Origin of the sequence: Robinsoniella peoriensis (genome assembly GCF_000797495.1) — a bacterium.
Taxonomy (GTDB): Bacteria; Bacillota; Clostridia; order Lachnospirales; family Lachnospiraceae; genus Robinsoniella; species Robinsoniella peoriensis.
In genome coordinates this window covers 1-115343 of the sequence record NZ_JTGN01000013.1, presented here as the reverse complement: position 1 = coordinate 115343, position 115343 = coordinate 1, and the positions used below count along the sequence as shown (strand labels likewise).

105 protein-coding genes and 1 pseudogene (1 of these 106 running past the window's edge) are annotated in these 115343 nt (G+C 40.7%); 52 read left to right on the top strand and 54 right to left on the bottom strand.

Translation table 11 applies throughout. The features are described from left to right. From QR40_RS23115 to QR40_RS23105, 3 genes are all read right to left on the bottom strand, one after another. Positions 1-365: the 5' portion of a cob(I)yrinic acid a,c-diamide adenosyltransferase gene (locus QR40_RS23115; protein ID WP_044289563.1), read on the bottom strand. The gene continues 169 nt to the left of window position 1, outside the view; only the first 365 of its 534 coding nucleotides appear in the window; it begins with the start codon at positions 363-365; its stop codon lies beyond the left edge, outside the window. Positions 366-566: 201 nt separating this feature from the next. Then, the gene (locus tag QR40_RS23110; RefSeq protein WP_027295305.1) at positions 567-1631 is read right to left on the bottom strand and encodes a PTS sugar transporter subunit IIC; all 1065 of its coding nucleotides are present in this window, start codon (positions 1629-1631) and stop codon (positions 567-569) included. A 124-nt stretch (positions 1632-1755) separates the two neighbouring features. Then, positions 1756-2268, bottom strand: coding sequence for a transcription repressor NadR (locus QR40_RS23105; protein ID WP_027295306.1), 513 nt, complete (start codon positions 2266-2268; stop codon positions 1756-1758). A 154-nt stretch (positions 2269-2422) separates the two neighbouring features. Between QR40_RS23105 and QR40_RS30240 the strand changes: the two genes are divergently transcribed. Further along, positions 2423-3853, top strand: coding sequence for a serine hydrolase (locus QR40_RS30240; RefSeq protein ID WP_052431020.1), 1431 nt, complete (start codon positions 2423-2425; stop codon positions 3851-3853). 53 nt (positions 3854-3906) lie between these two features. After that, positions 3907-4170, top strand: coding sequence for a hypothetical protein (locus tag QR40_RS23095; RefSeq protein ID WP_027295307.1), 264 nt, complete (start codon positions 3907-3909; stop codon positions 4168-4170). Between the two features lie 160 nt (positions 4171-4330). Here QR40_RS23095 and QR40_RS23090 read toward each other — a convergent pair whose 3' ends face one another. The 21 genes from QR40_RS23090 to QR40_RS22990 form a co-directional block, all read right to left on the bottom strand. Beyond that, positions 4331-5284: a D-2-hydroxyacid dehydrogenase gene (locus QR40_RS23090; protein ID WP_044297001.1), complete on the bottom strand. Its 954-nt coding sequence runs from the start codon at positions 5282-5284 to the stop codon at positions 4331-4333. A gap of 325 nt (positions 5285-5609) precedes the next feature. Then, the gene (locus QR40_RS23085) at positions 5610-6959 is read right to left on the bottom strand and encodes a glucose-6-phosphate isomerase (protein ID WP_044296934.1); all 1350 of its coding nucleotides are present in this window, start codon (positions 6957-6959) and stop codon (positions 5610-5612) included. Between the two features lie 69 nt (positions 6960-7028). Further along, positions 7029-7859 (bottom strand): hypothetical protein, encoded by an 831-nt coding sequence (locus tag QR40_RS23080; protein ID WP_138003120.1) that lies wholly within the window; start codon positions 7857-7859, stop codon positions 7029-7031. A gap of 388 nt (positions 7860-8247) precedes the next feature. Then, entirely contained in the window at positions 8248-8949 is a 702-nt protein-coding gene (locus QR40_RS23075; protein ID WP_027295313.1) for a 5'-methylthioadenosine/adenosylhomocysteine nucleosidase, read from the bottom strand. 132 nt (positions 8950-9081) lie between these two features. Further along, a complete protein-coding gene (locus tag QR40_RS23070; RefSeq protein WP_044296933.1) occupies positions 9082-10722 on the bottom strand; it encodes a DUF6382 domain-containing protein in 1641 nt (546 codons plus the stop codon). Further along, positions 10722-11168 (bottom strand): TadE/TadG family type IV pilus assembly protein, encoded by a 447-nt coding sequence (locus QR40_RS23065; RefSeq protein ID WP_052431019.1) that lies wholly within the window; start codon positions 11166-11168, stop codon positions 10722-10724. Before QR40_RS23065 ends, QR40_RS23070 begins: the two co-directional genes overlap by 1 nt. 1 nt (position 11169) lies before the next feature. Next, positions 11170-11601: a prepilin peptidase gene (locus tag QR40_RS23060; RefSeq protein WP_160295862.1), complete on the bottom strand. Its 432-nt coding sequence runs from the start codon at positions 11599-11601 to the stop codon at positions 11170-11172. Between the two features lie 112 nt (positions 11602-11713). Further along, positions 11714-12526, bottom strand: a complete 813-nt coding sequence (locus QR40_RS30235; RefSeq protein WP_152614265.1) for a hypothetical protein — start codon at positions 12524-12526, stop codon at positions 11714-11716. A 165-nt stretch (positions 12527-12691) separates the two neighbouring features. Further along, the gene (locus QR40_RS23050; RefSeq protein ID WP_044296929.1) at positions 12692-14236 is read right to left on the bottom strand and encodes a DUF5702 domain-containing protein; all 1545 of its coding nucleotides are present in this window, start codon (positions 14234-14236) and stop codon (positions 12692-12694) included. 79 nt (positions 14237-14315) lie between these two features. Next, entirely contained in the window at positions 14316-14483 is a 168-nt protein-coding gene (locus QR40_RS23045) for a Flp1 family type IVb pilin (RefSeq protein ID WP_027295317.1), read from the bottom strand. Positions 14484-14537: 54 nt separating this feature from the next. Continuing rightward, positions 14538-15980: a type II secretion system F family protein gene (locus tag QR40_RS23040; protein ID WP_044296928.1), complete on the bottom strand. Its 1443-nt coding sequence runs from the start codon at positions 15978-15980 to the stop codon at positions 14538-14540. Positions 15981-15983: 3 nt separating this feature from the next. Beyond that, positions 15984-16721, bottom strand: a complete 738-nt coding sequence (locus QR40_RS23035) for a type II secretion system F family protein (RefSeq protein ID WP_027295319.1) — start codon at positions 16719-16721, stop codon at positions 15984-15986. Positions 16722-16781: 60 nt separating this feature from the next. After that, positions 16782-18020: a CpaF family protein gene (locus tag QR40_RS23030; protein WP_027295320.1), complete on the bottom strand. Its 1239-nt coding sequence runs from the start codon at positions 18018-18020 to the stop codon at positions 16782-16784. Next, positions 17983-19029: a P-loop NTPase family protein gene (locus QR40_RS23025; protein WP_052431017.1), complete on the bottom strand. Its 1047-nt coding sequence runs from the start codon at positions 19027-19029 to the stop codon at positions 17983-17985. The genes QR40_RS23030 and QR40_RS23025 overlap by 38 nt, the downstream gene beginning before the upstream one ends. Continuing rightward, positions 19026-19538: an A24 family peptidase gene (locus QR40_RS23020; protein WP_052431016.1), complete on the bottom strand. Its 513-nt coding sequence runs from the start codon at positions 19536-19538 to the stop codon at positions 19026-19028. Before QR40_RS23020 ends, QR40_RS23025 begins: the two co-directional genes overlap by 4 nt. A gap of 480 nt (positions 19539-20018) precedes the next feature. Continuing rightward, entirely contained in the window at positions 20019-28001 is a 7983-nt protein-coding gene (locus QR40_RS30230; RefSeq protein ID WP_052431015.1) for a DUF5695 domain-containing protein, read from the bottom strand. A 27-nt stretch (positions 28002-28028) separates the two neighbouring features. Then, on the bottom strand, positions 28029-29549 hold the full coding sequence (arfA, locus tag QR40_RS23010; RefSeq protein ID WP_044296996.1) for an arabinosylfuranosidase ArfA: 1521 nt from the start codon (positions 29547-29549) through the stop codon (positions 28029-28031). 172 nt (positions 29550-29721) lie between these two features. After that, the gene (locus tag QR40_RS23005) at positions 29722-30579 is read right to left on the bottom strand and encodes a carbohydrate ABC transporter permease (protein WP_044296927.1); all 858 of its coding nucleotides are present in this window, start codon (positions 30577-30579) and stop codon (positions 29722-29724) included. A gap of 4 nt (positions 30580-30583) precedes the next feature. After that, complete coding sequence (locus QR40_RS23000; RefSeq protein WP_044296926.1) at positions 30584-31525, bottom strand: carbohydrate ABC transporter permease; 942 nt, start codon at positions 31523-31525, stop codon at positions 30584-30586. Positions 31526-31742: 217 nt separating this feature from the next. Beyond that, the gene (locus QR40_RS22995; protein WP_044296925.1) at positions 31743-31979 is read right to left on the bottom strand and encodes a hypothetical protein; all 237 of its coding nucleotides are present in this window, start codon (positions 31977-31979) and stop codon (positions 31743-31745) included. Between the two features lie 146 nt (positions 31980-32125). After that, positions 32126-33583: an IS1182 family transposase gene (locus QR40_RS22990; protein WP_044296923.1), complete on the bottom strand. Its 1458-nt coding sequence runs from the start codon at positions 33581-33583 to the stop codon at positions 32126-32128. A gap of 73 nt (positions 33584-33656) precedes the next feature. Between QR40_RS22990 and QR40_RS22985 the strand changes: the two genes are divergently transcribed. Continuing rightward, positions 33657-33983, top strand: a complete 327-nt coding sequence (locus QR40_RS22985) for an acetate and sugar kinases/Hsc70/actin family protein (protein ID WP_044296920.1) — start codon at positions 33657-33659, stop codon at positions 33981-33983. Next, entirely contained in the window at positions 33980-34366 is a 387-nt protein-coding gene (locus tag QR40_RS22980; RefSeq protein WP_330373878.1) for a hypothetical protein, read from the top strand. Before QR40_RS22985 ends, QR40_RS22980 begins: the two co-directional genes overlap by 4 nt. Before the next feature lie 37 nt (positions 34367-34403). Here the strand turns inward: QR40_RS22980 and QR40_RS22975 are convergent, their stop codons facing one another. The 5 genes and pseudogenes from QR40_RS22975 to QR40_RS32110 all read right to left on the bottom strand — a co-directional run bounded on the left by QR40_RS22975 (position 34404) and on the right by QR40_RS32110 (position 37273). Further along, positions 34404-35909 (bottom strand): flavodoxin, encoded by a 1506-nt coding sequence (locus QR40_RS22975; RefSeq protein WP_044296919.1) that lies wholly within the window; start codon positions 35907-35909, stop codon positions 34404-34406. 12 nt (positions 35910-35921) lie between these two features. Then, complete coding sequence (locus QR40_RS22970) at positions 35922-36512, bottom strand: flavodoxin family protein (RefSeq protein WP_044296917.1); 591 nt, start codon at positions 36510-36512, stop codon at positions 35922-35924. Continuing rightward, positions 36493-36624, bottom strand: coding sequence for a hypothetical protein (locus QR40_RS32690; protein WP_276325458.1), 132 nt, complete (start codon positions 36622-36624; stop codon positions 36493-36495). The genes QR40_RS22970 and QR40_RS32690 overlap by 20 nt, the downstream gene beginning before the upstream one ends. 1 nt (position 36625) lies before the next feature. Continuing rightward, a pseudogene (locus QR40_RS30225) lies at positions 36626-37009 on the bottom strand (aldo/keto reductase); the annotation flags it as partial. 30 nt (positions 37010-37039) lie between these two features. After that, the gene (locus QR40_RS32110; RefSeq protein WP_052431013.1) at positions 37040-37273 is read right to left on the bottom strand and encodes a hypothetical protein; all 234 of its coding nucleotides are present in this window, start codon (positions 37271-37273) and stop codon (positions 37040-37042) included. Positions 37274-37441: 168 nt separating this feature from the next. Here QR40_RS32110 and QR40_RS22955 point away from each other — a divergent pair, with 168 nt between their 5' ends. Further along, the gene (locus tag QR40_RS22955) at positions 37442-38323 is read left to right on the top strand and encodes a LysR family transcriptional regulator (RefSeq protein ID WP_044296916.1); all 882 of its coding nucleotides are present in this window, start codon (positions 37442-37444) and stop codon (positions 38321-38323) included. A 112-nt stretch (positions 38324-38435) separates the two neighbouring features. Here QR40_RS22955 and QR40_RS22950 read toward each other — a convergent pair whose 3' ends face one another. From QR40_RS22950 to QR40_RS22920, 7 genes are read right to left on the bottom strand one after another with little or no spacing between them, the layout of a single operon-like run. After that, positions 38436-38645, bottom strand: coding sequence for a TnpV protein (locus tag QR40_RS22950; protein ID WP_052431012.1), 210 nt, complete (start codon positions 38643-38645; stop codon positions 38436-38438). A 50-nt stretch (positions 38646-38695) separates the two neighbouring features. Continuing rightward, positions 38696-39559, bottom strand: coding sequence for an SIR2 family NAD-dependent protein deacylase (locus QR40_RS22945; protein ID WP_242858577.1), 864 nt, complete (start codon positions 39557-39559; stop codon positions 38696-38698). Beyond that, positions 39556-40041 (bottom strand): SIR2 family NAD-dependent protein deacylase, encoded by a 486-nt coding sequence (locus QR40_RS22940; RefSeq protein ID WP_052431011.1) that lies wholly within the window; start codon positions 40039-40041, stop codon positions 39556-39558. Before QR40_RS22940 ends, QR40_RS22945 begins: the two co-directional genes overlap by 4 nt. Next, positions 39986-40765: a protein-ADP-ribose hydrolase gene (locus QR40_RS22935; protein ID WP_044296990.1), complete on the bottom strand. Its 780-nt coding sequence runs from the start codon at positions 40763-40765 to the stop codon at positions 39986-39988. Before QR40_RS22935 ends, QR40_RS22940 begins: the two co-directional genes overlap by 56 nt. Then, a complete protein-coding gene (locus tag QR40_RS22930) occupies positions 40752-41519 on the bottom strand; it encodes an ABC transporter ATP-binding protein (RefSeq protein WP_330373877.1) in 768 nt (255 codons plus the stop codon). Before QR40_RS22930 ends, QR40_RS22935 begins: the two co-directional genes overlap by 14 nt. 14 nt (positions 41520-41533) lie before the next feature. Then, the gene (locus tag QR40_RS22925; RefSeq protein ID WP_027292265.1) at positions 41534-43072 is read right to left on the bottom strand and encodes an ABC transporter permease/substrate-binding protein; all 1539 of its coding nucleotides are present in this window, start codon (positions 43070-43072) and stop codon (positions 41534-41536) included. Further along, on the bottom strand, positions 43066-43680 hold the full coding sequence (locus tag QR40_RS22920; protein WP_044296914.1) for a pyridoxamine 5'-phosphate oxidase family protein: 615 nt from the start codon (positions 43678-43680) through the stop codon (positions 43066-43068). The genes QR40_RS22925 and QR40_RS22920 overlap by 7 nt, the downstream gene beginning before the upstream one ends. A 29-nt stretch (positions 43681-43709) precedes the next feature. Here QR40_RS22920 and QR40_RS33310 point away from each other — a divergent pair, with 29 nt between their 5' ends. The 10 genes from QR40_RS33310 (at position 43710) to QR40_RS30220 (ending at position 52092) form a co-directional block, all read left to right on the top strand. Continuing rightward, complete coding sequence (locus QR40_RS33310; protein WP_334291801.1) at positions 43710-43883, top strand: DUF6783 domain-containing protein; 174 nt, start codon at positions 43710-43712, stop codon at positions 43881-43883. 84 nt (positions 43884-43967) lie between these two features. Beyond that, positions 43968-44291 carry a winged helix-turn-helix transcriptional regulator gene (locus QR40_RS22915; RefSeq protein ID WP_044296913.1) on the top strand — a complete coding sequence of 108 codons (324 nt, stop codon included), beginning with the start codon at positions 43968-43970 and terminating at the stop codon, positions 44289-44291. Between the two features lie 221 nt (positions 44292-44512). Then, a complete protein-coding gene (locus QR40_RS22910; protein ID WP_027292262.1) occupies positions 44513-45211 on the top strand; it encodes a lantibiotic protection ABC transporter ATP-binding protein in 699 nt (232 codons plus the stop codon). Then, a complete protein-coding gene (locus tag QR40_RS22905) occupies positions 45211-45975 on the top strand; it encodes a lantibiotic immunity ABC transporter MutE/EpiE family permease subunit (protein ID WP_242858576.1) in 765 nt (254 codons plus the stop codon). The genes QR40_RS22910 and QR40_RS22905 overlap by 1 nt, the downstream gene beginning before the upstream one ends. Beyond that, complete coding sequence (locus QR40_RS22900; RefSeq protein ID WP_044296912.1) at positions 45972-46703, top strand: lantibiotic immunity ABC transporter MutG family permease subunit; 732 nt, start codon at positions 45972-45974, stop codon at positions 46701-46703. Before QR40_RS22905 ends, QR40_RS22900 begins: the two co-directional genes overlap by 4 nt. 17 nt (positions 46704-46720) lie before the next feature. After that, entirely contained in the window at positions 46721-47395 is a 675-nt protein-coding gene (locus QR40_RS22895) for a response regulator transcription factor (RefSeq protein WP_044296911.1), read from the top strand. Further along, positions 47371-48726, top strand: a complete 1356-nt coding sequence (locus QR40_RS22890) for a sensor histidine kinase (RefSeq protein WP_044296909.1) — start codon at positions 47371-47373, stop codon at positions 48724-48726. The genes QR40_RS22895 and QR40_RS22890 overlap by 25 nt, the downstream gene beginning before the upstream one ends. Positions 48727-48817: 91 nt before the next feature. Beyond that, positions 48818-49471 (top strand): response regulator transcription factor, encoded by a 654-nt coding sequence (locus tag QR40_RS22885; protein ID WP_027292257.1) that lies wholly within the window; start codon positions 48818-48820, stop codon positions 49469-49471. Further along, on the top strand, positions 49468-50862 hold the full coding sequence (locus QR40_RS22880; protein WP_044296908.1) for a sensor histidine kinase: 1395 nt from the start codon (positions 49468-49470) through the stop codon (positions 50860-50862). The genes QR40_RS22885 and QR40_RS22880 overlap by 4 nt, the downstream gene beginning before the upstream one ends. 99 nt (positions 50863-50961) lie before the next feature. Further along, positions 50962-52092 carry a hypothetical protein gene (locus tag QR40_RS30220; RefSeq protein WP_052431010.1) on the top strand — a complete coding sequence of 377 codons (1131 nt, stop codon included), beginning with the start codon at positions 50962-50964 and terminating at the stop codon, positions 52090-52092. A 146-nt stretch (positions 52093-52238) separates the two neighbouring features. Here the strand turns inward: QR40_RS30220 and QR40_RS22870 are convergent, their stop codons facing one another. The 3 genes from QR40_RS22870 to QR40_RS22860 all read right to left on the bottom strand — a co-directional run bounded on the left by QR40_RS22870 (position 52239) and on the right by QR40_RS22860 (position 58582). Beyond that, the gene (locus QR40_RS22870) at positions 52239-54203 is read right to left on the bottom strand and encodes a sensor histidine kinase (protein WP_027292255.1); all 1965 of its coding nucleotides are present in this window, start codon (positions 54201-54203) and stop codon (positions 52239-52241) included. 53 nt (positions 54204-54256) lie between these two features. Beyond that, on the bottom strand, positions 54257-57658 hold the full coding sequence (locus tag QR40_RS22865) for a hypothetical protein (protein WP_044296907.1): 3402 nt from the start codon (positions 57656-57658) through the stop codon (positions 54257-54259). Positions 57659-57817: 159 nt separating this feature from the next. Then, positions 57818-58582, bottom strand: coding sequence for a LytR/AlgR family response regulator transcription factor (locus QR40_RS22860; protein ID WP_141728653.1), 765 nt, complete (start codon positions 58580-58582; stop codon positions 57818-57820). A 277-nt stretch (positions 58583-58859) separates the two neighbouring features. Between QR40_RS22860 and QR40_RS22855 the strand changes: the two genes are divergently transcribed. The 23 genes from QR40_RS22855 to QR40_RS22740 all read left to right on the top strand — a co-directional run bounded on the left by QR40_RS22855 (position 58860) and on the right by QR40_RS22740 (position 84497). Further along, the gene (locus tag QR40_RS22855) at positions 58860-59600 is read left to right on the top strand and encodes a helicase associated domain-containing protein (protein ID WP_160295861.1); all 741 of its coding nucleotides are present in this window, start codon (positions 58860-58862) and stop codon (positions 59598-59600) included. A 24-nt stretch (positions 59601-59624) separates the two neighbouring features. Then, positions 59625-61328, top strand: a complete 1704-nt coding sequence (locus tag QR40_RS22850; RefSeq protein WP_044296906.1) for a hypothetical protein — start codon at positions 59625-59627, stop codon at positions 61326-61328. Beyond that, on the top strand, positions 61325-62257 hold the full coding sequence (locus QR40_RS22845) for a glycosyltransferase (protein WP_044296905.1): 933 nt from the start codon (positions 61325-61327) through the stop codon (positions 62255-62257). Before QR40_RS22850 ends, QR40_RS22845 begins: the two co-directional genes overlap by 4 nt. Before the next feature lie 21 nt (positions 62258-62278). Then, complete coding sequence (locus QR40_RS22840) at positions 62279-63331, top strand: acyltransferase family protein (protein ID WP_044296903.1); 1053 nt, start codon at positions 62279-62281, stop codon at positions 63329-63331. Next, positions 63331-64536, top strand: coding sequence for a polysaccharide pyruvyl transferase family protein (locus QR40_RS22835; protein ID WP_044296901.1), 1206 nt, complete (start codon positions 63331-63333; stop codon positions 64534-64536). Before QR40_RS22840 ends, QR40_RS22835 begins: the two co-directional genes overlap by 1 nt. Before the next feature lie 12 nt (positions 64537-64548). Beyond that, positions 64549-65994 carry a lipopolysaccharide biosynthesis protein gene (locus QR40_RS22830; RefSeq protein ID WP_052431009.1) on the top strand — a complete coding sequence of 482 codons (1446 nt, stop codon included), beginning with the start codon at positions 64549-64551 and terminating at the stop codon, positions 65992-65994. Positions 65995-66026: 32 nt separating this feature from the next. Next, on the top strand, positions 66027-67013 hold the full coding sequence (locus tag QR40_RS22825; protein WP_044296900.1) for a glycosyltransferase family 2 protein: 987 nt from the start codon (positions 66027-66029) through the stop codon (positions 67011-67013). Next, positions 66991-68061: a glycosyltransferase family 2 protein gene (locus QR40_RS30215; protein WP_052377626.1), complete on the top strand. Its 1071-nt coding sequence runs from the start codon at positions 66991-66993 to the stop codon at positions 68059-68061. Before QR40_RS22825 ends, QR40_RS30215 begins: the two co-directional genes overlap by 23 nt. Positions 68062-68070: 9 nt before the next feature. After that, positions 68071-69057 (top strand): glycosyltransferase family 2 protein, encoded by a 987-nt coding sequence (locus QR40_RS30210; RefSeq protein WP_027292246.1) that lies wholly within the window; start codon positions 68071-68073, stop codon positions 69055-69057. After that, positions 69029-70795, top strand: a complete 1767-nt coding sequence (locus tag QR40_RS22810; RefSeq protein ID WP_044296899.1) for an ABC transporter ATP-binding protein — start codon at positions 69029-69031, stop codon at positions 70793-70795. Before QR40_RS30210 ends, QR40_RS22810 begins: the two co-directional genes overlap by 29 nt. 12 nt (positions 70796-70807) lie before the next feature. Then, complete coding sequence (locus QR40_RS22805) at positions 70808-71458, top strand: NeuD/PglB/VioB family sugar acetyltransferase (RefSeq protein WP_027292244.1); 651 nt, start codon at positions 70808-70810, stop codon at positions 71456-71458. Between the two features lie 17 nt (positions 71459-71475). Beyond that, positions 71476-72579: a DegT/DnrJ/EryC1/StrS family aminotransferase gene (locus QR40_RS22800; RefSeq protein WP_027292243.1), complete on the top strand. Its 1104-nt coding sequence runs from the start codon at positions 71476-71478 to the stop codon at positions 72577-72579. A gap of 9 nt (positions 72580-72588) precedes the next feature. Next, positions 72589-73065: a PssD/Cps14F family polysaccharide biosynthesis glycosyltransferase gene (gene pssD / locus QR40_RS22795; RefSeq protein ID WP_027292242.1), complete on the top strand. Its 477-nt coding sequence runs from the start codon at positions 72589-72591 to the stop codon at positions 73063-73065. An 18-nt stretch (positions 73066-73083) separates the two neighbouring features. Beyond that, positions 73084-74394 (top strand): PssE/Cps14G family polysaccharide biosynthesis glycosyltransferase, encoded by a 1311-nt coding sequence (gene pssE, locus QR40_RS31075; protein ID WP_052377625.1) that lies wholly within the window; start codon positions 73084-73086, stop codon positions 74392-74394. Then, positions 74376-75380, top strand: coding sequence for a glycosyltransferase family 2 protein (locus QR40_RS22780; protein WP_044296898.1), 1005 nt, complete (start codon positions 74376-74378; stop codon positions 75378-75380). Before pssE ends, QR40_RS22780 begins: the two co-directional genes overlap by 19 nt. 387 nt (positions 75381-75767) lie before the next feature. Further along, positions 75768-76754, top strand: a complete 987-nt coding sequence (locus QR40_RS22775) for a hypothetical protein (protein ID WP_138003322.1) — start codon at positions 75768-75770, stop codon at positions 76752-76754. Between the two features lie 35 nt (positions 76755-76789). Continuing rightward, positions 76790-77704 carry a hypothetical protein gene (locus tag QR40_RS22770; RefSeq protein ID WP_044296896.1) on the top strand — a complete coding sequence of 305 codons (915 nt, stop codon included), beginning with the start codon at positions 76790-76792 and terminating at the stop codon, positions 77702-77704. A 10-nt stretch (positions 77705-77714) separates the two neighbouring features. Further along, positions 77715-79103: a CpsD/CapB family tyrosine-protein kinase gene (locus tag QR40_RS22765; RefSeq protein ID WP_027292239.1), complete on the top strand. Its 1389-nt coding sequence runs from the start codon at positions 77715-77717 to the stop codon at positions 79101-79103. A 28-nt stretch (positions 79104-79131) separates the two neighbouring features. Continuing rightward, positions 79132-80583: a polysaccharide biosynthesis tyrosine autokinase gene (locus QR40_RS22760; protein ID WP_044296895.1), complete on the top strand. Its 1452-nt coding sequence runs from the start codon at positions 79132-79134 to the stop codon at positions 80581-80583. A 23-nt stretch (positions 80584-80606) separates the two neighbouring features. Then, positions 80607-81167: an immunoglobulin-like domain-containing protein gene (locus QR40_RS22755; protein WP_044296894.1), complete on the top strand. Its 561-nt coding sequence runs from the start codon at positions 80607-80609 to the stop codon at positions 81165-81167. Next, positions 81167-82243 carry a glycosyltransferase family 2 protein gene (locus QR40_RS30200; protein ID WP_052431008.1) on the top strand — a complete coding sequence of 359 codons (1077 nt, stop codon included), beginning with the start codon at positions 81167-81169 and terminating at the stop codon, positions 82241-82243. Before QR40_RS22755 ends, QR40_RS30200 begins: the two co-directional genes overlap by 1 nt. Positions 82244-82275: 32 nt before the next feature. Further along, complete coding sequence (locus tag QR40_RS22745) at positions 82276-83037, top strand: tyrosine-protein phosphatase (protein ID WP_044296892.1); 762 nt, start codon at positions 82276-82278, stop codon at positions 83035-83037. Between the two features lie 35 nt (positions 83038-83072). Beyond that, positions 83073-84497 carry a sugar transferase gene (locus tag QR40_RS22740; protein WP_044296890.1) on the top strand — a complete coding sequence of 475 codons (1425 nt, stop codon included), beginning with the start codon at positions 83073-83075 and terminating at the stop codon, positions 84495-84497. Positions 84498-84602: 105 nt separating this feature from the next. On the opposite strand, the gene QR40_RS22735 is transcribed toward QR40_RS22740, so the two are convergent. The 3 genes from QR40_RS22735 to QR40_RS22725 form a co-directional block, all read right to left on the bottom strand. After that, positions 84603-85658: an NAD(P)-dependent alcohol dehydrogenase gene (locus QR40_RS22735; protein ID WP_044296889.1), complete on the bottom strand. Its 1056-nt coding sequence runs from the start codon at positions 85656-85658 to the stop codon at positions 84603-84605. Positions 85659-85896: 238 nt separating this feature from the next. After that, positions 85897-86601: a deoxyribose-phosphate aldolase gene (gene deoC, locus QR40_RS22730; protein WP_044296888.1), complete on the bottom strand. Its 705-nt coding sequence runs from the start codon at positions 86599-86601 to the stop codon at positions 85897-85899. 13 nt (positions 86602-86614) lie between these two features. Further along, complete coding sequence (locus QR40_RS22725) at positions 86615-87346, bottom strand: GntR family transcriptional regulator (RefSeq protein ID WP_027292232.1); 732 nt, start codon at positions 87344-87346, stop codon at positions 86615-86617. 433 nt (positions 87347-87779) lie between these two features. Here QR40_RS22725 and QR40_RS22720 point away from each other — a divergent pair, with 433 nt between their 5' ends. From QR40_RS22720 to QR40_RS22670, 11 genes are all read left to right on the top strand, one after another. Beyond that, positions 87780-88469 (top strand): HAD family hydrolase, encoded by a 690-nt coding sequence (locus tag QR40_RS22720; RefSeq protein WP_027292231.1) that lies wholly within the window; start codon positions 87780-87782, stop codon positions 88467-88469. Positions 88470-88559: 90 nt separating this feature from the next. Continuing rightward, entirely contained in the window at positions 88560-89423 is an 864-nt protein-coding gene (locus tag QR40_RS22715) for a MurR/RpiR family transcriptional regulator (RefSeq protein ID WP_242858575.1), read from the top strand. Next, a complete protein-coding gene (locus QR40_RS22710; protein ID WP_063837590.1) occupies positions 89420-90262 on the top strand; it encodes an MBL fold metallo-hydrolase in 843 nt (280 codons plus the stop codon). Before QR40_RS22715 ends, QR40_RS22710 begins: the two co-directional genes overlap by 4 nt. Before the next feature lie 52 nt (positions 90263-90314). Further along, the gene (locus tag QR40_RS22705) at positions 90315-91958 is read left to right on the top strand and encodes an ABC transporter substrate-binding protein (protein ID WP_044296887.1); all 1644 of its coding nucleotides are present in this window, start codon (positions 90315-90317) and stop codon (positions 91956-91958) included. Between the two features lie 22 nt (positions 91959-91980). Further along, on the top strand, positions 91981-92922 hold the full coding sequence (locus tag QR40_RS22700) for an ABC transporter permease (RefSeq protein ID WP_027292229.1): 942 nt from the start codon (positions 91981-91983) through the stop codon (positions 92920-92922). A 9-nt stretch (positions 92923-92931) separates the two neighbouring features. Beyond that, on the top strand, positions 92932-93747 hold the full coding sequence (locus QR40_RS22695; RefSeq protein ID WP_027292228.1) for an ABC transporter permease: 816 nt from the start codon (positions 92932-92934) through the stop codon (positions 93745-93747). Between the two features lie 142 nt (positions 93748-93889). Next, a complete protein-coding gene (locus tag QR40_RS22690; RefSeq protein ID WP_044296886.1) occupies positions 93890-94894 on the top strand; it encodes an ABC transporter ATP-binding protein in 1005 nt (334 codons plus the stop codon). A gap of 98 nt (positions 94895-94992) precedes the next feature. Continuing rightward, the gene (locus QR40_RS22685) at positions 94993-95460 is read left to right on the top strand and encodes an LURP-one-related/scramblase family protein (protein WP_027292226.1); all 468 of its coding nucleotides are present in this window, start codon (positions 94993-94995) and stop codon (positions 95458-95460) included. After that, positions 95445-95681, top strand: coding sequence for a hypothetical protein (locus QR40_RS22680; RefSeq protein ID WP_044296884.1), 237 nt, complete (start codon positions 95445-95447; stop codon positions 95679-95681). The genes QR40_RS22685 and QR40_RS22680 overlap by 16 nt, the downstream gene beginning before the upstream one ends. A 447-nt stretch (positions 95682-96128) precedes the next feature. Beyond that, the gene (locus QR40_RS22675) at positions 96129-96548 is read left to right on the top strand and encodes an HTH domain-containing protein (RefSeq protein WP_027293389.1); all 420 of its coding nucleotides are present in this window, start codon (positions 96129-96131) and stop codon (positions 96546-96548) included. A gap of 11 nt (positions 96549-96559) precedes the next feature. Further along, the gene (locus QR40_RS22670) at positions 96560-97573 is read left to right on the top strand and encodes an IS3 family transposase (RefSeq protein ID WP_044296882.1); all 1014 of its coding nucleotides are present in this window, start codon (positions 96560-96562) and stop codon (positions 97571-97573) included. A 90-nt stretch (positions 97574-97663) separates the two neighbouring features. Here QR40_RS22670 and QR40_RS22665 read toward each other — a convergent pair whose 3' ends face one another. From QR40_RS22665 to QR40_RS22650, 4 genes are all read right to left on the bottom strand, one after another. Beyond that, the gene (locus tag QR40_RS22665) at positions 97664-98596 is read right to left on the bottom strand and encodes an MATE family efflux transporter (RefSeq protein ID WP_052431007.1); all 933 of its coding nucleotides are present in this window, start codon (positions 98594-98596) and stop codon (positions 97664-97666) included. 141 nt (positions 98597-98737) lie between these two features. Next, entirely contained in the window at positions 98738-99628 is an 891-nt protein-coding gene (locus QR40_RS22660; RefSeq protein WP_027292208.1) for a LysR family transcriptional regulator, read from the bottom strand. Between the two features lie 328 nt (positions 99629-99956). Continuing rightward, positions 99957-101585, bottom strand: coding sequence for a fibronectin type III domain-containing protein (locus QR40_RS22655; protein ID WP_044296881.1), 1629 nt, complete (start codon positions 101583-101585; stop codon positions 99957-99959). 239 nt (positions 101586-101824) lie between these two features. Further along, the gene (locus tag QR40_RS22650) at positions 101825-105487 is read right to left on the bottom strand and encodes a LamG-like jellyroll fold domain-containing protein (RefSeq protein ID WP_160295860.1); all 3663 of its coding nucleotides are present in this window, start codon (positions 105485-105487) and stop codon (positions 101825-101827) included. Positions 105488-105856: 369 nt separating this feature from the next. On the opposite strand from QR40_RS22650, the gene QR40_RS22645 reads away from it, so the two are divergent. Both QR40_RS22645 and QR40_RS22640 read left to right on the top strand, forming a co-directional pair. Next, entirely contained in the window at positions 105857-106255 is a 399-nt protein-coding gene (locus QR40_RS22645) for an arsenate reductase/protein-tyrosine-phosphatase family protein (RefSeq protein ID WP_044296877.1), read from the top strand. 313 nt (positions 106256-106568) lie between these two features. After that, on the top strand, positions 106569-107003 hold the full coding sequence (locus QR40_RS22640) for a DUF1801 domain-containing protein (protein WP_044296876.1): 435 nt from the start codon (positions 106569-106571) through the stop codon (positions 107001-107003). Between the two features lie 213 nt (positions 107004-107216). Here QR40_RS22640 and QR40_RS31070 read toward each other — a convergent pair whose 3' ends face one another. The 7 genes from QR40_RS31070 to QR40_RS22605 all read right to left on the bottom strand — a co-directional run bounded on the left by QR40_RS31070 (position 107217) and on the right by QR40_RS22605 (position 113903). Beyond that, positions 107217-107387, bottom strand: a complete 171-nt coding sequence (locus QR40_RS31070; protein ID WP_081999021.1) for a flavodoxin — start codon at positions 107385-107387, stop codon at positions 107217-107219. A gap of 18 nt (positions 107388-107405) precedes the next feature. Then, entirely contained in the window at positions 107406-108161 is a 756-nt protein-coding gene (locus QR40_RS22630) for a carboxymuconolactone decarboxylase family protein (protein ID WP_044296874.1), read from the bottom strand. A gap of 110 nt (positions 108162-108271) precedes the next feature. Further along, entirely contained in the window at positions 108272-109366 is a 1095-nt protein-coding gene (locus QR40_RS22625; RefSeq protein WP_044296872.1) for an aldo/keto reductase, read from the bottom strand. 116 nt (positions 109367-109482) lie between these two features. Next, positions 109483-110601 carry a metallophosphoesterase gene (locus QR40_RS22620; RefSeq protein ID WP_044296871.1) on the bottom strand — a complete coding sequence of 373 codons (1119 nt, stop codon included), beginning with the start codon at positions 110599-110601 and terminating at the stop codon, positions 109483-109485. A gap of 194 nt (positions 110602-110795) precedes the next feature. Beyond that, complete coding sequence (locus tag QR40_RS22615; RefSeq protein WP_044296870.1) at positions 110796-111638, bottom strand: aldo/keto reductase; 843 nt, start codon at positions 111636-111638, stop codon at positions 110796-110798. 383 nt (positions 111639-112021) lie between these two features. Further along, the gene (locus tag QR40_RS22610) at positions 112022-112876 is read right to left on the bottom strand and encodes a metallophosphoesterase (RefSeq protein ID WP_242858574.1); all 855 of its coding nucleotides are present in this window, start codon (positions 112874-112876) and stop codon (positions 112022-112024) included. 46 nt (positions 112877-112922) lie between these two features. Further along, complete coding sequence (locus tag QR40_RS22605) at positions 112923-113903, bottom strand: ABC transporter ATP-binding protein (protein WP_044296867.1); 981 nt, start codon at positions 113901-113903, stop codon at positions 112923-112925. Positions 113904-114200: 297 nt separating this feature from the next. Between QR40_RS22605 and QR40_RS32685 the strand changes: the two genes are divergently transcribed. Continuing rightward, positions 114201-114323: a hypothetical protein gene (locus QR40_RS32685; RefSeq protein WP_255348053.1), complete on the top strand. Its 123-nt coding sequence runs from the start codon at positions 114201-114203 to the stop codon at positions 114321-114323. A gap of 209 nt (positions 114324-114532) precedes the next feature. Here the strand turns inward: QR40_RS32685 and QR40_RS22600 are convergent. After that, positions 114533-115343 (bottom strand): IS3 family transposase (locus tag QR40_RS22600; RefSeq protein ID WP_044296866.1); only part of this gene is annotated, 811 nt, incomplete at its 5' end.

Here is a 115343-nt window from a genome sequence, read left to right as displayed (position 1 = left end):
TTTTCATCCAGCAGTCCGGCACTGATGGTATAAATTGTTTCATCCATAAATAGCACATCATATCCTTCTTCTTTGGCAATCTGTGTCACTTTTAAAAACTGCTGTTTGTAAAACTCCCTGCGCTCTGCCTTTTCTTCCTGTGTCATTTGAAAACTAAATTTTTCTTCCTCCAGCCCATCTATGATGCGGATATTGTCTACCTTTTCCAAAATCTTACGTTCACTGGTCTTATTGTTCTTCATAAACTGGTAAACCAGAACCTTGTACCCGAATCCTGCTGCCCTGATCGTCAGCCCCATACCGGTTGTAGTTTTTCCTTTTCCATCACCATAATAAATATGAACCAAACCTGTTCCTTTTAACATTTCCAAACCTCCTGATTTATTTTAATATATGTTCGTGCAGCATTTTATGTGGGCAATGATGTACAAACGATTCCAACGTGTTATGATTATTTATTTTACCATAAGTGTTTATAGAAAAACAGATAAAATGGGAAAACAAAAGAGCAGGAATCAGATACCAGAACTCACCTGGCAATTATCCCTGCTCTTTCTGAGGCTATATTACAAATCCAACTTCATATCACCTGGTTTTATCCAGTTTCTCTTTCTCATAAATTCTGATACAATCAGCGTTACAATTGCAGGAAGTAAGATCTGTATCACCGCTATTTTGATTAAAACTACGGTAGATCCCTCCACAGGAGCCATAGTCTGATACGTCATGATCTGTCCTACCAGTCCTGCGGTTCCCATACCGGAACCAGTTGCATTACTGGTCATTTTTAAGATCATCGTACCAACAGGCCCTAATATGGCACTGGATAAAATTGCGGGAATCCATATAACCGGCTTTCGTACGATATTGGGTACCTGGAGCATAGAGGTTCCTATACCCTGGGCAAGAAGCCCCGCCACTTTATTTTCCCGGTAACTGGCTACTGCAAATCCTACCATGTTGCAGCAGCACCCTATGGTAGCCGCTCCTGCTGCCAGACCGGAAAGGTTGAGGATTACGCCCAGTGCAGCAGAGCTGATGGGAAGTGTTAAAACCATACCCATAATTACAGATACGATAATCCCCATCAGGAATGGCTGCTGCTCGGTTCCCCAGTTAATAATTGCTCCAAGTCCTTCCATAAATCTGGAAATGGGCGGTCCAACCAGAAGGCCTACCGCTGCACCGGATGCAATTGTTGCAATCGGTGTTACCAGAATATCTATTTTCGTTTTACCGGACACCAGATGTCCCACTTCGATTGCTACATATGCGGCGATAAAGGCTCCCAGGGGTTCACCCGGTCCAGCCAGAACAATCGCCCCGTCCACCAGAACGGTACCAGCCAGAATCTTGCCTGCAAAGCCGCCAATCATACCGGCCGTTGCCGCAGAAAGTACTACCAGCGGACTTTCTTTGAACTTATAGGCAACACCCACACCAATACCTGCACTGGTCATGGCTGCCGCCACCTTGCCCACCTGGAATAGCAGCGCTCCAATATCGCCCCCGATCAGATTTGCAATCTGTTGGATGATGGTTCCAACAATCAATGTAGCAAACAGGCCCAGAGCCATGCCGCTTAGACCATCAATGAAAACTCTGTTTAAATACCTTTTAATTAAATTCATCTTTCCCTCCCGGATCGTATTAGCCATCAATTAAGACTTTACCCTATAAAATAGTCTTTATACAGTATTATAAGTTCTTGACAGCTGTCTTGTCACTGGGGAAAATGTACCATATTTTTGATCATTAATCAAGTATTCTTTTTTCTTTTAGCTCATTTTCAATCTCATCCAGAATTTCTTCGGAATCCGCCTCGATTGTATGATAATGTACCCCATCCGTCAACGCATTGAGCGGGCGGGTCTTATAATGCTCCACCTTATTTACAAATTCATCTGCATCTCTTCTGTTTGAGATAATCAGGTCTACCATAATCTGCCCATATATTTCATGCTCTACAACCACATCCAGCATTTTCCCGCCCAGGTCAACGACACAGTACAACTCTTCCCGGGTCTGGTCTGCACGGTGTTTTACCCGAACCGACCGCCTTGCCCTTGCCGGAACTGATGTATGGTAGAGTATATAGCCCTTATTGGTAGACAGTATATTTTTATTAACCGCCCGTAAAAGTGCAATATCCTGGACAATAACCTGACGGCTGACAGACAGTCTCTTCGCCAGTTCTGTCCCAGACACAGGAACCTGGCTCTGTTCCAGGATTTTAATGATTTGTTCTCGTCTTTCTAATGTTTCCATAAATGTAAACGCCTCCGGGATTTTTGTATTTGGTATGATTATACTATGGAAACATGGCAGAGGGCAACCAATAATCCCTACATTTCCTATTTACAATAAATTTGGTTTATTGTATGATGTAACATAGAATATACTGTCGAAAGGTTGATACAAAATGATAAAAGATAAAGAAGCACTACTTTTTAAATCGCTTCAATGTTTGGCCGTTATTGTTCTCGCCTTCTTGCTCGGTTCTGCCGCATATTCGGAAAAAACAGTCTACACCGTTGCATCCGGACAGGAATCGGACTCACTGTCCCTGAAAACCAACAATTCATCCGACTCATCGGGGACATCCAACAGTGAAGCTGAGAAAACAGGTACATTAGAACTTCATATATATGACCAGATTACAGAAAAACTCACCGAGCTTCAGGAACTGCGCATAAGTCTGGAAGAAAACTCAGGCAGTGATTCCAACGAAATGGATGATACAGACGATGCTCCCTACAGCTCAGAATTGAATGAGTATGATTTTACAGAAAAAGAAACTACTGCCGAATATTCCAGCAGTACTACTGTCACAGAAAAAGCTGAATCCGAATCGGAATACTATAAAATTTCATCAGAAGAATCTGATACAGATTCCAAATATCAGATTTATACCAAAAAAGATACCGCAGTTATCAACTCCTCACCGGAAACAGAACCATCCACTACGGAAATTGAATCAATCATGGCTTCCCCTGAAAGTTATCTTCTCCGATATAGTGAAGAACCTTCAAAGAAATCCATTCCCCAGACTTTTGACCTGAGGGTAGGAAAAGAAGCGGGACTGACACCATTATATCTACACAAAAAGCTTCCCATCAAGCAGACCTGGGAAGAGTTTGAAGGTACACTTACCAATATGCTTGACAGCTTCGCGGGCGATTGGGGGCTTTACCTGAAAAATTTAAAAACAGGAGACGTGATCAGCATCAATGAACATCCCATGGAATCAGCCAGTCTGATTAAGCTTTACATTATGGGAGCCGTGTATCAGCATATTGCAGATGGAACTCTTGAAAAAACCGAAACCATTGACCGACTGTTAAATGATATGATCACCGTAAGTGACAATGAGTCTTCCAATGAACTGGTGCGATCCCTGTCACCGACCAAAGACCACAGTGAAGGCATGAAGATGGTAAATGAATTTATCCAGAAGAACGGCTTTAAAAACACCAAGCAGGTAAACGGACTGGCTGATCCCAGCCTCTGGGTAGAAAATGCAGTAAACCAGACTTCCCCCGCTGACTGCGGAAAACTTTTGGAGAAAATATATAAAGGAAAACTTGTTTCCCACCTTGCTTCAAGAAGCATGGAAGATCTGCTTTTAAATCAGGAAATCACTTATAAGATTCCAGCCGGACTTCCGGAAAGCGTGACAAGTGCTAATAAAACAGGTGAGGTCAGCAACTCCGAAAATGATGCTGCTATTGTATATTCCAACGCCTGTGATTACATACTATGCATTATGTCCACAGACCTGGCTGCCACCAATTCAGCAGTAAATCACATCAACAGTTTATCCTCACTGATCTATGACTACTTTAATGAATAAGCGGCAGTTTGAAATCTTGAATAGACGAACAGCAAGAAAGGAAACACATTAATATGATGCGAATATGGTTTAAAATATTTAAAGATAATAAAATGCTGCGGGATACCGTGATCTGTGATGACACCGGTGAAACCAGAACCCATAAAATATTTAATGCCCTGGATGCCGCCTGTTATGAATTTGATCTGGGTAAGCCACTGTGGCTGGATGCAACAGTGGCTGAGTTCAAGCGCCATGATAAAGCACGTTTTAATCAGGATAATTTTATTGAATCGATTGATTTTGATTATTTGGAGATACATGTTATTGAGGAATAGACTCTCACATGGTTTGACGCAAATCTGGCAAAAATTGATTTCAAAACATGAACTAAAATGTATTACAAATGAAGCCTCCTGCTAAAGGGGGCTTTATTTAGAACTTCTTTCTCCCACAGTGGCTACAAATGAATTCCATTCTCTCTCAAACAGCAATATATCAAACTACATTTCGCTTTTCTCCGTTTTGAAATGCTTGAATATTTAAATATACTTCTTTCATCAGCCTCTCTCTGGCTTCCTTGCTGATCCATCCAATATGAGGGGTAATGAGTAATTTCCTGCTATCCTGGATTTCCAACAGCGGATTGTCCTTTTTCATGGGCTCTTCTGTCAGGACATCCAATCCGGCACCTCCAATCATCCCCTCTTTTAATGCTTCTGCTAAATCTCTTTCATTTACAATAGGACCTCTTGCTACGTTTAACAAAATTGCTGTATTTTTCATTTTTTCAAAAGCCTGTAAATTCAACAGATTCTCGGTATCCGAATTAAGCGGCGCATGAACCGAGATAATATCAGACCGATGCAGCAGAGAATCAAAATCAACCTGCTCATAAACCGCATCTTTATTTCTTCCCGAAGTAGAATAATAGATTATATGGCAGCCAAGAGCCTCCGCAATCCTGGCAGTACGCCTGCCGATTGCCCCTAATCCGACAATCCCCCAGTTCTTACCTTCCAGTTCAAGAATCTGCTCGCCAAAATGTGTAAATAGCTCACTTTTCACATACTCCCCGCTTTTTACATACTGGTCATAATAACTTAATTTATGTAACAAAAACAGCGCCATGGATATTGTATGTTGTGCAACTGCATTTGTGGAATACCCTGCCACATTGGCAACTGTTATATTTCTGGAATCCAGATACTCCTTATCCAGCACATTATAACCGGTCGCCGTTACTGCAATCATTTTCAGATTTGTGGCATTTACAAGATTCTCCTTATTCATGGGCACTTTATTCATGATCACAATGTCTGCATCTTTTACCCTTTGCGCTACCTCATGTTCCTGGGTTGTATCATAGACAGCCACTTGCCCAAGTTCTTTAAAGCAAGACAAATCCATATCATTTCCTATTGTTTTTCCTTCTAATATCACGATCTTCATCATTACGGCTTTCCTTTCCGACATCTCATACTACCTGCGTTTAGGCGTTTACCTGAATCCATATAAAATCCATCGGAAAAAGGCCACCTTATATAACACAAGGCAGCCCCCTTCTATATGAATTTATGCAGTTTTCCTGATTTTGTGAACCATATCTAGAATTAGGCCCACTTATCCCTGGAATCGCACTAATTAAAACCTATATCTATGAACTTCTATCTTAAAAATACTAATTGTTACAAAATAGCTGCTTCGATCTATTTTAACATCATCTGCCGCAGACTGCGGCTAAATACCTTTCTTAATACCTCGATAAAAATCACTTCTATAAACGTTTTAACAATTCTTCTCTTTCTTTTTCAAATCCTGGTTTTCCAAGTAACGCAAACATATTCTTCTTGTAGCTTTCGACACCCGGCTGATTGAAAGGATTTACTCCCAATGTATAGCCGCTGACACCACATGCAAATTCGAAGAAATAGAACAGCTCACCTAAGGAAAACTCATCCTGCTTCGGAATGGTTACCATCAGATTTGGCACATTTCCATCCGTATGAGCAAGGATCGTTCCATTCATAGCACTTTTATTTACAAAATCCACAGTTTGTCCTGCAAGATAATTGAGGCCATCTAAATCTACCGGCTCTTCCCCGATTTTTAACTCACACTGAGACTCTTCTACATTCAATACTGTTTCGAACATAATACGGCTTCCGTCCTGGATAAACTGACCCATAGAATGGAGATCTGTAGTCAGATCTACGCTTGCAGGGAATATTCCCTTTTGGTCTTTTCCTTCACTCTCGCCATATAATTGTTTCCACCATTCAGATACGTAGTGTAAGCTTGGTTCATAGTTGGCTAATATCTCTACTGATTTGCCTTTTCTTAACAGGATATTACGGATTGCTGCATACTGTAATGCATCATTTTCTTCAAAATCAGCTTCCAGAGCGCGCTGTCTTCCGGACGCAGCGCCCTCCATCAACTTCTTAATATCTGCTCCACTTACTGCGATAGGAAGCAGTCCTACTGCGGTTAATACGGAGAAACGTCCGCCTACATCATCCGGAACTACGAAGCTTTCATAACCTTCTTCGGTAGCCAGGTTTTTAAGGGCCCCTCTGGCCTTGTCCGTTGTAGCATAGATTCTCTTGGCTGCTTCTGCCTTGCCATATTTCTTTTCCAGCATTTCTTTGAAAATACGGAAAGCAATTGCTGGTTCAGTAGTGGTACCTGATTTTGATATAATGTTTACAGAAAAATCTCTGTCCCCGATAACATCGATTAAATGCTTTAAATAGGTGCTGCTTATGCTGTTTCCTACATAATAAATCTCCGGTGTCTTACGGATTTCCTTTGAAACCATATTATAAAAGTTGTGGCGTAAAAATTCTATTGCCGCTCTGGCACCAAGATAGGATCCACCGATACCAATGACCAGCAGCACCTCACTGTCTCCCTGAATTTTTTCCGCTGACTTCTCAATTCTTCCAAACTCTTCCTTGTCATAATCTACAGGTAAATCAATCCATCCCAGGAAATCATTCCCAGCACCTGTCTTTGATACCAGCGTGTCCTTAGCAGCAGCAACTATATTTTTCATTGCTTCTACTTCGTTTTCACCAATAAATCCAGCTGCTTTTGAATAATCAAACGTTACTTTATTTCCCATGATATTCACTCCTTCTATGCGTGTTTTATATGTTCTTATCCATCATTCTACCAAATGTACTACACTTAATCAAGACAAAAATTCCTTTAGCACCTCCCTTATGACTCGTTCCTGCTCCGCAGGATCCATTTGTTTTAGGATTTCCGTGTTCCGCTCCTTGCTATGCTCACGATCTGCCGCAGTCTCATCTAACCCCTCCTTTATTCTTGCCAGATTCTGTTTTAACTCACGCTTATCTTTTTGCGCCTTACTTTCCAGCGGCCTGACCTGCCGCTTTTTCACCCCTAGTGAAATCGGCGTCTTTTCTTTCTCTTTTACTGACTCTGCCTCTGATACCGGCTCCTGCTTTTTCTCACTCTCCGATAGTGATGATAGGTCCACCTCCTTATAAGCATGTCCTATTCCGGAATTTGCCAGGTAATCTTCCAACTGTACCTGCAAATACCTGTTTTTATATCCAACATCAATCACCGCCTGGGTTCCTAGTAGCAGCAGCAGCGCCGCTCCACCGGCCCATAGATAATTCTGTACAATATTTACTGCGAAGTTTTGTGCACCTGCCAGCAGATATCCTGCTCCGGCTATTCCTAAACATAGAACAAGTGCTGTTCCTCCCATACGGCGCCATTGGTGTAGATTCATGCCAAGGCAATGATACTGATAAATGCTTTTCTTTACAAAAACTGATGTATTGGTTAACCCCTCATTTAACCGTTTACTCGCGACGTATTGCTGTCGTAACCGCTTCATAAACTTTCCTTTCGCTTCTGTGTAGTTTTCTGCATCCCGTATCAGTCTGTCATATAGAATATTTAATACTAGTTGACTGATTACCCCCAAAATACAGATTGCTGCCATTGCGTAAAATAACATGTTTTGTTGTAAGATAGACCTTATCATTGTGATCCCCCTTCACCTTTCTGATTTGTACCGCCATCATATCCCACAAAAAATAATTTGTAAAGTAGAATCGTTCGACAAAAAAACCTCGGAAACGGCTTATTTACGGGGGTTTTTGGAGTTTTGGGGTTCAAGTTAGCCCCTTCAATTTCACTGTGAAATAACTCATTTTTTCATAAGTCAATTTCCTGAAATCCATTTATTTTAGCGGTTCGAAGGCAGTTTGGGGAATGCTTCAGAAATGTTTAAAAAATATTTGAAATGCTTTCTGCAGATTTGCCAAGATATTTTCAAAAAAATTTTGATTCGGTAAAAAATATAATAAAAATTTACTTGCATTGCTTTTGATTTGGGGGAGAGCATGTCCTCTCCCCACCAAAAATCCGAATTAGCCTAATACCTCCATCAGCTTTTTCACAAGATTTACACTGTGCTGTGCAGCTTTTGCCTCAAAAGTAGGATAATCCATTGTTGCGCTATCATCAGATTTATCGGAAATTGCTCTGACAACTGCAAATGGTATCTTATTAAGATATGCGGTCTGGGCAATTGCTGCCCCTTCCATCTCTGTACAATAGGCCTGAAAGTTATCCGTAATCTTATTCTTCACTTCTTTATTACTGATAAACTGATCGCCACTTACTATTCTTCCCCGAAATACCTGAATATCAGGATTTGCTTCCTGGCAGGCTTTTGCTGCGATTTCGGAAATCTCTTTATCTGCTGCAAAAGCAAATACATCCAGCTGAGGGATCTGTCCCAATGGATATCCAAAATTTGTAGCATCCATATCATGATGTACAAGATCTGTAGCAATAACCACATCACCGATCTCAATCCCTGCATTCAGTGATCCTGCTATACCAGTATTTATTACTCTGGTTATATGGAAGACATCCACTAAGATCTGTGTGCAAACCGCCGCATTTACCTTTCCTATTCCACTTCTTACAATAACAACGTTTTGTCCTTTTAAGATACCCTGGCAAAATTCCATACCAGCCTTAACCGTAACTGTTTTATTTTCCATTTCCTTCTTCAGTGCGTCTACTTCTACATCCATCGCTCCAATAATTCCTATGATATTCATCTATTTTCCTCCATTAACTTCACCTGTTTTCTGAAGTTATCTTATCATAACGCACCCGGTTCTGCAACCAATCAGGGATAAGTTCTGCTATATTTAACGCTTACACCCCTATTTTAAGTTTCATATGAACGCTTACCTTCCTATATAATAGGAAGCGCTGGCAAAAGCCACTTCATCCGAAGGCCTGATTTCACGTTTTTCATTAGCTTCCAGCCTCTCTCCATTAAGGAACGTTCCATTCATGGAGTTTAAATCCATAACATAGAATGAACCTTCTTCCTGCCAGATTTTAGCATGAACCCTGCTTACTACCGGAAGATCTATCCGTACATCCACCTTAGACTTCATCTTTCCTATATACAGTGTTTTATCATATAAAAGAATATTCCCTCTTAAATGAGGTTCCATACTGATAAAACATAATTTTTTAAGTTCTTCATCTCCGCAGAGAATTGTAGTTTGTCCAATTTGTTCTTCCTTCTCTGCCTGATACCCCTCCTCTATTTTAGTTTGGCTCCTTAATTTCATATCTGGCCTAAATGCCGCTTCCATGCCGCTAATTACCCCTGCCTCTATATCATTCTCATCTTCTTCCAGAAATTCTGCTATGTTATCTATATCCGAGTTTCCTTTGTTTTGTTTTTCATTTTTGTTGAGTTTCTTCCTATTAATAAAGGAAATGAAATATCCCGCTCCCCCTAACACAGAAAAGACAATGCCTCCCAACAGGGTCATGTCTGCTTCCAAATAACTTCCTGCCGCAAATATCCCTCCTATGATCGCAGCTGTCACAGTAATTATAAAAAAATTTAATTTAAAATTCACCTTGTCCCAAATTTTATGACTGCCTCGAATTTCCCTCCCGGGTTTATTTTTGCCGTCTTCCTTCCTATTATAATAGGAACTTTTATCATGCTTCCCCTTAACTTCATTATTTTTTTTAACTTCTTTAACTTTACGTTCTTTAACCTTTATATCTTTATTTTTTATTTCTTTATTTTTGTCTCTTTTTTGCCCCGACTCTTCTTTTACTTTTCCGTCTTCCTTTTCACCTAAGATTTGTCTCTTTAATTCCGCATCTGTGGTATCTATAAACGGACTTTCCTCAAGTTCCTCCTTTTGGTTCATTTCAGCTTTAACGGACTTAGAAGCCTTTGATGTAAGCTCAGCATTTACATCAGGCTCACCTGGCTGACCGGAGTTACGGGATAACCTTAAATCAGAGGATGTCTGCACCCTGTAAACACTCTGTATAATCTGTTCTATACTAAAATTTTCTTCTGTTGTCTGCCTGTAGATATCATATCCCAGAGATACCGCTCCATGATCGTTATGATCTAATCTCTTAAGTATAAACTCCGCAAGTTCTTTGAATGAGCTTGTAATAGAGCCTTTATAAGAAGGCAGATAACAAAGGCAGGGCTCTTTCGTTTCAATATCCATATAAATATAAGAAGGGTCTAATAATACATGATCCGGTTCCAGCAGGTAAGCCGCAACATTCTCAATGGAAGATTTAACTCCAAGGAGAAGCGTTTTAATGTCATCCATGGTCATAGTACTCTTTTCAAAGATCCGCTCCAACGACTGCTTTGATGTAACTTCATAGTAAAAATAAACTTTTCCGTCCATTTTTTTCATATTGCATTTTAACAGCCCCCGTATATCATTCATGGATAGCATTCGGATCTGATATTCGCTCCCATATATCTGTTCTTCCGGATCCAGAATCAGATAATTATGATTCATATCTCTTTTATAGCTTACCTGCATTATTTTTCCCCCTTATCCAAAAGCCGCTGCAAACCTTTTACTTTGCGTATGGTATCACCCGGACGCTTTAACGTATATTTTTTATTAACACCGATTCTCAGTTCATTTCCCATAAAGTATGAGACTACAAACCCCGGAACCGGAAATAGTCCGCTATAATTTACCGTAATATTCTCTTTCCCCATTGACACGGAACTTTTTAACTTTCTGGTTCCCAAAAGCCTTTCCTTAACCAATGCTCCTGCCCGTGCTTCCACTTCATTGTTATTCTTATTATCTACATTATGAAGGCTGGCATAGAGTGCCGTTTCCAATGCAGCTCCTTCAAGCAATGCTTTATCATGAAGAAAAAAACCCAGATAAATGATTCCAATAAAAACGGGTATTAAGATACTCATCAGCATGGCGGCTTCCACTGTATAGCTTCCTTTCTTCCTTTTCCACAATTTAATACACCTCACCTCCGGCAAATGTCAGCATAATGACATAGCCTAATAATAAAAATGGTATAAATGCAATGGTATGGCTCCTCTTTACCTTCTTAACCACGATTAAAACCATGCTGTACAGGGCAGAAAGAAAGAGCGCAATCAGCAGCAATTGGATATTCCCCCAAATTCCCAAAAATAATCCGCACACTGCAATAACAAATCCATCACCGCTTCCAACAGCTCCCCTTGTCGCCCATCCTACAGCCAAAAAGAATATACCCGGTAAAATACCGCAGACCCAGATAATAACCGGAATTTGCTGATAGGCGAGATTACAGATAACAGCTGCTGCTGCAAAAAGACCAGTTAATACCATTGACACTTCTTTTCGTTTAATATCTAATCCCGCACTGATAATCAGAAATAATAATAAACCTGCTTTATTCATTGCATACCTTTCTTGAATGTGAATCTTTTTCATCAACTTTTTACGTTTATTACGTGAACCTCTAACCAGAACTTTTTTACGTGTACCTTTAAGCCTGGGTCCAGATCACTTCTTACTGCCCGCACCTGGAACAGGGCTGCCAGTCTGGTACCTCAGACATGGGAACCAGTAATATTCCTCTCTTTAACCCGCTGCACCCCAGCGAAGAATGATATTTGTCTCCGGTATCCGTTATATATACCGTATTGCTTCCACCCTGGCACTGTCCGCAAGGATAATATTTACCTCCGGATTCGTTTCTGAGGTGTTCCACAGCATCTTTGTTAACCGGCTTAATGGATAATTTTATGTGGGAGCATTCCGGATCTTTGTGGTAAACCTTACCGTTTACCGTTATCAAAACCAATGCTCCTTCACCCTCAGTGCTGCCATCGCCATTGACACCATCTCTGCCGGTCCACGCTCTTACTCTTCCTCTTGTAGCTATTTTTATTTGTTTCATGGGGAATAAGGTCACCGGATACTTCACCTGATACGTTCCTGCCAAATCGATTATTTGACTTTTTTTCAGGAACGATGACCTTAACAGGCTGAGGCTGCCCCAGTTTTCCTGCAATCTCCCCCTGATTTTCACCTTGTTCTTAGCATAAGCGGCAGACAGTCCACCGGTAATAATATCCGATATGCCTCCCTCCTGCAGATTCCCCGCATTTTTTACATATGCATATACAGCCATTTCACTGCTGGTCTCACATACCGCCCCGGTCAGCCGTACTGATAAATCTACTATCTGTATAAAGTATAAGACAGAAATCATGGCGAACAGAAATAATGGTAATGCCACTGCCGCTTCTATAGTCAGACTTGCCTGCCGTAAGGCAGATAAGGATATTCTTCCGTTGTCATGGATCATTTTATGAATCATTGCCGGGAGAGAGTTCTTTACCTTTCTTTTAATATTTTGGTTTTTGTTTTGGTTTTTATTTTGGTTCTTAATTATGTTTTTATTTTTGTTTTTATGGAATCTGATACAACGAAAGAACATCCTTATCCACCTCACCTTCACCTAATTTCTATTGTTCATCCTGACTTAATAAGAAAAAACACCCTCTGCTTCAAACTTTATGGTTTCTTCTCCAATTCCCAAAAATGCTCCGGATACTCTCATAAACAACGGATTGACCTGCCATTTTGTATCTGCTTTTATCTGTTCGATACAGGCATCTGTCCTGAAGTGTTTGGTACTATCCTCCATTCTTAAATTCGCTTCTATTAAATCAAGTCCCCTCATAGGATACTGCGCCTTCTTCCCCGTAAACAGCAGCATTCTTAAATACTCCCGATAAGTTAAACCCTTTTGGTCCGAACTTCCATCCTCCTGCAAAAGCTCTGTTATCTTTCCCAGGTTTTCCAAAGAAAGTTTCCATGTAGCCGCTGTCTTTTCCAATGCTATCCTGCCCCCTGAAAGCAGGGTGCGCACATCCAAAAGACTCTCCCCATATGCCCATGCCAGCAATAGCGCCATTTTTGTCACTGTCACAAGTCCCGGTACTGCCAATACACCTACAATTGCAGCTGCCAATGCTCCCGCCTGGGTCTGCATTTCCTGATTTGACAACGCATATAAAAAATTACTCCCTTCCCGCAGTAAAAGCAGTCGGTTCACAACACCTTTTAAGTTCTCCTGATCACTCTCTTTCCCGCATAAAATATACTCTATTTGATAATCCAGCGCCCCTTCCTTCTTCTTGGAGGTCATATCAGGAAAATGATCCAACAGATATTCTTGAAACAGAACATCTCCGCTCAATCCATCATGCTTCTTTATAATAGGAAGGTTTCCTTCTTCAAGCTCTCGTCCGGACGGTATTTCTGCTATATTCAATGCTTTCTGAGATAAAGCATCCGGATCTTTAAGAACCAGAGCCAATACTCCCATTTCCTTTATTTTCTTAATGATTTCCAGTGGATTCTCAACCGGTTCCGGTACTTCTTCCGGTTCCGCCGGCAGTTCTAAATCCTCTTTTCCACTATTATTTTCTGCCTCCTGCCTTTCCTGCTCCATTCTATCTTCTTCCTGCCTTTTAAGCTCTTCCAGCTGCTTTCCATTATTTTCATCACTTTCTTCATAAAGCTTTTGAGCTTCCTCCTGTTCCTTTGCTTTATCCGAATCCTTTAATAATTTGTTCAGGACTTCTGTCCCCAGGTTATCCTTCATAAATGTAACTGCCTGTTGGTAAAACGGTTCTCCCTTCTCATCCGTTGCCAATGAAATCCCCTTAATATTACAATCCTCTAATTGCATCTTCAGCGGATCAAAAGTATTGCCTGAAAATCCTTTACCTGGATTGATATTATAGGACATGAAATCCTCCATGCGGAGTCTGACTTTATCCGAATGATATGTACCGCTCCCATAAGCTCCGTCCAAAAATAAAATATCATATTGATTCAGAAGCTTTTTCTCATATTCTCCAAACACAGAAAATAGTCCCATGTTCAAAACTGCTTCTGCTTTCGCTCTTGCACCCTGCACCCTTGCCGATTCAGCCATTGTACAGATCAGAGATAAGAACAGTACACTAACTAAACTTAAGAATACGGTGATTGCTCCCTTTGGTCTGTACCACCCCATTTTATACTCCCCTTTCATCTTATAATCTGAACATAAAACTTCTTTTCAACCGAAATCATAATTACGCTTTAAACACGTTTTAGATTCCATTGCTTTGGCTTGTTATTTTGCTGAAAATACTTTTAACCAGACTGGTTAGTTGTTTTTTAAAGATAATAACGAGACCGATTAAGACCACTAATATTAAAATAATTTCTACAACCCCTATGCCGTCTTCTTCCCGGATAAAATCTCTGACATGACTCATGCTGCTCACCTCCTTTCCCTCATGCAACGCAAAGGTTAAATCTAAGTTATGACGTCAAAAAGACATAACCGCAGGTACCATTAAAATAACCAATACAATCACTAACATCATTCCCATAGGAAGAAGCATTTTCGTTCCGGCTGCCTCACCAAACCGCTTTGCCATCTGTTTTCGCTCATCCATGGAGGCAAGCGCTTCGTTCTGTAAGATTTCCATAAGTCCGTTAGAACCTTTTCTCAAATTCTGAGCAAGCAGTGAGCCCAGTTTTACATATCTGATCTCCTGACATCTGTTTCCGAAGTCTTCATACGCTGCAGCTTCCGACATACCCAACTGCATTTTATGACAGGCTGCTGCCATTTCTTCATAAGCATACCGTTTATGTCTGAAATCCTTACTTTTTTCATATTCTGCTGCAACTTTAGAAAATGCTGCCTTTAATGTTAAACCGGCACCCAGAAGCATGGACAGTTTAAACAATATGTCAGGATAATCCATTGTCATTTGCCGGCTTCTCTCTTCCGCCAATTTATGTAGTTCGGCATCCTTTCCTATATAGACGCAGATTCCGGCCAAAATAGCTGCCACACATAAAATTCCTGCAATCTCTGATGGACTTTTAGACCATTTGACTTTCTTACCATCAACTCGATCCGGGAGTTCCATCTCCTTCTCTGCTGCCCCTTCTTTATTTGCCTGTTCAATTTCCTTCTTTAACTGAACATATAATTCTTCTTCTTTTGTGTAAACAGGCGGCAGCACCCGGGCATAAGTGCAGAATTCTCCTTTTTCACCAAAGCATTCCAGACTTGCGGTTAACTTTACCAGAATCCCTTCTTCCGGAATATCACCGATAATAAATCCCTCTTCATCGATTATCTCAAGTGGCTCAGAAATCCATTCTGCCTGAACCTTTCCTTCCAGAATTGTTTGGGGAAGATACAATTTTTTCCTTACTTCGTCCATAGTATTATTTTCCCCTAATATTAATTTCTCCAGCTTCCCAATTGCCTGGGTTATTAATTCCTGTTTTTGTTCCAAACGGTACTGCTGAGCTCCCAGATCAAAAGATATATCGGATTTATCCTCTAATCCCTCAATTTTTGCCTGAAGGCTTGTTTCCAGATCTCCTTCTCCATATCCCGGACGCTCCAGTATATTGCCTTCTTTTAATATCTGATCCGATTCCGTTAAAATCTGTATTCCCAGAGAACACCCTGTTCCTATAAAAACAATACAAAGCCCCAGTGCCAGCTTTTCCATATAATAATTTTGAATGTCAGCCTTTTTCCCGCAGCTAACAGCCTCCAGATCTTTTTCCACTCTCTTTTGAACGTAAAACCGTCCTTTTTTTGGAAACATTTCGAATATAAAAATACTTATTTTATAAAACGGTATCATGAGCTTTTTAATATAGAAGCTTTCCGGAACTTTAACCGCAGATGCCACTGCAAATAAAATGCCAAATACCGCCAGTAACCCCCAACATAACATCATACGCTACACCTCAATATCCACGATTTTCTTCCCCCACATATAGGCAGCTCCATAGGTTATCAAGCAAAGACTCATAATACAGATCCCGGCAGGATTGTGATACATTACATCTAAGAAACCCGGAGATGCAATCCCTACATAAATTAGTATCATAAAAGGAACACCACTCATTATTTTCTGTTCCAGACGCTTGGCGGACAGACAGGTTTCAATCTCCATTTTTGTTTCTTCTTTTTGGCTGATACATAAAATAGTATTTCGAATAATTGTTATCAGATCACCGCCGGTTCTTTTTGCCGCACTGAATACCTCAGCAAAATTCTCAATTTCCTCAATCCTGCTTCTTTTGGCAAGATCCAGCAAGAGATTTTCTAAAGTATGATTCAGCTTCAGCTGATTTCTGATATGCGTGAATTCCTTCATAATCATATCGTCATTTTCATACACCCGCTCCATATCTCCCAAAGCTTCTTCAAAAGCATTCTCAACGGAATATCCCGCAGACAACGCAGCAGAGACGGCCTGTATCCCAGTCAGAAATTGTTTGCTGAGTTCTTTTTTTCCTGCCAGAATATAGTCCCCTTTCCTTTGCTTCTGAAAAAAAAAGAACCCAGGCAGTAAAACCATAAATGCAAGAAAGGAACGGTAAAACAATATACTGACAGCTCCATCTATTACCCCATAGAGCAGCACCTGGTAAATCCACTGCTTACCCGTAAAATTATACTGGTTATAGTCCATTTCTCATCCTCCTTTTATCTCCTGCATAAAACCGCCAGGCAGCTAATTTTTTCCAATACCTCAAATCTTTTCTCCAGTGTAGACTCCCCGCTGCAGTAATTTTCTGGTATCTGTTAACGCTGCCTTTTTTACAAGCTGACCTGTAATCTTACCCTTTTCTGTTCCGGTCTCTTCAAATTCATACAGTACTTTTGTCATAATTTCCTCCGTCTCATAGCGATAACCCATAATTTCAATGATCTCTAACACTTTTCTGCTTCTATCCCGCATTCTCCCCAGGTGTACCATAATATCAATTCCGGATGCAATCTGCCTGCGGATTGCCGACACCGGAAGCTCAATCCCCAGCAAAACCATTGTTTCTAATCTTGCCAGCATATCCCTGGGGCTGTTCCCATGTCCGGTGCTGAGCGAGCCATCATGTCCGGTATTGAGCGCCTGCAGCATATCAAGCGCCTCTTCTCCACGTACCTCACCTACGATAATCCGATCCGGCCGCATGCGAAGGCTCGATTTAATCAGATCCCTAATGGTTATTTCGTGCTCCCCCTGGGTATTTCCTTTTCGCGCCTCCAGCCTTACCAGATTCTTAACTCCCTGTATCTGGAGTTCCGCATTGTCCTCAATGGTAATAATTCTTTCTTCTTTGGGTATAAAATCAGATAATGCATTTAGAAATGTGGTCTTACCGGACCCGGTTCCGCCACTGATAAAGATGTTGTATCCGGCAATTACCAGCTTCCTTAGAAATTCAGCCGCCTCTTTTGTAACTGCCTTCCAGGCCATTAATTCCCCAATCCGGATAGGACTGGCTGGAAACTGCCGGATGGTAATAATCGGACCATTAATCGCTGCCGGCGGTAAAACAATATTAACTCTGGCACCGTTTTCTAATCTGGCATCTACGATTGGAACAGTTTCATTCACAATACGGTTGCTATTTGCCGCTATTGACTGAACCAGATCCTCAATCTTTCCTTTAGAATAAAAATTCTTATCCCATTTGGAAATTCTGCCGTTTTTCTCAATAAAAATACCATCTGTTCCATTTACCATAACCTCCGTAATCGTATCATCATCGATCAGCTCCTGTAGAATATCCAGCTTCCGGATGGAATTAAACAGTTCCTTTTGCAGTTCTTCCTTTCTTTTCAGGCTTAAGTAAAATTCTCTGCCCGCTTCTATGAGCATTTCATTAATTGTCCCTTTGATTTCTTCATCACTAAGGCTTCCTGCGTTCTCCAGTTTTTCAAGCAGCCGCTTACGAAGGATCCGGAACTGTTCTTGTGCCTCTTTCATCGTTTTCTTCCTCATCAATTAACTTTCTAACATAGTCGCCCAGTTCCCCCCACATAAGCTGTTCCACATAATGATCCCTGGGACCGAAACTGCTGTGAAAAGGCAGTTTCAGCTTTCTCGTACGTTCCAGTATATCTTCGCAGTCCCACATTTTCAGTACTTTTTCAAAGTGATCCAATTTCGCCAGTGATACACTGTCCTCTCTTACCGGCATGTAGATTTTTCTGCATTGCTTCAATAATCGGAAGACATCATCTATCTGTTCCCCGATATCCAGAATGATGGTATCATAGGAACTAAAATTTATAATATCTCCCAATAGCTTCATCCACTCCTCATACTCCACATTTCTAAGATCCATAGGTGAAAAAGCAGGCGGGATATAATCCAGATTATGAATACTCTGTACCATACTGTCTAACTTGTATATAATATTGCCGCTCCCCTGCCTTACAAAAAACATAAGATCCGCTATGTCTGCCGCAAACTCCTTCCCCATAAGTGTTTCAAATCCGGCATAGTCCTCCAGATTTAAATATAATACAGCTCTTTTTTTAGATAAAATCTGCCCCAGAGTCAAAGCAAATGAAGTCTTAAGCGTTCTCTTAACCGGTGAATAAATCCCTATGAGCTCAACATCCTTTTTCAATAACGCCATCGGGTTTACCATTACATTCTGATTTGCATAATACCCCATAACCTCTGCAATTAAATTGTCAGAAGACTGGTATTTGTAGACAGCAGGGTATTCCGCTAATTCCTGTATCAGTTCCCCTTCAGACAGGATCATAATCCGTCCAATATTAAGCGTCTTCACTTCCTCACACATAGCCTGTGCCGAAATTAAAAGCATTTCAATATCATGCTCTTTTGCATAAATACTGAGACTTTTAACATTGGTAAATGCCTGCACCTCGAATGGTGTGTTTTGCTTGATATTCATGTATTCCATTAAGTTATAAGCATACGCTGCTTCCAAATCACATACTGCAAAAATATTTTTCTTCAATAAAAACCTCCCGCGTATAATATAATGCTGATTAATATAGGTACTGAAAAATGCATATGGCTGTCCACATCTTCATCCCTCCGATATGGCTCCCACTTTTTTAAATAAAAATAATTGCTGATATACGCATAGAAATATGCAAGACGGTTCCACAAATTGCGCCGCCATAGAATCAGTATCACTGAAATACCTGCCCCTGCCAGAAAAGCAATAAAGATACAGGTTATGATCTTCGTTGTTCCTAAAAAGCTTCCCAATGCGCAGAATAACTTAATGTCTCCTGCTCCAATCATTCTAAAATAGTATAATGCCCCTAAAACCAGGAGCGGAGTTCCTACACCTCCCAAAAATAAAAGTATTCCCATATATCCTGTATTTAAGGCTTGGAACACTCCGCCTGCTGCCATCCCTGTGAAAGTAAGTAAGTTTGGTATTTTCCCCTTCCAAAAATCCAGAATAACCGCCAATAAGACCAGACATAAAATGCACAGAAACTCCATTTCTTTCATTTCTCACCTCATAAAACATTTCAATTTGTTCATTGGTTCTGTATATTAAATTGTGTGCGCTCCTTCAAGCCAATGTCAGAATACCGCCACCATCGCAAAGCACCCCCTTTATTTATCTACTTCTAATTTGAAATAATTAAAAACTGTTACAAAAAACACAAAGGAAATATAGTCGATCTGACTATGAAAAATAGAATTCTTAAGAAGAAATCATCCCTTTAAATTTAGATGAAGTTGAAATTCTGTAAGAAGTGATTTCATTATATATTACGCTGTTGCATTTGTCAATATTAAGTTGCAATATTTTTTATTTATAGTATTCCATAATAATTATGAGACCTTTTGTTTTTATTGGGTTTCTACCTGCATAATAAAATAGGAAACTCTAATAAAAGAAAGAAGTGCCAGACTCCTCCCAAAAGGAAAGCTCCTGACACTTCCAAACCATTCATTCTACAATTTAAATACTATCTTAGCTGATTATAACTTTTTAAACTTAGCAGTTGTTTTTACCCCACGATCTAACAAATGTTTCTTATAATTCTTCAACTTCTTCGCAGGTACCTTAAACTCTGCCTTACTATAAATATTTGTAAACGCCTTCTTTTGAATGGTTTTCAAATTCTTACTCTTAATCGTAATCTTTTTTAGATTCTTATCATTCATAAATGCATACTTTTCAATACGCTTTACGCTTGATCCGATCACCACAGATTTCAGCTTCTTACAATCCCGGAATGCACTTGGTCCAATATTGGTCACATATTTTCCAATGGTGACACTCTGCAGTTTTTTATTCTTGTAAAATGCCTTCTTTGCAATCTGGGTTACTTTGAATGTATAACCGTTAATCTTAACCGCTGCGGGTATCGTAACCTTCTTAAAAGTTATTTTCGTAGGTTTTACATACATTACGGTTCCATTTTTGCTCGATGATTTTGTAACCTTGTATTTCGCATTACCAATTGTTACTACTGCATTCTTTTTCGGAACCGGTTTAACAACGGGTGCTTTCACAAGGGCCTTGTATGCCTGCTGCAGCATGGACAACGCAGCATCCACGTCCTTTTGTGCTGCATTAGCATTCAGGTTCACCATCTTTGCGTTATTTAATACTTTCAAGTATGCAGACCAGCTTACTGCAGTATAATCGGATGACTTAAGCCCTGCATATGAGTTAATCAGCTTCTGTAATTCTGCCTTATTTACTATCGGCTTTGGATCCTCTTTTACTTTTAAGCCTGCGATTGCAGCTTCCAGTGCTGTTTTAGCCTGATCTACTTCTTCCTGAACTGCTTTTTCGTCTGCCGCTGTCTTCTTTGCATTTTGTAATGCTTTCTTCAGGGCATCCAGGCTTTCTGTCGTATATTTACCGGACAGTTTGCTTTCTGCAAGGGTAATCAGGTTTATGAGTTCTTTCTTATCTGCTGGAACTACCGGATCTTCCCTGATAATCATTGCTTCCTGCAATGCTTTTGCTGCCGCATCAATCTCTTCCTGTGTTACATCTCCTTTGCCCAGCGCATTATCTGCCTGTCCAAGCGCTGTCTGTAACTGACTCCATCCTAGTACTGTATAATCTGCTTCGGACTTTTTCTGAGCTGCTGCAATCAACCCTTCCAGTTCGGAAGTAATAACGCTGTCTGCTGCACCTGTCATGGCCATTACCCGCCATTCAATGATGCCAACTCCATGCAGTCCTCCTGCTTCCACTACCGGCTGCATTGTAATCTTTAATGCCTTAGCCATTACCGGATTTTCCAGATTCAGGGTGTTGTATGCATCCGGTATATTTTCAGAAACCGTATTCATTTCGTACCACTGACCGTCTTCTCCCAGATACTCAAATCTGGACTCTGCCGGAAGAAGAATTCCGCCTCCGTCTGTAAAATAATATACATCAATGCTGTGAATTTCCTGCGCTGTATCCCAGTCATACTGTACCCAGGCTTCTTTGCCTTCCTGACCCCAGTTATGCCATGTCCCATTTGATTTATCCATGGATGAAGCAGGATCATAACCATCTTTCATTGTGTCTGCACCGCCTAAATCATTCGGGCTGTTGATATTGGCGGACACGGCAGCCTCCGGTGCGATATTCATAATTTCCTGTGTCTGTTCTGCTGCCTGCAATTCATTAACTGCATTATAAAGTGCGTCAAAGGTTGCATTGATTTCTTCCTGTGTCAGACCTCCCTGGTTGACCAAATTCTGTGCATTTGCAAGCGCTTCCGCAAATACTGCCCAGCTTTCTGCTGTGTATCTGCCTTTTGCTTTTGTATTGGCGATATCCAGGATGTTTCTAAGGTTTTTCTTGTTGACTCCCTGAGAACTTACCAGTTCACCGGAAACCTTCCATTCGATGATACCAATTGCCGAATTTTCATCCTGTGGCTGTAAGGTCACCCTAATTGCTGCTGCCAGAACCGGTTTTTTCAATGTGATCGTATTATACTGGTTCTCTTTCATTTCAGTTATTTTTTCTGCCTCAGTCCAGACTCCTTCATCATTCAGATACTCTACCAGAGCTTCTTTTGGCAGCTTAACCTTTCCGCCGTCCTGATAATAATAAATGTCTGTACTGTCAATCCTTACCAGCTCTTCAAAATCATACTGAACCCAGGCTTCCCTGCCTTCTTCTCCCGTGCTGTCCCATACGCCATTTGAAGAATCTGAGGAATTTACCGGATCAATACCATCCTTTACAGCCTGTACTTTATTTACACTTGCAGAAACTTCTGCCTGCGGTGCGAGATTAGCACTTACTGCTCCCGGCATAATCTCTAAAGCATCCTTTGCTTCCTGGAGTTTTGTTAACAATGCGTCCACATCATCCTGTACGGCCGTTTCATCTGACAGCATATTTTCTGCTTCTTCCAGAACATCCGCAAATGTGCTCCACGTCTCTGCAGTATAGTAATAAGCTGCTTTTGTTTCAGCCAGTTCAACGGCTTTCTTTAACTCTGTCATATCTACAGCGGGTTCCGTATCAACCTGATATCCGTAAACCTTCCACTCAATCACACCGCATCCCAGTTTCTCCGGCGTCATAGTCATTCGGATTGCTTTTGTCATTACCGGATCAAAGGTTGTCTTATTGTATTTATTAGTTGCCACGCCCAGACCGTCTGTACCGGTAAATGCCTGCCAGTCTCCGCCGCTTCCCAGATACTCGTATTTTACACTTACCGGACAGAAGTTGCCGCCGCCGTCTTTGAAGTAATAGGCATCTGATGCCGTAATCATGATTTCTTTCTCCCAGGTATACTGTACCCAGGCCTCCCCGCCCTGGTTGCCTAACCAGTTATGCCAAACTCCATGGCTGGTATCCATTGAAGAGGAAGGTTCAAATCCATCATTTAATCCGGCCACGCCGCCCAGATCATTTACGGAGTTAATAATCGCCGTTGGTTTTGCCAGGGATGCCAGATTGGTTTCTTCTCCATCCATAACAAATACCGATGCCTGAACAGGGTGGTCCATGCCTTCTACCGTTCCGTTTACTTTAAAGCTGCCAGCTTTTCCATATTTATCTTCGGAAACGGCTTCCCATATTACTTTAGAATCTTTATAGATTCCATTGTCATACAGCACACGCAATGTTTCCGGTAATTCCGGTGCTTTTCCCACAACTGTTACGTAGCTTCCCACTTCTGCGGAAACCGGTTTTGCATCTTCCTCCGGTGCATATGCATCCGCTAATTCTTCTGCTGTCATAGCTGCAGATTTTACTGTAAAGTTATCTACAAGACCATTTAAGAATGCCGACTGTTTATTCTCGGATCTTCCAATATAGTTCATCTGCACATCACCCAGATCAGCCAGGGTGAATCCACAGTCTTCTAATGTATATACCGCTTCACCATCTACATATAAGATAAGTGTCTGATTCTCCATTGTCAATGCAATATTCTTCCAGAATCCTGTACCCAGTTTGATTCCGGTCTTGTATTCTGCCGTTTTATTTGTCTTAGTATCCGTGATACCTAATACTAATTCATTCTTGCCTTCAAAGGAAACATACATACGTTTTCCGTCAGTATCTCCAAAATGGAATATGCGCGCACCGCTTCCCTGTACCGCATTTAGCTTGACGTCTGCCAGAATTGTGCAGTCCGTCACATTCTTTGTTAAAGAAGACGGCATCTTCACATATCCGCAGTAGGTACCGGTAAAGTTAACAGCATTTCCTTCTTTGCCTTCTGCCACTGCCGGCTTGCTGACCGCTGCCGCATCATTTCCTGCTGACGAAGAATCTTTTACTACTCTTTTTAATACATCCACTTCTTCAAATTCATAATTAGCCAAAACTTCCGGTAACTTTTCATCCTCTTTTACAACGAGGGTTAAAGTATCTTCTGCACTTAAAGCACCGTCACTTACTGATAACTTCAACTGATATGTTCCTGCTTTATCTACGGAAATGCCGGAAATTAACTTATCGGGATTTGCAATGGTAACGTTAGCCCCTTCCGGTTTCGAGGTTACTTCCCATAAGCTGGTGAGCGTCATGTTTGGATATCCGTCATCCTTTGCAGCGCCTTCCAATCGGTAAGTATCTGATAAATACACATTTAAGTCTTTCCCTGCATCCACAGCCGGAGCTGTATTTTCCAACGGTTCTCCTTCTTCAATCACAACGCTTGCTGTCTCTGCCGCCGGAAGCGGAACGGATACAACAGTTGTTTCCTCTCCAATATACTGGAAACTGCCTGTTACATTGCCATTTACCTTAATCTGATAAGATCCCGGTTTTAATCCCGTAAATTCAATGTCAGATTTATGCTCGGAAACTTCCAGGTTTCTGACATTTAATTCAACGTAATTACTGTCCTTACTTACCTTGGCCCGGGTATACTGATCTCTGTCAAGCTCAATAGAGAGTTTCTGGTTGATAAAGTTCAGTCTGGTATAAACTCCGTCTAACGGTGTCACCTGATAGAAACCGCCCTCTTCACTTACTTCGCAGCCATATCCGAATAATCCAAAGATATTGTCCGTTGAAACATCAGAAGACAGAATACGCAGTGCACCAAACAATCCTGTGTCTGCTTCACCGGACATCTGACGCCATCCGTTATGAATACTTCCGCCGCCTGTTCCCTGTCCGCCGGAATTGCCAAGTTCAGACTGGTATGTCCATGATACGGTGCCGATATTTTCCGGGTCTGCATCGATCTGTCCTGAATTTATACAGGTAAGATTTGCAAGTTTTCCTGCATAGTTCACACGGGCTGCATCTGCCATCTCAGTTTCTGTCAGGCCGTTGTCCTGAAGTCTCAGCCAGTCATCCATACAATAGCCGGCTAATGATGCCGTATACTGGAAGTTCCACCAGTTCTCACCGCAGATAGTAGTAGGATTTCCATAGTGGTACCAGATAGGCTGCAGTCCGCGGCAAGCCCTGGTCTTCAAGTCAATCTTGCCCATCATATCCGTATTGTCATTTAATTTCGCAAGGGTATATACCGCTTCTTCACCGGTATTATCATACGCATACTCGGAACCGTATGGATATTTATTTCCTTTGAAGTTGCTGTACTTTTCATCCATGATTTCGGTCACTTGTGCAGCCTCATCATAATACCCCTCTGATTCTAATGCTGCAATAATATCCGGTGTTGTGGATTCACCCATCAGTCCGGTATCCCAGTTATAAGATACTCCTTTACTATATAACGCCTTTAATATATTTGCGGCGCGCAGCAGATATGTTCCCTTATCTTCCGCATAATCAATCATATCGGGATATTTCTCTGCGATCTTATACATAGAGAAATATGTATTGTATACATGGGGATACGCATAACCACGGTATATTCCCTGTCCGGTATTATTTGGTTCATTATCCAGCCAGTCATTTACCATGTAATCTTCCTGGTGCTCTTTCATCAGCCCATTCCAGATAAAGGTATCCAGATACTCATCCACTGCCGTAATCTGTTCTTTAACCGGCTGGTAAACATTCTTTTCCGCCAGATATTCACCATGGGTGAATCCCCAGTCATCGCCCCAGCCAAAGTATCCTTCGTATACACCGCGGACAGACTTTGTATCCATCATCCAGTCATCAAATATCTTGTCATAGATTTCACCAGGTGCGTTGACCTGAGTTTTCTCTGTTACAAAATCAGCATGCAGTTCCAGTGCATCCTCCACGCTGTCCATCGCATAGAACTGCAGGGTTGTCTGCTTACCATCATCATATGTGATCTCAACATGGTTTGCACCAAGGCAGGAAAGCTGCAAGTTGTAAATGTGATACTGCTCTCCATCCTGTGTAACGGTTTCCAGATATTCTACTTTTGTTCCCTCTTCTTTGGTACATTCCTGCTTATTGGAAACTGATTTCTGAAGCCCTTCATAAAGACCGGTATCATGAGAACAATTTACCTGAATGTCCTGAATCTGATCTTTTCCATAGGAAGTATGCAGATAGAATTTAGCGGGCATATTAACGGAAAATGCCATACTTGGAACTGCTACCGCATCAATAATGCCTTCCTCATAAAGCTTTGTTTTCATATCCTGCTCATCATCTACACCTGTAAATTTAAACGTATATGTTTTACTCTCTCCGGGTGCCAGCGTCAGAGACGTGTTTTCCAGATAACTGCTTCCTGTAGACTTGATAACATCAGAATGAATATAGAATACATTCAATCCATTTGCCCAGCCGCCCTGGTCCTGTGCCCAGACAGAGCCTGCATGTCCATTGTTGATTCTCCAGTGATCCTGATACTCAAATCCTGCCCCGGTAGAAGTATCCGGTGTAAATAACAGGAACTTACCCTGACCGCTTGGCCTGCTTGCATAGATATAGCTGGAATCCTGTCCTACAAAAGAATGATCCACTACTGAAGTTTCATAAACCTGCGTTCCTCCCGGCCAGAACTCACTGAATGGCATTGGCACGCCGAAGTCGCCGATGATCAGATTCTTATCTTTGGTATTGGTGACTGTCATGGACCATACGATCTGATTATCCACTAATTCATAAGTCTCAACCAGCTTGAAGTCCTTAATGCCCTTATCTTCTTTAGCATCTTCATAGGTAACTTCTACTTTATTTCCTTTTAACTCAATCTTTCTCGTTTTGCTGCCATTATCCGAGGCACTGGTCATAGATTCTGTCCAGGTATCCTCACCCTCCCATTTGGTCTGGAACATTAATTCGCCCATCCACTGATGTTCTTTGGAGGCTCCCTGGGTTGGTGCATATTCTGCATTTAATACATAGTTGGTATCATATAGGTCTCCCTGAATTTTAAGCTCATCAATGTGTCCGTATTTACCGATCTTCAGATAAAAATAGTCATTGGAAAGCTCTACTTCACCGCTTGGCTTTTCTGCATTTCCCAAAACCTTCCACTCCTTGATTCCAACGGCATGGTTTTCGGGTGTTCCGTATCCCTGCGGCGTCATAGTCAGTTTCAGCTGATTCGTCTTAATCGGCTGGTCAAAGGTGACTACGTTATACGCATCCAGTTTATTTTCAGTGACAACGGCTGCTTCTGCCCAATCTCCAGCTGCGGCATCCCAGTATTCCACTACCGTCTTCTCCGGCGCAAGGATTCCTCCATTATCTGTAAAATAGTATATTTCGGTGCTGTCAATCACAGCTTCTTTCTGCCAGGTGTACTGCACATATGCCATCTGTCCTTCATTTGTCCAGCTGTGCCAGACCAGCCCGTCTCCCGCACCTGCAGATGCTGCCGGTTCTGCTTCATCATTCAGAGCATCTATGCCGCCCAGATCCTCGGGACGGTTAATGCTTGCAGATGCCTCTGCTCTTGGCGCAATATTAAATGGCATCACCTTACCATATGCTTCCCATTCAATAACGCCGACTCCATTTTCATCAGCTTTCTGTTTTTCTATGGTCACTCTCAGACCTTTTGTCTTCACTGTATCAAATGTTGTAATATTGAACCCATCCGCCCTGCATCCAAGACCCTTTGCGTTTCCAACTTCTACAAAGTTACCATCCGCATCCATGTATTCATATTTACAGGATTTCGGAATTTTAATACCACCGGAATCAGGTTCGTCCCCGTCATACCAGAAATAAACTCCGCTGCTGTTTAGTTCCACTTCATTTTCCCAGGTATATGTCAATGTTTCACTGGCAGGTTTAGCCGGATTCCCCCAGGAACCATAACATGCACCGGTTTCTTCTTTTCCTGTCCCGGAAGTCTTTGATACTTTTCCGTCATTTACAGCAGTAAGGGTTTCCCAGCCTGATACATAACTGGTGGAAACATCTGCGCTCCCTGCTACATTATTAGGTCTTTCCCCATCCGGTGCTATAAAAAATTCATCTGTTTCTGCGGCTTTCTCTGCTGCATATACCGTATCTGTCCCTGTCAGACCCGGCAGAGGTACAGATGTTATCATCAGCGCCATTGCCAATGCCGATGCAGTTACCTTAACAGCCCCATTCACCAATCGTTTCTTTTTCATTTGCGAACCTCCTCGTTCCTCTTTCGTTTACCTTCCCTGTTTCCCCAACCGGATTACATTCCATGAAGCCTTATGTAATTTTGCGGTCAGAATTCCCTTGTCCATTTCCGATTCCTTGCTGTTCTTCGGCAGAACACGTTCCCTTCCATAAGCATTTACCGTCTTTAAGTCACCCTCTTCCATAATAATATGTTCTAAAATATCGTATCCCGCAAAGCTTCTTACATCACAGCTCAGGGTGATATCTTCGTGAATATTCCGGTTCACCGCAAATATGGTAACCTCTTCTTTATCTTCCCGGTAAACCGCAACCGATTCAATATCTGTAACATCGCAATGACCGATGGTATCGTGCTTTGGAGTATCCAGAACCGGCAAAAGTGCAGTTCCCCTTCCATACAGAGACGCATGAAGAAATGGATAGAAAATCGTCTGCTTCCAAACTCCCCCGTCATCTTCCGTCATAATCGGTGCAATAACATTTACTAATTGAGCCAGACATGCCACTTTGACACGGTCTGCGTGTTTTAACAGCATAATCAGCATTAATCCCACCATCAGCGCATCTTCAAATGTATAGATATCCTCCAGTAAATGAGGTGCTTTCTGCCATGGACGGTTCTTCATGGTATCGTCATCTGCTTCCGATGAGTGAAACCATACATTCCATTCATCAAAGCTTAAATTCATTACCTTTTTACTTCTCTTCTTTGCCTTAATATAGTCACAGGCAGACACTACCGTATGTATAAAATGTTCCATATCCATGGTCAGTGCCAGATAATCTGCCGTATCATTCATGGTATTTCCATAGTATTGATGCAGAGATATATAGTCCACGAAATCGTAAGTATGATTCAGTGTTGCCGCTTCCCACTCCGGAAATGTCGGCATCGCCGCAAAGGAACTTCCGCAGCTAACCATTTCTATAGACGAATCAATCAGTTTCATTGCCTTGGCCGTTTCTGCAGCCAGGCGTCCATACTCATCCGCCGTCTTATGTCCGATCTGCCATTCTCCATCCATCTCATTTCCCAGGCACCAGGTCTTAATTCCATATGCCTCTTCCACTCCATGGCTTCTTCTTAAGTCACTGTAATATGTTCCGGACGGATGATTGCAATACTCCAGCAGGTTACATGCATCAGCAATGCCTCTGGTTCCCAGATTCACAGCCATCATGATATCCGCATCAACCTTCTTTGCCCACTTTGCAAACTCATTTAGCCCCACTTCGTTTGTTTCCAGGCTCCGCCATGCCAGTTCCAGACGTTTTTTACGCTGTTCCACAGGGCCTACGCCATCTTCCCAGAAATAATTGGACACGAAATTTCCGCCCGGGTACCGGATCAGGGGAACCTTTAACTCTTTTACCAGATCCAGAACATCTCTGCGAAATCCGTCTTCATCTGCGGTTGGGTGTCCCGGCTGATAAATTCCGTTATAAACAGCCCTTCCCAGATGCTCAATAAAAGAACCATAAATTCTCTTATCTATTTCTGCAATCCGGAAACTTTTATCGATTATCATTTTTGCATTTTTATTCATATTGATATCCACTGCATATTGCTGGCATGCCGGCACTTTATATCTGCTGCAAATAGCCTGCCTGCAACACTGCCTTTCTATTTCATATTTTTTCAACATTACCTGTTAGTATGCCGCTGGCACTTACAATACTGCACCATTAGGCGGTGCCGTAATCCTTTTCTGGACGCGCTTAACCCTTCACCGCTCCGGCTACCATTCCTTCTATAAAATACTTCTGAAAACAAAGAAACAGAATTAATATAGGAATTACCGAGAAGCAGGAACCCACAATCAGCAGATCATAGTTATTTCCATAAGGTGTCAGTAAAGTATTCAGACCGATTGGCAGGGTATATTTCTTATCATCCCTTAAAATTAACAGCGGCCAGAGAAAGTTATTCCAGTAAGTCATACCATTTAATATTGCCATAGAAGCCATTGCCGGTTTCATAATTGGGAAAATCAATTTTACAAATATGCCGTATTCCGTAGCTCCATCTACACGTCCCGCCGAAATCAGCTCTTTGGGGATTCCCTCAAGATATTGGCGGAAGAAGAATATCGTTGAAGCATTTGCCATAAACGGCAGTACAATTCCTGTATAAGTATTACTAAGCTTCATGCCGATCATCTGGTTATACAAAGGCAGCATCAGTATTTCAAATGGTACCATTAAGATCAGAAGTACACAGACAAAGAAGAAATTTTTTCCTTTAAAATTATAAGCAGCAAATCCGTAACCCACACAGGCACTCACCAGCAAAGTTAATACCACCTGCACCACGGTCAGGAATACACTGTTGATAAACCAGGTAAAATAGCTGTGCTCTCCGGTAAACAGATAAACGTAATTCTTAAGGCTCATTTTATCCGGTTCAATCTTTAAGTTAAGTCCATACTGGATCAGTTCTTTTCCATCTTTAAAACTGGCGATGACCATTGCTGCAAATGGTACCAGAATTACTATTGCCAACAGCGTAAAGAATACTAATAAGAAGATTTTCATCCATATTATTTTTGTTTTTCCACCCACATTTTGCCGTGCCATCTCATTAGTCCTCCTTCTTAAACATGCCTGAAAACGTCAGCTGTGCAATATTGATAATCATGGTGATCGCCAGCAGAATCACACCTACGGCTGCCGCATAGCCCATTTCATTTTTCTGGATTCCCTGCCGATACAGGTAGCCGACAATGGTAAGACCGATATTCTGAGGGGAGTCCTTTCCCGCCCACAGCATATAGCTCTCTGTAAACATCGCCAGACCGCCATAGATACTAATGGTAAGAACATAGGTAATCGTAGGTTTTAACATTGGCAGTGTCACATAAATAAACTTCTTAAAGGATGAAGCACCGTCAATGGATGCCGACTCATAAAGTTCTGTAGGAATGCCGTTTAATCCGGAAATAAAATACAGCATATTAACACCCATCCACCTCCAGCAGGCAAGAAACAGCAATGCCACATAAGCCGTAAAACTGTTTTTTAGCCATTTTACCGGCTCTAATCCCAGCGCATTCATAATACTGTTCATAAACGCGGAGTCCATTTCACCAAACATCAGACGGAAAATGGTACCCGCTACTACGATAGAAGTAAGAATCGGAACAAAAAATACAGATTTGAACATCTCTTTTGCCGACATTAGTTTGCTGTTAATCATGTACGCAAGCAGCATTGGAATTGGAATCAAAAGAATAAGTGTTCCAATCATATATTTCAGACTGTTCCATAGAGCAATCTTAAAGATATTGTCGCCTGCTAATTTACTATAGTTTTTTATTCCAACAAAGGATGTCTGTCCCGGCAAAACCTCCTGGAAACTCATAACTCCGGCCTTCGCCAACGGAAACAGCCAAAATATTAAAAACGTTAAGACAAACGGAAGTATGAACACATATGGTGCTATTTTCTGAGAATATAGTAATTTCCGAAAATTAAACTTCTTTTCTTCCTGCTGCTGTACCTGTACCGTCTTCCTGCCACTCATTTTTTTACCCCTTTCAACATTTGCTTTTGTCAGCCCGGGAATTTACATTCCCTACCACATATTTGAATTATCCTGTTTTCATACAAATAAAGGGAACGTAGCCTGCTACGCCCCCTAAATTTGGCTGTCACATCCCACAAAGCGAAGACAAGCATTTTCAGACATGCTTCAGGGCTATTGCAAATATATGTGTTCTTTCCAGTGTCTTTTCTGACACCTACTGTAATTCATTCTCAATCTGAGACTGTGCTTCTTCCAGAGCCGCAGCAATATCCTGATCGCTGTCAAAGATTGCATTCAAAGTAGTTGCACTGAATGTACTGTTGATTGCCGGATAGGCCTCTGTAGATTTGATCAGACCGATCTGATCTTTAATTTCATTTAATACATCAAATGGGTTATTTTTAAAATACTGTACAAATTCGTTATCCGGATTATGTGTTACCTCTTCCATAGACCATACGTCCGAGGGCACTGAAAAACATATGTTTTTAAATCCTTCCTTATTAATAAAACACAAAATCCACCAGACTCAAATTTTTCTGGTGGATTTTTGTACATTTTCTATGGATGATTCCTTTTTCTGAACTAGGGATTCCTTTATTTTTCCCCCATCACTTTCATGATTCGTTTGAGGTTCACTGCAAATATTGCCATCGCCCCCTGCATTTCCATGCCAATAAGACCTGATGATGACGCAACGTCATAACCATGTCTATGTTTTAACTCGCTGTTTTTTGCTTCTATCTTATAACGCTCTTTTACTTTTTCTTTAAAATATTCCGTTTCCTGAAATTGTGCCTGTTCGCTATGGGTATCACTGATGACCGTCTCTGTATATGTCTTTTTTTTCGCTCCCTCTTTGTAGCATCCTTCTCTATAAAGGCATTTTTTACATTTTTTTATATCAAAAGTATAGGTTATCCGCGCATTCCTGCCCTCAGCTTTTTGTTTATTCAGATATTTATGGATTGCCATATGCCCTGCTTTACATTGATACATTAAAGCATCTTTGTTAAATTCAAATTTATCTTCCTTTTTACGATTTCCTTGTGTAACATTACTGCATAATCTAGCGACCAGTTCATAATCTTCTTCTCTTGCAGCATCTATATTTTTTTTGCTTGCATATGCCTTGTCACCAATAACTGTTTTAATCTCCATTCCTGCTTCCCTGCTTTTCTGTACCAGGGCTGCCAATTCCTTTCCATCCGTTTTCTCTCCGCTGGTTATTGTGGCAGCTGTAATAATTCTTTCTTCCGTCATGGCGATATGTGTTTTATATCCAAAGAAGGAGGTGTCTGCTGTCTTATGTCCAATTTTTGCATCCCCATCTTTTGAGGTATCCATWTGTTCAAGGTCATCACGGACAGCTTCTTCTAATAATTTCAATTTTTCCTGCACTTTGGGATAGCTGCATATCGTTTTATTCTCTTTTATAGTGGAAATAAGCTGATTGCAATACGCCAGTTCTTTTTCCARAGAATCTTCTGTATTTTTAGCAGGAAACTGGTTTTTCATTGTTTCTTCCACTTCATAAACGGTACGCCGTAGTTTTTTTGACCTTTCCTGTAGTGCCTGCCGCGGAGTCATTTGATTGTATCTTGATTTTGTATGTGTGGCATCAACAATAATGGTTTTTGATTTTATGATTTCCTGCTCTAATGCAATCTGGACTGTTTTCGCAATCAGCATATCTAAAAGTGCCATRTCTTTTAATCGCAATTTACGAAATTTCGTCAATGAGCTGGGATTAATAACCTCCTCCTCCGGCACCATATCCAGAAAGTATTTAAAAGACATATCATACCTGGAACGCTCTACGACATCAACATCCGATAGATCATAAATTGCTTTTAACAGCAGATATTTAAACATGCGGATAGGTGGAACTGCATTACGTCCGTTATCAAGACAATATTTATCAATTAACTCTTCATAAATAAATCCGAAGTTTACGAGTTCTTTTATCTGTCGGAGAAGATTATTCCTGGGAAYCACCAATTCATATATTTTCATGTAGGAACTTAATACTAATTTTTGTTGTTGATCTACCATAAAAACACCGCCTTTATTTGATACATACATTATATCAAAAATAGACGGTAATATCTACTTTTTCAGTGGCCTCGTGCTGGACAGCTTCGGTACAAAAATTGAGGATTCCATCATCGAGCAGGTACTTCGTTTCGGAACGGCAGACATCAGCAGCAACTACCTTGTCTGCATCCAGAACGCCGCCCGCAGCTATGTGGCTGACATTTTTGCCACCCTGCGCCGATACGAATATAACCCCGACTTCATGCGTCTGACCATTGTGGGTGGTGGTGGCTGCCTTGTCCGAAACTTTGGGGAATACGATGCCAGCCGTGTCACCATCATAGACGATATTTGCGCCACAGCTAAAGGGTACGAATACCTTGCATTTGCTGCTTTGCGCAGAAAGGAGGACGCATGAACGAAAACATCCGCAGCACAAAGCGCCAAGCGTGGGAATACCTGCAAACCATGAACAAGGCGCAGTTCAAATCGTACAGCCAGACTGTTGCATTGGCTCTGGTGGACTATTTTGACCGCTACTACAAATCGCAGGATGACCCCTATTTTGAAACATGGGAGCGTGAAGAACGCTTTGTTTTCTCAGATTGTAACCGCCGTGGAAACGGCAATGGAAAAGACCTTGCCGGTGTTTTTTGTCGGGTGTATGGCTGGGCTGTCTGCTACAACGCCCATGCAGGTATCAGCTTTACCGCAGACAACCGCCGAGAACACGGATGCCGATGTGGATTGGGACTTTCTTGGCGAATAACCTATGACGGTGCAAAGGAGGTGAACACATGACCGACTTATACACAGCAATTAAATATATATATGCGAATCAATACCAATCATGTTTTTCCCCTCTGTCAAGGGCATTTATTTGATTCATTTCACTATCTGTTAATTCAAAATCATACAATTCTGTATTCTCTTGAATGTGATCCGGATTGCTGGAACCTGGAATAACCACTACACCTTTCTGCAAATTCCAACGTAGGATAATCTGTGCAGAAGATTTTCCATGTACGTCTGCAATTTGAGAAATGACTTCATCTCCCAGAAGTTCTGCTGTGTATCCTCTACCGCCAAGAGGATACCACCCCTGCGTCACAATCCCCAGACTTTGAATATACGGAATTACATCGTTTTCCTGATAATATGGATGAATCTCGTTCTGAACTAATGCAGGTGTAATAATAATCTGTGGGAGAAAACTATCCAATTCTTCTATATACCAGTTAGACAATCCAATAGAACGCACCTTTCCATCTGCAACCGCCTTTTCCATTGCATGATATGCTTCCACATCGCCATCTCCCGGATGATGCAGCAATAGCATATCAATATAACCAATATCCAGTTTTTCTAAGGCTTCCTCAATCGCTGCTTCGGCATTTGCAAACTGGTTCGGATACAATTTTGTAATAACAAAAATATCCTCTCGTGGTACAGATGAATTTCTGATTGCCTGACCGACCTCTGCTTCATTATGGTACATATAGGCGGTGTCGATAAGACGAACCCCTCTTTCTAATGCTTCTGTGACTGCGTTTACGCATTCTTCTCCGGTAAGGCTGTATGTCCCCAACCCATTGATAGGCATTTCATATCCACTGTTTAACTTGACTGTTTTTGTATCAAAATCAAATGTGGGAACTGACAATGAGCTTTCTGTTTCCTGTGTATAGAGCTGCAAATTCATCCCATTCAGCCACTCTTGCATACTCTCTTTGGAAGAATCTGCTGCAAACCGTTTTCCATCTATCCAATTTACGTCATCTGAACACAGCTCATGTAATGCCTTATCGCTGTTTCCTATGCCGCTGGAATGGGAAGTGCAGAATGGAATGATTGTCTTACTGGAAAAATCATAGCTTTCTAAAAAAGTGCTGATAATTCTTGGAGCCTGTCCATGCCAAATCGGATAACCAATTACGACAATATCATATTCATTCATGTTATCCACATTGGTTGCAATCTCCGGGCGAGCAGCAGAATCATTCTGTTCTATATTTGCCCGAGAAGATGAGTTGTTATAATTCAAATCCTCTGCTGTATAGGGATTTTCTGCAATAATTTCAAATAAGTCACCATTTAATATTTCTGCGGCATTCTCTGCCATATTTTTTGTAGTTCCTGTGTTTGAGAAATAAGCCACAAGAACTTTGGATGATGTCTGTTCCATCTCTGTACCTTTACTTTCTTCCAGCGATTCTGATGCCATTGTTTCTTCATTTTCTGTTGAATTTGTAGATATTGTTTCTCCATTAGAAATCATATTAGAACAAGCTGTTAGGGCAAATGCCATGATACCAGCCAACAATAAAGAGATTATTCTTTTCACACAAATCCTCCTTTATTTTGAAATTTTCTTGTCATTCAACGTTGTAAGCAGATATGCCATGTTCTGACCGAGATTTTTCATATTTTCCAGACCTTCTTCATCATTCAATACATCACCCGGCATCTGACCATAAACCATATTCCAGTAGGTGGAACCGACCACATACATTTCATGATTTAAGAAAAAGTGATTCATGGTATCCACCGCCTGTAAAGCACCGCCACGTCTGGCTGCCACAACTGAAGCTCCAACCTTATGCTTCATTGTCTTTCCATCTCGATTCATATCACCTACAACTGCGGCTCTTTCCAGAAACGCCTGCATATTGGCTGATACATTGGCGGAATAGACTGGAGAGCCAAGGATAATCCCATCGGCATCCAACATTTTCTCATAAACCTCTCGAAACATATCTTTCTTATGCACGCAGTTATTCTGACCGCCACACGCCCAACACGCTTTACAAGGCTCAATGATAGTTCCTGCGAACTGTATCATCTCGGTTTCAATACCTGCTGCATTCAGTTCTTCAAATACTTTTCCTATAATAATAGCGGTGTTACCATCTTTTCTTGCACTTCCATTAATTGCTAATACTTTCATATTCACTATAATCTCCTTTTTCTTCATCGCTAAGATAACGAATTACTTTTGCTGGTACACCTCCAATACTGTAAAATCCATCTATGACATCTTGAACGGTTATATCATTCATACTATGCCATCTCCTTTTCCCATTCCCGTAGTGTGCTAATGCCCACTTGATCCGCAAGTGCTTCCAGGCGTGTAATTTCATCTTCCGACAGAACAATCTGTCCGCTTTTTGCAAGGGGAATTAAGTCTGGTGTCCATTTCTCCACATCCATCGGATTATGTATCCAATAAATATCAATCACATCTGCATGAAGGCGGCTTTTACTGCCCTCCATCATTTCCTGCATAGCTTCTTTGGAACTACTGGCAATCTGCGGTGTGAATTTGGTAGAAATAATCAAATCCACTCTTGCAACCTCTTTGATAAAGTTTCCCAAAATCCTTTCTGATGTGCCTTCCCCATATACAGCCGCCGTATCCCATAGGTTCAGGTGTAATCTCTGTGCAGTTTCAAATACTGGCTTTAAGTCCTCCTGTTAAATTTCTTCTTTTTCAATCTGGTAAAGCAGATAGTCCACGCAATCCACTTCCTTTTGTTTGCTATGAATTTCCTGTATCATACAATTCTTGTGCTTCATCAGGAATGTTCGTAAATCACTTATTCTTCCTTTTTCTTTATCGAGCATACAGTTCTGTATTTCTTCTTCACTACAACCTGCATCCTTTAGATTTTGAAAAAGCTGTTCTTCTTTATCTAAGGCATCTGGCATATGCTACCTCCTGTAAGTTTGTGCTGCTGTTTATATTCTAATTGCTTTTCTCAGTAATGTAAAATGCTTAATAATTATTTTTAGATATTCGTTTTTCAAATATCTGTGCTATACTATAATCAACCCTATAATCTATCGAAACAAGAGCATAACGAGGAGAAATTTATTATGGAAATCAGAGTATTAAGATATTTTTTAGAAGTGGCAAGAGAAGAAAACATCACAAAAGCTGCTGCATTTCTGCATATATCTCAACCCACACTATCCAGACAGCTAAAAGAACTGGAAGCAGAGTTAGGAAAGCAGCTTTTCATCAGAAGCAATTACAGTATCAAATTAACAGACGAGGGAATGTTACTTAGGAAAAGAGCCGAAGATATTATTGATATGGTTGATAAAACCTCAGCCGAGTTCAAGTCACTTGATGAAATCGCTGGTGGCGATATTCGCATTGGTTGTGCGGAATCGTCTGGAATGACCTACTTCATACAGGCAACCCGTTCCCTTCAGAAAAAATACCCCAATATTCGCTTTCACTTCTACAGCAGTGGAACAGATGCTGTTACAGAACGAATTGAAAAGGGATTACTGGATATGGCAGTCATCGTACAGAGAGTGGATTTATCCAAATACAACTATCTTACCGTTCCCCATTCTGACCGCTGGGGGATTTTAGCAAGAAAAGATGATCCACTTGCTGTAAAGAAATTTGTTACAGTAGAGGAACTAAGAAACCTGCCTGTGATTGTTTCCAGACAGGGAATGCAGGAAGAACTACTTGACTGGTTTGGAGAAGAAACTGCTAATCTGCATATTGCAGCCACTTATGATTTGCTTTTTAACACTACCATTATGGCAAGAGAAAATTTTGGATACCCGATTGGATTTAACGGATTGGTGAATACCGGAACTGACAGCGATTTATGCTTTATCCCATTGGAACCGGAACTTCGTTCTCCTATGCACATCATCTGGAAGAAATATCAAATATTCACTCCCGTTGCAAAACTTCTGTTAAATGAATTAAAAGAAAGTATGCAAAAATCTTGATTCATGCTTTGAGCCAAAAAATTCGGAAACGAATGCCCAAGCAACATTATAAAAGCAAAGGTGTAGGCAGAGCGAACATCGCTTTACCTACGCCTTTTGAGTTAGTTATAAATCAATTCTGGCAGCACAATTTCCTCCGCTGCACTCTTAATATTGTTTTTCGCCCCAACCCGTGCCTGTGTTCCATGAGGAATATTTTCCGCATCCTCCCGTATCTGCCGTAGCGGGGTTTTTCATCCTCCGGCAGCTTCAAATCGGGATAGTACATCCCATCCTCAGCCAAATGATAGGTAATTCCATTTTCAATAATCGTATGTTCCATTTGCGTATCCTTTCCGGCTCTCATAAGCCTGTGCCGGTTATCGATACGAGTTAAATTTGCTTCAAGACACTTCCAATGTCCTCATTGATACAGATAGACTTTGCTTTGATTTCATCTGGTGCATAGGCTTCACCCATATTGATGCAGGCATAGGTAGCATTAGACCACTGGTTTGTCATACACCAGAAAGAAAATTTTACAATCGAAGGCGTATTCATTCCAGTACCTAATTCCAGAAACAGCACTTTCGTATTTTCGTGCCGCCGCAAAAACTCTGAATAGCGTTCCGCAGCTTTATGCCAGCCCTCGTCCTGGGCGAATGTATTGTCTGCTCGCAGATTCATACTCATGGGCTTGCCACAGACAGGGCAGTGAGGTATCAGCTCCGTTGGCACACGCATATCTCTTTGCTGTTCCACCATCTGACGAACGATTTCCTCATTGTCATAGGTTTTCTGGCAGCATGGCTCACTGCACTGAAACAGACCGTAATCACCCTGCGTATAGAACAGCCTCTTTTTATCAAATCCGGCTTTCTGGAACTGATGGTCAACATTGGTAGTCAAGACAAAGTAATCCTTGTCTTTCACCAAGTCAAACAGCTGGTCATACACTGGCTTTGGTGCCTGTGTGTAGCGGTTTATCCAAATATAGCGGCTCCAGTATGCCCAATGCTCCTCCAAGGTATCGTAGGGGTAAAACCCACCAGAGTACATATCGTTAAAGTGATACTTTTCTGCAAAGCCATGGAAGTTCTCCTGAAAGCGTTCTCCCGTATAAACAAAACCGGCTGATGTGGAAAGACCGGCTCCTGCACCGATGATGACAGTGTCTGCCTGTGCCAGTGCGCTACGCAGCTTATCTATGCCATTTATCGTATTGGTTTGTCCAAAGCTTCGTCTGCCAAACATCATGCACACCGCCTTTCCTTATAAATTGTAGTTTGAATTTGCAAATGTCCTGAAATACACCGTTTTCTCAATTTTTTCGTTAATTTGTTTCTGGTGTGCGCGGTTTGTAAGCAATGGTCTACGTTGGTTGTCAGTATGAAATACTCTTTGTCTCTGACCAGTTTTAGCAGATCCGTATAGGGTTTTCCCGTGGAATATTTATAGCGTTTGATGTAAATATGACGGCTCCAATATGCCCAGTATTCTTCTAATGTTTCAAATGGATAAAAACCTGCGGAATACATATCGCTCAGACCATATTTTTCAATAAAATCGGAAAAGTTGTCCGTAAATTTTTTACCGCTGTATTCCAATCCTGCCGCTGCAGACAGTCCTGCACCGGCTCCGATCAGAATGGCATCGGCAGTATCTATTTTTTCTTTTAAAGTCTTAATTTTTTCTAAGCAGCTGTTGGTAGATGCTGTAGTCCTTTTCTCCAAAAACATTGAATACAACCTCCATTTCGGTATGTGTATTTTTACGGTAAGCGGTTACCGTATTGACTGCGATCTGTGCTGCGATTTCATTTGGAAAATGAAATTCTCCGGTTGAAATACAGCAAAAGGCGATACTTTTTAAATGGTAAGTGTCGGCAAGTTCCAAACAAGAGCGATAGCATGATGCCAGCAAAACGCAATCTTCTTCCCCCAGGCGCCCGTGGATGACTGGACCTACCGTATGCAATACAAACCTGGAAGGAAGATTATATGCTTCTGTAATCTTTGCTTTGCCAACGGGTTCCCCGCTTTGCTGCCGCTCCATTATCTCCTGGCAGGCTAAACGAAGCTGTATGCCTGCAAAAGAATGAATAGCATTGTCAATACAGCCGTGGCAGGGAACAAAGCAGCCCAATAAGCCAGAGTTGCCGGCATTTACAATACCATCAGTCTGAAGTGTGGTAATGTCCCCTTTCCATAAATAAATTCCATCCTTTACAGGGGATAAATCAAGAAGGGAAGTGACTTTTTTTTCAAGTAGTTCCTCTTGTAAATAAGCATCCTGTATTTCTAAAAACTCCGGAGAAATGGGTCTGGGCAATCGTACATTCATGAGGGAACGCAAAAGCTTTTTTTGCTCCTGCCCGGCTGCCGGAATCTGGAGTGTACTGTATTCAGAAGTTTCATTCAGGAGAAACTGAATCAGGTAACGTAATCTTTTATCTTGTGTCATATGATATTTGAATTCCTTTCCCATTCAGTAATTTTTCCACAAATGGATTGGCGGGCGAGTGAACTACTTTTTCCGGGGTGTCGTATTGCTGGACGGTACCCTGATCCAATACCAGGACTTTTGTACCGAGCTGCAATGCTTCAGAAATATCGTGGGTAACGAAAATAATAGTAATACCCGTTTTTTGATGGATCTCTTTGATTTCTTTTTGCAGCTGTACCCGGGTGATTTCATCAACGGCACCAAAGGGTTCATCCATCAGTAAGATTTCAGGAGAGGAAGCCAGTGCACGTGCGATCCCCACCCGCTGCTGCTGTCCGCCGGACAGTTCCGATGGATAGCGCATCCGCATATCATCGGTCAGACCTACGATCTTCATCCATTTTGCAACGGCTTCATGGGTTTTCTTCTTGTTACGATGGTTCAGCAGATTGGGGACATAGGATATATTATCTTCCACGGACATATGGGGGAAGAGTACGCTTCCCTGGATGCAATAACCGATACTGCGTCTGAGTGCAATTAAATCTTCATTTTTAATATCTTTCTGGTTCACCAGGACACTCCCGTTGTCCGGGAGCAGAAGTCCATTTATCATTTTTAATAGTGTTGTTTTTCCACAGCCGGACGAACCGATAACGGTGAGAAATTCTCCTTTTTCTATATCCAGATTGAAATGCGTGATGATGGCATTTTCATCATATTTTTTTTCGATATCTTTAAATTGTATTATTGGCATTTTTTTATCAAACATTTTTTACCTCCAGGCTAGATTAATCCTTTTTTCTTTAAAAAAGCAATTGCAGTTTCTCTGGGTTCCGAGCCATTGTTTTCTACATTATAATTCATTTCAGCCATTTCTTTATCAGTCAGAATACCCTGCACCATTTCAAATATATCTGCCAGATCCGGATTCTCTTCCAGTACTTCCATGCGGACAACGTTTCCGCACTGATAAGAGGGATAAAAAGTTTTATCATCTTTCAGCACAATGATATCAGAGACACTGTATTGTCCGTCTGTTGTAAAAATCGGCATTACATCGATTTTCTTTTCATTGATCGCCTGGTATTTTAAACCGATATCCAAATCAACGGTATTTTTAAAATCCATTCCGTAGGCAGCACATAGCGGGGTGTATCCGTCTTCCCTTTCATAGAAATCGTATTCCGCACCGAAGGTCAATTCAGATGATATGTCTTTTAGATCGGAGATATTTTTTAAGTTATATTTGTCAGCGATGTCCTTTCTTACGGCAAGTGCATAGCTGTTTGCAAATCCATACATACCCGTCCATTGCAGTCCATACCCGGACTCATACCCGGACTGTAACTGCCCGAACATATCTTCCGTGTACAGTTCATTTCTTTTGAGCACCATGTTCCATCCTGTTCCGGTATATTCCGGATAGATATCGAACTCGCCTTTTTCCATTGCAGGCTGGATATTTGAGGTTCCTCCGCCTACACCCTGGGTAATTTCTACATTTAAATCTGTATAATCTTCAATCAGAATGCCCAGCATTTCGCCAAGGATATATTGTTCTGTCATTGGTTTTGTAGCAATATGTAGCGTTTCTTTTTTTGATTTGTGGAAGAAAGCAGCGGCAGCAAAAACAACCAGGATGAGAATAGCGCCGCCTATGATCACCGATATTTTTTTCCTGTTTTTATTTTTTCGTTTCCTTTGCAGCAGTTTTTCAATCAGCCCCAGTATAAAATCAGATAACAGGGCGATCAGAGCGATGAGAAGGCTTCCTGTCATTGTCATTGCAGCATTGTTCGTCGTGATTCCTCTGTAAATGGCAACACCCAGACCTCCGGCACCAATGAAGGAAGCGATACCTGCTAAAGCGATTGTCATAATTACCATATTTCGGATGCCGGACATAATTACCGGAAGCGCTAATGGCAGTTTAATCTTAAATAAAATCTGCCTGTCTGTGCTGCCCATCCCTCTTGCAGCTTCAATAATATTTTCATCTACATTGGTGATTCCTGTATAAGTGTTTCTCACCATCGGCATTAATGCGTAAAAGGTAAGTGCAATCACGGCAGTTATGTTTCCGATGCCCGAAAAGGGTATCAGGAATCCCAGCATAGAAATGGATGGAATGGTGTACAGAAAGTTGATAATGCCAAGTACGGGCTTAGACGATCGTCGGAATTCACTAACCAGAATACCAAGGATCCCTCCGAATAGAATTGCAATTACGATAGAGATAATAGAAATTTTCAAGTGTTCCAGGCATAGATTAATGAAAAATGCACTTCGTTGCGTTAGTAAAATCCAAATATCCATTAACATATTTTCGTTCTCCTTTTAATGGCTTTTACGGGACAGGTTTCATAGCATAATCCGCAGTGCAGGCAATGCTGCTGCTGTATCATATATTTGCTTTTCGAATCAATACAATGCTGCGGGCAGTTCTCGGCACAAATGCCGCAGGAAATACATTCCCCGGTAATTTCAAATCCTTTCGTAATAGAGTCCATGTTTCCAAAAGAATCATATTCTCTGTATACAGGAGTTGAGCTTATATCAAAGTATTCTATGGAACCGCTGTTTATGCAAAATGGTTCTAAGATATATCTGGCTTCCCCGGGATAAACGTCATTCATTATGGGATTATTTTTAAATATTTTATCAATCCAGAGCTTCTGCTCTGACAGATGTTTTGCTTTGCCGCTTAAGCGGATCATCTGATAATTCTTCGTCATTCCCACTACCGCAACCATATTGTTCTCCAGTAATTCTGCGTAAAAATCTTTCCCCCTGGCGGTACAAAAATATAAGGATTGATTTTCAACAAGCATAACATCAATAATTCTTGCCTGGGGCATTCCGTCGCTGCTGACAGTTGACATCGATACACTTTTAATTTCCCTAAGTATGTTGAGATATTTGTTTTCCATAGGTATTCCTCCCTAGAGCGAGTTTTAAAATTCATTCCTGCCATCTGCACGCCCCACTTTGCGGCATATTTGCCCCGGATTCAGGTTGCGTAGCCCGCTACGCGCCCTTCATCCGGGACAAATCTACCACAAACTGTGACGCACATCTGTCAGAAAGCAATTTACAAACACGCTCTTGTCTTGACTTCTTGTTTTATAAGTAATATATTAAAGGCATACAGCGATTAGCGCAAGTAGGCACAATAAAGTGCTTAAGGTGCCAAAAAGAAACTAATGGAGGAAATCATATGGAAACACATAAATTACCGGAATGTCCGGTTGAAACAACCCTAAGCTTAATCAGTAACAGATGGAAAGTTTTGATTATTCGTGATCTGTTAACAGGCAAGAAAAGGTTTGGAGAACTGAAAAATTCGATTGGGAACATTTCACAAAAAGTGCTGACTTCTAATCTAAAGGATATGAAGGAGGCGGGATTGATTACCAGAACGGTATATGCGGAAGTACCGCCCCGTGTGGAATATGAATTGACAGAGACGGGATTGAGTTTGAATACAGTTTTGGAGGCAATGGTTGTTTGGGGAAAGGAATATAAGAAGAAACAAATTTAGCGCCCAGCCTGACAAACGCAATATTTAAACTTTATAGGCTGCTGGCAGGGGTGAATTTTCAAGTAAGCAGCAGCATCTTTATAATTTCCTTAAAAATAGCTGTTACCATAGCAGTAACAAATTAAAAGAGTTACAACGCTATGGAACGGACACTGTTCAAACCGGCTGCAGCCGGCAGACCGTTTTATGTTGTCAATTATGTAAAATGGAGGAAGTTATAAATGTATGAGTATATCATAAAAACCAATCATGTTTCTAAAAAGTTTAAAAAGACGTATGCAATAAAAGATTTATCGATGTGTGTAAGAAAAAATTCTGTCTACGGTTTATTAGGACCTAATGGTGCCGGTAAATCAACATTGCTGAAGATGATCACAGGAATTACCAGATCGACTTCAGGAGAAATATTATTCAACAATCATCCCTGGTCCCGTAAAGATTTATTGAATATTGGTTCATTAATCGAATCACCACCGTTGTATGAGAATTTAACGGCATTTGAAAACTTAAAAGTGAGGGCGACTCTTTTGGGGATTGGGGCAGAAAAATGTACTGAAGTATTGCAAAAAATGGACTTAGCGGATACGAAAAATAAAAAGATATCCGATTTTTCGCTGGGAATGAAACAGAGACTGGGTATAGCATTAGCGCTGCTTAATAACCCCCAATTATTAGTCTTGGATGAACCTACTAACGGATTAGACCCTTTTGGCATAGAAGAATTAAGGATCATGATCCGAACATTTGCGGAGTCTGGGATTTCTGTAATTATATCCAGTCATATTTTAAGCGAAATACAACAGGTTGCCGATGATATAGGGATCATATACAATGGATCGCTTCTTTACCAGGACAAAGTTGAAGCAGATGAAGATCTGGAACAATTGTTTATGGATATTGTCAGAAGGGAGCGTGCATAATGATGCTGCGAACATATTTAGAAGCAGAAAACTTGAAATTTAAACGCTCTTTATTTAGAAAACTTATTATATTTATACCAATAGCTTTAATTTTAATATCCATGATATTTATATATTTAAATATTGGTTTAGGTGGCTTTTCAAGCTCTATCGTTTGCAATTGGTGCATGCCTGTTGCATCTTTGTCCATTGTGATTTTATGTCATTTAGTTAATCATAAGGATCAAAAACACAAATACCGTACGCTTTATAGTTTGCCCATTAACTTGAAGAAGACATTTATTGCTAAAACAATTCTAATAGCGCTGAATCTTTTGATGATATCATTATTGCTATCGTTTATCGCCATAATCTCTGAAGTCATATGGTCAGGTGTTTCAACTGCGATTGGTTTTGCCGGTTTTTATGTTTTAGGATACTTCTTATTGTGTCTCTCTTTATTATGGCAGATTCCGTTCTGTTTATTTTTAGATCAGAAAGTCGGATTTGTTGGATCTGTGATAATAAATTTGTTTGCCAGTGCGTTAGGCGGTCTGTTTTTTTCCTTGACGCCGTTGTTTTGGGTTTTCCCATATAGCTGGCCTGCCAGGTTTATGGTTACTTTATTTGGAGTTTTGCCAAGCGGATTATTGGTTGGTGCAGATTCACGATTATTATTAAATTCAGGACAAAATTTGCTGCTGGTATTGATAAGCTTGTTTGCTATGTTAGTTTTTTCAATCTTGTTTGCCCGCTGGTATGGAAAGCAGGTGTACCGCAAATGACTATTATAAGGGAGTTTTTATCTAACTTTACCAAAATCAGACGAACTCCGGTTGTTCTATTGCATTTGTTACTGCCTGTTGTGGTTACAACATTATTTTTGGTTTATTACGCTTCTGCCGGTTACCATATTATTTCGGATGCGAGATTGTTTTTCGTGGTATTACAAATATGTTATCCGATTTTTGTTAGTATTGCTGCACCAATTTTAATTAATCTCGACAGGAATATAAACGGTATTCAAAATGCTCTGGGTTTAGTGAAGTCCCGAAGAAGCGTATATTTGGGAAAATTGTTCTTTTTACTGTTTTTTTCAGCCATAAGTGTGATCATATATGAACTTTGTTTCTATATTGGAGTCAATTTTTTTCTGGATATAAGTGTAATGAACTTTGGTTCATATCTTGCCATATTTTGTATTATATTAAATAACAGTTTATTATTATATTTATTACACGTACCTATTGCATTTCGTTTTGGTTCAAGTATTTCTGTTTTGCTGGGGATTTCTGGTACGATTTTAGCGGGTTTCTTTGAAAATCCCATTGGTGATAAAATCTGGCCGTTCATTCCCTGGGAATGGGGTGTTCGGTATTTGAAAAATTATTTTGGATTTTCAAGTGAACTTATTTTTCATGGAATTATTTCTCAGATTATTATTACTTCGATGATTCTGATTTTGACATTACTATGGTATAGTAAATGGGAAGGTAAAGTTATACAAGAGTAAAACTAGGAGGATAGACTATGGCGAAACTGTTAGTGGTCGATGATGACCTTGATATGCTGGCACTGGTACGCACCGCCCTGGAAAGGGACGGGCACCAGGTAGACACCGAAACGGATCCCGCTACCGTGCAGCCTGCCAGGTGTCAGCTGTATAACCTTTTGCTGTTGGATGTGATGATGCCCGGAGAGGATGGATTTTCTCTTTGCAGCCGCATCCGTGCCGAGGTGGATTGTCCCATATTGTTCCTGACTGCCAGGACGGAAGATGCGGCCCTTGTGCAGGGCTTTGGCCTGGGCGCTGATGATTATATTAAAAAACCATTCAGGATCGCGGAGCTGTGCGCACGGGTAAATGCCCATCTGCGGCGGGAGGTACGCCAGCCCAGCCGCACCCTGAACCGGGGTGGTGTTCGCTTTGATATGCAGGCAAAGGGGGCCATCGCGGGTGAACATACACTGCCTTTTACCAAGGGCGAATACGCCATCTGTGAGCACCTTGCACTGCATGCCGGTCAGGTGTTTACCAAAGAACAATTATACGAAGCCGTTTTCGGTTTTGACGCGGAAGGCGATTCGTCGGCCATTGCGGAGCACATCAAAAATATCCGTGCCAAGCTGAAAGCCGACGGCTTAAGTCCTATAGAAACTGTTTGGGGGGTGGGCTACAAATGGCGAAAAGACAGCGTTCTGTAGGCCTTTCTTTTGTGCTTTTGCGCTTTGCAGTAGTTATGTCCGGCTGTATGCTGTTATGCTGTATGGTATGGTCTTTTTGCCTGGTGAGGTTTCAAAACACCGGCATTGTTTACCGGGGAGTTGTCCCGAACCAGCAGGTGGAGCAGATGCTGGACGGAGAGCCAGAAACATTTGTTTCTCCCGGTGACGATTTCCTGCCTGAGTATGCTTTGTTTGATCCAAATGGCAAAGTGCTGGAAAGCAACGTAGAGGGAAAGAAGCTGGAAACCCTTGCCGGAATTTTTCAGGAGGATGCCTACAGCCTTTATGTTTCCCGGCACACCAACGCGGATGTTTCGCGGTACACTTACGCAGATGGAAGCACCATAATCTTTCGCTGGCATTACAGGGCAGAGTTTACCAATCCTGTGCTGCGTGACATGCTGCCACCCTTTGAATACCTGTGGCTGGCCACCTTTGGAGCGGCATTGGTGCTCTGCCTGTTATTTAATACTCTGTGGCTCCGCCGGCGCCTCGCAGCCAAGCTGAAGCTGTTCAGTGAGGTAAGCGAGAAGATCGGCGCCCAGGAACTGGATTTCACAATTCCTCACGCAGGCATCCGCGAGTATGACCAGGCGCTTGGCGCCATGGAGCATATGCGGGAGGCATTGTACAGCGCCCTGTCTTCCCAGTGGGCGGCACAGCAGGAACGTGAGGCAGAAATAGCAGCACTTGCGCATGATTTAAAAACCCCGCTCACCCTGGTGGGAGGCAATGCCGAACTTCTGCTGGGTGAAGAACTGCCTGGCAGCAGCCGCAAAATGGTGGAAACAATTATGGCAGGCAACGACAGGGCCAGGCAGTATGTTGCCAGCCTGCTGGAAACCGCCGCCGGTGGTGATGAGGCATTTGAAAACACCAGCCTGTCTGCCATGTTTGACGAGCTGGGCAACAGAACAATGGCTTTTGCAGAAACAAAGAGGGTTTGCCTGCAAACCCATAACGGCCTGGAGGGTACTGTGAGCATTCAGAGAGACCATTTACTTCGTGCCCTCGGCAATGTGGTGCAGAATGCAATTGAGTATACCCCCGCAGGAGGAAATGTGTATCTGGAAAGCAGCATGGCAGAGGGGGGCTGGCAGGTCACTGTGCGTGACGAAGGTCCTGGCTTTAGTAAATCGGCATTACACCATGCAACAGAGCGCCTGTGGCGTGGAGATGCAGCGCGTGGCACCGATGGACACAATGGACTTGGACTTTGGTTTGCAGCGGAAGTAGTAAAAGCTCACGCTGGACAACTGGAACTGGGAAACTGTGAATCTGGCGGGGTGGTTACGGTCAGGTTCTGTTAAGCCGCCGAAAGAAAGTTTACAACTTGGTAACATCCCCATGTTATATTTCCATTAAAAGCAGGAACATCTGCGATATGAAAGGGGGATAAAAATGGCAGCAATACTAATTGTCGAAGATGAGTTAGCGATAAATGAATTAGTACGCAGAAATCTGCAGCTTGTGGGGCACACGTGTGTGACGGCATTTGATGGAGAGGAAGCAGTCCGGGAGCTTGGGCAGAATCATTTTGATCTGTTAATCCTGGATATTATGCTGCCCGGGCTGGACGGATATGAAGTATACCGGGAATCAAAGGGAACACCTACTATATTTCTCACTGCCAGAACCGGTTTATCGGATCGGGTGAAAGGTTTAAAAATGGGGGCGGATGACTATATTACCAAACCGTTTCAAATGCTGGAGCTTCTGGCGCGGGTGGAGGCGGTTCTGCGCAGGACATTAAAACAGAATACCGGGTATTCGGTTGGTAAAGTCAGAATAGATTTTGAAAGCCATCAGGTATTTTTAAATGACCTGCTTATGGATTGTACGCCAAAGGAGTATGACCTGCTGGAAACGTTGGTTACGAACCGAAATATTGCTCTATCCAGGGAAAAACTTCTGGAGCTTGTCTGGGGGTATGATTTTGAAGGGGATACCAGGACGGTGGATGTACATATACAGAAACTGCGGAAGAAACTGGAACTGGAGGATTATATAAAAACAGTATATAAGATGGGATATCGTCTGGAGGTCACGAAATGAAAAAACGGGCCTTTTTTACCACGCTTATTTTGTTCTTATTCTTTTTATACGCCGGAATAACCGTAATGTCAGCAATCATATTTAAAGATAAGGTTGGGGTTATAAAAGAACGATGCCTGGCGGAGCATTACGTGATTGTTTCTTCTATATTAAAAGATTTTCAGGCTCTGGACAGCAGAGGGGTAGAGATTGGGGGCTCGATGGAGAGCTTAATGCATCCGTATTCCTATCTGGCAAAAGGTAACGGCATGGGTCTTGCAGTGTATAAAAAGGTAAACCTGGTTTATACCAATATGGCGCAGGAAGTTCTGGAGGATATAAATACTGATTCTTATAAGGAAGGACAGCGCTATGTATCCATCAAAGGAAATGAGGAGCCGTCTGTTTATGTGGCGGGTCTGCTTCCGGCACCTTTTGAGGACTATGCCCTGGTATACCGCTATAATATAGAAGAGACCATAACTTCCTGGAACCGGTTAAAGAATACGCTGTATATGGCGGGAACGGTTTTATCCATATGTCTGGCATTCTGCCTGCTGATTTTGCTAAATCAGATTTTCCGCCCTCTGAAGCAGATTTCGGAGGCATCCATGGGGATTGCGGCAGGAGAGTATGAAAAACGGCTTCCGGTCTCCGGCAATGATGAATTGGCATATATGTCACAGAGCTTTAACCACATGGCAATGGAAATACAAAAACAAATAGCTGACCTGAATGAATCGGCAAGGCAGAAACAACAGTTTATAGATAATTTTGCCCATGAACTGCGCACTCCCTTAACAGCAATTTATGGGTATGCGGAGTATATACAAAAAGCGGTAATTTCAGAAGAAGACAGAATCATGTCCTGCGGTTATATCATGTCTGAAAGCAAAAGAATGGAGAACATGGCGTACCAGCTGCTGGACCTGGCGATGATGCGGAACAATGAAATCAAAAAAGAAAAGATAGAAGTGAAATCATTGCTGGATGCTGTAAGCAATACCACTTTGCGTAAGGCTGTCGAAAAAGAGATTACGGTTAACTACAGCTGTCAAATGGATTGTATTACCGGAAATGCAGAACTTCTGGAAAGTCTGCTGGTGAACCTGATTGACAATGCCATCAAAGCAAGCAATCCGAAGTCTTGGATAGAGGTAAAAGCTTATCAGGAAGATAATGTAAAAGTTTTATCCGTCCGGGATTATGGAAAAGGTATGACAGAGAGACAGCTGCAGCATGTAAAAGAAGCTTTTTATCGGGCAGATAAGTCCAGAAGCCGCAAGGAAGGCGGAGCCGGATTGGGACTATCGATCTGTGAACAAATTTCCCAGCTTCATAATGCACATCTTCAATTCGCATCCGGTCTTATGGAAGGGACCGAGGTAAAAGTAATGTTTACAACTCTGTAACAAGTTCATTACAAGTTTATAATCTCCGGAGTCTAAGATAGGAAATGTGATCACAAATACGAATAAAAAGGCAGGCATGCCAGAAGCAAAGGGGTAAATATGGATAATAGAAAAGGTAAAAGAACAGGCAGCAGAACAGATAAAAGAACAGATAAAAAGATATATAGCAGAAGAGATACTGCAGCAAATAACAGAAGAAATAAAAAGAGTGATAAAAATGAATTTCCCAGGATTATCGCTGGTGCATTTGCAGCAATTGGCGTATGTGCATTTTTATTTGGGGGTGTGAGCGATGCTGTTATGGCAGCAGAATTGGGGAAAACAGCGACTGTTTCCACCAGCTATCTGTTGAAAGAAGAAACGGCAGAGAAAAAAGAAGAAACGGCAGAGGCAAAAGAAGGAACGGCAGAGGCAAAAGAAGGAACTGAAAGCAAGGGAGCAAAGAAAGTAGACGCAGCCATCGAAGCAGAAGAAGAAATCCAGGAAGCTGATGCTGTGATAAATGGAGAAGTGCAGGAAAATAAATATGTGAAGGGAACTTATAAAGTGGTTTCTGATCCTCTGACGAAGGACAGCATTCCAACTGAGAAGGATCTGAAACAGGATGTAGCAGCTGAGACAGGGGCTAAAATGCTGTGGGAGCTTTATGGATTAAAGATGAACGGGGCGACCATCTATATGTCATATAATGCCGGTACGGAAACATTTCCAAGGGCATTCTGGAGCGGGGATGTGCGTCTGGGGGATACCCGCTCACCGGAAGATACCTGCTACTCTTTTATGGTCGATGCCGTAACGGGGGAACGCTTTAATGCAGGTTTTTCACGCACTCTGGATAAGAAAGTGTCACTGGATTTTGACCAGAAACTAATGGATAATCCCGGCGAGTATACGCAACTGGCAAAAGAACTGGCAGAAAAGCTGGATATTGTGAATGGGAAAGCAGCATCTTCGGAATATGGCTGTCAGGGTTATTCCAATAATGATCCTGATATCACTATTGAAGTGACCGGGATAAACGGAGAAAGAGCACTATTATCTTTTTCCAGATATGATCAGAAATTTAAAGGTGTCATCTATGATGCCAGCCTTAAGATTTCTGAGCCGGCTGAAAAAGCATCTGCGCTGAAGGCTTCGGAAAAGGCATTGGAAACTTTGGAATCAATGCCGGAGGCAGAGTATGCGGAGGCAGAAAATTCCTATCTGATACCATCGGCGGGGGAGGAATAGATTACTAAAAAGAATTCTGAATATGGGAAAATGATATAGGAAGCAGAGCGCAAAAGTAAGATTTGCGCTCTGCTTTTTACACTTTTGCGGGACTAATGAGGTTTATGACTTTTATTTTAAATAGCTGTTTGTAAATGTACGAATGTTCAAGCAGATAAATTTTCCGTGATGATTGGAATCAAAATCGATACCTGAAATTCTCTGTCTTTCAGTTGGATTGAGCATAATCCATTGTGATTTTTAATAATTTTTTTGACGGATGAGATACCAATGCCATATTCATTCCGTTTGGAAGAAAGAAAATGGTCATGTTTCTTATATAATTTTCCAGCATAAGAGTTATAAACAATCAAATGGAATTGTTCATTCGTAAACTTTCCCTGGAGGCAGATTGAGCGTTGTTCTTGTTCTATCTGACGGCAGCAGGCTTCAACAGCATTTTCTAAAAGATTTGAAAGAATGATACACAATTCAAAATCCGGAAAAGGAAAATCTTCCGGTAGGGAAAGGGCAACTTTAAAAGATATCTGTGCACTGCTGGCTTTTTGTACATAATACCGGATAACGGCATCAGCTGTTAAATTATTACAGTATGTGAAAGGTACCGTTTGCAAAGCCGGCTGTTTTTCATATTGGTTTAGATAATTTTTGATACTCTGTATATTACCCGAATCCAGCAATGTACGGAAAGTTCGCAGATTATGGCGCAGATCATGCTTTACAGCCCGGACTTCCTCGATTTTTTCCTGCAGTTGATTGAAATGTTCATGCTGCATAGAGAGCTGCTGCTCCATATGGTGCTGTTTCTCTTCAAGAAGTATCCGATACTTATAGGAGTCGAATATTTCAGACCATAATAAAAATCCCAGGCTTAAAATCAATGCGGCACCGCCCCATTCAGAGAAATATCCCCCATATACAGGTTCATACGCTGGCAGGATACGGTCTGCCAGAAGAGAAACGGCATAGAATAAAGTTCCGGATAAAATAAACCATTCCTGCAGAAGTTGTCGGTACATTGCGGCCATTACGATTACAACTAAATAACATGCTGTTAGCCATTTATTGATGGAAAACAGATAAGACCATGCTTTTAATGCAGTAAGATTCCAATAAGGCATGAAGACACCGCATACCAGAGAAAGAATACAAAGCATGATGCATGCAGCTACAGAGATTACGGCAGCTATTCTGTTTGTTTTACAGAGCTTATTCTGAAGGAACACAATAAACAAAAACATAGAAAAATAACAGAAACGCTCTATTGTATACCAAGGCTGGATAGCGGTAAGCAAAAAGGTATGGATAAGTGGGTAAACGGTATAACCGCTCAATGCCAGGCAAAGTGCAGAAAATACCAGGGCATATCTGTGATGAACCCGAACTCCAAGAAAAAATGAAAGGAACAGGCAGCCAATGGAAATTAGAAATACAGCAATGCGAATACAAAGCTGTACGTCCTGCCTGAAGTTGACTGAAAACGGATCACCAAATGCGGGGGGATAGACCAGTCCGCTAAAGTAATATGAATAATCGGTAACAGCCAGAATAATCTGTACACTGCCTTCACCATTGAAAGAATAAATTTTGTTTTGCAGACCTGGTGCATATAGGCCGGCATCCGGATTTCCTATCTGGGCAATCAGGGTATTATTTATATATAAACGATATGCAGAATAAACTTCCGGAATTTCCAGGGCGTAAACGTGTTGAGGCGACGGCAGATTAATAGTAAGCCGATATGTGGCACTTCCATGAGGAGAACGGACTGGATTGCCTGTTTCAAAACCTCCATATTGCCCGATAGATATGTATTGGCGGTAACGGTCCGGAGGACCCTCTGTAAAATCAGACGGAGATAATAATACACCCGGATAGAATTCCCATTCATGAGTAAGGAATCGAAGATCTTTCTCAGGAAAAAAATCTTCAGTAAGATTCAAAACTCCATTAACTGGCTGGAGTGCAGTATTAGTATACTTATTATCTTTGTAATATAAAATATGAAAAAGTAATACAGCCGATAATACAGTAACAAGTATTATAACGATCAATTTTAGTTGTTTTCTATAGGACTTATTTATTAAAGATGTAATTAGTCTAGTCTGCATTTTGAATCCTCCGGAGATCTTTGTAAAAGAAAATGCTGGTTAACCGTAATGTTTTAATGATGTTTCTTTATTTTTATAATGTAAGACAAGAAAAAGAAAATGAGAAACACAAACGAATTTACACCTTGATCTGTAATATAAGATTGCAGCTTAGATTCATTGGCAACATGCCTGTAGGATGAACTCCCGGGAGATTCCTGTATATAAAAGGTTCCGGTATCGGAAATTGTAAAGCTTACAATACCCAGATCTGAATCGGATTTTGCCTCAGATATGAAAGAACCGTTCTGATCGTAGCAGTATTTGTTGTTTGCCGATATAGAAAGGCTTGTAGGAAACTGTACCGAAATTTCTGTAAGTTTATTCACAGGTTTTCCATTTATAGAAATTGCAAAATAAAACGAATTTTTGCTTATGGATTTTATGGTAACAGCCAGCATATCATTTTCTGATAAATTAAGACCTTCCAGAAAATCGTTTGGAATATATAGAGAGGTTCCGTTTTTTTCAAATAGCACCGTATTATGGCTTATTTTCATAAGCTGGTTTAGTATAGTACCTGAAATAATAGTCTCCGTATCGGTCACCGCCTGCACTGGCTTTGCTTCTGCTGTTTCATCCTGCATATTCTGATTTTCAGTTTCAATGTTGCCAGGTGGTAATTCCTGATCGGTCCGGTCACCATCCCCACGGCTTCCGTTCCAATTCATAACTGTAATATTATTGTCTTTTTCTATAAAAAGCTTTTGAACTGCAGACCATCCATCTGGTGTTTGTTCCTCAGATATGCTATTGGAAGAATTGTCAGCCTCCATCTTGAGCAGGTAATTAACCTCGGATATCAGACCGCCAATATAAATGCTGGAATTATCATAAAATACGTTGAAATCTTCAGCAGCATTCTTCCAGGATAATCCATTGTCAGTGGAATACCAGATCTTACTGTTTTTTGATGTGTAGTGATGAAGCGTATCGATACGAACAGTATGTTTAGGTTCCTCATCAAGCGTTGATGATATGGGAGCAAATATTTTGATTAAACTGATATCGGGGACGGATTTATCCTGTACACCTACAGTCAGTATCTTATTTTCAGGAAGGTTCTGTACATGCATACCACCTATAGTTTCCAGGTGCACAGACAGGGGATATTTTCCTGCTTTGAGCGTATTGATTTCACTGAAATCATATTTGCACATAATGGGGATAGCTTTCAGGTTGTTCATATCTCCTGCCTTTGCAACGGTAATATAAATATAGTCAGGTGCGGTAATCCAGGCATCAATTCTATTTGTATATAAAGGTAAGACATTGATTTGATCAATATCTATATTAAAATCAACAAATTTACTATATGTTGTTATAAAGTCAGATTCAAACGGATCCAAATAAGAAGAATCTGCGTTTACCTGTAATGCTTCAACGGCTTTGGCATTCAGCCCCTGTGCAATAATTGTACTGTAAAAAACATCAGCTGTTCCAACACAGGAAAGTGCAGTACTATCTGTGCCGGAAACGGACAGATACATAGCTGCAGGCAGGGAAAAACCATCTGGATCAAGACTCTCAATTGCTTTTGCCTGATTGCCTTCCGCTATTATTTTCACATATTCTGCAGAAAGTGTACTGCCTGGATCCAAAGAAATGGTGGTACCTCCATTCATTCCATCGCCTTCAGATCGTATGGTGTAATAGTCACGCAGATATGGATCCTGTCCGCTGAAAGACTGCATAAGAATCAGCTTTCCTTTATTCTTTACCTTGATCAAAGGCTGATTGACACCTTCACCATATAATTCATTTACATTTAAAAACAGCACTCCGCCTTCTTCAACTATAATCGAATAAGGACCCATATCTATGGAAGTAGTGCCAATTTCAAAAAAACGTGAATTAGAATCAAGACGTTGAATGTCGGAAATAATTAAGTCTTTTTGCACATGTACCGCTGCATTAACCTCATTATGTGAATTAATCCAGTTAGTCAGTTCGCTTATCGTAGATGCTGTATAATAGGGTTCTTCCGGATTTTCTATGACAGAAGCATTTGCTCCGGTACTCCAGTTATAGTTTCCGTCAGCGTAAACCGTTAAATAGAATAGATCGGAGCGCAGACCGGGCGAGCTGCTGTCCGGTTTGTTTTCCAGAAAAAAAATATATTCTTTTCCAAGCTGAATATTTGTTTCTTTATCAGAATCACCGCCGATTTGTATATACTCAGATGCAATAGTTACCGGTTCAAAGGAGTACTTTTTCCAGGATTGACCCTGATTATCGGAGCCCCATAAATCAAAATCTGAAGAATAACCGGAACACCGGAACATAATACTGGCATCCTTTTGATTTACACTGGGGATGGCAGCGGTCAGATCGGGCTGATTATCCGAACGGACAGTAAGAAGCACTTCTTCGTTTTCGACTAACACCATTCCATTAGAGTAACTTCCGAGATGACCGCTTATTGTATAGTTTCCATTGGCATCTGCTGTAGTGGGGGGATCCCATACAACGGGTACCGAAAAATATATCGGATTGGTAGGAATTCTCGGGTCGTTGGATACAAACCAAACATTATACAAACCTGTATGCAGATAATGGCTAACAGCTGATTTAAGGATTGTTTTTTTATTCCACTGATCAGCTTTAATCATAGAAAGGTTACTATTTTGATGGAAAAATTCAGGAATAATATCATTTTCTGTTAAGATCCAAGATAAAGAGGCGGGAGAATCTATGGATAAAGCACCCAATCCTGAGGCGTGAATTCGGCTGAAATCAATCCGGTTTTGCGCTGTCTGCAGCATATTATCATTACTATTTGTATTATTTTCCCAGAAGATTGCCCTGGAATTTTCTCCTTCTGCTATTATACTGCCCGCTTCACAGTTAATTTGCCCTTCTTGGATGTGAACTGCAATTGCTCCAGGTCCGGAAGCGGTAATAAGGGAAGAATCAAGTAATACGGTACTGTCGGAATAGATGGCAGTTCCTCCCTTCTCTGAAGTGCCTCTTGCGATTACCGTACATGTGCCATTGTTTCGTAACAGTGATAATCCATAATCCCGGTTGGCAGATTTTAGAACGGGTTGATCTGTACCGATACCGCAAAAGGTAAAAGGGCCATTAAAGGAGACTCCTGCCAGACCGTAAGAACCTGTCTCAATGGTAATGGGCTGGCGGGTATAGTAGGTATCCGTTGAGGGCAGGGAAATATTATCAGCCAGAGTTACGCAGCCCCCAGTCTCCTGATGAGAACGAAGCCAGCTATCCAGTTCATCAGCAGTAGACACCATGTCCTGAATATCCGGCTGGTCAGATTCAGGGTCCGTCGCCGGATTATCTGTTTGACCGGCTGCAGATTCGGTATTCTCGCTAATGGTATCAGGGGATTTTGCAGCGGTTTCCATAGATAGAAGAAACATAAGGAAAATAAAAATAGTTATATAATATTTCATAAAAACTCCTTTTGGGCGCGATAAAAGATAGCCTTTTCGTGCAGAAAAGACTATCTTAATCCATAGTATTTTAAATCTTTGCTTTTGATAATGTATTTTATCATATATTAATATGGAAGAAAAGATTTCTTTCAAATTATATGATCTGTAAAGCCGGAATTATAGAGAAAGAACCTGACCACCAGCTTTATTAACAAGATGTTTCACATATAAATTAAGGAATTCCTTCTTTTTACGTCGGGCAATTGGAAGCTGTTCACCATTCGTAAGTAAAATGTAATTGTTATATATATTTTTTATATAATCCATGTTAACTGCTACTTCACGATAACATTCCATAAATATTTCCTCTTTTAAAAGCTGATTGATACAGTAACTGACGGGGTTTGCAACGATAATAATATCATTGTTAACCATATGTATTCGGCATCTGCGCAGCTGGCAGTCTACATAAATAATATTTTTAAGCGGCAGCTGGGCTTTGAATTTATTAATTGTAACTTCTAGGGATTTTGGTTTTTCGTTTAATTTCTCCAGCTTGTCAAAGCACAGATGAAGCCCTTCTTCAAATTGTATTCTGTGCATAGAGAGGGGTTTTAGGATATAGTAGACAGGTTGTACAGAGAAACTTTCCAGTACATAAAAGTCGCTGTCTGAAAAAAACATGAGACAGGCGGTTTGATCTTTTTGATATATCTCTTTTGCAATTTCGATACCATTTTTTCCATCCATATAGACATCAAGTAATATAATATCATACAATCCAGGACGAAATGTTATCAGCAATTTTTCGCCGCTGTTGAATTCAACATATTCAATAGGTAGATTCGGATGATAAGTACTACAATAACTTGTTATGTAACTCATGGCTTCCTGCCGATCCTCTACAACATCGTCAACGATAGCTATTTTCAATTTTTTCACCTCACTGCTGATTTAAGACTACTTATGCTTATATATAGATAAATATTATAAAGTCGAATTTTATTATAATATAGAAGATTTTAGAGTTCAACCACCACTCCGTCATAAAACACACCTCTCTGTGTAAAAAGGTACCATTGAATTAAGCCGGTCCTGGAATTAGTTTTGATCATATACTGACCGGACTGTAATAATTATGACCTCTGTGCGGCATGGACATCCACTGGGTTATTATCCGTTGACTGGTACAAAACAGTCTGCTATATTTGAAAAAATCATGGCAGAAAACGGCCGAGGTACAAAGGAAAGGATAAACGTAAAGGTGGATTCTATGGTCAGGACGAGTAAACGCAGGTATACACGACTTGAGTGGGAAGAGTGGTACCAATATGCAAAAGAATATTATCTTACATATCAGAATCTTAGAATTCCCATCAAGTATAAAACAAAAAACGGACTTCTGTTAGGCCGCTGGATCGAACGGCAGAGGGCAGCATACCATGAAAAAGGTTCATATATAATAAGTGATACGCAGATATCGTTACTTAATCAGATTGGAATGGAATGGACTATGGGAATTCGAACACAATGGGACATCTGGTATCAGTATTGCGTTCGGTACTATTCGAGTTATGGGCATCTGGATATTCCGAAAAACTACATATACAAACATCTTCCTTTAGGTGAATGGCTGTGTTATCAAAGGAAACGCTATAAGCAAAAAAAGATTAGCGACAGTGAGATTGAAAAACTGGAGCAGCTGGGTATGAGATGGCAGATACGTATAAGGCGGGAATGGGATGACTGGTATCAGGAAGCAAAAGAATATTATGAACGATACGGTGATCTTAAAGTGCCTCTTAATTACGTGACCGAATCCGGATTAAAGCTTGGATTATGGATAAATATACAGAGGGAAAAATACAGAGGTACCAGAACGAATAATATCGATAGCAGTAAATTGCTTAAGTTAAATCAAATCGGTATGCTGTGGGGATTTCGCAGCAGCAGATCGTGAGAAAGAACATATGTTGGAGATAATATGAAAGAGAAAGCAGCAGTTGCGGCAGGTATATTAGTGATTGTTATCCTTGTCATTATAGGTGCAGTAAAAATTACAAGGATATTCCCGGATAAGCCGAACAGGGAAGCAGAAAACAGACCGGAGAACTTTGAAAAGGATACGTTTCCTTCCGGTTTAAATGACAGAAAGAATGATTACAGCCTTCCAGATAATGAAGACATTGCAATAGGATGTACAGTATCTGAGTTTAAGGAAAAAAACAGTTCTGTTTCTGCTACAAATGATACGACGGGAGAAGTTCTCACCGGTAATGTCAATATAGCAGATATGCTTTTTGAGGCAGAGTTACATTTTGATCAGCAGGGTTCGATGGATTCTGCTTTTTATACGGCAGAATACACGGATGGTGCATGGGAGTGTTTAATCCGATATCTTGCGCAAAAGTATGGATATGCAGCAGCAGATACGGAAGATGGCAGTACATACCGATGGCTTATAAGAATAGCTGGTGGAGAAACATTCGAGATGAAAAGCTGTTTACAAGACAGCAGTATCATTCTTAGCCTTACGAAACAGACAGATACAAGTGGGGTCTGGAATTATGTGATACCAGATATGAATAATACAGGATACTACAGTCCGGCTGAACAACTTCAGGAATTTACAGAAAAGTATCCCGAGTGTATTGGCAGCGACGGAAGGATTCTGATAACCGAAAAGAGTGCGGAAAAATATAATTATTGTTTTGAACAGTTTAGAACTTCGGAAAATATACGTTTTACAAATCTGAATACCCCGGTCTTATTAGATGATTTTTATCTGAGCGATGGGAATATTATAAATGACTATCGAAATAATGGCGGGAATACTGTCATAACCCTTCGAAACGGAGAAGTTGAGAATGGAATGATAAGAGCATGTAATATGGTAATAGATAAGATTTATATGCATGATTCAGAGAGTGATTTTATAAATGCATTATATAACGTGAAGATCTATGACAGTTATTTTACCGATGGAGGGACTAATCCGGAAGCACATGCTGATGGAATTCAGATAGCAGGATATGACTCTATTGATGCATATGATATCTATTTGGAAAATGTCCGAATTGATATGCCGCATATTCCCGGATATCATGTGGCAAATGCCTGTGTAATGATTCAGCCGGATTATGGTGCTGTGAATGGCACAGAGTTAAACCGGTGTATCTTAAACGGGGGAGGTTTTACCATCTATTCTTTTCCTAAGAAGAATACAATTGCAAATGTTGTGATGCAAAATACGATTATCGGAGACGGTTACCGGTTTGGAGTATATTACAAAAATTCACAGCAGAACATGTCGGAAATTAATACAGCAAGGAGTATGGAGCCGCTGATTGGCAGCATATATGTTGAAGATAATCAGTTTGTGTTTAATTTGAGCAATTATAACACGCAGGCAAAGTCTGTCAACGGAACAATCAGATATCTAAAAAATGGTGAAGAATCGGGAGAGCAGGAATTTTCCGCAGATATAGGGGGATATATACCGTTCAGCGATTATGGGGAAAAACTGGATTATGGAGGAAAGGTAGTTGATTATCCCCGGCAACCAGTGAATCTTACAGAGCGTATTGATATGGAGGAACCAGATTGCGATGCAGTATCCGTCACATTTTATTCCGACGGAAATTATTTAGGATCATATTATATTGCAAAACAAGGGGAAGTGGAATGAAAGTATCGGTAGCGTTGGCAGCCTTTAATGGCGAACGATATTTAAAGGAACAATTACAGTCTGTCTATGAACAGTCGCTAACGGTAGACGAGGTTATTATATGTGATGACTGTTCATCAGATAATACGGTATTAGTAGCCGAATCTTTTATCAGGGAGAAGAATCTTCACGGCTCATGGCATATTTATAAAAATAAAGAAAATCTCGGATATGCAGGAAATTTTATCCGAACCATGAATTTGTGCCATGGAAAGTATATTTTTTTATGTGACCAGGATGATATTTGGTTTCATGATAAAGTGATGCGCATGGTAAAGGTTATGGATGATAATCCTGGTATAAAACTGCTGGCATGTGATTATGAACCATATGCATGTACAAAAGATGCACCAAAACTCTCCCGTGAAATCATGAATAGAATGAAAAATGATGGATCTGTCCGGCATATACATCTGGACTGTAAAACAATTTTTATCAGAAGCGAAGGCTGTGCCATGAGTATCCGGCGGCAATTCTTTGAGCAAATCAAAGGCTATTGGACTTCGGGCTGGGCACATGATGAATTTATATGGAAACTCTCTTTATGTGAAGATGCCTGCTATCTCTATCACAGGATATTATTTAAAAGAAGGCTGCATTCTGACAACGTATCAAAAAGGAAAATGCATCAGATAGAAAAAAGAATCCAGTTCCTGGATATGCTGCTGGTCAGTCACAGACAAACCCTAGAATATGCAAAAATGAAGAAGCTTGCTCCCGACATCCTGACAATGATCCGAAACAACCAGGAATCTGTCAGACTGCGCATAGAATTATTGAAAAATAAAAAATGGATGAATATAATTCCATTGACTTTGCGGTACCTAAAGTATTACAGCTGTAAAAGATCTATATTGGTCGAAATGTTGATGTCAGTGAGAAATAAATAAGATGCTGTATGAGGAGAAAAAATGAATGACAGACTGAAATTTATTGATATAGCAAAAGCAATTGGAATCATTTGTGTCTGCATTGGACATTCCGGAACTTCAACATTTATAGTTACAGCAGTCATGATGTTCCAGATGCCCTTGTTCTATTTCATCAGCGGATATCTGTATAAAGATTTCTATTCAGAACATCCTTTTATACGTATTAAGAAAAGTATAAAGGCATACTATCTTCCTTTTCTTGCTTATGATATTGGATATCTGGTTTTACATAATATTTTCGCCTTGCTGCATCTGGTAGATGCGAAAAATGGAGGCGGTGCATACTCGCTAAAGGAATTTAAAGTACATTTTTTTGATATTATAACTGGATGCCATAGAGAATATTTTTCAGGTGCACTTTGGTTCTTAATAGCGATATTTATAATAACAGTCGGGTTTTCAGCGGGTAATTTCCTTTTGCTGAAATTAGGGCTGGAAAGGTACAGAATTTATATTATTACAGCCGTGGCACTCTGCTGCTTTCTGTTCAGTAAAATTTCTGTAATCCCAAAACCTATGATTGTGAGAAGGGCTTCCGGGGGAATGTTTTTCTTTGTGATGGGATATCTTTACCATTATTATGGCTGGGATCGAATTCTTGGCAAGTATAGAAAAACAATTCTTTTATCAGCAGTGACTACCCTGGGTGTTATAGCCTGGCTCAATGAGATGGGATATTTTAGTGATGTATATAATAATATAGGTGCTTCTGCAGCAGGCGGTTTGCTGGGTATAAGCTTAGTATTGGTGATTGCCAGTTTCGGTTGGTTTCAGAATAATAAGTATTTGATACAGATAGGCAAATGCTCGCTGGAAATAATGGCATTACATTTTCTGGCATTTAAAATAGTAAGTTTAATCATCATCATAATATACCGACTGCCGGTTACGCGCCTGTCAGATTATCCGGTTATAGAGACCGGGGGTTTGTGGTGGATCTGTTATACATTAGTTGGAGTATGCGTACCTGTAATTTTAAAGTTAGCGGCAGTCCGGCTGCAAGGAAGATTTATAAGGGGGGAGAGAACATAATGAAAATAGTATTATCTGGCGGATGGAGCTATGGCAATATCGGAGATGAAGCAATCGCCCGCAGTACCATATACTTATTAAAAAATTTTTTTCCCCGGAACAATCTGACGATTTATTCCTATGATCCGCAAAATTTTTATTATCACCATGAAATGAAATCGCTGGAATCCGTGCATAAAAAAGTAGATCGATGCGGGTTAAATACGTTATCCGGGATTGAGGAGGTACTAAGAGAACCAAAAGCGTTTCTTCTGGATGAATTTTCAGATAGTCTTGATGATAGTACATTATTTGTTATGGCAGGCGGAGGGTATTTTAATGATCGCTGGAAGCGCCAGTTTATAGCCCGTATTCTGGAAATAGAGATAGCAAAGCGTAAGGAGGCAAAGATTGCTATTATCGGGCAATCCATTGGTCCTATAACAAGTGCAGTGAACAGGAGATATTTTAAAAATGCAATGAATGCCTGCGACTATATAAATGTCCGTGATAAGGATACTTTTAATCTGATCAGAAAATTTTTACCTGATAAAGATGTGACACTCGGAATAGACACTGCAATCATAATATCAGATACCTATATTTCAGGTAAAGAGCAAAAAAAGCCAGTTATAAATGTAATGGCAGCCGGGTATTCCAAGTACACTGCGATTCAGGGTGACTTCATACAAAACCGTTTTTTTAATAAACTCATTAGCAGAATTACATTAAAATATTATGTATATAGTTTTAAGATGAAAAAAATAATAAAGCTTCTGAGTTACGGGCAGAAATTCAAAATACGTTTTGTTATGAGCACAAATTGGTATTTTGATTTGAATTTCACGAAAAAAATCGCAAAAAATTTACCGGATAAAGATTATGAAATCATCATAAATCCTAAGGTAAATGAACTGTGCAGATATCTCTCAGAAGGACAGGTAATGATAAGCTCAAAGATGCATCCAGTAATTATATCTGCCTCTTATAACATTGAGAGTATTGCTATATCCTATAATTTTAAAATTGATAATTTTATGGAGGCAATCGGGTGCCAGGATAATTGTTATCGCAATGACAGGCTTGCTATAGAGAATTTAGTAAATAAAATCCCCCTGATTTGCAGCAATGAGAATAAAGAATTTGAGCAAAAGGTTAAGGATTGGAAAAAAAACGTTTATTCCATGGCTGAGCAAATGGCAGCTATGTTTGGAGAGAGCAGATAAGGGGCGGTGTCTGTGAGCAGAATAATTAAAATCAAGGAAAAATACAGTACGCTGTCAATAGCCGCTAAAGCCGGAATCTGGTTTGTTATTTGCAGCGTGATACAAAAAAGTTTTTCACTTATTACAACCCCGGTGTTTACTCGCCTTTTAACAAAAGAACAATTTGGAATATATAGTGTTTATCTGTCATGGCTGCAGGTATTTACCATTGTGTGCACTTTCCGGTTAGATTTTGGGGTATTTAATAAAGGGATGACCAAATATCACGACAATAAAGAAGAGTATACTTCATCCATGCAGGGAATTACAACGTTACTGACAATTACTGCTTTTCTGGCATATCTGTTGTTTCGAAAACAGATTAATCAATTAACGGAATTAAGTACAACAATTACCTTGTTTCTGTTTTTAGAATTGTTATTTACGCCTGCTCTGAATTTCTGGATGATCCGGCAAAGATATGACTTTCACTATAGAGGTGTAGTTTTTGTAACAGCAGCTATGTCTGCTGCAAATTTTCTGATTGGCTTAGCTGCTGTTATCTGTATGGAGGATAAAGGAATTGCCAGAATACTTTCGTGTGTTATCGTACAGGCATGTTTTGGCATGATCTTTTACCTGCTTAATTTAAGCAAAAGTAAAAAGATTTGGAAATGGGAATATATTAAATTTGCAATTATATTTAATATCCCTTTAATTCCCCATTACTTTTCGTCTTATATTCTGGATCAGTCTGACCGTATTATGATTCAGAAAATGTGTGGTCTGGAATCTGCAGCTTTATATAGTGTAGCCTACAATGCCGGGCTTGTAACGAAAATAATTGTTAACAGTATTAATAATGCACTGATTCCCTGGCAGTACCGGAAACTTGAAAAGGGCCAATACAAGGCTGTAGCAGGACAGATGAAGTCTGCAGGTATTATGATGGCATTTGCTTTTTTAGTATTTATAGCACTCGGTCCGGAGCTGATCAGATTAATGGCATCTGAAAAATATTATGACGCGGTAAAAGTCATTCCGCCCGTTGCAGCCAGTATGTTTTTTGTTTTTCTATACAGCGTATTTTGCAATATTGAGTTTTTTTATGATGCAAATAAGGCAGCAATGATCATTTCAACAATAGGGGCAGCCGCCAACATTATACTGAATTATTATTGTATTCCCCGGTTTGGATATTCAGCAGCAGGTTACACAACGCTGTTTTGTTATCTGCTTTTTGCAGGAATGCATTACGTTTATGTCAATAAGGTTGTCAAAGCTAACACCGGATCTCCATTGTTCAGTACATCAGACTTACTGGCAGTCTCATTTGCTTTTTTGATGTTCGCGTCAGTTATTAGTGTGTTTTATGGAAACTGGATTATTCGGTATCTGCTTATTTTGGGGTTGGTTTTAACGGTAGTAATAAAAAGAAAATATCTGATAAATATTATAAAAGATATTCGGGACAAATAGTGGATATCTTAGTGTATGCGAGAGGAATTGGAATGAAGAGGGAGACAGAAGAACTGGTAAGTATTGTTATTCCTATCCATAATTCGGATGAAACCATTGGATTTTGTTTGGAGAGTCTGATACAGCAGGATTATAAAAATATCGAGATACTCTGCATTGATGATGGGAGTACTGACAATACAAGGAACATATGTACAGAATATGCAGGCAGGGATTCCAGAATACATTATTATAAAAAGAGAAACAATGGTCCCGGATCTGCCAGAAACTATGGAATTGATCATTCAAAAGGGAAATATATTCTATTTGTAGACAGTGACGATACCCTGGAAACAGATTCGTGTTCTAACATGTGTAAGGAAATGAAAGAAGATTATGTTGATTTTGTAATCTGTGGTTTTCATCTGTACCGTAAAGGAAAATTGGTTTCTTATCAGATTGGCAAGCGTTTTTCAGGAAGAAAAGACAGATTTGTTACGACGAGGTTTCGGAAAATGTATGATGATTTTTTAATTAATGCACCCTGGAATAAGATGGTCAGAACAGAGTTTCTAAAAAAATATAACATACGTTTTCACGAGAATTTTTGGTTTCTGGAAGATTTAATTTTTTCAATGGATTTAATAAACTGTTCAAAGTATTTGAAAGTAATCGATAAAGCACTTTACCGTTATAACTATTTCCGCCCCGGTGCATTGACAACGAAATACCATGAAGATACAGATAAAGCAATTATGCTCTTAGGAGAGAAACTTGAGATCTGTCTTCTGCCGCATAATATAGATATGTCACATTACTATGCGGATCTGGTTCATAAAATGCTGATGTTTTCAAAGGAGGTACGCAGAAATAAAAAGTTTTCCTGGAAGTTAAAACTGGAAAAAGAATATCAGATGTTAACGAATCCGAAATTTAAATATTACCTGGCGAATGCAGTAAGCAGAAGAAATAAGATGAAGGTTAAAATATGGCTGATGAAAAAAAGGATATTTTTCTTTGAACATTATTATAAGCAATAAAGAAAATCCAGGGGAATGGAGGAAAGGAAGTAATGGAATGATCAGTGTAATTGTACCGGTATATAATGTAGAACCTTATCTAAAAGCATGTGTGGATTCTCTGCTTTCCCAGACTTACCAGGACATGGAAATTCTCCTTATTAATGACGGATCTACCGATCATTCCGGTGAAATATGCAGAGACTTGTCTAAGACATCTGAAAAAATACAGTATTTTACACAGGATAACCAAGGATTATCTGCGGCTCGAAACAGAGGGATTGAGAAATCTTCCGGAGAATATTTGTGTTTTGTTGATTCTGATGATATTGTCCATCCACGATATCTGGAAATTTTATACCGGAACATTATTGAATGCCATGCTTTAGTTTCAATATGCAGCTTCCTGGTTTTTGAACAGGATGCAGACCTGAATTTTGATAAAGAACTTTCTGACAAACCAGTCATAAAGGACAAAGCAGAGCTAATGCGGTCACTGGCATATACAGGATGCGATGAAAAGAACACGACAATTATTATAGCCTGGAATAAATTGTTTTCTAGGGACTTGTTCTGCACGTGTCGTTTTTCTCCTGGAAAGCTGCATGAAGATGAATTAATTATCCACCAGCTGGTTGATAAAATCCCATATGCAGTTGTAACCGCCAGCCAGTTATATTTTTACAGAAAACGGCCAGGAAGTATTATGGATAAAAAGTTTTTTCTGGATATACGTCATCTTTCCATGATCGAAGCTTTCCGGGAAAGGGTTATTATATGCCAGAAAGAGGTATATGCAGAGATTCGCAGTAAAATGACAGAAAGTTATCTGGATACTATCTGCATACAGTTATTTCGTATGGTAGAGGCAGATAAAAAAGATGTATGGGAAAGCTTAATCAGGCTGTTGGAAGCCGAGACAGAAAAGTATCAAAAGACAATACATAAGCGAAAGCAGCTGATTTACCGCGTAATTTCGAAATATCCGGTAACAGCCAGCAGAGTCTTCCTATGGAGTCAGTTTTTTTTAATAAAGAAGAAAAACATAATCCATAAATGGATGAGTTAGAAGGAAAAAGTGAAAAAAGTCAGTGTAGCAATTATAACGTATAACCATGAAAAATATATAGAGAAAGCCATACGAAGCGTATTAGCGCAAAAGACATCCTTTTCAATTGAAATTATTGTCAGTGATGACTGCTCTGGGGACCGGACACAAGCAGTGATTCAAAAACTGCAAAAACAAAATTCTGATTGCATAGTGCCGGTACTCCGGAAAAAAAATGTGGGGATGAAAATCAACAGTATTGAAACGTTGAAAGCCTGTAAGGGTGAATATGTTGCCTTTTTAGAGGGGGACGATTACTGGACAGATAGTGGTAAACTGCAAAAGCAGGTGGACTTTCTGGATCAGCACAGAGATTATTCAGCTATTTATCACGCATGTAAAGTTATAGACCATCATGAGACAGAAATAGAATTACCCGGTACATTTTCAGCTTCGCCGGAATATTCGGTAAAAGATATGGAGAATTATTTAATCCCAGGTCAGACTTCAACAGTAATAGCCAGAAACTTTTGGAAAGAGGATTTATCCCTCCTGGAGCTGCTTTACAAGGTACATTATGCGCCGCTTGACAGAATTGTCCCGCTGTTTTTGCTGAGTGAGGGGAAGATTGGCTGTATGCAGGAACAAATGTCCGTATATCGTTATCTCATTGAAGAGAAAGGCAGCTGGTCATATAAGTTTCAAAGGGGAAATTATCTGTGGAGAGCGTATGCCTTTGCAATACATAGAGAAATTGAAAAAATAGGAAAAAAACTGAATGTTTTAATTTCTTATCGTAATCTGGAGGCGAAACTCTATTCTGACTATATGGCGAAAGGGTTTGTTTGGAAACGTCCGGGATATTTTTTTCTTGCTTTGTTTATGATCCTTTTTGGAACGCACAGAATGTATATGATAATTCATGGTAATCGGATATTATACCTTCGTTTGAAAAAGAAAATTCAGAATAGATATGATGGAGTACGTGATGATAAAAATAAAAAAAGTGGTTCATAAAATCAGGGAAGGATTTTTTAAAGAGGTTTGTCAGGAGCTGAAATTTATCTATCAGCTTTCAAATGCATATAAAAAAGGAATTATTCTGTATACTGCACTGGCATTGTTTACGGCATGCATTACACTTGTTATTTCCGTACAGCTAAAAGATTTTGTGGATTTGCTGCTGAATAAAGATTTTAAGGGTGTAATAGCCGTTGCTGCAATTTATATCAGCATAGGATTAGTGAATTTAATAATAGCCATGCTGAGCCAGAGATTATCTGCCATAATCAGCAACCGGATGAGAAAGGATTTATCGGTGCGGGCTTATAAAAAGATACTGACGGCAGAATGGGAAAATCTTACAAGGCTTCATTCAGGAGATTTGATGACCAGGCTAAGTGAAGACATTAATATGGTATCCGGGAGCGTTGTCGGGTGGATACCCAGTCTTTTATCCCTGGGAATCCAGATAGGTATTTCTGCACTGCTGATAGTCTATTACGATTTCAGCATGATATTTTTAATTATGTTTCTAGGGCCTGTAGTACTGTTTGGTTCCAGAATTTTTTTAAAGAAAATGTACATATGTAATCAAACGCAGAGAAAAGCTGTCAGCGATGTGATGACGTTTTTAAAAGAAAGTTTCCATAATATCCAGTCAATCAAAGCATTTGATCTTCATAAAGTATTCACGGAAAAATCTGTAGATTTACAGGAAAAACGAAGGAAAATTGAACTGTTGGTAAATAAATACTCCATAGCTTCCTGGGGAGTGATGTATGTAAGCGGCCAGCTTGGTGCAATGGTATGTCTGGCATGGACAATCTATCATATCTATACCGGTGTGATTTCCATTGGAACGATGACTCTGTTAATCGTATTGGCAAACTATATAGCCACAGCTTTTAAGACTTTGGTTCAGACAATTCCCAATGCAGTAACAACCATAGCATCTTCTTCCAGGATACGCAGCCTGCTGGCTATGGAAGATGAAAAGACAGAACATGAAGAAGAGAGCGTGGACTTTCTGGAAAAAGGGATGCGTACAGGTGTGACAATTGATATTCAGCATATGAATTTTTCTTACCAAAATGGAAAAGAGGTCTTTGAAAATGTCACTCTGAAGGCAGAGCCCGGTAAAATTGTAGCATTGGTAGGCCCTTCGGGTGAAGGAAAGACCACCATGCTCCGGATATTACTTGGTCTTGTTCGTGTGCCGGGGGACAAAGCGGTGATGCGGGTTGGTAATAATCAAGAAGATACTCTGCCACTGAATCCGTCTCTCCGTAAACTGATTGCTTATGTCCCACAGGGAAATACAATAATGAGCGGTACAATTGCAGAAAACCTTCGCTTAGTACGGGAGGAAGCTTCTGATGAAGAATTAATGGAAGCTCTGGATAATGCCTGTGCCCTGGATTTTGTCAATAAACTTCCGGCAGGTATTCATCAGCCTGTTGGAGAAGGCGGTATCGGTTTTTCAGAAGGCCAGGCGCAGCGGCTGGCAATAGCCAGAGCCCTGTTATGCAGAACACCCATCCTGTTTTTAGATGAGGCGACTTCTGCGCTGGATGTAGTGACGGAACGGAAAATACTCAAAAATCTTATGGGTCAGGCAAGCCGAAGAACCTGTATACTTACTACTCACAGACCAAGTGTACTGGCTATGTGCAGCCGCGTATACCGGATTGTTGATCATAAGGTAACGGAACTGGATGATGGTGAAATAAAAAAAATGATAAATGATTTTTAAAAGGAGACTGTTATGGTACTAGGGGTATATGGAGCAGGCGGTAATGGCAAAATTCTTGTAGATCTTGCAGAAACAGTAAATATGTTCAAACAGAGATGGCAGGAAATTGTATTTATTGATGATGTTATTGGTGTGAGTGAGTCATATCGGAAAAGAGTTTATACTTTTGAGGAGGCAATCACTGCATATGATTCAGATGAGATTGAATTTGCAGTATCGGTGGGAGATCCGGCTGACAGGGAACTTCTATACAGAAGAATAAAAGATAACGGATATTATCTTGCAACAATTATCCATCCTCATTCGAATATATCCCCGTCACTGATAGCCGGAGAGGGACTGATCGTAGCTAATGGATTTATCGGGAGCGATGTGACACTGGGAGATAATGTGGCGGTGGGGTATATGGCATTGATCGGACACGACACATGTGTCAAAAGCAATACAATGATTTCAGCAGGTGTTTTTATTGCAGGTCACTGCAGTGTAGAAGAAAAAGTTTATATTGGACCGGCAGCGGCTATCCGTGACCGGCTGCGCATTGGTACGGCGTCTGTGATCGGTATGAATGCTGCTGTATATAAAGATGTTCCTGCACATACCACAGCAATTGGTAATCCCGCCAAATGCATTGTACGTGAAAATGGTAAAAAGCTTTTTTAGAGGAAGGAATGGATAAGATGAAGAATCCTATTTATGTGACGAGACCATTTTTACCGCCAAGAGAAGAATATGACCGTTACCTGGATCAAATTTGGCAATCCGGTGTAATTACAAACTCAGGACCGTTGCATAATCACCTGGAGGAACAGTTAAGAAAATATCTTAATGTTCCTTATGCTATGCTTTTTACTAATGGACATCTGTCACTTGAATTTTTAATTCAGGCCGCCGGTTTGACAGGAGAAGTTATTACAACACCATTTACATTTGCATCAACGGTACATGCCATTGTCAGAAATGGACTGACACCTGTGTTCTGCGATATTTTGGAAGACGACTATACAATTGATACCGGTAAGATAGAAGCACTGATTACAGATAAGACTTCAGCTATTATTCCGGTTCATGTATACGGAAATCCCTGTGATGTGGAATCTATACGAAAAATAGCCAGAAAGCATGGGTTAAAAGTTATTTATGATGCGGCGCATGCTTTTGGCGAAGAAGTAAATGGAATTGGAATTGGTAATTATGGTGACGGCTCCATATTTAGTTTTCATGCTACAAAGGTGTTTCAGACAATTGAAGGAGGGGCAGCTGTTGTAAAGGACATGGAGACCGGTTATAAGCTGTATCAGCTTAAAAATTTTGGGATTACCGGTGAAACGACAATCAGCAGTATCGGAGCAAATGCCAAAATGAATGAATTTCAGGCTGCAATGGGCTTATGTAATCTGAAGCATGTTGATGAACTGATTAACGGAAGAAGAAATATTGTACATCGGTATGAAGAAAATTTAAAAGAGGTTACCGGAATCCGGTTAAACAGACGAAAAGACAATATCAAATATAATTATGCTTATTTTCCGGTCTTAGTGGAGGAAAGCTTTGGAGCAGACCGGGATAAAGTCTGTGAGGCACTGAATAAAGAACAGATCTATCCGCGCAAATATTTCTACCCGTTAATCAATAATTGCAGATGTTACAGGGAGAGGTTTGATCCTGGATTTACACCTGTAGCAGAATATATATCCGAGAATATCATAACATTGCCGCTCTATCCGCAACTTGCTATGGATGATGTGGATCGTATTTGTGAACTGATGAAAGCATGCAGATGAGGGAAAAAAATGAAGAAAGCAGATAAAAAGTTAAAAGTGTGTTTTGCGGCATCTTCCGGTGGGCATTTTGATCAGTTAATGATGCTTGATCCTTTAATGGACAAGTATGACAGCTTTATATTGACGGAAAAAACCGGCTATGAAGTCAGTACAAAAAATCACAAAACCTATTTTCTGAAACAGATCAACAGAAAAGAGAAGCTGTGGGTCTTAAATATGTTTCAGATAACATTAAAATCTTTTTGGATTTTTATGATGGAAGGACCGGAAGCGGTAGTCTGCACCGGTGTTTTGGCTATGGTACCGATGTGTCTGCTATGTAAACTGTTTCGAAAAAAAGTAATTTATATAGAGTCTTTTGCAAAGTCTGAAAGCCCAACGGAAACTGGAAAACTTCTATATAAATTTGCGGATAACTTTTATGTACAATGGAAGAAAATGTTGGATATATTTCCCCGGGCTTCTTATCTGGGAGGTATTTATTAAGGCAGGAGATGATTAAAAATGATTTTTGTTACAGTGGGCAGTCAAAAGTTTCCTTTTGACAGGCTATTAATAGAGGTAGACCGCCTGATCGGGACAGGTGTCATAAAAGAAGCTGTTTATGCCCAAACCGGTTATTCCCAATATATCCCTGTTAATTATACATACCGTGCATTTCTGAACCAGACTGAGATGGAAGAAAAAATATCTGAAAGTTCGATTATTATAACACACGGTGGAACCGGGATTATAGTCAGGGCAATCAAAGCTGGGAAAAAGGTAGTCGCAGTGCCAAGGAAAAAAGAATACCATGAACATATAGACAATCATCAGATGGAACTGCTCAGCCAGTTCGAAGCAGCAGGATTTATTTGCTTTTGCAGGGAAACAGCTGATCTTGCAAATAAATTAGAGGCAATTGAACAGTTTACCCCCCTCATTTACAATTCGAATACGGAATCTTATATCAAAAATATTGGAGGCTGTCTGGATCGGATACAAGCAGGAAAACAGGATCAGTCTGCTAAGAAAAGATTTGGGAAATATATAGAATATCTCACTACAAAAATCAAAATCATGTTTCATCAGAAATACTACTGGTATGAAAATACTACTGTGAAATATCTATTTGAAAAAATGCACTCTGATGCAGTCATTTTTGTGTTTAGTTCCTGTACAAGAGCCGGAATTAAGGCGAGATATAATTACGTCAGAACACTAAAGAGGATAAATGCAGATAAAATATTTGTGCTGGACGATGGAGGGAATGATGCAAGAGGATTATTTTATCTGGGTGAGAATATGGATTTTTTTGTTGAACGCGCAGTTGAAAGCCTGATTAAGAAAACAATCAGTGAAGGCCGGTATAAAAAAATCATTTTTGCCGGATCGAGTAAAGGCGGTTATGCAGCAATCAATTTTGGGGTTCGGATTCCTGGCAGTACAATCATTGCAGGTGCCCCCCAATACCGGCTTGGAGATTATCTGATGGATGAAAATAATCGGCTGGAGCAGACTCTGGTATCGGTTACCGGCTGTGGGTATTTGGATGCAGATCAGGATAAATTAGAGAAATTAAATAATCATCTGAGAGTGAAGATCCTGGATGCTGTCCGAAATAATAAAGAAAACCATATTTACCTGCATTACTCTAAAGCAGAACATACCTATTCTGAGCATATTAAATTTATGCTGATGGATTTAGAGACAGGTAATTTTTCAACGAAAAAAGAAATCTTATATTATGAAAATCATTCTGATATCAGTTTATATTTTCCGGATTTTTTAGTCAGGTCTATAGAAGAGGTTATGGCATGCAGAGATCAAAAATAAAAGTCAGCGTTATAGTACCGGTATATAATACCGAAGCATATTTAAAAGAGTGTCTGGACAGTTTGGTGCACCAGACATTACCGGAAATAGAAATTATCCTGATTAACGACGGATCTACAGATTCTTCAGAGGAGATTATGAAAGGATACTTAAAAAAATATCCGGATAAAATCCGGATGTTCACCAGGGTTAATGGAGGCCAGGCTGCAGCCAGAAACCAGGGCTTATCTTTATGTTCCGGAGAATATGTAGGATTTGTGGATTCTGATGATTCAGTTGATTCTGCTATGTATGAGCAAATGTATAAAAGAGCAGTATTAACAAGTGCAGATATGGTGGAATGCGGCTACGGATATTATGAGATTAAAAATGGAAGAAAATACCGTCTGAAAAATTATGCCTCCGTATCAGAGAAAAAGAATAAGAGAGAACTTTTTCTGAATCCCCTGGTTTCTCCCTGGAATAAGCTGTATAAGGCATCGGTATTAAAGCGGGCCGGAGTGTTTTTTCCGGAAGGGCTGATATACGAAGATACTGCCTTTTACATAAATTTAATTCCGTATATTAACCGAGCCGTTTATCTGGAAGCTGAATATGTAACACATTATTATAGAAAAAATTCTACCCAGACACAAAAGCATAATCCACGGGCTGGAGAAATGATTACGGTAATACACGAAATCATTCAGTTTTACCATGTACACCATTTCTGGGATACCTATTTTGCAGAACTGGAATATTTCTGTGTAAAAATCCTGCTATGCAGTTCCCTTGGAAGAATTGCTTTATTAAGGGATAAGAAATTAAAAATGGATTATCATAATCAGATTATAAACATAATTGATACTTATTTCAGTAATTACAGAAGTAATAAATATCTTAAAAGAGGAATAAGAGGATGTATTTTAAAGTTAGTTAACAAATATACGATAAGGGGATTCGGAGTGATTTTTGGACAATTCTATAGAATCAGAATGAAGGTGTAGGGGATTTAGAATCAGGAGAGGATGTGAATATTTCCATTGAACAGCGAAGTTGGTTTCCAAAAAAAATTAAGGCACCAGAATAGAAGTAAGAATAAAAAAGTTTCCTTATATTCATTATCAATTTTTCTTGTAATCTCGATTTTTTTTATTCCGGATTACATAGGTTTTTCTGTTTTCAATTGCCAGAGGGTAACACTCTTAATCATCTGGTATATGATTTTGCGTAATCCTGGGCGGACAAAGGAATTTAAAAATGTCATTTTTTCATTTCGTGGGAATGCTTTTGTACTGATATATATGATTGTTTTGCTTTACACAGCAGTATACCGAAGAAATATAAATACATTCTTTAACCCGTTTTTTGATCAGCTGGCGGTTCTATACACAATGATCTATTTATTTAAAGCCGAACTTTCGGTTGAGAAATTTTTATCCGTTTTGATCCGTATCGCTTATGTGCTGTGCATTCTGGGTATTTTGGAATTCCTGTTAAAAGGTTCTGTTTTCTTACAGTTTGAAATGATACCAGGCATGGTGGTGGGTGATTCTTTTCGAAATGGTCAGTACCGGATCATGGGGCCGGCTCATCATCCACTGGGGTACGGATTGTATTTATTAATAATGACACCTTTGGTTTGTTTTCATTACAAGAAAAGAGCAATTAGTTTATTTTCACACTTCTGGCTTTTTTTGCTGATAGCCGTAAATGTATATCTGACAGGTTCCAGATCTACGTTGGGACTGTTTCTGCTTGAAATCTTCATTATCTTTCTGGCAAGTTCCCGTAAAGAAAAATTACCGGTGTTATTAATTGCTTTTTATACTGCGATAACCGGTATCATTGTCATAATGTTGTTTTACAATACCGCTGCTGTCCAGTCGGTACTTATCTCCATTGCCCATCTGATTGATGCAGCCTTAAATACAAAGTTTGCAGAATCTCTGGGGGTGGATACAACGACATATGTATTGAGTGAAGATTACAGAAAGTTATTGCCGCTTATTTTTAAACTAGATTGGATCAATCCATTGATAGGAAGAGGATATGGATATACCTTTAACTGGGCGTATCAGGGATTCTGGATAAGTTCCATTGATAATTATTATGTGAACCAGTATATAAAAGTCGCCTATCCCGGGTTAATAATACAGCTGCTGCTATATGGATTTTTTCTTATCAAAGGCTTTCGGAGCGCGTTATGCAGGGGCTCCCGTCTGGCGGCTGCACTAAGCATATGCTTTGTCTTATATTTTATATCTCTGTGGTGGGTAGATGTGCTTGGAACCCTGGATTACATTTTTGTATTATTTGCGCTTCTATATGCGATGGATGAAAAATATATGCTGGTAAAATACAAAGAATTACCGGAATAGAAAAAAGAGTTTCAATGAAAGGAGTACTTAGTAATATGAAATGGTTGAAATATGTAATGAGAATTTTGTTTGCATGCTCTGTGATCTGTATGGTTGTATATCTATTCATACAGATTAAAAATGAAGATCTGAGAGAGCCGGTTTTAAGCTGTAATCCCACAGAAATAAAAGCAAGTATACACGATAGCCAGAAAGATCTGTTAAAAGGTGTGACTGCGATGGATCCTGAAGAAGGTGATCTGACAGATTCAGTTTTCCTGGAAGGAATTAAAAAAAATCCGGAGGGGGACCAACAGGAATTTACAGCAACTTATGTATCGATAGACAAGGCAGGGAATATTGGGAAGACCTCCAGAAAGCTGGAGTATACAGATTATAATTCCCCTCATTTCAACATAGACAGTCCTTTGAGATTTTCCAAATCTACTGCGATAGATTTGATGTCTATTGTTCATGCCAATGATTGTATTGATGGCGATATCAGTGCATTTGTAAAAGTCACAGGCGATGATATTTTTAAAGAGGATATAGAAAGCGGAATTTATAAGTGCTCTCTGGAAGTGGAAAATAGCCTTGGAGATACTGCCGTTTTGCCGGTCTCTGTGGAAATATATGAGGATAGTTATGAGAAAACAGCATTTGAACCGCAGATATATCTAAAACAATATATATTATACATGAAAAAAGGTGAGCAATTGAATCCGGCAGATTTTGTGGCTTATGTAAAAGACGGAAGTGTAAAACAGATTGAGCGGGGAAGTGTCTCAGAGGGAGAAAACACAGAATCACAGCTTTTAGAAAAGGCAGGGGAATGGATCTCGATTGCTGATATATCTTACAAGTCAAATGTTGATACTGCCAAAAAGGGTAATTATTCCGTTATTTATAACTATACATCAAAAGAAACCGGTTATAGCGGCAATGCAGAATTGATAGTTGTTGTTGAATGAGGAGGATATTATGGCATCAGAAAGTAAAGTTTTACTAAATAAGACCATGGGTCTTGACATGCCGGCTATTGCCAGAGCAGTGCTGAGGAATTTAGAAATTATATTGATGTTGAGTATCATTTTGGGATTCCTAAGTTATGTAGGTATTAATCAATTGTTACCGGTTAAGTACTCTGCTGCCTCAAGTGTAGTAGTGGTGGCAAAAGATAATTCAGCACAGACTTTAAGAGAGTTTCAATATAATCAGGCTGTGGCACAGTACTGCGGAATATTAAACAGTGATATTTATTTAAACATAGTAAAAGAAAAACTGGGAAAGAATGTCTATACGAAAAACTGTCTGATTGCAGAAGGAACTGAGAATTCAAATCTTATAGTTTTAAAGGCATCCGGAGATACTCCGGAAAATGCTTTTAAAATAATGAAAGAAGCAATTAACAGTTATAAAGATGTGTCAGCATATGCCATGGAAAGTTATACATTGGAAACGTTATCTGCTCCATCTGCTGACCAGATTGAACCGATACCTAATAATGCAATACTGTTATCTGTCGGTATTAGTCTGCTGGCTGTTATTACGGGAATGGCGGCTGTTATACTATTTCATGTGTTCAATGGGAAACTGGATAATGAACAGCAGGCCAAGGTAAAGATCGACGCTGATTTTATCGGTAGTGTTCGTTACGAAGCAAAAGATCATAAAGGAAAAGAAAGTATTCTGGTAACAAAACCCTCAGTGTCATTTGCATTTTCTGAAAATATGAAGAAGATTGTAACTAAAATGGAATATCAAATGGATAAAACCAAATCCAAAACTTTGCTTTTGGGAAGTGTCCTGGAGAATGAAGGAAAGTCTACGCTTGCAGCTAATATAGCATTAATTCTGGCACAAAGGGAAAAGAAAGTATTGGTTCTGGATCTGGATCTTCGAAGACCAGCATTACATAAAGTATTGGGACTTCCTGTACTGCCGGATAAACAGATCGGTAATTGTTTTGAATATGGTACCGGATATAAAGACCTGATATCTTATGACCGACGCTGCAATCTGTACTATATTCTCGGTGATAAATTTATAGCAGGGAACAATTTCATACAAAAGATAGGGAATCTGGAAGCATTGCTGGAAGAAGCTAAAAAAGAGATGGATTATATTATTATTGATTCTGCACCTGTAGGTATTATTCAGGATATCGAAGTAATGGCGGGATATATGGATTCCATGCTTATGGTAGTACGTCAGGAGTCATCCAGGGTTACAATGATTAATGACAGTATTGACCTAATGGAGAGCAATGGGGTTCCGGTTATTGGATTTGTACTTAATGGAGTAAAGAATAAAGTGTGCAGCATGGTGAAAAGACAAAAAAGCAAAGAAAAACGAATTAGTACTTATTAGTAATTATAGAAAATAAGAGGATAAATAGATGCGAGATTATGAAAATGAGGTAAAAGATATTTATGATGATGCAGCCGTAATAAATATCAGCAGTATCATAGATGACATCTGGAGGTGCCTGTCACGTTATTGGCTGTCAATGTTATTGGTTATTTTATCATCAGCAGCATTGGTCTTATCTGTGGCAGGGTTTATATACTATCCGGAATACAAGGCAGCTGTTACATACATGGTCAATAAGACCCAGGATTCTTCCCAGAATATACTGATGGCAAAATACCTGGGAACAGCATTTGAAGAAACATTAACAGCCAGCGGCTGCGGACAAGATATCGCGAATGCTCTGGGGGTGGATTCCCTGGACAGTATTCCTGCTGAAATTACCGGTTATTATGTAGAAGGTATCAATATGATCACCATAGAGGCCGTGTCGGATCATTATTCCGTCTCTCAGAGTGTAGCGGAAACAATAAAAGAAGTATACCCGTCGTATGCATCTGACGTAGTGGGAAATGTTGATTTGAAAGAAGTTAAAAACCCTATGAACGAAAAGGAGCCGATGACACCATATCATGCAGTTTATTATGGCTTAATAGGAGGTGTTCTGGGGGTTTTCGCTTGTGTATTGTTTGTGGTTTTTTATACAGCATCACAGAAAACCGTGCGTTCTACTGAGGATATACGACGTATAACCAATATACCCTGCCTCACTCAGCTGCCCACAATATTAATGAAAGCCAGAAGCCGGCGCAGAAATGAAATGATTTTTGGAAAAAGCCGTGTGGGTAATGAATTTCAGGATTTATTAAATGTGGTAGGCTTTAAACTGGAACACAAAAAAAGAGATGAGGAAAGTAAAGTTTTTCTGGTCACCAGTTCAGGAAGAAATGAAGGAACTACGACGATAGCCACGGGGCTTGCAAGAGCACTTGCTTCAATAGGCAGAAAAGTAGTATTAATAGATATGAATCTGCATCAGAAGTCAAACCCGGACAACTATCTGGTAATGCAGGTAAATGAGGCAGGTATTGCTAATTATCTGGCTGGGGATATAGAGGTAAAGGATATTCTGAAAGAAGTGGATAAAAATTTCTTCATGATTCCGTCAGGTACAGCTAGAGAAGCAATTGACAAACTGCTCACGAAAGGAGATATCCCTAAATTACTGCAATACCTTAAGGAAGAGGAATCTTTTGATTACATTATTATTGATTCGCCGCCGGTTACACTGATGAATGATGGGGTTATAATCGGAGGATATGTGGATGAGACAATATATGTAATGAAGCAGGGACAGAGTAAAATGAGATCAGTCGAGGAAGGGATTGACACTTTACAAAGCAGTGGTATCAATATTCTCGGATATATACTTAATTTTGCAGAGTCAGGAATTACCGGAAACGGAAAATATGGAAAATACAGTAAGTATGGGTATTCAAAATATGATGAATACGTAGATTATGAAAATGAACGATATTAAAATACGGCAATGGAGGGGTGTATATGAGAAAAATCATAACAGTGATTCTCGGAATTATATGCGCAGGTCTGTTTTTATTAAGTCTCAGTGCAATTGAAGTAACACAGAACCGGATCCGTCAGGGCAGAGAAGATACGGTAGAGTTTACAGATAAAAATACAGATGAAAAAGATGCAGTAAACTCCGAGATAAATAAATCAGTAAATAAGCGGAATGTAACAGAAGCAGATAATGGAACAGAAGCTGAAACAAATATTACAGAAAAGAATACAGAAGAGCAGGAAATAACAGAATCAGGTACAACAGAAACGGATACATCACAACAGAATGCAAATCCGGCAGTACCGGTGCTGAAGCTGCTGAAAGAAAAAGTTGAAATAAAAATAGGTGACAAATTTAATCCACTGGATTATATATCAGAAATTGTTGACGATAAATCATCCCAACAGTACTTATACCGTCAGATCATGGTTGATGGTGAATATAATACGGAAGCTCCCGGGACATATACACTTGCATATACCGTTGCGGATGAGGACGGAAATGTCTCAACTGGGAAAAAGCTGTATTTAACAGTGAAATAATGGTAACCAGAACGGAAGAAGGGCATGGCTATATGCAGTCAACTTACACGGTTAGTATCATAATTCCAGTTTATAATTGTATATCATGGTTAGAGGCTGTCGTACAGGATATACTGCATCAGACGTATCAGGATTTTGAGATCATTATTATTGATGATGGTTCTGATGATGGAAGCGGTCTTCTGTGTGACAGGTTTAAGAAAATGGATAAAAGAATTTATGTTATCCATACGGAAAATCTGGGGGTCTCACATGCCAGAAATGAAGGTATAAAAAGGGCAAAGGGCAGATATCTCTGGTTTGTAGATGCAGATGACAGGATGGATCGGGAAAGTTTGTCTGCACTTGTATTTCCTTTTCTTTCTCAAGAAAATGTAGATCTGGTTATTGGGAAATTTGAAAATGAAAGAAACTTCTGGCAGTCAACGTTAACGGGAGTGCTGGATCAGAGCAGCTTTATTGATGATTTTTCAAAATGTGTACATGGTTTTTATTACGGTGCATTATGGAACAAACTATACAAAAAAGAAATTATTCAAAATAACAATCTCTGGTTTCCGGAGGATATATCCTGGTGTGAAGATTATCTTTTTAATCTGGAATATTTCTCCCATTTGAAAAGAAAGGTCGGATATGTATCCAGATCTGTGTACATCTATTATACCAGAGAGAACAGTCTGGTTACAAAGGTTATATTAGACAGCCGAATTAAAGTAGAAAACCGTTGTCTGAAACGGCTTGGTAGATTTGCAGAGCAGAACAGCAGGATTCAGCAGGCTTATGAAGACCATTATGCGTATTTGAAACATGCCCAATTGATCAATATGTACTGTGCAAAACAAGGATATAATAAAGTAAAACAAATATGTCTAAACAAGGAAGTAATGGAATTCTGGAAAAGTTACCGGAATCCAGGAAAATTTCCTGTGTACAGGATCATAAGCCTGCTTGCAGCTGTAAATTGCAGTTTTCTGATATATTTCTTTATTTGTCTGAAAGAAAAAATAAAAATCAGATTAAAAAAGAATGTCTGTTTCTTGCGAAAAATAATCAGAAAACCGGAATACCGTAATTAATGTTGATTTTACTGCACTTGAAGGAGGATGACATGATAGATATACATACCCATATTTTACCGGAAACAGATGATGGGGCAGATTCTTTGACAGAAGCAGTAGAGATGTTAAAAATATGTACACAGTCTGGTGTTACAGATGTGGTTCTGACACCTCACGGAAATCTGACGGAGATATTCCCTGAAAGCCGGCAGGAGTCAATAAATAACCAATTCAAACGGTTAGAAAAAAGACTTTCTGAATTGAACATGCAAATAAATATTTATAAAGGTATGGAAGTATTTGCATCCTATAATCTATATGATAAATTATCCGCCGGAACTATCTGGACACTGAACCAGTCAAAGTACCTGCTGACTGAATTTTCATTTGATACTGATCGGGAAATTCTGTTTGAACTTCTTCAGATCATTGAAAGTAAAGGATTAATTCCGGTGATTGCGCATCCGGAACGATATAAAACAATTCAAAAAAATCCTCAGATTGCCTATGATTGGAATCGGAGAGGTTATATTATTCAGATAAATAAAGGAAGTATTGCAGGAGTATTCGGGCGGGCTGAAAAGGAAACTGCGCACCTTCTGTTAGATTGTAATCTGGTACAGGTGATAGCCAGTGACTGCCATCACATCCACAGCCGGATGCCGGGATTGAAAAGTGTATACCGTTATATCAGCAGAAATTATTCAGAAGGCTATGCGCAGATTCTTTTCAATATTAATCCCGAAAGAATATTAAGGGATCAACAGGTATTGATTATAAATCCAAGGGTACCAGGATCATATTTACGTTGATAGAAAAAATGTATCAGAGATGGAGGGATGGTTGTATGAATTCAGAAAAACAAAAGTTGAATACCGTAATCGTGATTTTAATGGATATAATGGCCATTTCACTTAGTTTTTTTATTGCGAATTACATACGTTTTGGAGATTTCTTTGAGATTGGAATAGAATTTGGTACGGGATCATCCTTATTGGTAATTGTGCTGGTTTATATAGGAATATATTTTTTACGCTCATCCGGCCTGCGCTTTTTTAGGAGAGGTGCATGGAAGGAACTGATTTCTGTTCTGCGGGGAAATATTTACCTGATAGCAGTTATTATAGTGCTGCTGTTCCTGGTGAAAAAATCATCTGATTTTTCAAGGTTAATATTGCTCTATAATTTTATTGGTAATATACTCTTCATGTTTTTATTCCGGATGTTTTATAAAATTTATTTAAACAGTATTTATAAATACAGTAATCATAGCAAGCGCCTGGTAGTTTTAACTGTAAAGGAGTGTGTGCAGGAGGTTCTGGATAATCTGGAAGATGAGAGTATGTGGGATTACATAATTCAGTCTCTGGTTCTGTGGGATGCAGGTGATGAGGAACTGGGTGACAAAATCAGAGGTATCGAGATCACTGCCAATAAGAATAATCTGTTTCAATATGCAAAGCAGGCAGTTATGGATGAAGTATTTATTAACATGCCGTACAATGGAGGCATTGACCTTTATCCCATTATCGAAAGCCTGGAGGATATGGGAGCTATGGTGGATGTTAATATACAGGTATTAGATAAACGGCTTGCGGACCATAATAAGCAATTGCAGATTATGGGGAATTATTATGTCACTTCCTTTTATAAAAAAACCATTGGCCTGCGAATGGAGGTAGTTAAAAGATTAATAGATATAGCAGGTGCAATAGTAGGGCTGGTTTTAACTGGCATTTCAGTTGTTTTGGTTGCTCCATTTATTCTTTTGGAGTCACCCGGACCTTTATTCTTTTCCCAGATCAGGATCGGTAAAAACGGACGGCGGTTTCAGATATATAAATTCCGTTCCATGTACGCAGATGCGGAAGATAGGAAACAGGAGCTTTTAGCGCAAAATGAAATGAATGGTCTCATGTTTAAGATCAAAGATGATCCTAGAATTACACGTGTGGGAAAATTCATACGAAAAACCAGTATTGATGAACTTCCACAATTCTGGAATGTATTAAAAGGTGATATGAGCCTTATTGGAACCAGACCACCGACTGTTGATGAATTCGAAAAATATAAAGGTCAGTATAAAAGGAGATTAACTCTTCGCCCTGGAATTACAGGACTCTGGCAGGTGAGCGGCCGAAGTAATATACAGGATTTCGCAGATGTATTGGAATTGGATTTAAAATATATTGATACCTGGTCGCTGGGTCTGGATATAAAAATACTTTTTCAGACGGTTTATGTTGTGTTTTTTAGAAGAGGAGCAACATAATGGGGCTGTAAAAAACTCCCCTAACTAAAATAGGTTAGCTGGCACAGATGATGCCCGCTAACCTGTTTTGTAAAGGGTGTTTTTTTACAGCCCCTTGTCATTATATTAAATCAGTACAACCGGTTTAATCAAATCCTTTGGCTTGTCTTTCATCAGCATCAACGCTTCCTCCACTTTATCAAATCCGTGGAATGTATGGGTAATCAGCTTACTGGTATCCAGTTTGCCGGTTTCGATTAAAGAAGCCAGCTTTTCCATACGGAGTCTTCCGCCCGGCATCAGACCGCCTGCGATTGTCTTGTGGCCCATGCCGCAGCCCCATTCAACTCTTGGGATTTTAATATAATCACCTTCTCCAAGGTAATTTACATTTCCAATTCTTCCGCCTGGCTTTAACATACGGATTGCCTGGTCAAAGGTGTCTACATCACCGCCGGCAATGACGATACGGTCAACGCCTTTTCCATGGGTCTTTTCCATAATCTGTTCCACGATATCGCCTTCACGGTAATTTACAATTTCTGTTGCACCGTATTCTTTCGCAATCTGAATGCAGTTTGGTCTGGAACCAACGGCATAGATGCGGGAGGCACCGCGAAGTGCAGCTCCGGCTACCGCCATAAGCCCTACAGGACCGATGCCGATGACAACTACCGTATCACCAAACTGTACATCCGCTAATTCAACACCGTGAAATCCGGTGGGAACCATATCACAGAGCATACTTGCGGAAGCTAGATCCATACCGGATGGAAGCAGGGCAAGGTTCCCGTCTGCATCATTTACATGAAATAATTCACCGAATACACCATCTTTAAAGTTGGAGAATTTCCATCCGGAAAGCATTCCGCCGGAATGCATGGAATATCCGCCCTGAGTCTCCAGGGAATTCCAGTCCGGGGTAATAGCAGGGATAATTACTTTATCTCCCGGTTTAAAGTCTTTTACCAGGGAACCGGTCTCCACAACTTCACCAATTGCTTCATGTCCTAAAATCATATCATGTCTGTCACCTAAAGCGCCTGCCCAGACTGTATGTACATCAGAAGTACAGGGAGCGATGGCAAGTGGTTTACAGATTGCGTCTAATGGTCCGCATTCAGGTGCCTGCTTCTCAATCCATCCAGTTTTTCCGATTCCTAACATTGCAAAACCTCTCATAGTTACGATCTCCTTTCGAAAACACATTGTTAATTATTTGACATGCCATAAATATAACATATAATGAATGTATAATCAATTCAATAATAACAAAAATATATCATAATCTTTTGGGATAAAAATTGTGCAATTTGTATATAAAATAGTCATAAAAGTAAAAATAAAACCGTAAACATTATATAAGATATAATCTTTATATAATGTTTACGGTCTCGGTAAAACGACATTCATATGACGATTATCCTCTGTCTGACCCACTTTCAAGGCGTTTTTCTGCTTCAGCCATAATCCGCACAGCTGTCTGTACACCAATGCCAAACCGGTCACACCCGGCTTCGTGCATTTCTAATATATGGTCAAGGGTGCGGATTCCCCCGGCGGCTTTTATTTTGACATGAGCCGAAGCAGCAGCACGCATTTTCCGGATCGTATCAGCACTGACCGGAATATTTGCCCAGCCGGTACCGCTTTTAACATAAGCGGCTCCGGCTTCTGAAGCAATTTTACAAGCAGTTTCCAATTCAGTATCATTTAAATAAGACGCCTCTATGATTACTTTAACAGGTACTTTTTTGGCTGTCTGTACCACTTGTGCAATGTCCTGTTTTACATATTGAAAGTCTTTTGATTTTAAGGCTCCCACAGCCATTACCATATCCAGTTCCTGACATCCTGCTTCCAGAAGCTGTGTGCTCTGCTGTACTTTGGAAAGGGTGGTGTCTGCGCCCGAAGGGAAGCCCACAACTCCGCCGGTATGTATATCTGGTTCTGTTTTCAGGGCATCTGCCAGATAAGGGGTAAAGCAGGGCATTGAGAATGCACAGATAAATCGGTATTGCTTTGCATATAAAATCATCTGCTTAATATCATCCATGGTATTTTCGGCACGGACACAGCTAACATCGATGTGCCGGTGCAGTTCCTTTAAGAATTGCAGGTTCATTGGATTACTCCTTTCAGATTGAGTTTTTATTCCGGCCGGTCATATTAGTATAGAGCTCATATTTCTTACCAATAATGGTTACATCATCAAAACAGACCGGTTTTCCTCTTTGGGAACAGCGCCTCTGGATGCAGAGCAGTGCTTCCCCGACCTCTACTTCCAGCATTTGTGCCTCTTCAAACTCTGCGTTCTTAGCAAAGATTTTATCAGCGGCTTCATCAATTTCAATATGATACGTATCCTCCAGAAACTGGTATAGTGCGGAGAACTGGCTGCAATAGCCGGCAATACCTGGAACCAGGGATTCCGGAATGTAATTTTTCATAATTACGATAGGCTGTCCATCCGCCAGCTGTATGCGCTGTACTCTGGCTGCTTTTTCTCTGTCCCCTAATTGAAGAATCTGGGAAACATGAGCCGGAGGTACCAGGGTATCGATATACATGCTCTTTGTGGTTACTGTAAACCCCTTTTTCCGTAATGTTTCCGTAACAGAGGTAACACAGTTGAGGCTTTGTCTGGCTTTATAATCCAATACCCTGGTTCCTCTTCCCTGGCGGACTTCCACGTAGTTTTCTTCCGCAAGAAGTTCCACTGCTTTGCGGATGGTAATTCTGCTGACAGAATAGATTTCTTCTAACTGGCGTTCAACGGGAATCATTTCCCCAACTTTATATTTTTCATCCAGGATGTCATTTTTTAATTGTTGGTATACTTTTAAATAGGCAGGTAAACGTTCGCTCATAACTGTCCTCTTTCTTTTTTTATCTGTTTGCATATAGTATATGGCAAATGATTATGGTGCGCAAGTGTTTGCTGACTTTTACAAAGATTTTAATTGATTCTGTACTGTAATTAAAAAAGCCCGTGGAGGGCTTTTTTTGATGTATATGGATTTGCATTGAACAAGTTCCTGTATTATAATGAGACTGAAAAAAATGAACCTAAACTTCATTTCTACCATGCCAGTATCAAAATACATATTCTGAAATAATGTAATATATGACATCGATGGTAATCTGCAGGGTTACCGTCCAACTATTCACAAAACTATTTCACAAAAACTTTACATTATTCTGATAAAGGCATGATAAATATCATTTATATTATAAAACTGTAGGAAATAATTCATAATTACGAAATTGAAGTTTAGGCTACAGAAAGGAGCGGCAGAATGAATGAGATATCATTATGTTTGGTTTGATCTGGGAATGACTCTGGTTGAACCATCCAGAAGTTCGCTGTATCAAAAAGTATTAAAGGAGTTTCAGATTGACCGGTCTGAGAACCGGATTCACAAGGCTTATCATCTGACAGATAAGCTGTTTATGAAAGAGTATCCCCATGTATTGGGGACGGATGAGACTTGCTATATGCCCTGGTATATTGGAAATCTGAATTATTTTTTAGATGTCCGGCTTAATATTATGGAGGTTTACCAGAGGTTTAAAGAGATTCGGTCAAAAGAATCGGCAGGTTGGAAACAAATTCCCAGTGCACTGGGGGTTTTGAAAGAGTTGAAACGAAAAGGGATAAAAACGGGATTGATTTCTAACTGGGATCGTACCTGCAGGAAAGTTCTGGAGGAAAATCAATTACTGGATTTATTAGACACGGTGGTAATTTCTTCGGAAATGGGAGTTGAAAAACCGGAAAAAGAAATTTTTGAAGCGGCTTTTGAGCAAGGGAATACCAGTGCCAAAGAATCTCTGTACGTCGGAGACAATTATTATGACGATGTGATAGGGGCCGCAAAAGTGGAAATGAATTGTGTGTTAATCAATCCTTACGGAAACGAAGGAATTGAAGAGATCACCCATGATAAAATCATTTCCGATATATCAGAAATTATAAAGTTTGTAGATTAGAATTTATGATTAGTATAGGATCGAAAATTTAAATAAATACCGGAAGGCCGGAAACTCTGTTTTAGGACCTTCCGGTAAAGGGAGTGGATTATGAAAGAAAAGCAAATGGAAAAGAAGGGCAGGAATCTGTACGAAAGGATTGATGACCAGTTTGAGCAGCTGACGGATACACAGCAGCAGGCAGCTATTTATATGAAGAAAAACTGGGAAAATATCTGCGTGATGACGGCTAAAGAGGTGGGAGAACAGTCAAAAGTCAGTGAGGCTACGATACATAGATTGGCTGGAAGACTGGGATATGAAAGCTTTCTGGAGATGAAAAACAGTGTAAAAGAAAATCTGATGAAAAACCGGGCACTGGTGAATCTGGAGCTGAAAAATAACACGGACCAGGAAAGCTGGCTGGAAGAATACTGGCATATGGAAGCAGCAAACCTGTCCAATACCCTTCGTTTGAATGAAAAAGATGAGTTGAAACGGGGGGCAAAGGAAATTGCAAATGCCGGGAGAATCTGGATTATGGGTGACAAAATGGGACTGGGAGTATCCTCCTATCTGCATTTTGTATTGAATTACCTTCTGGGAAATGCCACGCATCTGAATCTGTCCAATTATTATGAGCACATTGCATTTATGAAAGAGGGCGATGTGATGATTCTGGTGGGCTTCCAGCGGTATTGTAAGAGAACCCTGTCTGCAGCAAACCTCGCCAGAGAAAAGGGAGTCACCATTCTTGCATTTACAGACTGCAGCCTGTCACCATTTGCGAAAGCGGCTGATATATCGTATTATGCCGCTACGGAATCCGTGTTTTTTCTGGATTCTTATTCGTCGGTATTTACACTTGCGCAGGCACTGGTGGTAAAACTGGTCAGCCTGGACAAAGAAAGAATTAAGAGTAATGTAAAAAGTACAGAGATGATCTATGAAAACTGTATGGAAAGGAACATATGAAACTGACAATCATAGGCTGCCACGGAGCATATCCCGTGAAAAATGGAGCAACTTCCGGTTATCTCCTGGAAGAAGGGAATACCAGAGTTCTTCTGGATTGCGGGAGCGGTGTATTATCCCGGTTACAAAATGTGATAGATTTAAAGGAGTTAGACGGGGTGGTTCTCACCCACTATCATCCTGACCACTGTGCAGACCTGGGATGCCTGCAATATGCGGTGATGCTGGATATCCTAACCGGCAGGCGCAGGAAAGATTTTGCAGCGTGGGGGCCCGGAAATGAGAATAAGCTGTCATATGAGAATTACTGCAAAGGATACAGTTATGAGAACCAGCCCCATTTTCAAATCGGGGACCTGGAATTTGAAGTGAACCTGAATCAGCATGAGATCCCTTCCTATGCCGTAAAGACTAAAGGCAGGTCAGAAGGCGTGCTGGTATATTCGGGTGATACGAATTATTACGATGGGTTGGCGGAGTTTGCAGGAAAAGCTGATTTATTATTATGCGAAGCTTCACTGTATGCCTGTCAAAAAGGAGATGTCTGGGGACATATGTGCTCCAGCGAGGCCGGGGAAGTGGCGGTGAAGGCAGAAGTATCTGGTTTATGCCTGACTCATTTTCCTCATTATGGGGAAATCCGAAACCTGCAGGAAGAAGCAGAAAAAGTATATCAGGGTAATATTATTCTGGCAGAGCCGGGCATGCGTCTGAATATTCCCGTGAGCAAAGAGCCATGCAAAAACGCCTGGGGATCATTTGGAGACTGCCGCGAGGATCAGATACCCCGCGGTGGGCTGGGATATTTGACTGGAGATAACCGGAATGAAGCCGATTGAACAGATAGTACAGATAGTACAGACAGTACGTTAAGGTACGAAAGGAGCAATTATGAGAGGATTAAAGAAATTAATGGTGTTTACATTAGCAGCAGTTATCGCTGCATCAGCAGCTGGCTGCGGCAGTTCTCAAGGCAAGGCAGAGGCGGATAACACTACAGTTACGGAAGCAGGACAAACAGGAGAATCTGCTGCAGCAGAAGCTGACAGCCAGAATGCCGGTGCAGAAGCTGACAGCCAGAATGCCGGTGCAGAAGCTGAAAAGACATCTGCAGCTGGAGGAACCGTGAAGGTATCGGTTGGATCCGAGCCGGATAATTTAGATCCGATGCTTTCTTCTGCAACGGATACATCTGCAATCATGATGAATGTGTTTGAAGGTTTACTGGGATTTAATGAAAAAGGAGAATTCATCCCTGCTTTGTCGGAGACCTATGATATCTCTGAAGATGGGCTTACCTACAGCTTCAAACTGAAACAGGGAATAAAATTCCACGACGGAGCGGATTTTACATCCAAAGATGTGAAATATACTTATGAAAAGCTCGCCGGTTTAAATGGGGAGGCACCATTGAATGAAACTTTGAACCAGCTGCTGGCATCGGTTGAAACTCCGGATGATTACAGTGTAAATCTTATTCTAAAAGAAAAAAATGCAGGATTTTTATCGAAAGCTACTATATCTATCGTAGAAAAAGACTATACCCAGAACAGCACAAAACCAGTTGGTACCGGACCATTTAAATTTGTGGAATACATACAGGGCCAGAAAGTTATTTTAGAAAAATATCCGGAATACAGTACCATCAAAGAGCGGATGCCGGTTATTGACAAAGTAGAATTTAAGATTATGACGGATGCAAATGCGCGCCTTATGGGGCTGAAATCCGGGGATCTGGATATTACCTCTGTGGATGCAAAGAATGTGGAAGCACTGAAAAATGATTACAATATTGTACAGGGGCCACAGAATATGGTGCAGCTCATGGCGCTGAATAACAGCGTGGAACCATTTAATGACGTAAAAGTAAGACAGGCTATCAATTATGCTGTAAATAAAGAAGAGATCATCAATACGGTGGTAAATGGCAACGGAACGAAAGTAGATTCCTTCTTAAGCCCCAGTATGAGCACTTATTTTAATACGGATTTGAAAAATTGTTATAACACGGACATCGAAAAGGCGAAGACACTCTTAAAAGAAGCGGGATATGAAAATGGATTTAAAATGACCATTACCGTACCATCTAATTACCAGACCCATGTAGATACCGCCCAGGTGATTAAAAACCAATTGAGCAAAATAGGTATTGAAGCTGACATTCAGCTGATCGAGTGGGCGCAGTGGCTGGATACCGTTTATGGTAAGGCAAATTATGAAGCAACAATTATCGGACACAGCGGAAAACTGGATCCGAACGATTTTCTCAACCGTTTTGATTCCGCATATGATAAGAATTATTTTAAATTTTCCGATCCTCAGTACGATGAGCTGATTCACCAGGCGGCAGTATCCACGGACGAGGCAAAAAGAGTAGAATTATTTAAGGAATGTCAGCAGTTATTGGTAGACCAGGCAGCGGCAGTCTATATCCAGGACCCGGATGTCATCTATGCTACCTCAAAAAGTGTACAGGGAATGAAAAATTATCCGGTTACGTTTTTGGATATGAGCAGTATCAGCCTGACAAAATAGGGGATACCAGGAGGTAATTTTGATGAAATACGTTTTGAAAAAAATAGTTACCATGGTATGTACGTTATTTGTTATATCTTTACTGACCTTTGGCGTCTTTCAGATACTTCCTGGAAATCCGGTGGATGTGATACTTGGAGTGGATGCAGATCCGCTCCAGGCACAGGCCCTTGAAAAGCAGTTAGGACTGGATCTGCCTCTTGGTGAGCGGTATGTGAACTGGATCGGGGATTTATTCCGGGGAGATCTTGGAGATTCTATCCGTTATCAGGTTCCTGTGGGGGATCTGTTAAAGAGCAGTCTTCCGGTTACCATTTCCTTAACGGTTTTTTCGCTGCTGATTACGGTGGTTACCGTGATTCCAATCGCTATATTTCTGGCTAAAAACAATAACAAAAAATCAGCTTTGTTTCTGTCTTTTTTAACACAGATCGGTGTGGCAGTCCCGTCCTTCTGGCTGGGGATTTTGCTGATTATGCTATTTGCTGTTACACTTCAGGTGCTGCCTTCGGGAGATTTTATTCCATTTTCAGAAGACCCGCTGGGATGCATCCGGTCTCTTATCCTGCCATCGGTGGCTATCGCCATTGGTACATCGGCAGTGGTTATCCGCTATCTGAAAAATACCCTGTTGGATCAAATGAACCTGGATTATGTCAGGACGGCAAGAAGCAAAGGTGCCACACAAAAGAGAGTACTCTACCGTCATGTATTGAAAAATGCCCTGCTTCCTACCATTACAATTCTCGGAATGACCGTTGTGGATGTACTGGGCGGCAGCATTATTGTTGAAAATGTTTTCAATTTGCCGGGAATCGGACATCTTATTACCTCAGGAGTAGGAAACCGGGATTTTCCTCTGGTCCAGGGGCTGGTATTTTATCTTGCGTTTATGGTGATTGTGATTAATCTGGTGGTAGATCTGCTGTATATGGCAGTGGATCCCAGAATTCGTTTGGAGTAGGTGGCTGATATGTGGAAAAAATGCAGAAATAATAAGAATTTTATGATAGGATTAGGTATGGTCGCATTTTTGGGACTGCTTCTGCTGCTAAGTTTCATCTACCTGCCCTACGATCCGAATGAGATGGATACTTTAAACAGCTTTCAGGGACCATCGGCTGCCCATCTTCTGGGAACCGATAATTTTGGCAGAGATATTTTCAGCCGTATTGTAAAGGGGTCTCAGACAGCATTTCTGGTGGGATTCACGGCAGTAGCAATCGGAATGGCAATCGGTGTAATACTGGGTGCGGCTGCAGGATATTTCCAGGGATGGATTGACAAGATCATCATGTTAATCATGGATGCAAAAATGGCATTTCCAGGGGTAATCCTGGCGCTGGTATTTATCACAATATTTGGAAGCGGGATACTGAATACCGCAGCGGCACTTGGAATCATGGCGATTCCCAGGTTCTGCCGGATGACCCGAAGCGGATTTATGCAGATAAAGGAAATGGATTATATCAAAGCAGCGCGGACGAGGGGGGCATCGAATCTCCGGATAATGTTTATACATATATTACCCAATGTCGTATCCTCACTGATTGTTACGGCATCTCTTGGATTTTCAAGTGCAGTCTTATCTGAAGCTGGATTAAGCTATCTGGGGCTTGGAATACAGCCGCCCGATGCCAGCTGGGGAAAGATGCTGTTTGAAGCCCAGGGATATCTGCTGACCAACCCCTGGTATGCCGTCGTACCCGGTGTCATGATTACCATTATGGTATTAGGATTTAACCTGTTGGGAGACGGAATCCGGGATATAACGGATTGCCGCAGCTAGTAACTGCAATCTGCCAGGCTTCGTGTATGAACACCTGACGCAGATTTTAGCCAATACACCCGGCTGTCCGTACCGGAGAATCCGAAACATTTGCTCAGTGGCCGGCAGCGGTGCAATTTCAGCAACAAGCAGGAGGAATAAAATGGATAAAAAATTAAGGATAGAAGATTTAACGGTAGAAATTAAAAATCAGAATAATTATTACAAGGCACTGGATGGCATCAGTTTTCAGGCAGAAGAGGGGGAAATTGTCGGTCTGGTGGGAGAATCAGGATGTGGGAAGAGTTTATCCTCCCTGGCAATTATGAGGCTCTTACCTCAGGCGGCAAGGGTATCGGCAGGCTGCATCTGTCTGGGAGATACCGATTTGTTAAAGCTGTCGGAGGAGGAGATGTGCGGTGTCAGAGGCGCTGATATCTCAATGATTTTCCAGGAGCCGATGACCGCGCTGAATCCATTGATCACGGTAGGAAAACAGATAGAGGAAGCCTATCTCCTTCACCATCCCGGAGAAAAAAGAAATGCCGGTGTAAAAGCGAAAGAAATGATGAAAAAAGTTGGACTCTCCAGGGTAGAAAAGCTCTACCGGGAATACCCCCATCAATTATCCGGGGGCATGAAACAGAGAATTGTAATCGCCATGGCGCTGATCAATCATCCGAAGCTGATCGTTGCAGATGAGCCGACTACGGCTTTAGATGTGACAATCCAGTATCAGATACTGGAGCTTCTGCGGGAACTGAATAAGGAATTCAAGTCCACTATATTATTTATTTCCCATGATCTGGGCGTAGTCAAAGAGCTGTGTTCCAGAATTATTGTTATGTATGCAGGAAATATTGTGGAAGAAGGAAGTACAGAAGAAATCTTGCACAACCCAATGCATCCCTATACGAAAGGCCTGCTGGAATCCATACCCACACCCCAAAAAAAAGGAGAAATCCTCTATAATATACCAGGTATCGTAGAGCCGTTGACGAAGAGAAGCCAGACGGGATGTGTCTTTGCAAAACGTTGTCCAAATGCCAAGGCAGAATGCCAGACACAAAAACCGGAAATGCAAAAAACAGAGGGAAGAAGAGTAAGCTGCCTGGAATTGGACGGGAAGGAAAAACTACCTGAGGAATGTAAAAGAGTCTCTGCCTGAAGGGTAAAGGATTTACAAAATGAAACGAGTAAATTAATACAATCGACGCTCCATGAAAATCATGTTATAATTAAACAAAAGTCAAAGGAGGTTCTCTTATGCAGCTTTTATTTAAACAACGTGTTTTCAGCTGGCTGGATAGCTATGATATTTATAATGAATATGAGGACACCGTTTTTACGGTAGAGGGAAGACTATCATGGGGACATCGTCTGGTAATTTATAATCAGCGGGGTGAAGAAGTTGGTGAAATTAGGGAAGAAGTATTAACCTTTCTTCCAAAGTTTCGGATGTATATTCATGGTAATGAGATTGGAATTATACAAAAAGAATTAAGCTTTTTTGTACCTAAATTTTATCTGACATGTAATGACTGGGAAATTCAGGGAAGTGTTATGGAATGGGATTATGACGTATATAGCAGTGCGCGTCATATTATGCACGTGGAAAAGCAATTGTTTAACTGGTCGGATACCTATGTTATGGATATCGAGCAGGATGAAGATGCTTTGATATGTCTGATGATCGTTTTGGCGATTGATGCTGCTAAATGCAGCAGAGGATAATCGGAAAATTTCTGGAAACGTGTTTTTGCTTTCCAAAATATCTTCTTGATTCAGAAGGAATGAGGCTGAATCAGGAAGATATTTTTGTTATAAAGGTAATTGACATTAGAGTACGTATTGTGATTGAATATAGAGTAACTGGTACTACAGCAAACAGTAAACTGGCATTTTCTAACCTTCCCGGAGCACTTTTTGGCGGCACGCTCACTGCCCGCTTATAATCCGATGGGAGAAGCACTCCGGTCACATCCATTTCACACAGAACTGCTGAAACACATATTGCAACATCCAAAAACGAACGGCCGGCCACAGCCCAGGGTCTCCAACCTGCTGAGAAAACCAGCTTTGTATCAACGAATGCTATCTCGGAAAGATGGGTGTGGGAAACTGGTATGGGCGGAGGAAGCGTAGAGCAGAGCTGAGTATTTTATAATGTACCCATAAGTGTGGACACATCATTTAGCGGGGCTCCCATTTTTTTAGACATCCCTTCCCATTAGTTCCATATAAATGGACACCCCCTCACCTTTCAGAACCCCAATTGTGGACATGCCTTGCTGGTATACCCTGTTTCTGGGACAACTGGCTTGGATGATTGCTGAGGCCTCTTTTGGCTTAGACACCTCTCTTGGCTTATGGTATTCTTATCTAAGAACAGGAGGAATACCATGACCAAAAACCCTTTTACCAATGAACAAATGCTGCTGCTTCGTCAAAATCCTTACACCTACAAGGTGTCCAAATTCCAATTAACCTTTACCAGGGAGTTCAAGGAGATCTTTTACTCGGAATACCAGTTAGGGGAGATTCCGCGGCAGATCCTCGCAGATCATGGCTATGATCCTGCCGTCCTTGGGGACCGCAGGGTATGGAGCATTGCCAGACACATTCGGGAACAGTACGATAAATATGGCGGGTTTCACCAAGGACATTCCCCTCACAGGATGCAAAGCTCCGTCTCCCCGGCTGCTGATCTGCCGCCATCCGAAAAGGATGAATTAAAACAGCTTCGGCATGAGGTTGATTATCTGAAACAGGAAGTTGAGTTCTTAAAAAAAATTTCCTCACTCAGGACTACAAGGAAGTAGGTGCTCTGCTTATGAACGACTCTTCCTGTATATTTGAGATTATCCAGCAAACGATCCGGCAAAGCGAGAATTCCCTTTCTGCCAAAGAACTCTGTTCCATAGCCGGTGTTTCCAGAAGCGGTTATTACGCCTGGATAAAGGCAGCTCCTGTCCGTKCGCTTCAGGAACAGAAGGACCGTGAGGATTTTGATCTGGTTCTGGCCGCTTACAGGCTGCATGGTTATGCCAAAGGGGCCAGGGGCATCTATATGGAACTGCTCCATATGACCCCGCCGGTGATCATGAACCTGAAAAAAATCCGCAGGCTGATGGAAAAGTTCCACCTCTCCTGTCCATACCGAGGCCCAAATCCATATAAAAGAATGGCAAAGGCACTAAGGACCAGCAATGTAGCGGACAACCTGCTAAACCGTGAGTTCGAATGTTATGGACCAAGAATAGTCTTGTTGACGGATATCACTTATCTGTCCTATAGCGGATCCTTTGCCTACCTGTCAACCATCCTGGATGCCTTTACCAGGCAGATACTTTCTTATGTGCTCAGTGACTCCCTGGAAGTGGATTTTGTTCTTGAAACGGTCAATAAACTGGTGGCCGATCATGGGATCTCACTTCAAGCAGAAACAATCATCCACAGTGATCAGGGGTGCCATTACACCAGCCAAAGTTTTCTTCATATACTTTATAACAAGAAGCTGCGCCAGTCCATGTCCCGGCGTGGCAACTGCTGGGACAATGCGCCCCAGGAGAGTTTCTTTGGGCATATGAAGGACCATATCAAGGCAAAACTGGCTGAATGCGTAAGCTTTGCAGAGGTACAGTCTGTCATTGATGACTACATGGCTTATTATAATAATCAGCGGTACCAATGGCATCTGGCGAAGCTTGCACCCAATGAGTTTTATAAATTTGTCATCACTGGAGAATATCCACTGGATGTTCCCAAAATACCTGCGCATCCGGTCATAGCCAAAAAACCGGAAGAACTTGGATGCCAATTATATCAGAAAAATACGGATAGTTAAAAAATTTCATAGAATACCATGACATTTAAAGAGGTGTACCTGTATGCAGGATACTTTGGAAGTAAAGGTGCGAAAAAAGTGCCCCACTTTTTAAAATGTCCTTGACAAAGGGTACAGTTCATATTCTCCTGCCCCGCTGCACTGCCCTACCACAGTCACCACGGCAAGGTTAATGGCATTTACTACCAGGATTGCAATCTGGTCAATGCCGTTTGCCACACCATTGGCGGCAATCTGGTATGTGCCAAACAATGCCACAATGCTGGTGACAAGCACTTTTCCCAAGGCAAACAAGCCATTTTCTATACCATTTGGAACCGCAATCCGAAGGATTTTTTTAACGGTCTCTTTATTCCAGTCAAAGATTTCTCTCATCTTCACGGACACCTGATTTTTTTCGTTAAAGGACATAGCAAGCATAATCACCGCACCTGCCATTCTGGAGACCAGCGTAGGTACTGCCACACCTGCCACTCCGGCATGCAAAACAAAAATCCCAATGGCATCCCCTGCTATATTGATCACATTGATGAGAACAGATACATACATGGTGATTTTCGTTTTCTGCATGGAGCGGAAGATGGCAGCGGATGAATTATAGATTCCCAGAAACGGAAAGGAAAGGGCTGTGATCAGAAAATAAGTGACTGCCGCCTTTTTTACATCTGCATCAATCGCCCCAAACAAAAGCTCTAATATCATTGTATGGAACACAAGGCAGATTCCCATAATGGCTATTGATAGCAGCACAGTGACCAAAAGGAGCTGGCTGGCACAGCGGCCGGCATTTTTCTTATCCTTCCTTCCCAGATATTGGGATACGATTACCGCACCTCCCGTATCAATGGCTGAAAGTACCACAATAATCAGATAATTTATCATATCAACCAGAGCTACACCCGAAATTGCCGCCTCGCCAACATAGGACACCATCACGGTATCCACAATCCCTACCATCATGACAAGCGCCTGCTCAATCACAAGCGGGAAAATCAACTTTCTTAAATCTTGATTTGAAAACATTTTCACTGCTCCTGTCTTTTCTGCATTACCTCCTCCGTCATTTTCATCGAAAAAAATAATGTAAATGTTCTGAGAAGAATATTTTTCTACTCTACATTTACATTATAATTTCTGCGGTTTCATATGTCTAATACCTATGTTTTATGTCTTACTCATGCTTAAAAAGCATTTAATGTGTTCGATGAATTTTGCTGCAGCGGGTCCAAACGGCTGTCCTCTTTTCCACGCCAATACACTTGTGGCTGTCAATTCCGGAAACAACGGACGGTAACAGATTTTTTCTTTATCCAGGAATGGCAGGGACCCTTCAACCACCAGTGAATATCCCAATCCCCGGTATACCATGACCGCACCATTGGTACTTAAATTGCTGGTAAAGAGTATATGCAGATCCTTGAAGTAATCACCAAACCAGCTTGCCAGCTCACTCTGTACATTGGGACGTCTTACCATAATAATAGGCAGGCCGGACAAATCAGCGGCTGTAACATACTCTTTCCTGGCAAGGGGATCGTCGGGTCTCATCAGTACCACCCAGCTCTCTTTCATATCCAGCCGTATAAAATCATACTTGTCCATATCAACCGGCTCCAGTAAAAGCCCGATGTCTGTCAGGCCATTATCCATCCGATCTCTGATCTGATCTGCATTTGCAGTAAATAAATCATAATTGACACCGGGATATTTTTTGCTGAACGTATCAAACAGCTCCGAGAGAATTCCTACGGATGCCAGCTCACCGCAGCCAATTGAGATTTTCCCTTCAATCAGCTCTTCCTGCTCCGCCAGTTCCCTTTCTGTAATGTCAACCAGCTCCAGTATTTCCTGCGCCCTCCTGCGCAGCAGAATTCCTTCACTGGTAAGGGTAATTTTTCGTGTCCCTCTGTGGAACAGCGTAACCCCCACGGCTTGCTCCAGCTGGGCCAGCTGCCTGCTCAGTGTGGGCTGTGTTATATGCAGTACTGCTGCTGCTTTCGATATGCTTTCCTCCCGTACTACAGTTAAAAAATAATTCAACACTCTGATTTCCAAACGTTCACCCCATTCCTGAAAAATATACTTATGGGTATATCATAACAAATCAAAGTAAAATTTGCAAAATCTTATTCCTAACAGCCCCGCCCCCATCACGGCAGTGACGACGTTTTGAAACGGACAAATTGATATTCAAGGCAAGACTCAGGTGCCTGGGCGGGCATAATGGGTTGAATTAATACAAAAAAGGAATCAGCTAATTAAATTCAATCGCTGATTCCCTTTTTCGCGCGTCTGTCTTAGAAACAATTTTCCACATTTCTTTCTGCCTGCTAGATCTGCTTTAATTTTTCACCAGGGCATTTTCCCAATCATTTTTTAATGATCATTTTACTTTTACTTTAACTTTTATCTCGTTGCTGTATTTACCATAGACATTCTTACCATTCGCTTTTTTATACACACGTACCTTGTAAGTATATGTTTTACCTTTTTTTACTTTCTTGTCTGTAAATCTGGTAGTTTTGCCATTAACAACTCCGATGCGGCTCCATTTTTTACCTGTCTTCCTGTAAATACGGTATCCGGTTACTGCAGAAGATTCTTTCTTCCAGGTTACTCTGATGTTTCCTTTCAATTCTCTTGCTTTTATTGTGGGACTCTGAGGAACCGCCTTTATAGTAACTATTTTATACTTACTATAAACTGTTTTTCCATCTGCTTTCTTGTATGCTTTTACTGCAAAAGTATATTTCTTGCCAAGTTCTGCTTTTTTGTAAACATAGGATGTGGAACTGTTTTTCTTAATTGTTTTAATTGTTTTCCAGCCTTTGCCAGTTTTGTTCATTACAACATAGCCATCCGCTCCGGAAACTTTCTTCCAGCTTAATTTAATGTATCTGGAATCCTGATTTGCAGCTTTTGCGGTAACTGTTGCAGCTTTTACTTGTACAGCCGCTTCTTTGTCTGCGTCAATTTTTAATCCCTGAATTGCTTTTGCCAGCGCTGCAGTCTGTGCATCGATGGCTGCCTGTGCTGCTTTCGGGTCTGCCGCAACTTTTTCTGCAGCTGCAATGGCTGCCGTCAGCGCGCTATAGGATGCATTTGTATAATTGCCGATCTTAATCGCTTTTGCCTGCGCAATTTTTGCATATAATGCTGTCTTCGATGGCTGTGGTATTTCTACTTTCAGATTGCTGATTGCATTCTTCAGTGCGTTTACCTGGGCATCAATCGCTGCCTGGGTTGCATTCGGATCTGCTGCAACTTTTTCTGCTTCTGCAATGGCAACGGTTAAAGCGTGGAAGGAAGCATCGGTATAGCTGCCTTTTTTAATAGCTTTCGCTTCTGAAATTTTCCTATTCAAATCTGCCTTTGACGGCTTTTTTGTTTCTTTCATATTGGTAACGGCATCCATCAGATTCCGGCTTGCCTGATTGACCGTCTGCGCATCCGCACTGATATCTGCAAATATTTTTTCCGCTTCTGCAAGTGCAGCCTTTACTGCTTCAATGCTTTCGGGGGTATAGCCCGACAACTCCGCACCGTCTTCCAGAATAGCTTTGGCTCCATCGATCGCCGTCTTCAGCCCTACTTTTTGTACGCTGTCTTCCAGAAGATCACAAGCCGTAATCAGTTTCAGAAAAGCCTTATCAATCTCTTCCCGGGTTAATTCCGGCTTTTCCAGCATTGCTCTTGCTTCATCCAATGCTTCTTGTACTCTTTCCCAGCTTTCCGCTGTAAAACAGTTGTAATCTTTCTGCTGCTGCTCTAACTTCCCAGCCTCGGCTACTGCAAGCTTCAGATTGTCCGCATCAGAATTATTTTCATCAACATTTGCATTGCTGCTCCTGAATCCTTCATTGGACTCCGGCATTTCCTGAGTCAGAGGCTCATCTTCCGTGATACTCTCTGCATGCACTTTTATGGTCCCGGACAAAGCTGAAAATGGAGACGAAGCCGCTAATACACCGATTAATATCCCAGCTGTAAACTTTTTTCCACTTTTTTTCATATTTTCTTTTCCTTTTCATTTTCTGGCATCAGAGTCTGATTAATTAGTTCCTTTTATCCCTTGACGCTCATTAAAATTATTGAAGAAATAATTTACTTCTATTGACAATATATTACCATAAAGGACACGGATAGCTTTAGGATTATATTAAGGCAATCTAATATTTTATTAAGACATTATGGGTTACTACTTGTATTATTTTGTAGTTTTTGGATTATTTTAAGAAAATTTAACCTGTTCTAAAACTCCGTTATTCTTTCGGCTGCATACTTTAATATAAACGTTGCGTCAGTACCGTCAGAGATGCCATCACCATTCACATCCGCCACTTTATGCTGCTCTTGCGTAAGTTCTTCAAGCTCTGCCACAGATTTTAATACCTTTGAAGAGTCAGCGGTATTCACCTTTCCGTTCATATCCACGTCTCCCATCAAACGCGCCTTCAGAATCTCATTGACCAGTTTTTTAAGAGTTTCTCCTACTTTATTGCTGTCTGCATCTTCATTGTCATAAACTGCCTGAGCCTCATCTATCACTGCTTCCAGCCCGGCAATGCTTTCCGTTAAATATTTACCGGTATTAGTCAGGATCTCATTTGCCTTGTCCAGAGCATTCTTCAGTTCCTCTTTGTTCGCTCTTCTCACAAGTGAGGTCATAGCCTCTGCCAGTTTGTTATAGGCATCATTGATTTGTAGATCTGCCGCCTGGCTGTTACCAGCCACAGCCTCTGCTGCCTCTAATGCCTGTTCCAGCGCCTGCACACTTGAAGGCGTATACTTATCTTTATTTTTCAAAAGTTCATTTGCTTTTAGAATCAGGATTTCCAGCCTTGTCCCCTCGTTTTTCACCATCAAACTGGTAACTGCATCCATCAATTTCCGGCTTGCTTCATTGACCGTCTGCTGATCCGCACTGGTCTCTGCCAATACTTTTTCAGCTTCTGCAAGTGCAGTTCTTACTTTCTCAATACTTTCCAGGGCATACCCCGACAGTCCCGCCTCGTCATCCAGGATCGCTTTCGTCCCCTCTATCGTCGCCTTTAGTCCTGCTTTATGCACCCCTTCCTCTAAAAGGCTGCATACCGTAATCAGATTCAGGAAAGCTTCATCAGCATCTGCCTGTGCTGCTTCCGGGTTTTCCAGCAATCCTCTTGCAATATCCAGGGCTTCCTGTACTTTGCTCCAGCTTTCATCTGTAAAACATATGTTTTCTTTTTGCTCCGCTTCTAATTTCTCAGCCATGCCCACTACAAGCTTCAGACTGTTTAAATCAGCTGAAACTGGTGGCTCAGGATCATCATTCTCTACGGTATTCAATATATCAGGGTAAATTTCTTTTCCCTCCTCTGTTCCAAGCATAATCTCTTCCAGTGACAATTGCGCATCGCCTGTTGATATATAGGTAATTTCAGCAAGGCGCTCTGGCTGGCTTTCATAAGAAATAGTCAGTTTCAGCTTCCCGTCTGCCGTTTCCTGCCGAAGAATATTTCCATTGTCTATACGAACATCATCAACTTCTGCACCATTTAATTCAATAACTGCATCTATCACCCTTGTATCTGATTTCTGATTTTCGAGAGATAGTACCGCTGTGCTTTTCCCTCTTTCTAATACAACTTTATCAATATCACGATTTTTCTTACTCATCTCTTCCTGGGTAAGAAACATGTTCTCGTCAAATACCCGGCCTGTCATAGACTCCGGTACTTCCATGCGAAGCGCTGACAAAACCATAGGGGAAATATCCGCATTTGTACCTCCCTGCAAGCGAGTTCCCGAATTAACTGTCTGTCCCCCTACTCCTATAAATATATCCATATTCGATGGATCAAGAGAACCATGCCCATAACCGCTTCCACCATGATCAGCATTCGTTACAATCAGGGTTTCATCATATTCTCCGCTTTCTTTTAAGGCATCAATAACTGCTTTGTACTGATCATCATACTGCTGAAGTTCATCCCAGAACACATCCGAATAATACCCTCTTCCATGTCCTACATGATCCATCCAGTCATTCTGCATATATACCACTGCCGTATTTTGATATTCTTTACTCCTAATATAATCTGCTACATCATAAAAACTTCTCTGAGATTCAGAAACGCTGCATATCACCGGAGCATCCGGTTCAATAATACCATCCATAATCTCTGCCCACTCAGTAAATGCCGCATTCTGACGTTCTGGAAATGCAGCTTCAGCCGCCTTGAAAACAGAAGGATACAGCGGTGTTTTTCTTCCATAATCCGTATAATAACTGACACTTGCCATATCATTATCGATTTGATAATCTACTGGTACGTCCATCCATGGAATCCCATGAAGAATTGAGAAGTAGTTCTGCGCCGAAATAGACGGCACAGTCGATTGGGCAGTATAACTGGCTGCAAATTCTTCATTCATAAGTTTCATTGCATATGTATTTTTTCTTTTGCCCATTGTTTCCGGATCCGAATGCTTCGTAGGTATTACATCATTATTTGGGGCATAGTATACTGCGTCCGGATCCCACACATTACCTGAGCCGTCCATTGTGAGAATTACGGCATGTTTGTATGGATAAATGGATGCCTCCCCAGCGACGGCAGCTTTTAAATTGTCCTCAGCAAGTGCGATATCTCCTGCACCAATAATCCCGTCCTCATTAACATCAAGCATATTTTTCCCATAGAGACACATCTCTTTTTCGGCCTTTGGAAGCATTTCCAAAGTTTCTGTGACCTCTTTGTTTGAAGAATAAGCTTTGAAATTATCCGTATATACTGTCGTCGTAACAGAATCCGATATTCCTTTTATCTTAAAGTTTAATTTTCCCATTCTGGTAGCGTTATAATTATGGAAACTTTCTGTTGATAGATCCATTTCAGAAACAACATGCAGTCTTCCGCTTTCTTCTTCTGTAATCGTAACACCTTCTTTTAGATGCTGCACATTTTTATATTCCATAAGGGTGTTATCATAAACAATATCATACTCGATCTTGTCTATATCATTTGATTTATTTTTATTTCCATGGATATTCAGATTCCAGGAAGCCTCTTCTGCGATACCGGAAGATCCAATCAATCCAAGATTTATCTGGCTGCCTGCTTCTACTGTTGCTCCTTCAAACGCATTTTCATTCATAATACTGATTTGTTCATCTGATAAAGCCTCACTGTATATTCTGGCAAATCCAATATCTACATTTGACAAGAAATTTGCACTTCCATCTACCGTACTGTCTCCACCTAAGACCATATTCCAGGCATCTGTGGAGGAAGGGAATTGTATTCCTGTATTCCAGGCATCTGTATTTACTGCCTTTAGCTCTCCATTCACATACAGCTTTACTTCCTTGCCATCTACCACCCCTGCTATATGATACCATTGATTTGCAGATACTTCTGCTTCAGGCTGCCGGTAATTTCCATCTACATGCGCAAAAAAAGTAAGCATACCATTATTTAACCCTAAACCAATGCCCCCATATTCCTGATTAGAGAAAAACTCATGTTCACCGGTTGGAATATCTTTAAACTTTACCAGACATTCCATTGTTAAATTCTGGCTGATTTTATCATAATTTTTCTTTCCAAAAGAATAAATATATGCTGACCTTCCATTAAAATTTGCAATATTTTTATTCAATTCCCTGTCATTAGCAATTTCCGGAGATCCCAATGTTTTTCCCAGTTGATTTTGCATTGGTGATCGGTCCTCCAATCCAATTGAAAAATCAACATTAAAAACATCTGCACTGGGAAGTTCTGCGTTCTTCAAATTTGTTTCATCCTTAATATCAAAATCCCCACCGGCTTCTGCATATGCAACAGACTGATTACCTATCATAGCTGCTGCTAATAATATAATGATTAATTTTTTAGATTTTCCAAGTTCAAAATATCTTTTACGTTTCATATATTCCTTCCTTATATTTTTCTTCCTCATCTCTTCCTTCTCCTCTCTGCATATTCATTAGAGTAACCCTGAAAATCCTTCCATTTTTGTATCTACATTTATTATAGCACAGGCTTTTTTAAGGTTTTTAGGATTAAATTTATGTTAATTATTATTATTTCAAGAAGATCCGAATTAATCTTGGATATTTTAAGCCAATTTGAACTTTTTCAGGCACTAAAAGAAAACAGATAGAGACGTCCGGTAAGACGTTTTAACTCCGAGATCACACTCATAAAATATTCCATACACAAAATATCAAATTGACATCAGTCGCTTTTAGTGTTATTGTTTTCATATCGAAATTTATGAATATGAGGTTGGAATAGAATGAAAATAAAAATTGCATTTATTTGTGTACATAACTCATGCCGGTCACAGATTGCAGAAGCACTTTGCAAAAACTTTGCAGCCGGGGATTTTGAATGTTATTCTGCCGGAACAATGATCGCACAAAATATTAATCCTGATGCAGTAAGGCTTGTTAAAAAAATCTATGGCATTGATATGACAAAATCACAGGCTCCTAAATTGATATCAGATATTCCAGAGGTTGATATCGTCATTACTATGGGATGCAATGTTGCCTGTCCTGCCATGCCATGCAAATATCGTGAAGATTGGGGGCTTTCGGACCCAACCGGCAAAGCGGATGATGAATTTACAGCCACGATACGGTTGATTGAAAGCAAAGTAATAGATATGAAAGCCAGATACCAGACCTTATAAACTCTGCAAAATTAAAAGTACACTTAATTTAATAAACTCTTCGCCCGCTGTCTAATACAAAATCAGCCACCACATTTGATAATCTTATTATTTCGCTGTAATCCAGCAAAGACGTATCATTATCATTTTTCAATAGCAAATGGAAGATCAAATACTGGCGACACTATTTGATAAATACCATAAAATTATTTTTTACGCATAAACACTTTACTCCGAAAGAATAATGTAAGTATGTTACCTTTGATTCTGCGATCCGGCAAAATGCTGTGAAACGTAAAAAGGAATACCCAAACTAAAACCAAAGGAGTCTAAGATGAAAAGTAAATACACATTGAAAACCCGGCCTACTGATAAAGACCCAATGCAGGTAATTGACTCAATCCCGGATGAAAAAAAGCAAGCAGACGCAAAAACTTTGCTGGATATATTTGAGAAAACCGTTGGGAAACCACCCGTGGTATGGGGAGAAAAGTTTATCGGCTATGGAACCTGCAAGTACCGCTGCGCCTCCGGATACAGTGGCGAGATCTATGCTACCGGCTTTTCTGTGACGAAAAGAAAAATCACGCTGCATCTTTATTTGGACGAGCCGGAACTACAAAGCTATCTTAAACGGTTGGGCAAGACCACATCAGGCAAAAGCTGTGTGTATATAAACAAACTTGCAGATATTGATACCTCTGTTTTGGCAGAAATGCTGGGCAAAGCAATGAGCTATGCCAGCAAGCTTTCAGACAAGGATGCCTGACAGAATGACCTGCCCCGTTCATTCCCCCGTCTCCTTCATGAATCAGATACATTCCCTGGAGGGCAGACTTTATGCATCTATCAACAAGATAAACAACTTCTAAATGGATTCTTTCGTGTTTCTTAACTGCTTTTATCATAATACCAGGTGTTATATAAAAACAGGGATATACCAAACCGATTATGTTTGGTATATCCCTGCACATATAAAACATTATAAAAAATTTTTAGCCCATGCCTTCAGTTCTATTTCTCCTGTACCTGCGTCAAAACGTCTGCCTCTCCGGAGATCAGCCCCTTTACAGGAATCCGCCAATTCTGTATTCGTGTTTCCCATTTCACTGCCTCCGGACGTAGCGAATGGTATGATTGTTTTACCCTCCAGATGGTAGCTTACTCCTCCTTATTTTACTTTTCCATATTGTTCATCATCAACCTGCTCCAGCCATTCATTGCTGCTGTTCTCACCAGGCACCTCCACTGCCAGATGAGAAAACCAACTGTCCGGTGCGGCGCCATGCCAGTGTTTCACACCAGTGGGTATATTAACAACATCGCCTGGTGTCATCAGTACAGGCTCTTTACCCCATTCTTGATAATATCCGCGCCCTGCCACACAGACTAAAATCTGGCCGCCGCCCTGGTCTGCATGATGGATATGCCAGTTATTACGGCAGCCCGGTTCAAAAGTCACATTGAAAATCCCCACCTGTTCTGCAGATACCGGTGCCAGATAACTCTGCCCCGTAAAATACATTGCATATCCATCATTGGGACTGCCAATAGGGAATATCATACGATTCTCATGCTCTGCCTTTGCATCATCTCCGCCCAATGCTTCTGCCCACACTTCCTTTGCCATATAAAAAGCGGCCCATGCCTTAGGCCATCCGGCATAAAAGGCAGCGTGCGTAAGAATTTCCGCAATCTCCGTTTTCGTAATACCATTCTTTTTTGCTGTCATGAGATGATATTGAAACGAGGAATCTACAAGCCCCTGCGCCATAAGTGCAACAACGGTTATTATGGAGCGGTCTCTTAAGGAAAGTTTATCTTCCCGGCTCCACACCTGTCCAAACAATACATCATCATTCAGTGCCGCAAATTCAGGCGCAAATTCACCTAAAACATCTCTTCCTGCTGTCTGTTTTACTGCCATATTTAATCCTCCCTTTTGTTCTTCATTTTTATCAGAAACGTCATATTCTTTGCCAGCGTCCGCACTGTATAACTGACGGTCCCGGAACGCAATTAAAGTGGTGTTATCAACTATTGACCGAAATAAGTTCCTATACTTTTCATTCGCTTCATCTGGTTTACATGGAAAGGACAACGGGAATCGCAATGTCCGCATCCAATACACGCATCCGCCTTCTTCTCCAGTTTTAAATAATGACTGTGGGCAAGTTTATCTCCCGCCTTTGTCAGATCATAATATTTATTGATAAGCCCCACATCCAGGCCGGCAGGACAAGGCTGACAGTGATTGCAATACACACAGATTCCTTCCGCAGCCGGTGGTGCAAAAGTACCCAAAACAGAGTAATCCCGTTCTTCCGGTAATGCTGTAAAAAAGCCTAAAATACGTTCCAGATCCGATTTTCCCCGAATACCGGGCAGTACCGTCACAACACCAGGCTTATCCAGCGCATACTGGATGCACTGGTACTCGCTCAATGCTTTCCCGAAAGGCGAAGTTTTGGCGTTCAGCAGCTGTCCGCCGCTGAATGCTTTCATAACTGAAATGCCCACACCCTCTGCTTCACAGCGGCGATAAAGAGCCATTCGTTCTTCAACATTTCCTATGGCATAATCCCCATGCCTATAGTCATATCCTGGATTGATACTGAACATTACCATATCAATCAGATCCATATCCAGCACCTGGTTCACCAGTGCAGGGGTATGGGAAGACAGACCGATATGCCTCACGATTCCCTGTTTTTTCAGTTCCTGAATATACGGAAGAATTCCCCCGGACAGAACTTTTTTCAAATCAGAAGGTTCATCAATACAGTGGATAAAACCAAAATCTATGTAATCTGTCTTTAGCATCCGTAGCTGCCAGTCTATGGATTGTTTCACCTTATCCAGATTCACCGTCCAGCCATAACTTCCGGTTTCATAATTTGCCCCAAAATGAATTTGATAATAAACCTTATCCCGGCTGCCTGCTGCTGCCCGACCATAGGCACCAAATGGCTTTGCATCTGCCGATGCCATATCAAAATAATTTATCCCATTCTCCAAAGCAAACGTTACGGTTTCCTCAATCTCTCTTTCGGAAGCAGCACCAACAGAGCTTGTGCCCAATCCGAGAATGCTGATGTCTTCCCCACCGCGGGGCAGTTTTCTATATTCCATAAAAATGACCTCCATTAGAACTCTAATATCTTGTTTAATATCTTAAATGTTTTAAGGCACATGACAGAGCCATATACATCTCTATTTACGAATTACGTTTATTATCTTAATTGTTTTCAAGGTACCGCCATAATATCTATTATTACATACTCACAATTACCTTCTGTTCTTACCGGGTATCCCCATCCTGTAAATCCGGAGGACACAATTACCTTGCAGTTTCCTTTCTGATATTCTCCGTAGTTTAAGACTCCTGCCAATTCGGACAGCCATCCTACAGGCCATATCTGACCTGCATGGGTATGACCGGAAAGCTGCAGGTCTACCCCCTGCGCATTATTTTCCTCTGCCGCAATCGGTTGGTGATCTGCCATCACAATATATTTATTCCGGTCAGCCCCTTCCAGAATTTCTTCTGTGGAAGCCCTTCCGGATGTACCTCCCCATGCAGCATCGCCCCTGCCTGCAAGCACCAGATCATCCTGAATTACTACATTTTCATCCTCCAGAATGGAAATCCCGTTTTCTGTTATGGCCTCAGTCAGTTCTTCATCTGTATAGCTCCGGCTGTCTGTATAAGGCTGCCTGTCATGGTTTCCATATACATAATAAATACCATATTTACTGTTCAGCATCCCCAGCAGTCCGAATATTTCCTGCATTGATTCTTTTGAAGTCCCCTCCTCAACAATATCACCGCCCAGAATTACAATATCAGGACTCTGGGTATTAATTTCAGAAATACGATTTTTTAAGATATCCGGACTTTGTATTGTGCCATAATGGGTATCTGTAATTAAAACGATCCTGTAATTGCTCACATTTTTAGTGGTTTCAACAAAATATTGTGTTTTTACCACATGCTTCATATTTTCATATCCATACCCCAACAGGAGAATGGTGATCACAACCGGCAGAAGACCGCAGCCGTATAGTTTTCTGCATACTTTATAGGCTTTATATGTGCTCCAGCTTTTACAAAGTTTTTTCAACACCAGCGCAATCATATCTGTCAGAATAAACAAGGCAACTATATGCAGAAGCACCATTGCACTTGTGTTCCACATATTTACGCAGGAAACAATTACATATATAACCAGAGCGATATTTACCATTCTTAAAAATTTCCCGGAAGTATTGAATCCATAAAATTTCATAATTCTTTTAACCGTGTGATACACATATACGCCCAGGGCTGCTGCCAATACAATCATTATCATCAAATATGCTGCCATAGTTCCCTCTTTTTCTTACCGAAATACCCACCTTACCGCTTCACAGCGAGGCGAGAGATGCATCCTTTCTTCTATGTTTCCTTTAATGCAGGAATCCATTCAATTTTATTATAAAATCCTTTGTTTCATATGTCTATTGCTTAAATTCTCTGCCTAACCCGTGGCTTCCGTTTGTCAAAAATACTTTCATATCCTTAAATTTCCCTTTTCGTCAGCATTTCCACAATAGCCGGATCATAGTGGGAGAAGAACAGACTCTCCTCCGTATCTAAATCTGCAATTTTCTGCATATCCAATGCATCCAGTGTAAAATCAAATATTTCCATGTTCTGCTCCATACGCTCCCTGCGAACGGATTTCGGAATGACTGCCACACCACTCTGCAGCAGAAAGCGCAGTGCTGTCTGTGCAGATGATTTCCCATATTTTTGTCCAATCTCCGTGAGCACTGAATTGGTAAAGAAATTTTTTCTTCCCTCTGCAAAAGGCCCCCAGGACTCATGCTGCACACCATACTTTTTCATTACCTCATGGGCTTTCTTCTGCTGCTGGAACACATGGGTTTCCACCTGATTGACTGCGGGTATAACCTCCACGAACTGGCAAAGATCAATTAATCTGTCCGGATAGAAATTGGAAACACCAATCGCACGCAGTGTTCCTGCCTTATAGGCTTCCTCCATGGCACGGTAGGTTCCGTAATAATCATTGAATGGCTGATGAATCAGAAGCAGATCCAGATAGTCTGTCTTCAGTTTTTTCAGAGATTCCTCAATGGAAGCCTTCGCCTTTTCATAGCCGCCGTTAGATATCCATACTTTTGTTGTAATGAACAATTCTTCTCTGGGCACACCACATTTTATAATTGCACTGCCCACTGCTTCTTCATTCCCATAAGCCTGTGCCGTATCAATAGAGCGGTATCCAACACTAATAGCATCCAGCACACACCCCTCACACTCCTCATTACTTACCTGATAAACACCGTATCCCAGCTGAGGCATTTTTACTCCGTTATTTAATGTTATATATTTCATATTATACCATCCTTTCCATTCGTGTTTTATTCTTCGAAAACCTCTTATGCCATGCAAAATGATGCTGCTTTTGTTCATCCAAAGCCTGTACCTGAGCTTTGGGAAGCAGCTTTATTATAAACAAATCGAGGCCTCATAAGAAGTCTCGATTCATTTAAGCTGCAACCTTGAATGGGCATCATCCACCTCCGAGTATTTTCCTATGCTGCTATTATACCTTTCATTTACTTAACCCGGAATCTCCAATAGGTTACCATTGCATAAACATTTAGTTTATACTATGACGTCTGTTTGTTGTATCTCCTCAGATGCTGAACATCATCGTCCACTAATGCAATCCTGATCATGATACTCCCCTTCCCAAATTCATAAATCTTAAATCTTTATGATAGCTCAATCACCTGCATCGCATCCCCAACTTCCTCAGCCAGCACGCCACTCTGCCATTCCGTATGGTAATTCAGACACACACATCGGTAATCCACACCATTTTTCTGAAGTCTCTTCCGGTAATGCACATGACCCATAATACTATAAGCAACCTTATATTTTTCAAACAGTTCCCCATATTCTCTGCTTCCCAGAAAGGCATTAAAATAATCCCAGTCCGGTCTATCTTCGGGCACTTTAAATTCCGGTACCCCAACCATATGGGTAACCACAATTATCTTCTTTCCTGCACATGCCAATATCTTTTCTTCCAGATCCCCTAAGATCTTCGTATGGAATTCTTTGTCACTCTGGTGCCATTTCACCATAATGCTGTCCTGCCATACCCTTTCATTATGTTCTTTCTTCACAAATTCATCTTCCGAATAATCCGATGCCCCAAATGAATAATCATACCAGCCGATATTTCCAATTACAACCCACTCTTTATTCAGCTTGGTAATCTTTCCACACAGACAGTCCTTTCTGGATGCATATTTTTCGTAGATTTTCCGGGCATCCTTAAATTCTCCTTCTTTATCCCACATATCATGGTTTCCCGGCACAAAGAAGACGGGTATGCCGGCAGCTTCCTTCATCTGGTCCAAATAGGGAAGGCTCATTTTATAACTATTCGTAATATCTCCTGCCACTAATAATACATCCAGCTTCTCTTCCCTGATTCTGTCACAAATTGCTTCGATCACCGGATGTGCTTGATTCACATCCAGGTGTATATCAGATATTGCTCCGATTCTCATATTGATTCCTCCTGCATATCCAGGTTCCGCCTGCGATAACTCATTCATAATTTATTAAAAAAAATTTGTTTTACCATTGTTTGATCCTGCATGATTACACATAATGGCAGCTTACAAAATGACCTTTTTCAATTTCAACTAATCCTGGACATTCCATCTTGCAGGATTCCTTCATTTCCCTGCATCTGGTATGAAAAGGACATCCCCCGGGAGGAGCCGAAAGATCCGGTACATCCCCTGTCAGTAAAATACGTTCCCGCTCCTTTTCTCCGCTCACGGATGGAATGGATGAAAGTAATGCCTTCGTATAAGGATGCTTCGGTGAGTGATAGATATCATCGACACTTCCAACCTCCACCAGCTTTCCAAAATACATCACTCCAATTCGGTCACTCATATACTGCACCACATTTAAATCATGAGAAATAAACAAATAGGTCAGATTCTTTTCTTCCTGAAGCTTCTTCATCAAATTCAGAATCTGAGATTGTATGGACACATCCAAAGCAGATACTGATTCATCGGCGATTATAATCTCCGGATTCAGCATTAGTGCCGCAGCGATACTTACTCTCTGTCTTTGCCCGCCGCTGAGCTCATTGGGATACTTGCCTTTGAAACTTGCATCTAATCCCACAACTTCCAGTATTTCTTCCACTTTCTGCTTTCTCTCCTGAGATGCAAGTTCCGTATGCAGCTTTAATGGTTCTTCCAAAATCCACCCTATTTTTTTCTTAGGATTTAACGATGAATACGGATCCTGAAAGATAATTTGGACCTGCTTATGATACTCTTTTTTTTCTTGATGGCTCATAGCTGAATAATTTTTCCCTTTATAGCTAATCTGTCCATTTGTGGGCGTTATGACATCTACCAGCATTTTAGCAAACGTACTTTTTCCGCATCCGCTTTCTCCTACCAGTCCAAACACTTCTCCCGGATAAATGCAAAGGTCTATATGCTCCACTACTTTTATGTATTTTCTTTTATTGAGAATCTTGTTACTTTCTGCTGCATAATACTTGCAAAGCCCTTTTACTTCCAGTAAAGGCTTCTCTAAATTTTCGTATTTCATTCGTATCCCCCTAAATTCTTAAATTAATCAGGTCAAATAAAATCAAAATCCAACTTCCGGATGGAATACCAGAACGTGTTTGAAAATTCATTCCTGCACAATTGGATAATCAAGAAGGATAAACTTCATTTCCATTTATCTGAATTTTTTCCTTCACTCAAAATATAAACCACTTTTATTATGTTCTCATTATATTATTGTAAAATTTCTGCAAATAAATGATGCGAGGTAATAGTACTACAGCGAACAATTTCAATTTGGGGGTTGCTGATTAAGACGCTTTGTAAATGATAGGTAGTGTACAGAAAGATGGGTGTGGGAAACTGGCATGGGCTCCGTCAGCTGGCCGCAGAACTGGTATTTTCTAACCTTTCCGAAGCGCTTTTTGGCGGCACGCGGGCATTCGCTCCGAAATCCTGATGCATTTCGCAGCTCACTGCCCGCTTAGTATCCGATGGGAGCCAGACGAATACTATCCGCCAAAAAACACTTCGGAAAGCTAAGTAAATGAACTGTACCCTTTGTCAAGGACATTTTAAAAAGTGGGGCACTTTTTTCGCACCTTTACTTCCAAAGTATCCTGCATACAGGTACACCTCTTTAAATGTCATGGTATTCTATGAAATTTTTTAACTATCCGTATTTTTCTGATATAATTGGCATCCAAGTTCTTCCGGTTTTTTGGCTATGACCGGATGCGCAGGTATTTTGGGAACATCCAGTGGATATTCTCCAGTGATGACAAATTTATAAAACTCATTGGGTGCAAGCTTCGCCAGATGCCATTGGTACCGCTGATTATTATAATAAGCCATGTAGTCATCAATGACAGACTGTACCTCTGCAAAGCTTACGCATTCAGCCAGTTTTGCCTTGATATGGTCCTTCATATGCCCAAAGAAACTCTCCTGGGGCGCATTGTCCCAGCAGTTGCCACGCCGGGACATGGACTGGCGCAGCTTCTTGTTATAAAGTATATGAAGAAAACTTTGGCTGGTGTAATGGCACCCCTGATCACTGTGGATGATTGTTTCTGCTTGAAGTGAGATCCCATGATCGGCCACCAGTTTATTGACCGTTTCAAGAACAAAATCCACTTCCAGGGAGTCACTGAGCACATAAGAAAGTATCTGCCTGGTAAAGGCATCCAGGATGGTTGACAGGTAGGCAAAGGATCCGCTATAGGACAGATAAGTGATATCCGTCAACAAGACTATTCTTGGTCCATAACATTCGAACTCACGGTTTAGCAGGTTGTCCGCTACATTGCTGGTCCTTAGTGCCTTTGCCATTCTTTTATATGGATTTGGGCCTCGGTATGGACAGGAGAGGTGGAACTTTTCCATCAGCCTGCGGATTTTTTTCAGGTTCATGATCACCGGCGGGGTCATATGGAGCAGTTCCATATAGATGCCCCTGGCCCCTTTGGCATAACCATGC

Coding starts and splice junctions, on each gene's coding strand:
- QR40_RS23110 (WP_027295305.1), bottom strand. CDS start 1,631: ATGAATTTAATTAAAAGGTATTTAAACAGAGTTTTCATTGATGGTCTA.
- QR40_RS23105 (WP_027295306.1), bottom strand. CDS start 2,268: ATGGAAACATTAGAAAGACGAGAACAAATCATTAAAATCCTGGAACAG.
- QR40_RS30240 (WP_052431020.1), top strand. CDS start 2,423: ATGATAAAAGATAAAGAAGCACTACTTTTTAAATCGCTTCAATGTTTG.
- QR40_RS23095 (WP_027295307.1), top strand. CDS start 3,907: ATGATGCGAATATGGTTTAAAATATTTAAAGATAATAAAATGCTGCGG.
- QR40_RS23090 (WP_044297001.1), bottom strand. CDS start 5,284: ATGAAGATCGTGATATTAGAAGGAAAAACAATAGGAAATGATATGGAT.
- QR40_RS23085 (WP_044296934.1), bottom strand. CDS start 6,959: ATGGGAAATAAAGTAACGTTTGATTATTCAAAAGCAGCTGGATTTATT.
- QR40_RS23080 (WP_138003120.1), bottom strand. CDS start 7,859: ATGATAAGGTCTATCTTACAACAAAACATGTTATTTTACGCAATGGCA.
- QR40_RS23075 (WP_027295313.1), bottom strand. CDS start 8,949: ATGAATATCATAGGAATTATTGGAGCGATGGATGTAGAAGTAGACGCA.
- QR40_RS23070 (WP_044296933.1), bottom strand. CDS start 10,722: ATGCAGGTAAGCTATAAAAGAGATATGAATCATAATTATCTGATTCTG.
- QR40_RS23060 (WP_160295862.1), bottom strand. CDS start 11,601: ATGAATAAAGCAGGTTTATTATTATTTCTGATTATCAGTGCGGGATTA.
- QR40_RS30235 (WP_152614265.1), bottom strand. CDS start 12,526: ATGATTCATAAAATGATCCATGACAACGGAAGAATATCCTTATCTGCC.
- QR40_RS23050 (WP_044296929.1), bottom strand. CDS start 14,236: ATGGGGTGGTACAGACCAAAGGGAGCAATCACCGTATTCTTAAGTTTA.
- QR40_RS23045 (WP_027295317.1), bottom strand. CDS start 14,483: ATGAGTCATGTCAGAGATTTTATCCGGGAAGAAGACGGCATAGGGGTT.
- QR40_RS23040 (WP_044296928.1), bottom strand. CDS start 15,980: ATGATGTTATGTTGGGGGTTACTGGCGGTATTTGGCATTTTATTTGCA.
- QR40_RS23035 (WP_027295319.1), bottom strand. CDS start 16,721: ATGGACTATAACCAGTATAATTTTACGGGTAAGCAGTGGATTTACCAG.
- QR40_RS23030 (WP_027295320.1), bottom strand. CDS start 18,020: ATGAAAGAGGCACAAGAACAGTTCCGGATCCTTCGTAAGCGGCTGCTT.
- QR40_RS23020 (WP_052431016.1), bottom strand. CDS start 19,538: ATGAAAGAAATGGAGTTTCTGTGCATTTTATGTCTGGTCTTATTGGCG.
- QR40_RS30230 (WP_052431015.1), bottom strand. CDS start 28,001: ATGAAAAAGAAACGATTGGTGAATGGGGCTGTTAAGGTAACTGCATCG.
- arfA (WP_044296996.1), bottom strand. CDS start 29,549: ATGAATAAAAATGCAAAAATGATAATCGATAAAAGTTTCCGGATTGCA.
- QR40_RS23005 (WP_044296927.1), bottom strand. CDS start 30,579: ATGGCACGGCAAAATGTGGGTGGAAAAACAAAAATAATATGGATGAAA.
- QR40_RS23000 (WP_044296926.1), bottom strand. CDS start 31,525: ATGAGTGGCAGGAAGACGGTACAGGTACAGCAGCAGGAAGAAAAGAAG.
- QR40_RS22995 (WP_044296925.1), bottom strand. CDS start 31,979: ATGGAAGAGGTAACACATAATCCGGATAACGAATTTGTACAGTATTTT.
- QR40_RS22980 (WP_330373878.1), top strand. CDS start 33,980: ATGAACGAAAACATCCGCAGCACAAAGCGCCAAGCGTGGGAATACCTG.
- QR40_RS22970 (WP_044296917.1), bottom strand. CDS start 36,512: ATGAAAGTATTAGCAATTAATGGAAGTGCAAGAAAAGATGGTAACACC.
- QR40_RS32690 (WP_276325458.1), bottom strand. CDS start 36,624: ATGAATGATATAACCGTTCAAGATGTCATAGATGGATTTTACAGTATT.
- QR40_RS32110 (WP_052431013.1), bottom strand. CDS start 37,273: ATGCCAGATGCCTTAGATAAAGAAGAACAGCTTTTTCAAAATCTAAAG.
- QR40_RS22955 (WP_044296916.1), top strand. CDS start 37,442: ATGGAAATCAGAGTATTAAGATATTTTTTAGAAGTGGCAAGAGAAGAA.
- QR40_RS22950 (WP_052431012.1), bottom strand. CDS start 38,645: ATGGAACATACGATTATTGAAAATGGAATTACCTATCATTTGGCTGAG.
- QR40_RS22945 (WP_242858577.1), bottom strand. CDS start 39,559: ATGATGTTTGGCAGACGAAGCTTTGGACAAACCAATACGATAAATGGC.
- QR40_RS22940 (WP_052431011.1), bottom strand. CDS start 40,041: ATGTTTTTGGAGAAAAGGACTACAGCATCTACCAACAGCTGCTTAGAA.
- QR40_RS22935 (WP_044296990.1), bottom strand. CDS start 40,765: ATGACACAAGATAAAAGATTACGTTACCTGATTCAGTTTCTCCTGAAT.
- QR40_RS22930 (WP_330373877.1), bottom strand. CDS start 41,519: ATGTTTGATAAAAAAATGCCAATAATACAATTTAAAGATATCGAAAAA.
- QR40_RS22925 (WP_027292265.1), bottom strand. CDS start 43,072: ATGTTAATGGATATTTGGATTTTACTAACGCAACGAAGTGCATTTTTC.
- QR40_RS22920 (WP_044296914.1), bottom strand. CDS start 43,680: ATGGAAAACAAATATCTCAACATACTTAGGGAAATTAAAAGTGTATCG.
- QR40_RS22915 (WP_044296913.1), top strand. CDS start 43,968: ATGGAAACACATAAATTACCGGAATGTCCGGTTGAAACAACCCTAAGC.
- QR40_RS22910 (WP_027292262.1), top strand. CDS start 44,513: ATGTATGAGTATATCATAAAAACCAATCATGTTTCTAAAAAGTTTAAA.
- QR40_RS22905 (WP_242858576.1), top strand. CDS start 45,211: ATGATGCTGCGAACATATTTAGAAGCAGAAAACTTGAAATTTAAACGC.
- QR40_RS22900 (WP_044296912.1), top strand. CDS start 45,972: ATGACTATTATAAGGGAGTTTTTATCTAACTTTACCAAAATCAGACGA.
- QR40_RS22895 (WP_044296911.1), top strand. CDS start 46,721: ATGGCGAAACTGTTAGTGGTCGATGATGACCTTGATATGCTGGCACTG.
- QR40_RS22890 (WP_044296909.1), top strand. CDS start 47,371: ATGGCGAAAAGACAGCGTTCTGTAGGCCTTTCTTTTGTGCTTTTGCGC.
- QR40_RS22885 (WP_027292257.1), top strand. CDS start 48,818: ATGGCAGCAATACTAATTGTCGAAGATGAGTTAGCGATAAATGAATTA.
- QR40_RS22880 (WP_044296908.1), top strand. CDS start 49,468: ATGAAAAAACGGGCCTTTTTTACCACGCTTATTTTGTTCTTATTCTTT.
- QR40_RS30220 (WP_052431010.1), top strand. CDS start 50,962: ATGGATAATAGAAAAGGTAAAAGAACAGGCAGCAGAACAGATAAAAGA.
- QR40_RS22870 (WP_027292255.1), bottom strand. CDS start 54,203: ATGCAGACTAGACTAATTACATCTTTAATAAATAAGTCCTATAGAAAA.
- QR40_RS22865 (WP_044296907.1), bottom strand. CDS start 57,658: ATGAAATATTATATAACTATTTTTATTTTCCTTATGTTTCTTCTATCT.
- QR40_RS22855 (WP_160295861.1), top strand. CDS start 58,860: ATGGCAGAAAACGGCCGAGGTACAAAGGAAAGGATAAACGTAAAGGTG.
- QR40_RS22850 (WP_044296906.1), top strand. CDS start 59,625: ATGAAAGAGAAAGCAGCAGTTGCGGCAGGTATATTAGTGATTGTTATC.
- QR40_RS22845 (WP_044296905.1), top strand. CDS start 61,325: ATGAAAGTATCGGTAGCGTTGGCAGCCTTTAATGGCGAACGATATTTA.
- QR40_RS22840 (WP_044296903.1), top strand. CDS start 62,279: ATGAATGACAGACTGAAATTTATTGATATAGCAAAAGCAATTGGAATC.
- QR40_RS22835 (WP_044296901.1), top strand. CDS start 63,331: ATGAAAATAGTATTATCTGGCGGATGGAGCTATGGCAATATCGGAGAT.
- QR40_RS22825 (WP_044296900.1), top strand. CDS start 66,027: ATGAAGAGGGAGACAGAAGAACTGGTAAGTATTGTTATTCCTATCCAT.
- QR40_RS22810 (WP_044296899.1), top strand. CDS start 69,029: ATGATAAAAATAAAAAAAGTGGTTCATAAAATCAGGGAAGGATTTTTT.
- QR40_RS22805 (WP_027292244.1), top strand. CDS start 70,808: ATGGTACTAGGGGTATATGGAGCAGGCGGTAATGGCAAAATTCTTGTA.
- QR40_RS22800 (WP_027292243.1), top strand. CDS start 71,476: ATGAAGAATCCTATTTATGTGACGAGACCATTTTTACCGCCAAGAGAA.
- pssD (WP_027292242.1), top strand. CDS start 72,589: ATGAAGAAAGCAGATAAAAAGTTAAAAGTGTGTTTTGCGGCATCTTCC.
- pssE (WP_052377625.1), top strand. CDS start 73,084: ATGATTTTTGTTACAGTGGGCAGTCAAAAGTTTCCTTTTGACAGGCTA.
- QR40_RS22780 (WP_044296898.1), top strand. CDS start 74,376: ATGCAGAGATCAAAAATAAAAGTCAGCGTTATAGTACCGGTATATAAT.
- QR40_RS22775 (WP_138003322.1), top strand. CDS start 75,768: ATGATCTATTTATTTAAAGCCGAACTTTCGGTTGAGAAATTTTTATCC.
- QR40_RS22770 (WP_044296896.1), top strand. CDS start 76,790: ATGAAATGGTTGAAATATGTAATGAGAATTTTGTTTGCATGCTCTGTG.
- QR40_RS22765 (WP_027292239.1), top strand. CDS start 77,715: ATGGCATCAGAAAGTAAAGTTTTACTAAATAAGACCATGGGTCTTGAC.
- QR40_RS22760 (WP_044296895.1), top strand. CDS start 79,132: ATGCGAGATTATGAAAATGAGGTAAAAGATATTTATGATGATGCAGCC.
- QR40_RS22755 (WP_044296894.1), top strand. CDS start 80,607: ATGAGAAAAATCATAACAGTGATTCTCGGAATTATATGCGCAGGTCTG.
- QR40_RS30200 (WP_052431008.1), top strand. CDS start 81,167: ATGGTAACCAGAACGGAAGAAGGGCATGGCTATATGCAGTCAACTTAC.
- QR40_RS22745 (WP_044296892.1), top strand. CDS start 82,276: ATGATAGATATACATACCCATATTTTACCGGAAACAGATGATGGGGCA.
- QR40_RS22740 (WP_044296890.1), top strand. CDS start 83,073: ATGAATTCAGAAAAACAAAAGTTGAATACCGTAATCGTGATTTTAATG.
- QR40_RS22735 (WP_044296889.1), bottom strand. CDS start 85,658: ATGAGAGGTTTTGCAATGTTAGGAATCGGAAAAACTGGATGGATTGAG.
- deoC (WP_044296888.1), bottom strand. CDS start 86,601: ATGAACCTGCAATTCTTAAAGGAACTGCACCGGCACATCGATGTTAGC.
- QR40_RS22725 (WP_027292232.1), bottom strand. CDS start 87,346: ATGAGCGAACGTTTACCTGCCTATTTAAAAGTATACCAACAATTAAAA.
- QR40_RS22720 (WP_027292231.1), top strand. CDS start 87,780: ATGAGATATCATTATGTTTGGTTTGATCTGGGAATGACTCTGGTTGAA.
- QR40_RS22715 (WP_242858575.1), top strand. CDS start 88,560: ATGAAAGAAAAGCAAATGGAAAAGAAGGGCAGGAATCTGTACGAAAGG.
- QR40_RS22710 (WP_063837590.1), top strand. CDS start 89,420: ATGAAACTGACAATCATAGGCTGCCACGGAGCATATCCCGTGAAAAAT.
- QR40_RS22705 (WP_044296887.1), top strand. CDS start 90,315: ATGAGAGGATTAAAGAAATTAATGGTGTTTACATTAGCAGCAGTTATC.
- QR40_RS22700 (WP_027292229.1), top strand. CDS start 91,981: ATGAAATACGTTTTGAAAAAAATAGTTACCATGGTATGTACGTTATTT.
- QR40_RS22695 (WP_027292228.1), top strand. CDS start 92,932: ATGTGGAAAAAATGCAGAAATAATAAGAATTTTATGATAGGATTAGGT.
- QR40_RS22690 (WP_044296886.1), top strand. CDS start 93,890: ATGGATAAAAAATTAAGGATAGAAGATTTAACGGTAGAAATTAAAAAT.
- QR40_RS22685 (WP_027292226.1), top strand. CDS start 94,993: ATGCAGCTTTTATTTAAACAACGTGTTTTCAGCTGGCTGGATAGCTAT.
- QR40_RS22680 (WP_044296884.1), top strand. CDS start 95,445: ATGCAGCAGAGGATAATCGGAAAATTTCTGGAAACGTGTTTTTGCTTT.
- QR40_RS22675 (WP_027293389.1), top strand. CDS start 96,129: ATGACCAAAAACCCTTTTACCAATGAACAAATGCTGCTGCTTCGTCAA.
- QR40_RS22665 (WP_052431007.1), bottom strand. CDS start 98,596: ATGTTTTCAAATCAAGATTTAAGAAAGTTGATTTTCCCGCTTGTGATT.
- QR40_RS22655 (WP_044296881.1), bottom strand. CDS start 101,585: ATGAAAAAAAGTGGAAAAAAGTTTACAGCTGGGATATTAATCGGTGTA.
- QR40_RS22650 (WP_160295860.1), bottom strand. CDS start 105,487: ATGAAACGTAAAAGATATTTTGAACTTGGAAAATCTAAAAAATTAATC.
- QR40_RS22645 (WP_044296877.1), top strand. CDS start 105,857: ATGAAAATAAAAATTGCATTTATTTGTGTACATAACTCATGCCGGTCA.
- QR40_RS22640 (WP_044296876.1), top strand. CDS start 106,569: ATGAAAAGTAAATACACATTGAAAACCCGGCCTACTGATAAAGACCCA.
- QR40_RS22630 (WP_044296874.1), bottom strand. CDS start 108,161: ATGGCAGTAAAACAGACAGCAGGAAGAGATGTTTTAGGTGAATTTGCG.
- QR40_RS22625 (WP_044296872.1), bottom strand. CDS start 109,366: ATGGAATATAGAAAACTGCCCCGCGGTGGGGAAGACATCAGCATTCTC.
- QR40_RS22620 (WP_044296871.1), bottom strand. CDS start 110,601: ATGGCAGCATATTTGATGATAATGATTGTATTGGCAGCAGCCCTGGGC.
- QR40_RS22615 (WP_044296870.1), bottom strand. CDS start 111,638: ATGAAATATATAACATTAAATAACGGAGTAAAAATGCCTCAGCTGGGA.
- QR40_RS22610 (WP_242858574.1), bottom strand. CDS start 112,876: ATGAATGAGTTATCGCAGGCGGAACCTGGATATGCAGGAGGAATCAAT.
- QR40_RS22605 (WP_044296867.1), bottom strand. CDS start 113,903: ATGAAATACGAAAATTTAGAGAAGCCTTTACTGGAAGTAAAAGGGCTT.